Origin of the sequence: Nostoc sp. (assembly GCF_036919615.1) — a bacterium.
In the GTDB taxonomy this organism is placed as follows: domain Bacteria; phylum Cyanobacteriota; class Cyanobacteriia; order Cyanobacteriales; family Nostocaceae; genus Nostoc.
The window spans coordinates 1-115,343 of record NZ_JBALCN010000080.1; the positions used below are offsets into that span (position 1 = coordinate 1).

Annotated in this window: 83 protein-coding genes and 5 pseudogenes (1 of these 88 running past the window's edge); 43 read left to right on the plus strand and 45 right to left on the minus strand. The window is 41.7% G+C overall.

Annotated elements, in window-relative coordinates; all coding sequences use genetic code 11:
* Positions 1 to 404: 404 nt before the first annotated feature.
* Positions 405 to 584 (plus strand): hypothetical protein, encoded by a 180-nt coding sequence (locus V7K48_RS22325; RefSeq protein WP_335075439.1) that lies wholly within the window; start codon positions 405 to 407, stop codon positions 582 to 584.
* A 245-nt stretch (positions 585 to 829) separates the two neighbouring features.
* Here V7K48_RS22325 and V7K48_RS22330 read toward each other — a convergent pair whose 3' ends face one another.
* Positions 830 to 1,270, minus strand: a complete 441-nt coding sequence (locus tag V7K48_RS22330; RefSeq protein ID WP_335075441.1) for a hypothetical protein — start codon at positions 1,268 to 1,270, stop codon at positions 830 to 832.
* A 221-nt stretch (positions 1,271 to 1,491) separates the two neighbouring features.
* On the opposite strand from V7K48_RS22330, the gene V7K48_RS22335 reads away from it, so the two are divergent.
* Entirely contained in the window at positions 1,492 to 1,674 is a 183-nt protein-coding gene (locus tag V7K48_RS22335; RefSeq protein ID WP_335075443.1) for a hypothetical protein, read from the plus strand.
* 359 nt (positions 1,675 to 2,033) lie between these two features.
* Positions 2,034 to 3,197 carry a DNA polymerase III subunit beta gene (dnaN, locus tag V7K48_RS22340; protein ID WP_334969306.1) on the plus strand — a complete coding sequence of 388 codons (1,164 nt, stop codon included), beginning with the start codon at positions 2,034 to 2,036 and terminating at the stop codon, positions 3,195 to 3,197.
* A 30-nt stretch (positions 3,198 to 3,227) separates the two neighbouring features.
* Here dnaN and V7K48_RS22345 read toward each other — a convergent pair whose 3' ends face one another.
* The 10 genes from V7K48_RS22345 to V7K48_RS22390 all read right to left on the minus strand — a co-directional run bounded on the left by V7K48_RS22345 (position 3,228) and on the right by V7K48_RS22390 (position 20,166).
* Complete coding sequence (locus tag V7K48_RS22345; protein WP_335075445.1) at positions 3,228 to 7,085, minus strand: GAF domain-containing protein; 3,858 nt, start codon at positions 7,083 to 7,085, stop codon at positions 3,228 to 3,230.
* A gap of 256 nt (positions 7,086 to 7,341) precedes the next feature.
* Entirely contained in the window at positions 7,342 to 8,529 is a 1,188-nt protein-coding gene (locus tag V7K48_RS22350) for a TRC40/GET3/ArsA family transport-energizing ATPase (protein ID WP_335075447.1), read from the minus strand.
* Between the two features lie 299 nt (positions 8,530 to 8,828).
* Positions 8,829 to 9,560 (minus strand): peptidoglycan-binding domain-containing protein, encoded by a 732-nt coding sequence (locus V7K48_RS22355; protein WP_335075449.1) that lies wholly within the window; start codon positions 9,558 to 9,560, stop codon positions 8,829 to 8,831.
* A gap of 591 nt (positions 9,561 to 10,151) precedes the next feature.
* Positions 10,152 to 12,767 (minus strand): polynucleotide kinase-phosphatase, encoded by a 2,616-nt coding sequence (locus tag V7K48_RS22360; protein WP_335075451.1) that lies wholly within the window; start codon positions 12,765 to 12,767, stop codon positions 10,152 to 10,154.
* Positions 12,767 to 13,564: a hypothetical protein gene (locus V7K48_RS22365; protein ID WP_335075453.1), complete on the minus strand. Its 798-nt coding sequence runs from the start codon at positions 13,562 to 13,564 to the stop codon at positions 12,767 to 12,769. The genes V7K48_RS22360 and V7K48_RS22365 overlap by 1 nt, the downstream gene beginning before the upstream one ends.
* Entirely contained in the window at positions 13,561 to 14,943 is a 1,383-nt protein-coding gene (locus V7K48_RS22370; RefSeq protein WP_335075455.1) for a 3' terminal RNA ribose 2'-O-methyltransferase Hen1, read from the minus strand. The genes V7K48_RS22365 and V7K48_RS22370 overlap by 4 nt, the downstream gene beginning before the upstream one ends.
* Before the next feature lie 555 nt (positions 14,944 to 15,498).
* Complete coding sequence (locus tag V7K48_RS22375) at positions 15,499 to 15,633, minus strand: hypothetical protein (protein WP_335075457.1); 135 nt, start codon at positions 15,631 to 15,633, stop codon at positions 15,499 to 15,501.
* A 371-nt stretch (positions 15,634 to 16,004) separates the two neighbouring features.
* A complete protein-coding gene (locus V7K48_RS22380; RefSeq protein ID WP_335075459.1) occupies positions 16,005 to 17,234 on the minus strand; it encodes an ABC transporter substrate-binding protein in 1,230 nt (409 codons plus the stop codon).
* A gap of 258 nt (positions 17,235 to 17,492) precedes the next feature.
* Positions 17,493 to 19,691: a CHASE2 domain-containing protein gene (locus V7K48_RS22385; RefSeq protein WP_335075461.1), complete on the minus strand. Its 2,199-nt coding sequence runs from the start codon at positions 19,689 to 19,691 to the stop codon at positions 17,493 to 17,495.
* A 181-nt stretch (positions 19,692 to 19,872) separates the two neighbouring features.
* Positions 19,873 to 20,166 (minus strand): hypothetical protein, encoded by a 294-nt coding sequence (locus V7K48_RS22390; protein ID WP_335075463.1) that lies wholly within the window; start codon positions 20,164 to 20,166, stop codon positions 19,873 to 19,875.
* A 367-nt stretch (positions 20,167 to 20,533) separates the two neighbouring features.
* On the opposite strand from V7K48_RS22390, the gene V7K48_RS22395 reads away from it, so the two are divergent.
* Together V7K48_RS22395 and V7K48_RS22400 are read left to right on the plus strand one after the other, a co-directional pair.
* A complete protein-coding gene (locus tag V7K48_RS22395) occupies positions 20,534 to 20,878 on the plus strand; it encodes a PAS domain-containing protein (RefSeq protein WP_335075465.1) in 345 nt (114 codons plus the stop codon).
* A 116-nt stretch (positions 20,879 to 20,994) separates the two neighbouring features.
* Positions 20,995 to 24,960 carry a hybrid sensor histidine kinase/response regulator gene (locus V7K48_RS22400; protein WP_335075467.1) on the plus strand — a complete coding sequence of 1,322 codons (3,966 nt, stop codon included), beginning with the start codon at positions 20,995 to 20,997 and terminating at the stop codon, positions 24,958 to 24,960.
* A gap of 278 nt (positions 24,961 to 25,238) precedes the next feature.
* Here the strand turns inward: V7K48_RS22400 and V7K48_RS22405 are convergent, their stop codons facing one another.
* The 14 genes from V7K48_RS22405 to V7K48_RS22470 all read right to left on the minus strand — a co-directional run bounded on the left by V7K48_RS22405 (position 25,239) and on the right by V7K48_RS22470 (position 41,561).
* Complete coding sequence (locus V7K48_RS22405) at positions 25,239 to 26,276, minus strand: aliphatic sulfonate ABC transporter substrate-binding protein (RefSeq protein WP_335075469.1); 1,038 nt, start codon at positions 26,274 to 26,276, stop codon at positions 25,239 to 25,241.
* A gap of 254 nt (positions 26,277 to 26,530) precedes the next feature.
* Positions 26,531 to 27,619 carry a sulfonate ABC transporter substrate-binding protein gene (locus V7K48_RS22410; RefSeq protein WP_335075471.1) on the minus strand — a complete coding sequence of 363 codons (1,089 nt, stop codon included), beginning with the start codon at positions 27,617 to 27,619 and terminating at the stop codon, positions 26,531 to 26,533.
* A gap of 122 nt (positions 27,620 to 27,741) precedes the next feature.
* The gene (locus V7K48_RS22415; protein WP_335075473.1) at positions 27,742 to 27,870 is read right to left on the minus strand and encodes a hypothetical protein; all 129 of its coding nucleotides are present in this window, start codon (positions 27,868 to 27,870) and stop codon (positions 27,742 to 27,744) included.
* Between the two features lie 15 nt (positions 27,871 to 27,885).
* Positions 27,886 to 28,173: a hypothetical protein gene (locus tag V7K48_RS22420; protein WP_335075475.1), complete on the minus strand. Its 288-nt coding sequence runs from the start codon at positions 28,171 to 28,173 to the stop codon at positions 27,886 to 27,888.
* Between the two features lie 37 nt (positions 28,174 to 28,210).
* Complete coding sequence (locus V7K48_RS22425; RefSeq protein ID WP_335075477.1) at positions 28,211 to 29,317, minus strand: aliphatic sulfonate ABC transporter substrate-binding protein; 1,107 nt, start codon at positions 29,315 to 29,317, stop codon at positions 28,211 to 28,213.
* Positions 29,318 to 29,913: 596 nt separating this feature from the next.
* A complete protein-coding gene (locus V7K48_RS22430) occupies positions 29,914 to 30,735 on the minus strand; it encodes a class I SAM-dependent methyltransferase (protein ID WP_335075479.1) in 822 nt (273 codons plus the stop codon).
* Positions 30,736 to 30,838: 103 nt separating this feature from the next.
* Complete coding sequence (locus V7K48_RS22435) at positions 30,839 to 32,020, minus strand: acyl-CoA dehydrogenase family protein (RefSeq protein WP_335075481.1); 1,182 nt, start codon at positions 32,018 to 32,020, stop codon at positions 30,839 to 30,841.
* A gap of 415 nt (positions 32,021 to 32,435) precedes the next feature.
* Positions 32,436 to 33,245: a hypothetical protein gene (locus tag V7K48_RS22440; protein ID WP_335075483.1), complete on the minus strand. Its 810-nt coding sequence runs from the start codon at positions 33,243 to 33,245 to the stop codon at positions 32,436 to 32,438.
* Positions 33,246 to 33,616: 371 nt separating this feature from the next.
* A complete protein-coding gene (locus V7K48_RS22445) occupies positions 33,617 to 34,837 on the minus strand; it encodes an ABC transporter substrate-binding protein (protein WP_335075485.1) in 1,221 nt (406 codons plus the stop codon).
* A gap of 19 nt (positions 34,838 to 34,856) precedes the next feature.
* Positions 34,857 to 35,186, minus strand: coding sequence for a ferredoxin family protein (locus V7K48_RS22450; protein ID WP_335075487.1), 330 nt, complete (start codon positions 35,184 to 35,186; stop codon positions 34,857 to 34,859).
* Positions 35,183 to 36,808 carry an FAD-binding protein gene (locus V7K48_RS22455; RefSeq protein WP_335075489.1) on the minus strand — a complete coding sequence of 542 codons (1,626 nt, stop codon included), beginning with the start codon at positions 36,806 to 36,808 and terminating at the stop codon, positions 35,183 to 35,185. The genes V7K48_RS22450 and V7K48_RS22455 overlap by 4 nt, the downstream gene beginning before the upstream one ends.
* 1,139 nt (positions 36,809 to 37,947) lie before the next feature.
* Positions 37,948 to 38,961 carry a glycosyltransferase family 2 protein gene (locus V7K48_RS22460; RefSeq protein WP_335075491.1) on the minus strand — a complete coding sequence of 338 codons (1,014 nt, stop codon included), beginning with the start codon at positions 38,959 to 38,961 and terminating at the stop codon, positions 37,948 to 37,950.
* A gap of 111 nt (positions 38,962 to 39,072) precedes the next feature.
* Entirely contained in the window at positions 39,073 to 39,780 is a 708-nt protein-coding gene (locus V7K48_RS22465) for a TVP38/TMEM64 family protein (RefSeq protein WP_335075493.1), read from the minus strand.
* A 215-nt stretch (positions 39,781 to 39,995) separates the two neighbouring features.
* Positions 39,996 to 41,561: a hypothetical protein gene (locus V7K48_RS22470; RefSeq protein WP_335075495.1), complete on the minus strand. Its 1,566-nt coding sequence runs from the start codon at positions 41,559 to 41,561 to the stop codon at positions 39,996 to 39,998.
* Between the two features lie 872 nt (positions 41,562 to 42,433).
* Here V7K48_RS22470 and V7K48_RS22475 point away from each other — a divergent pair.
* The 5 genes and pseudogenes from V7K48_RS22475 to surE all read left to right on the plus strand — a co-directional run bounded on the left by V7K48_RS22475 (position 42,434) and on the right by surE (position 47,200).
* Positions 42,434 to 42,967, plus strand: coding sequence for an LLM class flavin-dependent oxidoreductase (locus V7K48_RS22475; protein WP_335075497.1), 534 nt, complete (start codon positions 42,434 to 42,436; stop codon positions 42,965 to 42,967).
* 178 nt (positions 42,968 to 43,145) lie between these two features.
* On the plus strand, positions 43,146 to 43,973 hold the full coding sequence (gene ssuC / locus V7K48_RS22480) for an aliphatic sulfonate ABC transporter permease SsuC (RefSeq protein ID WP_335075499.1): 828 nt from the start codon (positions 43,146 to 43,148) through the stop codon (positions 43,971 to 43,973).
* 140 nt (positions 43,974 to 44,113) lie between these two features.
* Entirely contained in the window at positions 44,114 to 44,884 is a 771-nt protein-coding gene (locus tag V7K48_RS22485) for an ATP-binding cassette domain-containing protein (RefSeq protein ID WP_335075501.1), read from the plus strand.
* Positions 44,885 to 45,191: 307 nt separating this feature from the next.
* Positions 45,192 to 46,135, plus strand: a pseudogene (locus tag V7K48_RS22490) (D-2-hydroxyacid dehydrogenase).
* A 384-nt stretch (positions 46,136 to 46,519) separates the two neighbouring features.
* A complete protein-coding gene (surE, locus tag V7K48_RS22495; RefSeq protein WP_335075503.1) occupies positions 46,520 to 47,200 on the plus strand; it encodes a 5'/3'-nucleotidase SurE in 681 nt (226 codons plus the stop codon).
* Positions 47,201 to 47,532: 332 nt separating this feature from the next.
* Here surE and V7K48_RS22500 read toward each other — a convergent pair whose 3' ends face one another.
* Entirely contained in the window at positions 47,533 to 47,832 is a 300-nt protein-coding gene (locus tag V7K48_RS22500; RefSeq protein ID WP_334973779.1) for a hypothetical protein, read from the minus strand.
* Positions 47,833 to 48,310: 478 nt separating this feature from the next.
* On the opposite strand from V7K48_RS22500, the gene V7K48_RS22505 reads away from it, so the two are divergent.
* The 3 genes from V7K48_RS22505 to V7K48_RS22515 all read left to right on the plus strand — a co-directional run bounded on the left by V7K48_RS22505 (position 48,311) and on the right by V7K48_RS22515 (position 50,473).
* Positions 48,311 to 48,934 carry a hypothetical protein gene (locus V7K48_RS22505; protein ID WP_335075505.1) on the plus strand — a complete coding sequence of 208 codons (624 nt, stop codon included), beginning with the start codon at positions 48,311 to 48,313 and terminating at the stop codon, positions 48,932 to 48,934.
* A gap of 87 nt (positions 48,935 to 49,021) precedes the next feature.
* A complete protein-coding gene (locus tag V7K48_RS22510) occupies positions 49,022 to 49,675 on the plus strand; it encodes a PAP/fibrillin family protein (protein ID WP_335075507.1) in 654 nt (217 codons plus the stop codon).
* 75 nt (positions 49,676 to 49,750) lie between these two features.
* Positions 49,751 to 50,473 (plus strand): MGMT family protein, encoded by a 723-nt coding sequence (locus tag V7K48_RS22515; protein WP_335075509.1) that lies wholly within the window; start codon positions 49,751 to 49,753, stop codon positions 50,471 to 50,473.
* A 73-nt stretch (positions 50,474 to 50,546) separates the two neighbouring features.
* On the opposite strand, the gene V7K48_RS22520 is transcribed toward V7K48_RS22515, so the two are convergent.
* Entirely contained in the window at positions 50,547 to 51,206 is a 660-nt protein-coding gene (locus V7K48_RS22520) for a hypothetical protein (RefSeq protein ID WP_335075511.1), read from the minus strand.
* A 687-nt stretch (positions 51,207 to 51,893) separates the two neighbouring features.
* Positions 51,894 to 52,289: a hypothetical protein gene (locus tag V7K48_RS22525; RefSeq protein ID WP_335075513.1), complete on the minus strand. Its 396-nt coding sequence runs from the start codon at positions 52,287 to 52,289 to the stop codon at positions 51,894 to 51,896.
* Between the two features lie 627 nt (positions 52,290 to 52,916).
* Between V7K48_RS22525 and V7K48_RS22530 the strand changes: the two genes are divergently transcribed.
* The gene (locus tag V7K48_RS22530; RefSeq protein WP_335075515.1) at positions 52,917 to 53,681 is read left to right on the plus strand and encodes a hypothetical protein; all 765 of its coding nucleotides are present in this window, start codon (positions 52,917 to 52,919) and stop codon (positions 53,679 to 53,681) included.
* 521 nt (positions 53,682 to 54,202) lie between these two features.
* On the opposite strand, the gene V7K48_RS22535 is transcribed toward V7K48_RS22530, so the two are convergent.
* From V7K48_RS22535 to V7K48_RS22545, 3 genes are all read right to left on the minus strand, one after another.
* Entirely contained in the window at positions 54,203 to 55,036 is an 834-nt protein-coding gene (locus V7K48_RS22535) for a metallophosphoesterase (RefSeq protein WP_335075517.1), read from the minus strand.
* A gap of 324 nt (positions 55,037 to 55,360) precedes the next feature.
* Positions 55,361 to 56,191: a metallophosphoesterase gene (locus V7K48_RS22540; protein ID WP_335075519.1), complete on the minus strand. Its 831-nt coding sequence runs from the start codon at positions 56,189 to 56,191 to the stop codon at positions 55,361 to 55,363.
* Positions 56,192 to 56,615: 424 nt separating this feature from the next.
* Positions 56,616 to 56,888, minus strand: coding sequence for a GlsB/YeaQ/YmgE family stress response membrane protein (locus V7K48_RS22545; protein WP_334973756.1), 273 nt, complete (start codon positions 56,886 to 56,888; stop codon positions 56,616 to 56,618).
* A 541-nt stretch (positions 56,889 to 57,429) separates the two neighbouring features.
* Here V7K48_RS22545 and V7K48_RS22550 point away from each other — a divergent pair.
* From V7K48_RS22550 to V7K48_RS22560, 3 genes are all read left to right on the plus strand, one after another.
* Complete coding sequence (locus tag V7K48_RS22550) at positions 57,430 to 58,062, plus strand: bifunctional 4-hydroxy-2-oxoglutarate aldolase/2-dehydro-3-deoxy-phosphogluconate aldolase (protein WP_335075521.1); 633 nt, start codon at positions 57,430 to 57,432, stop codon at positions 58,060 to 58,062.
* A gap of 113 nt (positions 58,063 to 58,175) precedes the next feature.
* The gene (locus tag V7K48_RS22555; protein ID WP_335075523.1) at positions 58,176 to 58,691 is read left to right on the plus strand and encodes a L,D-transpeptidase; all 516 of its coding nucleotides are present in this window, start codon (positions 58,176 to 58,178) and stop codon (positions 58,689 to 58,691) included.
* An 867-nt stretch (positions 58,692 to 59,558) separates the two neighbouring features.
* Positions 59,559 to 60,101 carry a L,D-transpeptidase gene (locus tag V7K48_RS22560; protein ID WP_335075525.1) on the plus strand — a complete coding sequence of 181 codons (543 nt, stop codon included), beginning with the start codon at positions 59,559 to 59,561 and terminating at the stop codon, positions 60,099 to 60,101.
* A 292-nt stretch (positions 60,102 to 60,393) separates the two neighbouring features.
* Here V7K48_RS22560 and V7K48_RS22565 read toward each other — a convergent pair.
* From V7K48_RS22565 to V7K48_RS22575, 3 genes and pseudogenes are all read right to left on the minus strand, one after another.
* Positions 60,394 to 60,573 (minus strand): annotated as a pseudogene (locus V7K48_RS22565) (Hsp70 family protein); the annotation flags it as partial.
* A gap of 241 nt (positions 60,574 to 60,814) precedes the next feature.
* Positions 60,815 to 62,413: an Hsp70 family protein gene (locus V7K48_RS22570; RefSeq protein WP_335075527.1), complete on the minus strand. Its 1,599-nt coding sequence runs from the start codon at positions 62,411 to 62,413 to the stop codon at positions 60,815 to 60,817.
* A gap of 133 nt (positions 62,414 to 62,546) precedes the next feature.
* Positions 62,547 to 62,960: pseudogene (locus V7K48_RS22575) on the minus strand (MvdD family ATP-grasp ribosomal peptide maturase); the annotation flags it as partial.
* Positions 62,961 to 63,036: 76 nt separating this feature from the next.
* On the opposite strand from V7K48_RS22575, the gene V7K48_RS22580 reads away from it, so the two are divergent.
* Positions 63,037 to 64,059: an IS701 family transposase gene (locus V7K48_RS22580; protein ID WP_442949458.1), complete on the plus strand. Its 1,023-nt coding sequence runs from the start codon at positions 63,037 to 63,039 to the stop codon at positions 64,057 to 64,059.
* A gap of 213 nt (positions 64,060 to 64,272) precedes the next feature.
* Here the strand turns inward: V7K48_RS22580 and V7K48_RS22585 are convergent, their stop codons facing one another.
* The 6 genes and pseudogenes from V7K48_RS22585 to V7K48_RS22610 form a co-directional block, all read right to left on the minus strand.
* A complete protein-coding gene (locus tag V7K48_RS22585; RefSeq protein ID WP_335075529.1) occupies positions 64,273 to 66,333 on the minus strand; it encodes a tetratricopeptide repeat protein in 2,061 nt (686 codons plus the stop codon).
* Between the two features lie 685 nt (positions 66,334 to 67,018).
* Positions 67,019 to 68,869: an aspartate kinase gene (locus V7K48_RS22590; RefSeq protein WP_335075531.1), complete on the minus strand. Its 1,851-nt coding sequence runs from the start codon at positions 68,867 to 68,869 to the stop codon at positions 67,019 to 67,021.
* 121 nt (positions 68,870 to 68,990) lie between these two features.
* Positions 68,991 to 69,408 (minus strand): annotated as a pseudogene (locus tag V7K48_RS22595) (Uma2 family endonuclease); the annotation flags it as partial.
* Positions 69,409 to 69,777: 369 nt separating this feature from the next.
* Positions 69,778 to 72,150 (minus strand): tetratricopeptide repeat protein, encoded by a 2,373-nt coding sequence (locus V7K48_RS22600; RefSeq protein WP_335075533.1) that lies wholly within the window; start codon positions 72,148 to 72,150, stop codon positions 69,778 to 69,780.
* A 4-nt stretch (positions 72,151 to 72,154) separates the two neighbouring features.
* Positions 72,155 to 72,631, minus strand: a complete 477-nt coding sequence (locus V7K48_RS22605) for a hypothetical protein (protein ID WP_335075535.1) — start codon at positions 72,629 to 72,631, stop codon at positions 72,155 to 72,157.
* Between the two features lie 224 nt (positions 72,632 to 72,855).
* On the minus strand, positions 72,856 to 73,809 hold the full coding sequence (locus V7K48_RS22610) for a lysylphosphatidylglycerol synthase domain-containing protein (protein WP_335075537.1): 954 nt from the start codon (positions 73,807 to 73,809) through the stop codon (positions 72,856 to 72,858).
* A 177-nt stretch (positions 73,810 to 73,986) separates the two neighbouring features.
* Between V7K48_RS22610 and V7K48_RS22615 the strand changes: the two genes are divergently transcribed.
* The 5 genes from V7K48_RS22615 (at position 73,987) to V7K48_RS22635 (ending at position 80,527) form a co-directional block, all read left to right on the plus strand.
* Positions 73,987 to 74,964, plus strand: coding sequence for an alpha/beta hydrolase (locus V7K48_RS22615; protein WP_335075539.1), 978 nt, complete (start codon positions 73,987 to 73,989; stop codon positions 74,962 to 74,964).
* A 471-nt stretch (positions 74,965 to 75,435) separates the two neighbouring features.
* Positions 75,436 to 76,344: an alpha/beta hydrolase gene (locus V7K48_RS22620; RefSeq protein WP_335075541.1), complete on the plus strand. Its 909-nt coding sequence runs from the start codon at positions 75,436 to 75,438 to the stop codon at positions 76,342 to 76,344.
* Between the two features lie 84 nt (positions 76,345 to 76,428).
* Positions 76,429 to 78,099, plus strand: a complete 1,671-nt coding sequence (locus V7K48_RS22625; protein ID WP_335075543.1) for a phosphatidylglycerol lysyltransferase domain-containing protein — start codon at positions 76,429 to 76,431, stop codon at positions 78,097 to 78,099.
* Between the two features lie 18 nt (positions 78,100 to 78,117).
* The gene (locus V7K48_RS22630) at positions 78,118 to 78,798 is read left to right on the plus strand and encodes a class I SAM-dependent methyltransferase (protein ID WP_335075545.1); all 681 of its coding nucleotides are present in this window, start codon (positions 78,118 to 78,120) and stop codon (positions 78,796 to 78,798) included.
* A 337-nt stretch (positions 78,799 to 79,135) separates the two neighbouring features.
* A complete protein-coding gene (locus V7K48_RS22635) occupies positions 79,136 to 80,527 on the plus strand; it encodes a hypothetical protein (RefSeq protein WP_335075547.1) in 1,392 nt (463 codons plus the stop codon).
* Between the two features lie 66 nt (positions 80,528 to 80,593).
* Here V7K48_RS22635 and V7K48_RS22640 read toward each other — a convergent pair whose 3' ends face one another.
* Positions 80,594 to 80,836 (minus strand): hypothetical protein, encoded by a 243-nt coding sequence (locus V7K48_RS22640; protein ID WP_335075549.1) that lies wholly within the window; start codon positions 80,834 to 80,836, stop codon positions 80,594 to 80,596.
* A gap of 260 nt (positions 80,837 to 81,096) precedes the next feature.
* Between V7K48_RS22640 and V7K48_RS22645 the strand changes: the two genes are divergently transcribed.
* From V7K48_RS22645 to V7K48_RS22705, 13 genes are all read left to right on the plus strand, one after another.
* Positions 81,097 to 82,107, plus strand: coding sequence for an AraC family transcriptional regulator (locus V7K48_RS22645; protein ID WP_335075551.1), 1,011 nt, complete (start codon positions 81,097 to 81,099; stop codon positions 82,105 to 82,107).
* Between the two features lie 193 nt (positions 82,108 to 82,300).
* A complete protein-coding gene (locus tag V7K48_RS22650; RefSeq protein WP_335075553.1) occupies positions 82,301 to 85,009 on the plus strand; it encodes a TonB-dependent siderophore receptor in 2,709 nt (902 codons plus the stop codon).
* 29 nt (positions 85,010 to 85,038) lie between these two features.
* Entirely contained in the window at positions 85,039 to 86,184 is a 1,146-nt protein-coding gene (locus V7K48_RS22655; RefSeq protein WP_335075555.1) for a PepSY-associated TM helix domain-containing protein, read from the plus strand.
* A 134-nt stretch (positions 86,185 to 86,318) separates the two neighbouring features.
* Positions 86,319 to 86,522 (plus strand): helix-turn-helix transcriptional regulator, encoded by a 204-nt coding sequence (locus V7K48_RS22660; RefSeq protein ID WP_335075609.1) that lies wholly within the window; start codon positions 86,319 to 86,321, stop codon positions 86,520 to 86,522.
* A gap of 375 nt (positions 86,523 to 86,897) precedes the next feature.
* Positions 86,898 to 87,902 carry a helix-turn-helix transcriptional regulator gene (locus V7K48_RS22665; protein ID WP_335075557.1) on the plus strand — a complete coding sequence of 335 codons (1,005 nt, stop codon included), beginning with the start codon at positions 86,898 to 86,900 and terminating at the stop codon, positions 87,900 to 87,902.
* A 119-nt stretch (positions 87,903 to 88,021) separates the two neighbouring features.
* Positions 88,022 to 90,574: a TonB-dependent siderophore receptor gene (locus tag V7K48_RS22670; RefSeq protein WP_335075559.1), complete on the plus strand. Its 2,553-nt coding sequence runs from the start codon at positions 88,022 to 88,024 to the stop codon at positions 90,572 to 90,574.
* A gap of 23 nt (positions 90,575 to 90,597) precedes the next feature.
* Positions 90,598 to 91,758: a PepSY-associated TM helix domain-containing protein gene (locus tag V7K48_RS22675; protein WP_335075561.1), complete on the plus strand. Its 1,161-nt coding sequence runs from the start codon at positions 90,598 to 90,600 to the stop codon at positions 91,756 to 91,758.
* A 182-nt stretch (positions 91,759 to 91,940) separates the two neighbouring features.
* Positions 91,941 to 92,969 carry a helix-turn-helix transcriptional regulator gene (locus V7K48_RS22680; RefSeq protein ID WP_335075563.1) on the plus strand — a complete coding sequence of 343 codons (1,029 nt, stop codon included), beginning with the start codon at positions 91,941 to 91,943 and terminating at the stop codon, positions 92,967 to 92,969.
* Positions 92,970 to 93,087: 118 nt separating this feature from the next.
* On the plus strand, positions 93,088 to 95,769 hold the full coding sequence (locus V7K48_RS22685; protein ID WP_335075565.1) for a TonB-dependent siderophore receptor: 2,682 nt from the start codon (positions 93,088 to 93,090) through the stop codon (positions 95,767 to 95,769).
* A 271-nt stretch (positions 95,770 to 96,040) separates the two neighbouring features.
* Positions 96,041 to 96,166 carry a hypothetical protein gene (locus V7K48_RS22690; RefSeq protein WP_335075567.1) on the plus strand — a complete coding sequence of 42 codons (126 nt, stop codon included), beginning with the start codon at positions 96,041 to 96,043 and terminating at the stop codon, positions 96,164 to 96,166.
* A gap of 24 nt (positions 96,167 to 96,190) precedes the next feature.
* Positions 96,191 to 96,370, plus strand: coding sequence for a PepSY-associated TM helix domain-containing protein (locus V7K48_RS22695; RefSeq protein WP_335075611.1), 180 nt, complete (start codon positions 96,191 to 96,193; stop codon positions 96,368 to 96,370).
* A 513-nt stretch (positions 96,371 to 96,883) separates the two neighbouring features.
* Positions 96,884 to 97,159: a DUF485 domain-containing protein gene (locus V7K48_RS22700; protein WP_335075569.1), complete on the plus strand. Its 276-nt coding sequence runs from the start codon at positions 96,884 to 96,886 to the stop codon at positions 97,157 to 97,159.
* A gap of 53 nt (positions 97,160 to 97,212) precedes the next feature.
* On the plus strand, positions 97,213 to 98,781 hold the full coding sequence (locus tag V7K48_RS22705) for a sodium:solute symporter family transporter (protein ID WP_335075571.1): 1,569 nt from the start codon (positions 97,213 to 97,215) through the stop codon (positions 98,779 to 98,781).
* A 218-nt stretch (positions 98,782 to 98,999) separates the two neighbouring features.
* Here the strand turns inward: V7K48_RS22705 and V7K48_RS22710 are convergent, their stop codons facing one another.
* The gene (locus V7K48_RS22710; protein WP_335075573.1) at positions 99,000 to 99,842 is read right to left on the minus strand and encodes a tetratricopeptide repeat protein; all 843 of its coding nucleotides are present in this window, start codon (positions 99,840 to 99,842) and stop codon (positions 99,000 to 99,002) included.
* 1,100 nt (positions 99,843 to 100,942) lie between these two features.
* Here V7K48_RS22710 and V7K48_RS22715 point away from each other — a divergent pair.
* The 6 genes and pseudogenes from V7K48_RS22715 to V7K48_RS22740 form a co-directional block, all read left to right on the plus strand.
* The gene (locus V7K48_RS22715) at positions 100,943 to 102,562 is read left to right on the plus strand and encodes an ArnT family glycosyltransferase (protein ID WP_335075575.1); all 1,620 of its coding nucleotides are present in this window, start codon (positions 100,943 to 100,945) and stop codon (positions 102,560 to 102,562) included.
* Between the two features lie 167 nt (positions 102,563 to 102,729).
* Positions 102,730 to 106,389, plus strand: coding sequence for a chromosome segregation protein SMC (gene smc / locus V7K48_RS22720; RefSeq protein WP_335075577.1), 3,660 nt, complete (start codon positions 102,730 to 102,732; stop codon positions 106,387 to 106,389).
* Between the two features lie 58 nt (positions 106,390 to 106,447).
* On the plus strand, positions 106,448 to 107,443 hold the full coding sequence (locus V7K48_RS22725) for a PRC-barrel domain-containing protein (RefSeq protein WP_335075579.1): 996 nt from the start codon (positions 106,448 to 106,450) through the stop codon (positions 107,441 to 107,443).
* A gap of 1,278 nt (positions 107,444 to 108,721) precedes the next feature.
* Positions 108,722 to 109,288, plus strand: a complete 567-nt coding sequence (locus V7K48_RS22730; RefSeq protein ID WP_335075582.1) for a ferric reductase-like transmembrane domain-containing protein — start codon at positions 108,722 to 108,724, stop codon at positions 109,286 to 109,288.
* Between the two features lie 129 nt (positions 109,289 to 109,417).
* Entirely contained in the window at positions 109,418 to 110,485 is a 1,068-nt protein-coding gene (locus tag V7K48_RS22735; RefSeq protein ID WP_335075584.1) for a WD40 repeat domain-containing protein, read from the plus strand.
* Between the two features lie 134 nt (positions 110,486 to 110,619).
* Positions 110,620 to 110,820, plus strand: a pseudogene (locus V7K48_RS22740) (ABC transporter transmembrane domain-containing protein); the annotation flags it as partial.
* Positions 110,821 to 110,848: 28 nt separating this feature from the next.
* Here V7K48_RS22740 and V7K48_RS22745 read toward each other — a convergent pair.
* The 3 genes from V7K48_RS22745 to V7K48_RS22755 all read right to left on the minus strand — a co-directional run bounded on the left by V7K48_RS22745 (position 110,849) and on the right by V7K48_RS22755 (position 113,747).
* Positions 110,849 to 111,931, minus strand: a complete 1,083-nt coding sequence (locus tag V7K48_RS22745) for a glycosyl transferase (RefSeq protein WP_335075586.1) — start codon at positions 111,929 to 111,931, stop codon at positions 110,849 to 110,851.
* Positions 111,932 to 111,945: 14 nt separating this feature from the next.
* The gene (locus V7K48_RS22750; RefSeq protein ID WP_335075588.1) at positions 111,946 to 112,470 is read right to left on the minus strand and encodes an ATP-binding protein; all 525 of its coding nucleotides are present in this window, start codon (positions 112,468 to 112,470) and stop codon (positions 111,946 to 111,948) included.
* 86 nt (positions 112,471 to 112,556) lie between these two features.
* On the minus strand, positions 112,557 to 113,747 hold the full coding sequence (locus tag V7K48_RS22755; protein ID WP_335075590.1) for an aminotransferase class V-fold PLP-dependent enzyme: 1,191 nt from the start codon (positions 113,745 to 113,747) through the stop codon (positions 112,557 to 112,559).
* Between the two features lie 231 nt (positions 113,748 to 113,978).
* Between V7K48_RS22755 and V7K48_RS22760 the strand changes: the two genes are divergently transcribed.
* Positions 113,979 to 115,343, plus strand: the 5' portion of a protein-coding gene (locus tag V7K48_RS22760; RefSeq protein WP_335075592.1) for a TM0106 family RecB-like putative nuclease. It continues 96 nt past the right edge of the window; 1,365 of the gene's 1,461 nt are visible here — the first part of the coding sequence; the start codon lies at positions 113,979 to 113,981; its stop codon lies beyond the right edge, outside the window.

Genomic DNA, 115,343 nt, shown 5'->3' on the forward strand with positions numbered 1-115,343 from the left:
ATAATTTCCAATTGGTATGAATTGCAAAGGAACTTATTCACTTTAGTGGTGCGCGAGTACATTGTGAACAATCTCACCAATATTTGTGCTGCTTAGTACACATGGGTGAGATTTTTTGTCAATGCGTAAGTCCTAGATAATTACGAATTGACAAAAGTAATTATGTATTAAGTTGTCACTAATGGTCAGAGACTGGAAATGCAAATCAATTGCGGCTCTGCCGCCAGTCTTGAGGCGGAGCCTCCCATTAGGCATTCCCAGTCTCTGACTGGGAACGAGGTACCGCACGACCGTTCATAACCTCAAGGATCTCGCCGCTAACTTTTGGCCCGAAGAAGACTCCATTGAAGACTTCCTCACCTTCCTGCGACAGCAGCGCCAAGAGGTAATCTAATCAAACTCCTATGAGTCTTCTGCTTATCGATACTGACATTGCCTCCTTCATTTTTAAAGGTAGTGACTATGCTGACCCTTACTTACCACTTTTGAGTAGTCAGGAATTGGCAATTATTGCGTCAGTGGGGCGATCGTCGCCTCGCACAGCTAGAGCAATACCTGTCAAATTACCTGATTATTCCGGTTGATCAAACCTTTGTCGGCAATGGGCGCAGGTGCGTGTAGAGTGACAAAGCGCAGGACGATCGATTTCACCTCAAGACGCTTGGATTGCTGCAACGGCTCTACGCCATGACTTACCCTTAGTCACTCACAACATCAAAGATTTTCTAGGAATTTCTAATTTACGGCTTATTACTCCTTGAACGGGAGAATGACAATGTTGGGAATCTCCCGTTGGGTAAGCATTGATTTTCTATTGTATTTTAGCTAGCTAACTTACGATCGCAGCCGATGCCCCATTTATAGATCCATTTACAGAAGAAAGCTTAACAGAATCAATTGCTAAAGGATTAGTGAGTTTGGAATTGCCTGATGCGCGTCGCTTATTCTTGTTATTACCTCGTCGCATACCACCCGCCATCTCGTATTCTTGGCTGGTTTTACCGTAACGGCTGGCAACTCCTAGTAACATTTTTTCTGATATTGCGATTACAGCCTGTTCTGCGTTTTTCACATCATCTGTGAGTTTGTCAATGGTAGATAGCGCAGTGTTGTAGGCAGCAAGCTTAGACCGGAGATCGTTAATTGTCATATTATAAGCTTGTATGGTCAGTCCTTGGCCAAAGTCTAATTCTACGCTGATAGATTGTAAACTTTCAATCCGGCGATCGGCTCGTTCTAAAACGCTAGAATTTCTTTTACGACGTGCCATAATGCATCTCTGCCACTACTTTTATAGTACGATTTTATACAAAATATGTTTGATTGTCATGGGAAAATATAACAAATCAGTTGCTTAGGTATAGCCCATCGTAGACATCGCATCTCCTAAATTTTAGTTAATTTCACTTAGATAATTTTGCTATTCAGGTAGTAGATAATCTTATAAGGTCATTGCAACAATTGCTGCAATGATTTAAGCGTTTCTTATACATGGAAGAGCAATTGTTGCAAAGTATTAAACGTTTGCAGCAACTGCTTATACATTTGCAAGAAAGGCTTAAGCGTTTCTTATACATGGAAGAGCAATTGTTGCAAAGTATTAAACGTTTGCAGCAACTGCTTATATCTTTGCAAGAAATACTTAAGCGTTTCTTATACATCAAGCAACATTAGCTGCAAACGTTTAAATTTTCACAGTTCTGAAGCGTAGGAGTGATTGTACTAACCAAAAAATTGCGATCGCCTTTGCCTACTTTCTGAGATGGAATCGCCCCTCGACGCCTGTTAACGTGATAAATACAGGATCAGAAAAATTCTACATCTCATGATGAGAAAATCCAGCCATCTGAGCAAAGCATTCTAGAGCGCATGGGAGGAATTCCCCAGCATTTGCTCTCTATTAGTAATTTGTCAGACCGAGATTTATTGTAACCAATCGTTTAAACGAGTTTTTTACCCTTAAGCAACTTCGTCAGCGATCGCCTATAAACAATAAGGATGTTACGATATCCTTCACCAGCTGAATCTGACTTATGAAATTAGTTTGCTCCCAAAGCGATCTCAGTACAAACCTCTCACTCGTCAGTCGTGCTGTACCTTCACGGCCGACTCATCCGGTACTTGCCAATGTGCTGCTCCAAGCGGATGCTGAAACTAACCAGGTAAGCTTAACAGCCTTTGATCTCAGCTTGGGAATCCGCACCAGCTTTAACGCAGAGGTATGGCAAGGAGGTGCGATCGCACTTCCTGCTAAATTACTTGTAGATATCACCTCTCGGCTTCCAGAAGGCGAAATTACTTTAGATGATGAATCAGCCCTCACAGGTGCAACACCCGGTGGAGAAGGTTTAATTGTCACACTCACACCCAAGAGTGGACATTACCAAGTCCGAGCAATGGGGCCTGAAGAATTTCCTGAACTACCTATAATTGAAAATACAGAAGTAATCCATCTCACCACCACCGCATTAATTGAGGGCTTACGCGGTTCATTGTTTGCTACCAGTGCTGATGAAACCAAACAAGTACTCACTGGAGTGCATTTAACAGTTAAACAAGATACCCTAGAATTTGCAGCTACCGACGGACATCGCCTAGCAGTGGTAGAAACTAGTAATGAACGTCCTCTAGGCGGAACTAGTCAATTAGAAGTGACAGTACCAGCTAGAGCATTACGCGAACTCCAACGAATGCTAGCTCATAGCGCCTCATCAGATGAACCTGTAGCTTTATATTTTGATCAAGGTCAAGTTGTATTTGCATGGCAAAATCAACGCTTGACTAGTCGCACATTAGAAGGGCAATATCCTGCCTATCGACAATTAATCCCGCGCCAGTTTGAGCGACAAGTAACAATTGAACGGCGACAATTCGTCAGCACTTTAGAGCGGATTGCTGTGCTAGCCGATCAGAAAAATAATATTGTCAAGCTCAGTATTGATAGCGAAGCCCAAGAAATTACCTTATCTTGTGAAGCTCAAGATGTGGGCAGTGGTAGAGAATCAATGCCGGCACAGATTTCTGGGGAGAATATAGAAATTGCTTTTAACATTAAATATTTGATGGAAGGCTTGAAAGAGTTACCATCTTCCGAAATTCAAATGCATTTAAATCAAAGCCTAACTCCAGTAATTTTTACACCATTGGGTGGTTTGAAAATGACTTATTTAGCTATGCCTGTGCAACTTAGAAGTTAAAAAGATATAGCCAACTTCCGGGAGTTGTTTCTACGATTTGGTGATTTGGATCACCGGAATTTCAATCCAAAATTCTGTACCCAACCCAGGCTGAGAATCACATTTAAACACACCACCGTGTTTATCCACGACAATCTGATAACTTATTGATAACCCCAAGCCAGTGCCTTTTCCCACTGGCTTAGTAGTGAAAAATGGATCGCAGATTCTTGCTTTCAGGGCTTCAGGTATTCCTGAGCCATTGTCCGCAATGCGAATGACTACGCTCTTGATATTGCCTTCAAGCTCTCCAAGAGCAGTACAGATGGTAATTTGATTGCTATGAGGATTTAATTGAGATTCACCGTAATCTTCTAGAGCATCGATCGCATTGCTTAAAACATTCATAAATACCTGATTTAGTGGCCCGGCATAGCACTCTACTAAGGGAAGGTCACTGTATTCTTTGACTAATTTAATCGCCGGACTTTCCGGTTTTGCTTTTAAGCGATGCTGCAAAATTAGTAAGGTGCTATCAATGCCTTCATGAATATCAACTGGCTTCATTTCTGCCTGATCAAGACGGGAGAAATTCCGTAAACCCAAGACAATTTGTCGGATGCGATCAATTCCAACTTTCATGGAAGATAGGGTTTTGGGCAAATCCTCCATGATAAATTCTAAGTCTATTTCTTCAGAGCGATCGCGAATCTCAGGGCTGGGGTTGGGGGTATTTTGTAAATAGAGGTCTAGTATACTAAGTAAATCTTGGGTGTAATCGTTGACATGATTGATGTTGCCATAAATGAAATTCACCGGGTTATTAATTTCGTGAGCAACACCAGCTACCAGTTGACCCAATGAGGACATTTTCTCAGTTTGGATCAGTTGGGTTTGAGTTTGCTGTAAATCATACAAAGCTTCAGCCAGCTTTTGGGTCTGCTCTTTGGTTTGATTATGTAATTGGGCTTGTTGAAGTGCAACCCCAAGCTGATTAGCAATTTGAGTAATAAACTTAATTTCCGAGGCTTCCCAATGGCGGGGTGCAGAATTCTGATAAGCTGCTAGCAAGCCCCATAGCTGTTGTCCGATAAATATGGGTGCGATCGCATACGCCTTTACTTGTAATTGCTCCAAAACTGCAATGTGACACTCCGAGTGACCAGACTGATAGATATCATCAACTACATAGCTTTCATTATGGCGATATCGTCCACCTTGGGTTTCCTGTAAATAGCTATCTTCCCAAACTGTCTTGAAATCAGAACCTACCAGTTTTATCCAACCATCACCTACAAACTCGGCGATATATTCACCACTCCAATCTGGATGAAAGCGATAGACAGCCACACGATCCGCTTGCAGTGATTTGCAAATTTCTTGAGTGGTAGTCTGAAAAATCATATCTAAGTCAAGAGATTTTCGGATTTTCGCAACAACTTCAAACAATACCTGTTGTTGTTCTGCTGCTTGTCGCAAATCAACAGCCTGATGCTTGGTTTGTTCAAGTAAATCAGCTTGTTCCAGTGCTACAGAAAGCTGTGCAGCAACTTGGGTAGCAAACTGGATTTCTGAGGATTGCCATTCACGCGGTTGATCGCACTGGTGAATGCACAACAAACCCCACAGTTCATTACTTTTAGCCAATGGCAAAACTAAATTAGCTTTAACTTGGAGTTGATCCAGCATTTGCACATAACAAACATTCAGTTCAGAGTTGTGGATATCAGCGATCGCATGGATGCGTCCCTGACGATAGAGGGTATCATACTTCTTCTTAAAGCAGTTGTCTTGAATTTTTAATGTTAAAGCAGAAGTAAACTCTGGCAAAACACCTTCTGAAACAATTTCACCTTCATCAAGTTCGGAATTCGTGTCAAAGCGGTATACTACCACTCTGTCAGCACTCAAAGAGCAACGGACTTCATAGACAGTTGCGGCAAAAACTGTCTTTAAATCAAGAGATTCCCGAATTTTGGCAACAACTTCAAACAATACCTGTTGTTGTTCTGCCGCTTGTCGCAAACTTAACGTCTGCTGTTTTGTTTGCCTGAGTAATTCTGCTTGCTGAAGTGCTACTCCCATTTGGCCAGCAATCTGACTGAGAAAGTTAACTTCGTATTTTTTCCATTGGCGGGGCCCGGTGTGTTGATAAGTTGCCAGCAAACCCCAAAGTTTTTGCCCAACAAAGATCGGAGCAAGCACAAAAGCGTGAATTTGAAACTGCTCTAGATTGTCGATATGACACTGAGCAAACCCCATCTTGTAGATGTCATCCACGGCAAATGTTTCATTATTACGGTAACGCCCTCCCTGTGTCTTTTGTAAGTAGGTGTCATTCCAAATAGTATTAATCCCTAGTTCCGATTGATTCAACCAATATGGACTAGCAGCCTCAAAATCACCAACAAATTTCCCACCCCAATCAGAATCAAAACGATAAACAGAAACACGATCAGCTTTGATTAATTGACAAACCTCTTTAGTAGTTGTTTGAAAAATAGTATCGGTGTCCAGAGACTCACGAATTTCGGCAATAACTTTAAACACAGCCTGTTGTTGTTCAGCTGTCCGTTGCAGTTCAAGTGTACGTCTTTTGACTTGTTTCTCTAAATTTTCATTGAAGGTTTGAACCTGTTGGTAAAGTTCATACTGCTGAATTGCTGAGGCAAAGTGTTTACCAATGTCTCTAGCCAGTTCAATCTCTTCAAGCTTCCATTTGCGAGCTTGTGCCTTTTTAGATTCGCGCCAAACTTCAAAGGATTGTCGGGGGTAGAGTTGCCTTTGATCGCTGTCATACTGCCCCGCCCATAGAGTTTCTGTATCTATTTCATTGCGGAAAATACTTAAATAGCCTAGCAACTGCTGACGATACTGGAGTGGGATCATCAACATGCTGCGAATTTTAGTTGGTTGAAAAGCAACTTGCAAAGTTCGCAAGCTAGAAGTGTTATATATATCTAAAATCGCCCAAACATCGTAGTTACCAGACTTATAGTGTTCTTGCCAGACACTATACTGCTCGATCAGTGGATATATAGTTTGTTCTGGCATCACAGGTTGCTGTCCACAGATATAAAGCTTGATACAACTATTTCCTGGTATTAAGCATTCTGTTAAGCTGCTTACACTGCCATTGTGGAAATCAAAAGCTTCATTTCTAATGCAAAGCCTGCCACCAACACCATCAAACGCAGCAACAGCGGCTTCTAAGGCTGGCTGTAATACAATCGTGGGTAGTGAATGCAGTAGTATAGAAATGCGATTAATGATCGCTTCTCGTTCGGCTTTTTCACGGGCTTGAGTCAGGAGGGTACTTTGAGCGATCGCCACTGATAATTGATCGACTACCATCTGTACTGCTTCTAGTTCATATTCTGAAATTAAACGCGCTTCAGAATTATGAGACACCAGTAGCCCCCAAAGTTGATCTTGATAGAGAATAGGCGCTACTATAGAGGACTTTACCCCCATTGCCGTCAAATATTCAACATGGCAGGAGTCTACAGGGCGGTAACGCATCTCCTCTGATATGGTTTCTCCATTTTCCAAATCATGCAAGTGACTTTGACCAATCTCTTGAGTATCAACATTAACAACCGAACGCAGTCGTGATTTGATAAATAGTTCACGGGCAGTAAGTGGAATATCGTCAGCAGGAAAATTCAATCCCACTAGCGACGGCAACCGATTTTCGTAAATTGACTCAGCAATCACTTGACCACTGCCATCGGCATGAAATTTATAAATCATCACTCGGTCAGTTTTCAGTAGCGATCGCACCTCTGCCGTTGTCACTGTGATAATTTCTTTGAACTCCAAACTTCGTCGGATACGGTTTGTAATCCGGCGTAGTAAACTTTCTTGATGGCGATATAAGGGTAAATCTTGGTCAGGGTTAGAAGTCATTGCTTATAACAAAATAAATTAATAATTCGTAAACTTGCATAATTAAATCTAAAGCCATTTTGAAATTTATTTAATCAATTTGTCTTCAGTATAACTACGGGCAAATCATTAAGAAAAATCTTTATTTACCTCTTATAAAAATTCACCAAAAAATCATAAAAACAGACGCTAAAAGAATTGCGTCTGTACTAGCTACGAGAAAATATTCTTGCTTTTTGATTTTGACTATTTGTCAAATATTGCCGGAGCAACAAACTTAAACTCTTGTATTGTCAGTAAAGCTGATTTTCAGATAGTCGTCTTCCATCTTTGCCCCTGCTGGTTGTAGTGCTGCTAAGGCTTGCGGCAAAACTAAGTTACGACGATGGTTGCCAATAGTAATGTTTAATTCGTCTCCGGTTTTACTCAGTTGAACTTGGTCTTTAGGAATACCAGGTAAGTAAAGTTCTAAGCTGTATTGGTTTTCCTGTTGCACGACTCTAAGAGTCGTTTCTTTGTAATAAACCTGAGTTGGATCTTCATCTTTATAAAGGGTTTCCTTCAGGCGTTCTAATGAAGCCAATCCACACATTTCCTCAGAAAACAGGGGAACTTCTTTCACAGGTAGAGGGTGAAAATTATCATGAATTTCCTGGCGATATTGTTCCTGACTTTCCTTCCAACGTTGGAAAAATGGATCTTGGACAACGCTTGGAATAATCCGATTAGCCACTACTAAATCTGTTGCAACATTATACAAACTCAGATAAGCATGGGCACGTAGAGACTCTTTAATCACCATCTTTTCAGGATTAGTGACCAGACGCACTGAGGTTTGAGTATTGTCTGTTAATACTTTTTCCAGAGCTTCAATTTGCTCATAAAACTCATAAGGTGCATCCATCACCTCTTTATCAGGTAGCGAAAAACCAGCAATAGGTCTAAAAAAAGGTTCAACCAGAGGTCGAAGTGCCACCGAGATGTTTTGAAATGGTTTGTAGAAACGGCGCATATACCAGCCACCGACTTCAGGTAAACTCAGCAAGCGCAGTGCTGTGCCAGTGGGGGCTGAGTCGATAATTAAGACATCAAACTCACCTTCATCATAATGGCGTTTCATCCTTACCAAGCCAAAAATCTCATCCATGCCTGGTAAAATTGCCAATTCTTCCGCCTGTATTCCGTCTAAACCCCTTGCCTGTAAAACTTGAGTAATGTAACGTTTCACAGCACCCCAATTTCCCTCCAATTCTTGCAGCGCATCCAGTTCTGCACCCCACAGATTTGGGCGAATTTTTTGGGGTGCATGTCCCAGTTCCATGTCAAAACTGTCTGCCAGGGAGTGAGCGGGATCTGTACTTAAAACCAATGTCTGATAGCCTAGTTCCGCACAACGGAGTCCAGTTGCAGCAGCAACAGAAGTTTTGCCCACGCCGCCTTTACCGGTCATCAAAATTACACGCATAGATGCTTCTATCCTGCCTGAGGATTTTATTACATTTATTTACATTATCGACTGTTTAAAGGAAATAAATGCTATTTCACACGTCTAGGCGTTAATAATTTTCTCAATATAACTTCTAATCAAAAACATGATCAGAGCGCTTAACACATGGCCATACAACTATGGTGCGTTATAAGCTGTTCCACAAAAACCAAAGCATAATTAGAGTGCTGATGTTGCCCACCTCACAAAAGGAAACCTCCGCTCCGGTTTTTCGCTTAACTCAGAGTTTTCTGAATTCTGCTGTATATCCCATTTCTTTACTTTTTATTCCACAGACTCAAAAATGCTTTTGAGATGGCTGGAGTGATCTGACTTTGTAAGTGATTTAGTGCATCACGATGGTTTGCATTGTTGTCATCATAATAAGTAAATACATTCGTCAGCTTGACAATCTCAGGATTTTGATCATTTGTCCCTCGCCATTTGTTAGTAACTTTGTGTAAAACGTCCTTGGGTAGATTTTGTTGTAAGTTATTTAGGGCTGCGATGTAAGAAGGATTTTGAGGATTCTTTTGGAATTGCAAGCACAAATCTATCAGCTTGAGTTGTGACTGTGGCTTATTTGTTAGACTAGGTTGCTGGAGAATTTGACGCTGTTCAATAGTGGCAATGCCATTTTCAGTTAAACCCTGAGATTTCTGAAATTTTTTGACTGCGATATAAGTGGCTGGCCCATAAAAAGGCAAGTCTTTTGGAATTTCACTATTGGTTGCAAAACCATGAAACTTCAATCTATTCTGAAGCCCTTCGACTGTATTTTCCATTACACTTCGAGTCTCAGCATCAGCATTACCATTTACTACAAGTTTTTGTGAGTATTGTTTCTGAAACTTTTTAATCGCTTCTTCAGTAGGATCATCCGTCAAGGAGTTGTTATTCCGTTTCCAGGGAGCAAATTTTGTCAGATCCGGCTTAGGGTCAATCTCAGGAGCTAAATATCCCAAGCCGATCAATATATGACGGATGACTTCAGGGCTACTAACGGCCATACTTTTTGGTTCCTTTGCTACTAAACTACCATTTAATGTATCTTGTTTTACAAAGTTTACGTAAGTATAAATAAACAAATTTAACATATCTTGTTTGCAAGGCGTTCCAAAAGTTAAGCGATGTGTGACGACAAGCTGCAACTCTTTGAGACGTTTGGCGTAGGCGACTACACACCGGGAAAAACAAAGGTGGTTTTAAGTCTTGGTGGGCGATCGCGATCGCTTATTCTCAACTATTAATGATGATACTACGCAATGGTTCCTTTACACCAGCTTGAAGCAGTTCTCCGTACTTGTGCGATCGCTCTTTGCTATTTTGCCACGTTTGTAAACTACGACAGATATTAATATTTGCATCTAAACTAACTACTTTCAGTTTTTTTACTTAGTTTATAAAGACTCTATCTATCTTGCATTTTTTCTGCTTGGATAGGATCAATATTTCCCAACAATCGCTCAATATGACTACTGGTTCAACGTTAGCATCCGAGACGAGCCAATTTCTCTCAGCAAAAAACATCAACTCAGGAGTGACAAAGCAAGCGTAGTATTAGAAGAAAGTGAACTGTATTGACTCTAAAGCTTCAAAATTTAAAGTCGTGGATCGACGGGTTCGCTTTCCAATGCCAGAATACCGAAAACACATTCATGTACGCGGCACAGAGGGGTATGGGCGATGAATCGCTCCAATGCCTCAACACCCAAAGCAAACTCGCGCATAGCCAGAGAACGCTTGTGAGATAACCCACGTTGGCGCAGACGTTGCAGATTCTCTGGGGTTGAATATTCAGGCCCATAGATAATCCGCAGATATTCTTGTCCGCGACATTTGACTGCGGGCTGGATAATGCCGCGACGACCTCGAACAATAAAGTCCATAGATTTGACAACTATACCTTCACCCCCGACTTTGGTAAATTTTTCCCACCAATAAATCCCCTCTGCCTGACTGCTGGGGTCAGTCAAATCTATTACTTTGTAGGCAGTAGCTAGGAGCAAGGCAGGGTTTTTTTGGCAGATTTTGGTAATTTGCTCTATGTGCCAGCGATGGTCTTTGTCGATATGGACAGCTCCTTCTGTTGCTAAGATGTGGAAAGGGGCTAATCTTAATCCAGAAATATCAGTGACAGACCAGCAGTATTGGCGGTAGGCAGTGACGTATTGATGTGCCATATCTGCACGCTGTTGGTAATGACTGAGTTGGGTGCTGATATCTACGCCGCGATCGCTTGCTTGTTGTAAACAGCTAACAGCGTCATTGAGGGCAAGGCGTGATGCCACTCCAACAGGTGCATACTGTTCTCGTAGTAGCCCCTGTGCTTTAGCTGACCACGGCATTAATTCACAATCTAGACACACCCAATCGGTTTGAAATTCTGACCAAAAGCCGCTCTGGGAGAGGGCAAGATTTACCTGCGCCAAAAATTCTGTCTCTAATGCTGAATCATCGAAAAACCTCCGTCCCGTGCGCGTATAGCAGATACCGATTCCCTCATTTACTACACCAAATCGTTTCTCGGCAGCTGCCATATCTCGGCAAATAATCACAACCGCCCGCGAACCCATGTGTTTTTCCTCGCAGACTACTTGGGTAATTCCCTGGTTTTGGTAGTAAGTAAAGGCTTGGGCTGGATGTTCCAAAAATCCTGGCAATAGAGATGTTTCTACCGGGGACATAGTGGGGGGCAAATAAATCAGCCATTTCGGGTTGGTGGCAAAACGGCTCATCACTTCTAAAGCCGCGATCGCATTTTCTTCGCGAATGGTAATGTTGGACTGAAGTCGGGTGTTGATGATCCGTTTACCCACAACGTCCTCAATGTACAATACATCATCCAATTCTTGTTGGGATGTGCGTGTTGCTGTGTTCTGTACCAAAGGTTTCACAGGTTCACAATATACACAAGCAGCAGGAACGCTCACCAGTTCCTTTTCTGGATAGCGGAGGGCAGTGAGTTTGCCACCAAAGACGCAGCCTGTATCTATATCAATAGTGTTATTCAGCCATTCTGCTTCTGGCACAGGGGTATGTCCGTAAACCACCATTGCTTCACCGCGATACTCTCCTGCCCAGTTGTAGCGGACGGGTAAACCAAATTCATCAATCTCACCAGTACTTTCGCCATAAAGAGCAAACTCGCGCACACCACCAGACCCCCGTCCTTGCATTTCCTGTTTCATCCCCGCGTGAGCCACCACTAACCGCCCATCATCTAAGAGGTAGTGACTGATCAAGGAATCCAGAAACTTTTGCAGTTCTTTGGTGAAAGGTTCGCGCACCTGATCAGGTAAAGCCTCAATTTCAGCTAGGGTTTGCTCTAACCCATGATTAACCCGGACATTTTTACCGCGTAGTTTACGCAATAGTTTGTTTTCATGATTACCAGGAATGCAGAAAGCTGTACCTGCGTCAACCATGTTTCGCACTAGTTTAACTGTATCTAAGATCCGCGTCCCCCGGTCTACTAAATCTCCTAAAAATACGGCTTTGCGCCCCTCTGGGTGGTAGTAAGTAGGGGCATTCCAGAGTGAAATAGAGGAAATAGACAATTCTTCTTCTCTGCTTTTTTGCTCCTTTGTCTCCCCGCCTTTTTGATAGCCTAGCTGTTGAAGTAATATTTCGAGTTCATCACAACAGCCATGAATATCCCCAATGATGTCAAAGGGGCCATGTTCGTGTTTGAGGTTGTTCCACAAAGGCTGGCGCTCAATTTCGACGGATGCAATTTCTTCTAAAGATTTGAGAGTGTAGACATAGCGAAAGCCTTCCTTTTCTAAACCCCGTAGAGAACGCCGTAACATTTGAGTATGACGACGCACTACATGGAGACCAAACTGGCGGTCGCTACGGAGTTGGTTACGTTCGTGGCATAATTCTTCTGGGAGATCGAGGACGATGGCGATCGCGAAACTGTGATACTGCCGTGCCATTTGCAGTAAGGGTTTGCGGTCTTCCATCTGCACGTTGGTCGCATCAATTACTGTCAGTTTACCTGCTGCTAGCCGTTTGTCAGCAATGAAGCGCAGCACTTCAAAAGCATCTTTGGTAGCAGACTGGCTATTTTCTTCATTTGATACCAACCCACGACAAAAGTCGGAAGACAGCACCTCAAAAGGTTGAAAGTGCTTACAAGCAAAGGTCGATTTCCCGGAACCAGAAGCACCGATGAGGACAATTAGGGATAGTTCAGGAATAGTCAGCTTCATTAAGTTTCCTCCTGGCAATTATTTATAGCGCTTTCTAGCAAGTCATTATCTTTAGTCCACCACTGTTGTAATTGCATCAAAGCTGGATAAAGTCTTGAGTCGGCAAATTCTTCTGCTGCTTCAACGGCAAGTACACCAACATAGTCAGACAATAATTCTTCTATCAATCGAGTTAATATTCGTGAGTCTTTTCTTTTGGCTAAACCAACTAATGCTTCTCCAGAAATTTCATAGTTTTCATCTGTATTCTCATTGACAAAACGCTGATAAAGTGCTTTTCGAATAGCTGTTGTATCAGTTTCAATTTGCGAACCTAATCCAAAAGTTGCCCAATTTCCCACCTCTTCATCCTGGTCTGAAGACAATTCAATCAGAGTGCTGATTGCTAATTCATCTTCATATCCCAGAAGACCAAAGACAACTCCATAACGCACAGATGGGCTGGGGTGGCTTTTGAGTCGAATTAATGGGGCGATCGTTCTAACATCGTGCAGATGTCCGAATGCAATTCCAATTGAGTTGAGGACATCAGTATTTTGCTCACATTCAATCAATCTTAGTAAAATCGTTAAAGACTCATTAAGAAAAGCCCGATGGGGTATCCCAAGCTGACCTAATATATCAGCGCCTAATTGTCTTTCCTGTGGGTTATGACTATTACATAACTTTGACGCAGCCTGAAAAACTTCCTGATTGCCGCGAAAGTGCAAAATCGCAACTAGATTATTGTCATTTTCTGACTTGAGAGCCAGTTCTATCAGTTCTTCGGTAGACCGAGGGTCGCTTTGCCAGCTCATCTTCTAAACACCCCCATCTGTGTGGGTGAACCGACTTCTGGATCTTCTGTCCCTATAGGTTGAAATTCCACAGTGTAGCCAAAGCCTTCTGCTACTTGGTTTGCCCAGTTTTGAAACTGCGATCGCGTCCATTCAAAGCGGTGGTCTTGATGTCGCAGTTTTCCCGCCGGGAGATTCTCAAACTTGATATTGTATTCAATATTCGGCGTTGTCACCAGCACCGTTTGGGGTTGGGCAAACTCGAACAAAACCCGCTCAAATGCTCCCAACCGAGGCAAATCAAGATGCTCAATCACCTCAATCACTGTAGCAGCATCATAGCCACTAAAGCGTTTATCCTGGTAAGTGAGTGCGCCTTGGATCAGTTGTACGCGTTCCCACTGGTTACGCGTCAGGCGCAGACGGTCTAATCGTTCTTGGGCAACTTCTAGCGCCCTGTAGGAAACATCGACACCTGTAATCTGTTCAAAAAAACCGTCTTTAAGGAGTATTTTCAGCAGATTGCCTTGACCGCAACCTAAATCAATCACCCGCTTTGCATTGCTTTGTTTTAAAGCCGCAATCACAGTATCTAAACGCTGCTGATTCAGGCTAATCGGCTTTTCTACCGCCGCCTCTTCTTTAGCATGGCTTTCTTCAGTGCTATCAAGATCGGGATTGTCTGACTCTACTAGTTGAGCTAATGCTAGACGAGTTAAGTGTTGCTGTCGTTTCAGGTAACGCCTGGTAATTTGCTCTCGCGCTGGATGGGTAGTTAACCAGCCTTCACCATGACGGAGTAATTTTTCGATTTCTTCATCGCCTACCCAGTAATGCTTATCGTCATCCAACACCGGAATTAGAACGTAGAGATGACTCAACAAATCACCAAGCGGCAAGGTGTGCTGAAGTTCGACGGTAAAGTATTGGCTCTGCCCCCAATCAGGGAATTCCTCATCTAAAGCATGACCTTCGGCACTGACACTATAGCCCAACGGCTCAAATAATTGCCGCAGAAACTCTTCACCACCACGACAAGGTAAGACTGATAGTTTTGCTACCAAAGGAATAGGGGTTTGCGCCAATTGTGGTAAGTCTTTGCAGCGACCTCCTAAAGCCGTACTAAACACCTGAGCGATCGCTACACTTAAAAATGAAGAAGCAACATAAGGGCGATCGCTTACATATTGTTCTAGCCTTGCACCGCGTCCCCGCACCAACTTCACAGGATCAACATCCAACAACAACGCCGCCGTACATCGCTCTATACTAGCTTCTGGGTAGAAAATGTGTGCCTTTCCAAAACTTAAGGCAAAAGACTGACAACGGTCTGGGTGTTTATGCAACAGGTAACCTAACTCTGTTGCTGGGGAATGTGTCGTTGTGATTGTCAGCAGCATTTATTTACTTGTACAAAGGTTTAGAGTAAGGAAATAATTTATGAAGACTGTTCAAGGATAAGCGATAATATATCGAATTTCCTTCTTCTACTCAAATGATGTTCGCTGATCGCTGACGTTATTTAAATATAGTTATATTGATTGCTTTCCCATTACAAATGAGTTGGCAAACATCATCGAACTTACCTGCACATACTTAATTTATTAAAGTCATAGATACAGACAATTTAAATCATTAACATTCTGCACAAATTAATAGAACAGTTTTTTTGTGATCACAGCTTTTGATTTTGCTTTTTAACAAAGGTTTTGTATTAACATTATTATATAATACATATACTACAAACTGTCAAGGGATAGTAAGATTTTTTGATCAGCTAGAGGACGGAGAATATCATTTTAATCCGAGCTTTGCAGAAACAATGGAAGCGCTCCACACGGCGTGACGAGTACCTTGAATTATGACGCTCTGTAATCCGCAGCAACATTGGTGATGGGATGCCGCAGTTTCTAAATGGGGGTATGATGTGCGTAATCGGCTAGTTGCTGATATGTTTATAACAATCGACAAGAATTCATCCAATTCACCAACGGCAAAGAAATATTGGTAGAGACTGCTTGGTGTTGGGAGTGGGAACGAGTGCTGGAATATGCCAGTAGTTGAAGTGCGATCGCTATAACTAACGTCAATGAAGCTCCCAGCTTCCTCAGTACACCTATATCTACGCCTCAGCTAGTCTTTATACCGTTTCACTTTAATAAGACTTACGCAAAAAACCTCTCAAACTCTTATTCCTCCGTGTCCTCTGCGGACTCTGCGGTTTGATTTTCCGTTGCTTGTGCGTAAGTTCTATTTAATAATGATACAAATACGTTGGTAAGCAAATACTCTCTATCTACTTTCATTTATTTTAAACGTGAATGCTAAAAAGTCTATTTTGATGCATTTTTTTATCTTGCTACTATTCATATTTGGATTCAAATAATTTTATTAGTGGGATAGATTCTTTAAGCTTCCCTGCGTCCCTCTTGCATCTTGGATAGCATGGGCAATAGTGCAACTATTTTATGCTTAAAAAAGAAAACTTACCATCAACACCGTTTGGTTCCATCTTGAGTTTTGCAACGTAAAACTCTTTTTGAATTACATCACCTACTGGTGTAAAAGCAATTTCACCGAGAGGAGTTTGATATTTTCCTTTTAGTAACTCCTGATTCAATTCTGTACGCAACTGTGGCAGTGTCAATTGGTTAATGTTGCTTTTTTTATCTAAAGATTGCAGAGCTTCTACATATACCTGTAACCCAGCAAAAGCTTGAGCACTTACTTGGGGTGGTTCTCTATGATATTGTTCAAGATAGGCTTTGCGAAATGCGGTGTTAATTTTACTGGCATACATAGGGCTATAAGCTTGAGCCACAATCACGCCATCACAAAGCGCTCTGCACACAGAAAATATATGGGATGTGTTAAAACCATTGCCACCAACAATTATTCCTTTATAACCAAGTTCTCGTAATTGTTTAACTAAATTACCTCCATCTACAGCTAACCCGGATATAATCGCTAAATCTGGTTTTAAATTAATAGCATCGCTGGCTTGAGCTTGAAAATCGGTATCTGTAGTTTGAAACTTTTGGACTGTGACTAAATCCAATCCTAAATTTCTAACAGTTTTTTGAAATATTTCTGTTTCCGACTTATTGAAAGCGTCATTTTGAGCGTAGAATACAGCTACTCTTTTAAGATTAGGATTTTGCTTGAGTGCAGCTTTTATCGAATAAGGAGCAACGACAGCAACAGATGAAGAAACACGAGCCACATAATCACCAATTTCGGGAATGCCTTTAGCAGTGTTTGATGCTCCAATAACTGGGACTTGATTGCGTTCTGCTAAGGGGTCAGCGCTAAAAGCTTGTTGTGATAAGGTAGGGCCAACAATGCCAATAACTTTATCTTTACTTATTAAAGTTTGAAAAGCATTAATGGCTCCAACTTCATCGCCACCAGTATCTTGATAGACTAATTTAATTGGTCTACCATTGATACCTCCTTTGTCATTAAAATACTTCTGGGCAATTTTTACTCCATCAGTTCCTTCTTGACCAAGTAATGCTACATTGCTCGTTTGTGCAAAGGCGATACCGATAGGAATAGCATTAGCTGCACCTGTTGTTACTGTTGGATTATTTGCAGAATTTGCTTCATTACTGCCACTTTTACCACAAGCTACTAGTAGCATAGAACATGTAAATAGTAAAGCAGTTTGATGTATAAGTGCTTTTTTCATAGATGTATGACGATGATATTTGTTAGGATAATACTGGATTTTAGTGTATTACATGTAAATCAGAAACGCTATAGTTTAATGATCAGCAACTGAAGCAGAAGAAAAGTCAGATCATGAACACTGCCAAACTCAGCACTGATGGCACTCATCAAGTTGTTATTTTGCCCGAAGACTTTCAACTCACTGGCACAGAAGTCTATCATTGCGTAATTAATTCTGTCTGACTACTTAGCACCAAACGATTTATTATTGCCAAGGCTAGATCCGTTTCAAATCTTGTAAAACTGCGGCGGCTGATTGATAGCGATCGCTAAAATGATAACAAACCATTTTATCTAAAATTACCGCTAATTCTTCGCTGACTTGCACCGTTTGCCGCCACATCACATTACCCGTTTCTGGATCTGGGTGCAGTTCTTGCGGTGGTATCCCAGTTATGGCTTGAATGCCAATCATTCCTAAAGCGTAAATATCACTGCATAAGCGGGGATGACCGGCAAATTGTTCTGGAGGTGCATAACCCCGCGTCCCGATGGCTACTGTCGCTAATTCTGTTTGCTCACTACTCGGTGGTTGCATCAATTTGACAGCGCCAAAATCAATCAACACCAGCCGATTATCTTCAGCGCATCTAATAATATTAGTCGGTTTGAGGTCACGATGAATCACTCGATGCTGGTGAACAAATTCTAGAACTTCTAAAACTTGTTTGAACATCTCCGTCACAAATGATTCATTTTGCACATGCTGTACAGGTGGTAATTCTTCACTTAAAGTATGTCCCTCGATATATTGTTGAATTAAATAGAATTCTTGGTCATCTTCAAAATAAGCAAGTAGTTCGGGAATCTGATCATGTTTCCCCAAAGATTCTAAAATTTCAGCTTCACTATTAAATAACCTACGAGCAACTTGCAAAAATCGTGTATCTTGACGGGCTGGCATTAACTTTTTCACTACACAAGTAGGATTACCTGGTCGTTGAGTATCCTCTGCTAAATAAGTGCGACCAAATCCACCAGTACCGAGAGTTTGAGAGATTTTGTAGCGTCCACTCAAAAGCAAATCACCTGATTTTATTTCTGGTGAATCAACTGGGGGAAAAAAATCAAGATCCGAATCGGGAGCTACTGTTTTATCTTCTAATAGGACATTTAATTGGGCGATCGCTTCTTGTTGTTTTTCAACTTGCAGAATAATCACCTGAGTTTGCTGCTGATTTTGGTAGCTAGTATAAGCTATAACGCTGATACTACTAATCACCAAAGCAAGAGCAGAGGGAACTAATGGCACCCATCCAGCTTGCAAAAACAAAGCAACGCAGATTCCTACTAAGCCAAGTAGAGTTGTCCCTCCCACAACTAGCAACAGCAACGGATTTTGCCACCGCCATACTATAATTCCACCTAAAAGCGACCAGCTCCACACCCAAATAAATTCCGCCCAGTCGGGCCAATACCAAATTAAAGGTCGCCCATCCAACACTGTACTGATGAGTTCACTTGCTATCTGTGCATGAATAAACAAAGCAGGCATTCTGGCTGGTTGATCTGGCAAAGTACTGTAAGGCGTATAAAAGCCACCTGGAGGGAGATTAGCTGCTGTTGTGCCAATAATTACAAGACGGTCATTGACTAAACTGCGCTTGACTTGACCACTAAGGACTTCTGTAAGGGTTACTTGGTCAGCGAAGCTGTTGGGGTCACGGTAATTTAATAATATTTGATAGCCATCTGCATCCAGATGTTGATAGCTACCGGAATTAGCTTGTAAACGCGGGAAGAGGGTTTTACCTAACTGAAATTCCCCTTTCTTAGTGAACTGGTATTCAATGCCTTGTTTTTCCAGATAATTAATTGCTATTAGCGCACCAAATGCAAATGATGTTGTACATTTTTTGTCTGTAGAGTTAGCAAATAACAAACTGCGGCGGAGAATTTGATCGTTTTGATTATCAGTAACTACATCGCTAAACCCAACATTATCTATAGGAAAATTGGGTGGCGGTGGAATTTCATCTCTACCCAAGCTGCTGAACAAGCAGGTGCTGATGATGTTATCTTGATTTTGCTCCTTTGCTGCCAAATTGTTGTCTTCTGGTTGGAAAAGATATAAACCAACAATCCGCGGTTGATAAGACTCTATTTTCTCTAACAGCTGATTGATTGTCCGAGCTGATAGAGTCCATTTCTCTCGTTTGAGATCGTCATCAGTGATTTTTACTAATAAAATCCGCCGATCAGGTGGTTGTACTGGACGCGATCGCAACATCTGGTCATAAACTCTTAACTCCCAAGGCTCTAACCATTTGAGTTCTCGAACTCCCCAGATAAAGGCAGTGACTCCCACACTAGTAAGCAAAATAATTTGCAACCAGCTTTTGCTCTTGGAAGTTTCACGAGAATCTTGAACTTTAGTAAAGGGGACACGGAGTTTTTCTAATAGTCCACTAATCACGGCGTTGCGGCGGTAGCCTGAATTGGGTAGATGTTGCAGGCGCAGAAGTTAATTTTCGGACTTTAGGTTAAAAGCTAATTAACCTGAGCTTTTCTATTAATGTAGCAATTTACTTGCTGGTGAGAGACCTTGGCATATTCCTACTCTTAAAGCAAGCTTACGCGCAGCGTCAACCACAGAATCAGACAATCGAATCATCTGTTTGAGATATTTGAGCATCTTCAACAGGACTGGTAATTGCCAAAGTAATAGGATTAGTAGATGGGGTTAGTGAATCTAACTGGGGTTGTTCGAGTGATGCTTCGATACTCGGATCATCAAAATAGGAGCCAACGATTTTATCATAGTTAGAAGCAACAGCTAAAAAAGCGCCACCCAAAATATAGATAGGTAATGGCAGATTAAATTCTTGCAACCAGTCAAACAGTTCTGCCAAGGCAAACAACACCAAAAAGCAAGCAAGCCAAACCTTCATATTTTCATCTTCTAGATTGAAACAACTATATTACTAGCTTAAATAGCTTGGATAAAAGTTGATGTAGTACATAATCACCAACTTACAACCTCTATGGCCCTAGATAGATGCAGTCAGAGTGATAGCAGATGCTATATTCCAATATCTGGGAGAAAAATAAAAATATATTTAGTTTATGCCTGCTATCGAACAGCCAAAGATTGCACAGTTGGTTTGTGAGATTCGGCAGTGCCGCAAATTTTGGTAAAACAGACGGACACGACCTTCGCCACTGGCTATCAAACAAATTGAAAAACTATTATACCAGATGGCAGAACCCGGTAAGGCGCTTTTAGCTAAATACTTTCAAAAATGAGGAGCAGAGACTGTGACTGCTGAAGTTCCAGCAACTATCATCCAAGACGTTGAACAGGTCTTAGCTAGGATCAGCGATGCTTTTGTCAAATTGGATCGTGAATGGCGCTACACCTACGTTAATCACAAGCTAGCCGAACTAGCTGGGATGAATCAGGAAGACTTCTTAGGCAAGAGTATTTGGGAGTTTCTTGAGGCAGTTAATAGCCGACTCTACACTGAACTACACCCTGCTGTTGCCGAACAAGTTACAGTAAATTTTGAGTATTTCTATCCAAAATGGCATCACTGGTTGAAAAACCGCGTCTATCACTCAGAAACTGGCGGATCAATCTTAATTACAGATATTACTGAGTAGAAACGCAGCCAACAGCTTCTAACTGCACAGTATGCGATCGCCCGCGTCCTCTCTGAGGCAACTACGCTTGTGAATGCGGTTCCAGTTATTCTACAATCCCTGTGCGGATGTTGAGGATGGCATTATTGCAAGAAAGTGAGGAAAAATATCGCCAGAATTTTGAAACTCCAGGTGTCTCGATTGGCGAGGAAGATTTTACCATTGTTAAAGATTTAGTTGATCACCTGAAAGCTGAAGAGGTTACAGATTTGCAGCAATATTTGAGTGAACAGCAAGCTGCGCTGCGTGATAGTGAAGCACGCTACCGCTCACTGGCAGAAGCAAGCGCATCTATCGTCTGGAGGGCAGCACCTTGGGGCAACGTTGTTGACGATATTCCAACTTGGCAGGCGTTCACAGGGCAAAGTCCTGAAGAATACAAAGGATGGGGTTGGGTTAACGCACTGCACCCAGAAGATCGTTCCTCAATGGCGGCAATTTGGAAACAGGCATTTCCTACACGTAGTGTTGCAGTTGCCGAGTATCGTGTTTTGCGGCATGACGACGAATACCGTTACATGAATATACGTGGTGTGCCGATACTCGACGAAACAGGCGAAATCCGCGAATGGGTAGGAATGTGCGTGGATATTACCGAACGCAAGCAGGCTGAGGCAGACCGTGAGCGACTACTGGTGCTACTGAAAACAGAACAGACTCGCTTGATTGAAGCTAACGTTCTGCTTGATACTCTCTTCAATAACGCACCTATAGGTATTGGTCTATGGGATGAGAAATTGAGATACGTTCGGTTGAATGACGCTTTAGCTGAGATGAGTGGTTTTCCCCAAGAGGTGCATATCGGTAAGACGGTCGCCCAACTGCTACCTGGGCTAAATTCTGCGGTCATGGAAGCTTTGCACCATGTGGTCAAGACTGGAGAATCTATTGCCCAAGAGACTAGTGGAGAGACACCCGCCGCGCCTGGAAAGCAGCGGTACTGGTCGGTAAATTATTATCCGATTAAACTACCCGGTGAAATTACTTGGGTGGGCGCAATCTGCCAAGAAATCAGCAATCGTAAGCTTGCCGAAGCAGAGCGCAAACAGCTATTTGAGCGGCAGCAAGCGGCTTGTGTTGAGGCTGAGTCAGCCAAAGAGCAAGTTACCGAAATTTTGGAGAGGATCACTGACGGCTTTCTTGCCTTTGATAGTGAGTGGCGCTTTACCTACCTCAATCATCAGGGAAGCAGAACTCTGGGGCGTTCCTGCGAGGATCTGCTGGGAAAAAATTTGTGGTCAGAGTTCCCAGAACTGGCTGCTACTAGCTTTGGCCAGCTTTATCAAAGGGCAATTGCTTTCGGAATGCCGCTTGAACTTGAAGATTATTACCCACCCTTTGATGCATGGTTTGCGGTTCGCGCTTATCCTTCACCCACAGGGTTATCACTTTATTTCCGTAACATTAATGTCCGCAAACTCTCAGAGGCAAAACTGGGCGAGAGTGAGGCGTGTTTTCGGCTGCTGGCTGAGAATTCAACTGATATTATTTCACGCCATACAGTAGATGGAACTCTTCTGTACATTTCACCAGCTTGCAACACAGTACTGGGGTATCAACCAGAGGAACTAGTAGGTCGTCTCAGCTATCAGTTAGTTCACCCTGACGATCTGGCAGAGATTGCTAAGAATTACCCAGTCAATGCCAATTTACCAGATATTTGTACTATTACTCACCAGGGTCGTCACCAAGACGGACATTATATCTGGTTGGAAACAACTCTTCGAGCTATTCGCGATCGCCAAACTAGAGAAATTTTAGAGATGCAGGCGTCTTCAAGAGATATTACTGAGCGCAAGCAGGTGGAGGAGAAGCAGCGTTTTCTAGCTGAGGCAAGTGGGATTTTGGCTGGCTCATTGGACTATGAGACAACTTTAGCCAGTTTGGCGCGTTTAGCAGTGCCTGAAATAGCTGATTGGTGCTTAGTTGATATTATTTGTGAGAATCAATCAGTTCTCCGGGTTGCAGCAGTTCATGCCAATCCAGGGAAACAAGAATTGGTAGAACAGTTACAAAATTATCCGCCTGATTTGGCACAAACAGAAGGTGTTGCTGAGGTAATACGCACAGGCAAATCACAAATTACTCATTTTCGTGACGAACAGATGCAAGTGCCAACCCACAACGCCGATCACCTAAAAATCTTGCAAGAACTAAATCCGACATCTGGCATGACTGTACCGCTGATAGTTCGAGGACGGGTGCTGGGAACTATGACTTTGATATCTTCTTCAGGCCGTCGCTATGATACCAAAAGCCTGATGTTAGCTGAGGAGTTGGCTTGTCGGGCGGCGATCGCTGTTGATAATGCCCGACTCTACAAAGAAGCACAGCAATCCCAACAGGCGGCTTTACAGGCAGCATCTCGCACTGCCCGTCTGCAAGCTCTTACCGCTGCACTTTCTGAATCTCTAACTCCCACACAGGTCGCTGAAGTAATTGTAGAGCAAGGTATGGCAGCTTTGGCAGCTAGTTCTGCTTTAGTAGCACTACTGACTAAAAGCGGCACTGAACTAGAAATTGTCCGGGCAGTAAATTATCAAGAGGAAACGCTAAATTCATGGCGTCGATTCTCTATTAATGCATCTGCGCCACTGGCAGAAGCAGTCCGAACCAAAAAGCCGATCTGGCAAGAGCCAACAACAACAAGGGTGGCTCGTTACTCACATCTGGCTCAGGATTATACTCAGTACAACTACGGAGCTTGGATTTCGATTCCATTGATCATTGAGGGACGAGCCATAGGTGGAATATCTCTAGCTTTTGCCGAAATTCAGGAGTTTAACCAAGATGACCAAACCTTTATCTTGGCACTAGCACAGCAGTGCGCTCAAGCGATGGAACGTGCCCGTCTATACGAGGCGGAGCAAACCGCACGGGAAGCAGCAGAAAACGCCAACCGGATTAAAGACGAGTTTCTGGCAGTCCTTTCTCATGAGTTGCGATCGCCACTCAACCCAATTTTAGGTTGGTCAAAGCTACTCCAAACCAAAAAACTTGATGAAAAGACAATCCCTCAAGCGCTGAAGACTATTGAGCGAAATGCTAGGTTACAGGCTCAACTGATTGAAGACTTGCTAGATATCTCTCGGATTTTACAAGGTAAACTCAGCTTAAATATCTACCCAGTTGATCTGACATCTGTGATTTCGGCAGCAATGGAGACAGTGCGGCTATCGGCAGAAGCTAAGTCAATTGAGATGCACATCAACTTGGAACCAAATTTGGGGCAAGTTTTAGGTGATTCCAACCGATTGCAGCAAATTGTTTGGAATCTGCTCTCAAATGCAATTAAGTTTACACCTGCGGAAGGACGGGTGGATATTCGACTGGATAGGGTACAAGGAGCAGAAAATAGTCCCATGCTAAATCCTGTATTTTATGCTCAGATCACAGTCAGCGACACAGGCAAAGGCATCGATCCTGATTTCCTGCCTTACGTGTTTGAATATTTTCGCCAAGAGAACAGCAGCACCACCAGAAAATTTGGTGGACTAGGGTTAGGGTTAGCGATCGTCCGTCACTTAGTCGAACTGCATGGCGGGACAGTCCAGGTAAAAAGCCGGGGCGAAGATCAGGGGGCAACTTTTACCGTCAGACTCCCGCTAATTCAAAATCAATCAGAGATTAAACAGGAAAGTAACGACTCTGAGCCATCCTCAAATTTAAATGGGGTCAAAATTTTAGTAGTGGATGATGACGTAGATACGCGAGAATTTATTGCTTTCTTACTAGAGCAGTATGGGGCAAATGTGACAGCAGTAACATCAGCAGCTGAAGCCCTAGCCGCTTTAGCCCAATCCTTGCCAGATATACTTTTAAGCGACATCGGGATGCCAGAAGTGGATGGATGCATGTTTATGCGACAGTTGAGAACGCTGCCACCAGAGCAAGGAGGGCAAATTCGGGCGATCGCACTTACTGCCTATGCTGGAGAAATTAATGCCAAGCAGGTACTAGGAGCAGGATTTGACAAGCATCTTGCCAAGCCGATAGAGCCAGCCGAGTTAGTAGATGCGATCGCCAACTTAATAGCTGAATAAACCTGCCTCTACTTGTTCACCGTTACTTGATACGTTGAGGTGTGATTTTCATCACTGGAACATTTTAATTAAAACTAATTGTCAATCCCAAATCATATATCTGTAAAAAGATTTGCGATCGCTTGTTCCTTCCTCAGTTTTTACTTAAGCAAACAATAGGCTTAACAAGTTAGTTGAGCAACTTGTTAAGCCCTTTGTTAAAGTTAGGCAAACTTCCGCTACAGTCTAATAGCTAGCCAAGTTAATAGCTGAATAAACCTGCCTCTACCTGTTTACCGTTACTTGATATTATCAGGTATGATCTCTTTATACAATAGATCAGAAAGAATCGCTTGTTTGATATCAATCTTACGCGAGATGACTTTTTCCGCAAAATAAAAATCAGCAACGCTCTGCTGTAGGGCAATGATCGCAGGTGTAATTTTTTTCAATTTATAAGTACGACGGCTTGCCACCTTTAGTGCAACAGATGGATCTAATTTCTGTTCAGCAGCTAAAATTTTGGCATAATCGCTTGGGTTTTTTTCAACCGCTTCTCCTACCTTCTCTGCTTCCTCTAAAAACACTCGCACCAATTGCGGATTTTGGGTGACAAATGCACGCCTGCCAATATAAAACCCGTTGAGAATGTTAATTCCTTTTGCATTTCTCAGATTCCGAATCGGGGTAGTTTTTTCTACAGCAGCTAAAAGGGGATCGCCACCCACCCAGGCGTCAGCCTTGTCTTGAATAAAGGCGTCTCGGGCTTCAGGTGGAGTCAAAGCAACGATTTTAATATCGCTAATTTTTAACCCTACCTCTTGCAAAGCTTTTGCTAGTAAATACTGTGCATTCGACCCTTCCTGAAAAGCAATTCTCTTACCTTTAAGATCAGCTACTTTCTTAATGGGAGAATTAGCTTTCACCACAATACCTTGGTTTGTACCATCGGTGGGCGTGCGTCCAGTAAGATAGACAACTTCAGGAATGAGGCCTGGGCGTGCGGCTTGGTCAAATATTGGAGGTGTCTCTCCGACAGTACCGATATCCACTTTACCTTCATTCAGCGCTTTTATTAATTGCGGCCCTGCTGCAAATGGCCCAACCCAATTCACCTTTATACCAAATTTTGCAAAAAGTGGCTCAACAGTTTTTTTGGACTTGACAGGATCACCAGAAGCTTGATACGCCAAGTTAATTACTTTGGCTGTCTGCGCTTGGGTGCTTTGCACAAAGCTACTCACCAAGGAAGATGATAAAGTAAACAGTCCTAGTACTGAATATTGGACAATACGCTTTAAAACTGTACGGCGTTGTGGTTGAAATGGCTTGATCATGAGTTGTGATTTTCCTTGTAAGTTTTAGCTTTTACGTTGTCAGTCTTACTTTCAGCAAGTAAGATAATAGGAAGTTGTTCTCTCAACCTCCTAAAACACCAATTTAGTATTAAAATTTGAGATAACACTACTTCCAAAAATATCTTTTTGGGTTTAGGAAATTGGTATTTTAGTTGGCTTGAAAGGATTCAATATTGGGTATTGGAAAACTCTTTCCTAGTCCCCAGTCCCTAGACTTCATATCTGATTAGTATCTATTTTTCACTTATAAGTGTTGGTGGAGTGATAGCTGCATATTCTTTAGGTGTGAGTAGTGCTTCCTTAACATCAATCTTTTTAGGCAAGATTTTTTCGCTATAAAATAAATCTGCCACATTTTGTTGAACTTTCATTAACTCTGGAGTAATTCCTTTAAGTCGATAATTAGCGCGTCCAGAAATTATTTCTTGAATGGGTAGATCAATTTTAAGTACAGGTGCTATGAGTTTGGCTACCTCTTTACGATTTGCTTCTGCCCATTGACCGTTTTTATCAATCTCTTCTAAAATAATCCGAAGTAATTCCGGATTTTCCTTAGCAAACTCGCGTGTTCCTACATAGTATCCACCTGGAGTACCAATATTTGTCGCATCTCTCAGCACCCGCGCACCGTAGAGTTTTTCTACTAAAGCTAAGTGAGGATCACCAGTTACCCAAACTGGAATAGTTCCTTGAATAAATGCACCACGGGCTTCGACATTGGGCATACTCAAGACTGTAATATCACTGTATTTTAAGCCAACTTCTTCTAAAGCTTTGATGATAAAATAGTGAGAAGCTGAACCTTTTTGGAAAACTACTTTTTGTCCTTTGATATCAGCTAAAGTCTTAATCGGAGAATCTTTAGGAACTGCGATCGCACTCCCTTTACCTGAAGTAACAGTAATTCGTCTACCAGCAAGATAGACGATTCTTGCACCAGCAGCTTGAGCAAAAATGGGAGGAGTTTCTCCAACTGATCCAATATCAATTTTGCCGACATTCATTGCTTCCATGAGTTGCGGCCCTTGGGCAAATTGCGCCCATTCAACTTTAACACCCAAGGGTTCTAAACGTTTTTCGAAAACTCCTGTCACTCTAACTAAATCACCAGAGCTTTGATATCCAATTCGCAGCACTTTTGTTTTAAAAGTAATGGTTTTTGTTGCTGCTGTATCTGCTTTTGAGCCGATTGCAGTATTTGTATTATCACTGGTTGACGTACAACTTGTTAATGTGGTAGATAAAGCCCAAAAACCAGGGATTACAAATAATGCTACTTTTGTGATTATTGTTGACTTAATTTTAACGTTATTACTAAACATTTTTAGACCTTCAGGTTAAACTAATCTCTAATCTAAAGAAAATAAATCAAATTTTAAATAAATTAATTTCCGCTTTCAAATTTACCTGTGATATTTGAAAACTATTAATTTACGTCTAATTTTTATCGATAAGAAGATATTTCCAAAGCATAAAGAAGCAAACCACTAGATGGGGTGGGAGTCCATTTGTGGTCAGAATGGAAAGTTAGTTCTCCAGTATCGGTATAGCCACCATCGACGTTGGAAATCAAAATCACTACCGGAGTTTATCCTGGTTTAGAAGCGAGTACTGGAGTTTCATTAGATGGTACAAAGAGTGCGCCAAAGTATAACGAAAAGTTCAAAAGCTGTTCATCAGAGAGTTGTTGATCTTTGAAGATCAAGATATGGCGATGTCTGGTGATAAGCCGCTTTGCGTCTACGTGCAGAGCTTTTTTAAGTTGTAATATAACTTCAGGTGCAATAGTTTGACTGGCATCAAGATCGGTAACTATGGCTCCCAAAAGGGTATCAATAGACCTAATTTTAACCTCTGTCAAAGTTGAAGTAGGCATAACATTCTCCTATGTTTTAGTTTCTTCTTGAGGATAACTACTTATTCGCTAACACCTCTGAGGGAGTAATTTTGGCGTATTCTTCAGGTGTCAAAAACCCCTCTCTAACATTCACTTTCTTGGGGATAAGTCCTAAGCTGTACCACTTGTCTGCAACTTCCTGTTGCTTGATAATGGTTTTCTCGGTAATTGGTACTAGCCCATAGTCATATTTATCATGCATTATTTCTAAAGTCGGAGGATCTAGCTGAGTTACAGGAGCGAGCAGTTGTGCTACTTCTTTGGGATGATCCTTAGTCCAGATTTCTGCCTTTTCTAGCTCCTCTAGAAACACTTTTATAACGTCAGGATGAGCCTGATAAAATTGGCGTGAGGTTGAGTAAAAGTTGCCAGTATCTCGCAACTTACCACCATCTGCTAAAACACGGCCTATTTTCTTTTGTTCATTTCTGGTAACGAATGGCTCCCAAATATACCAAGCATCCACCTTGTTCTGACTGAATGCCGCATTTGCATCTGCCGGTGCTAAAAAAACTGATTGGACATCGCTCAGTTTCAATCCCACATCTTCTAATGCCTTAACTAATAGATAGTGACCAATGGAGGCTTTTTGGAAAGCAACTTTTTTGCCTTTTAAGTCAGTAACACTTTTAATCGGAGAGTTTACAGGAACTAAAAGTGAGATAGATTTTCCACTAGGATGTGTATTAGCTAGATAAACAAGAGGCGCTCCTGCTGCTTGTGAAAATACAGGAGGCGATTCGGCTGTAGATGCGATATCCAATCCATTTGCATTCAGGGCTTCTAGCTGTTGTGGGCCAGCCGCAAATTCAGGCCACTGTACTTTAAAACCCAGAGGCTCTAATCGCTTTTCCAAGGAACCCTGCTTTTCTAAAACTGCTAGAGCCGTAAGTTGTTTTGAACGGACAATCCGTACTACTTGCTTCTCAGTTGACTTCTCTGTAGTGGTAGATGAAGCCACTGATTCAGGGGAAGCTGCTGACTGCTGAGTGTTATTCTTTGCTTCACTACAACTCGATAAAACCGTCGATAGCATTAAGCAATAGCCCAGAGCAAACAACAAGGAACGACGTGTTGTTATCTGGCTTTTCCTAAATTCAAACTTTGCTTTTAAAGATGGCATGAGTTGTTTTATCTATTCCTTTCTAGGTGGTCAGAACAATTATGATTAATTGCAAGTTAAATAACCAAAAAAAATATTATTTATTAATTTAGGTTAAAGTCAGACTAATTAAATTCCAGATTTTTAGTTCTTGTTTAGTTTGTGTTGCTAACAATTTAGTAACTTTATTGCGTTAGCTTTAGCCCATTGTTCTACCTTCCATTGTTCTTCCAAAATCATGTTCACCAAGTCGGGGTGATTCTCAGCAAAATTGATTTTCTGTAGCTTTTAAGCATGATTCAGTGTAATTTTCACCACGTCCAGAAGAATCGGCTTGGATGATCACTGGACGACCTTGGGGGGTGCAAGTAACTGTTAAAGCTCCTCTTATTTTGTTGGGGAAAACTTTTTAATAAACAAAAATAATTTTTTGTCATCTCTGAAGTTAGGAAATAGAGTGGGTATAACCCACCCTATAAGGAACTTGATGAACTGAAAATTTAATAGTTAGGAGGGAAAAATTTAGGAAGTGGAGTGAGAATGGCCCACTCCAATGTCGTGCTAGTGGAAGATTGAAATTTGTGAGTAAAATTTTGTCTTGTTCGTGTTCAATTTTGCTAGTGCTTCCAAGCGACTAGGATTGTAGCTTTGAGTTCTTCTGTAAAATGTCCAGACGGCTCAACTGCTAGTAGCGCTTCTCTAAGATCCGTTTCAAATGCTGGGGCGTCATCGCCATAGAAAATTTTGAGAGAGAAGGCTGTAGTGTATAAGTAACCAAGATAGCTATCGAGAGTCCAAGATTTTTCAAATGGCACTTCATAGACTTCTTGACGAACAAAAGCCGAATTGGCAATTATGACTTCATGGGGAGGATCGACTGGCTTACGAGTGCCTTGTCCTCGTTGTCCAGTCCGCCGCTCTTTACCTAACCATTTCTTCACTACTCTAACAGCAGCTTGTTTCCAAGGTAGATTGCTTTCCCAAGGGTTGTCACTAGTCTGAAGCAGTGCTAGTCCACCATCATCAGTAAGCAATTCATAAAGGCTCTCAAGGACTAGTTCACGTTCCATCCAGTGGAAGGCTCTACCAATAGTGGCTAACTTAAATGTTCCTAAACTAGAGTCGATTAACTCTGCTCCTTGTTCTAACCAAGTAATATTATTTGCTCCTACTGCTGCTGCTTGCCGTTTAGCTTCGGCAATCATATCGGGATCGGGATCGATCGCAACAACTTCCTCAAATTTGGTTCGCAGAGGAATTGAAATTAATCCTGGCCCAGTACCTAAATCAAGGAGTCGTCCTTGACCATTGAGATTAAATATTTCGGTTAATTTATCGAATACAACAGGTGGGTATTTAGTTCTATATTGAGCGTAGCCCTCAGCGGCTCCTTCAAATAAACTTGGGTCGTAGGTAGGAAGTGTTTTTAGTTGAGTCATATCAATTTTGGATTAGGGAGCATGTAGAGACGCGATTCATCGCGTCTGTATGGATGAGAGAGTAGAAAAGGCTCTTAAGGTGGAAAGAGAAATAACCAATGCCCTAAGAATATTGCGTAATTACGGGTAGTTGCTCGTTGAGTACCCAATCGCCGATCGCTCGCAGTTTGTAGTCCACAGGATCGTGGAGGGTAAAGGTTCGTAAATCCCGCCAGTAACGGTCAAATCCATATTTGGTTGCAGTGGCGCGAGTTCCGGTAACTTCAAAGATGCGGTTGGTTATATTTATACCTACACGGGTAGCTAATGCCTTGGCTGCGGAAACTGCGATCGCAACTTCTCCCCTCTCTTGATGAGTGAGTGCTACATCCTTGTCCCATGCTGCTTGCACCTTTTCAGCTGCTTGGTCGGCTAGAGCGATCGCAGCTTGAATTTCCACCCAAAAATCTCCGTAATCATGCAGAATATATGGGTCTTGAGTCGCACTCTCTACCCCTGATGTAATCCACGCTTTAGTAGTAGTTTTAGTGTACTCACGAGCAGCGGCGAAGGCTCCTTTAGTAATTCCCAGATAAACGTTGGTTTTTGTTAGCTGGGCAATAATACCAAGAAAAGTTGAGAAGGCACTATCAGGAGGATTGGCTGGCCCCAAAATCTCATCTTTCTCTACCAGAACATTGTTAAATGTATAACTATTGCTATCAGTGCGACGTTGCCCAATATTGTCCCAATCTTGATTAGAAACTAACCCTTCCCTGTCTCTGGGAATGATGAATATGAAGGGCAATTCTACACCATCTTCCAAAGCGGAGAATACCCGTAAATCTGCAACGGAAATACCTGTACCAAAGCTTTTAACACCATTAACCCGAAAATTCTCGCCTTCTGGGTTAATTTTCAGCCTTGTATCCCGCGTATTAATAGCGTTTGCCCAAAATAAATTCTTCTTAGCAGTTTCTCTATAATATTTTTCTTTTTGGGCTGGCGTACCGGAAACATGACCTAAAGCCGTCAAATTCAGATGATTACCATACAACTGACCAATTGAACCATCTGCTTTTGACAGTTTTCTGACAATTTTTAGGGCATCAATCCAAGTTGCTCCAATTCCACCATATTGCTTAGGCACAATCAGTGATAGCAGGCCACTCTCACGCAGTCTATTAATTTCTTCTTCTGGAACTCCGGCTTTAGTATCCCGCTCAACCGCGGATTGAGCAAGTTCTTTGGATAGAGAAGTTGCTAGGTTAATGTAGTCTTTTGGTTTTGTAATATCTAGCACCATAATCAAATTATCCTTTTAGAGATTTCCAAGAAATAAATTATCCAAATAAACGTAGACGCGCAGCGGCTTGCCGCAGGCTACCACTCCAGACGCAGAGAACACAGAGGGAGGAGAAATAGAAATAATTTTTGCATCAGTTTTAGGATATTTTTTAAACTCTCATTTCTCTGTGTCGCGCCAGTTGCTTCTCCTAAGGGAGACGCTGCGTGTAGCTTGCTTCCCCGCAGGGGTACAAGTCTTTTAACCCGTCCAACACACTGGCTTCTCTGCGCCTCTGCGGTTGGTTATTTAGAAGAAATGTAGAGTGGGCAAGACTCACCCTACAAGTGAACAGAGGAAATGGAACATGGAACGTTGTAATTGTCCTTTATCATTAGTCCTGTGTCCTTAGCAAATGACCAATGACTAATGACAGTTATTTCTTAGCCGCTAGATATTCGTTTGCGGCTTTCTCAACACCTGTACCTTTAAAGAAGTCTTGATTGAGACTGGTGTATAACTCCAAAGGATGGATTGAAAGGAAATAGCGAAGGTCTTCTTCGGTAATGATTTCGTGTTCTGCCATTGAGTAGGCGTTGGCAGTAACGGCGGTGATATCAGGTACATCCCAGTGACCAGAATCAGAACCCAAGAAGGCTTTAACTCGTTGGCTTTGCCCGCCGCAGGCATCGCTAAAGGGATTCGCAGCGCGATTGAAAGCTTGGGATACACGGGTATCGTCTGATTCCGTACTGAAGTAGAAATGATTCAAGAAGCGATCGCGCACATCTTCTGGCTGATCAATTCCTGCTAGTTCAAATTCATCGAGTTCGCCTGGATCTTCTGGAGACAATAGTTGATGGTGGAATCCTAGACCGTCACCAATTTGATCTAAGCGTCCATCTACAAGTTCGCCATCGTACCGGGTGTACAACTCTACTAATGCTTCCTTATCGATAATCGCAAGATTGTTATTTGACAACAAATGTTGTTTGTTGCGGGTTTCCCAATGCCAAATAATATCAGCGTATAGACTAGTACCCCAAGCTGAACCACCTTCTTGAAAACGTTGTGCGTAGGCGTAGCCCGCCGTAGGCATCGCAGTTCCAGCAACTTGCTCTAAATAGTCCAAAAATGCTGGGGGAAACTCTTGGGTATGTACATCGGTGTCAATGATCGGATAACCCAGTTTTTCCCGAATTTGAGCAGACTTGGTTTTCTTTGGACGGTCTAGTGCAATAGTCATACCATGTTACCTGAATTTTCAAATGAATTCGTCAAACAATTTTGGATTTTAGATTTTGGATTGATTTGACAGATAGATTTATTAGCTCTGTACATCAAAGAATTATTGGTCACCAGGGAAGTAGGAAGCCTTTGAACCTGGAAGTTGAGCCTTTGAGCCTGGAAGTTAAGCCTTTAAGCTTGAGAGTTAAGCCTTTAAGCTTGAGAGTTAAGCCTTTAAGCTTGAGAGTTAAGCCTTTGATGCTAAACAATTGCGTTTTTGAAAGACTTAATTACAAAAATCTGTTTTTCTTGCTTAGAAAAGTCACTGATTTCTGCTTCCTACCTCCCTTCCTGCTTCTCCTACTTTCGCATCTGGGATGACAGATAAAATTAACGCTGTTGTTTGTTCACAACCCAATCTGTTAATTTAAAATTCGACTTTGCTAAACCCTGCGAAACTAAAAAATTCTTAGTGCCTTCTAAAAGTTTCACACCCTCGGCTGGTAATGGTTCTTCTGACACCTGTTGGAGTGGGAACGATACTTTGATAACATCGATGGGATATTTAGTAGTTTGGGCGTGGTACTGATAATATTCTTCAGAATTAGCTATTAAATCCTTGGTTGCTTCTGTGAGAATTGCGTTAAACTTCTGAGGAAAATCAGGCTGTTTAGCCAGAAAGCTTTCAGTCGCTACAACTAATGATGTTCCTGAAAGACCCTGATGATTCGCAGAAGAATCAATCACTGGAAACCCTTGTGATTTCAGAAAAGGCCCCAGATCACTTGAAGTTGCATAAGCTGCTACATCACCACGTTCTAAAGCTGCTTTTGCCTCAGTAGTCATCAAGTGGACAACTTTTACATCTTTGGCAATTTTAGCTTCAGCTAATAGACCCAACAGGTATCGATGCATATAAGAACCTTTTTGGGTAGCTATTTTTTGACCTTTAAGTTCAGCCAGCGATCGCGGGCCATTCTTTTTCGCCACTAACCAGGCGGTTGTATTAAATTGGGTGATCCGCAGCAGTCGGGTTTCAACACCCCTCGCTCTCAGAACTATGGCTGGTGTATCGCCTAAAGAACCGACATCTAGTTGACCTGCGACAAGCGCCTCATTTAGATCCGGCCCGTTAGGAAATCGCGCAAAAGTAATGTTTTTAAATCCTAGTTTTTGTAGCTCACGATCTAATATTCCCTTTTTCTTTGCCCAACCAAGCGGCCCTGTCGGTTCTACACTACCTACATAACCTATTCGTAAGGTAGAAATGTTGTTAGATGCAGCTACAGCACTATTGGTATTAATGCCCTGAATGGATTGAGCAGATTTAGTTTCACCTTGGCTACATGCTGTAGTTAGTAGCAGTAAGACACAACCTACTGAAGTTGATAATCTTGAAGAAAGTTTATAGCGGTTCTCGATTGGGTGAGTTACAGTTTTGACCTCTCTCCAAACCTCTCTCCTAAAAGGAGAGAGGCTTTGAATTTTTCCCCCTTCCCGCGTCGGGAAGGGGGTTAGGGGGTTAGGTCTGTCTGCATACCTGTACCTCACCAAATTGAAAATGGCTATATTTTTACTGATAGAACCTGTTCCGACTGTGAAAGACAGCATGACTCTTTTCTCCGCTGTACTATTTCATCTGCTTGAGAATTTGAAATGTTTGATCGACTTTTGCTGTTGAAGTCCGTTTATGTCCCCAACCAACGTTTTCACGGTAACTACCCAGTAGCCCGACTTCTGCCAATTCTGCCTCGTTGACTGAAGTCTGCATGTCACTTTCTGGTGCAACATAAAGAGCATCGACTGGACAATACAATTCGCACATATAACAGGTTTGGCAGTCACTCTGTCGGGCAATGGTTGGCGGTGCATCAGGTACACGGTCAAACACGTTGGTCGGGCAAATATTTACGCAGATATTACAATTTATGCACCGCGACTCACTGACCAACTCAATCACACTAATGCTCCTATTTTGGATGGTAACTTTTCTGTACTCTCTAAAGGCTGAACCTTCACCCAGACTTGATCTAATCCGCCACTAATCAGGTAATGTTGCTGGTTAGGATCAAGTTCTGGATAGTCTAGATGTTTGTGCATACCACGAGTTTCTTTACGTTCAATGGCGCTGTTGTACATCCATCGCGCTGTGGCTACCATCGCCGCAGCTTCTCGCGCCCGGATTAGTTCTTTATCTGACGTTACCTGGCGACTGCGGAGTTCTTGCCAAAGATGATTTAGCCTACCTAAAGACTCAGTTAAGCCTTGTTCGGTACGGAAATAGTTCTTTTCGTAGGGAAATACTTCAGCTTGGACTGCTTGAATAATCTCATTAGTTGCCAAGGTTTGGGAGCGATCGCTCCCACTCTGTAATACTACCTCTCCAACACCCTTAATTCGGCGTTGAGTTTTCTGTTCTCCCAAACTGCGCGTATATTCAGCAGCCGATTGACCTGACCAATAGCCAGAAGATATTGCCCAAGCAGCGTTGTGACTACCACCACCAGTGAATCCGCCACAAATCAGTTCGCGTGTGGCGGCATCTCCAGCCGCATAGAGTCCCCGTACAGAACTGGCACAACTCTCATCTACAATCCTAATTCCTCCCGTACCGCGCACAGTTCCCTCTAGGCGCAGAGTCACAGGGAAACGTTGGGTAAATGGATCAATGCCTGCACGGTCAAAGGGTAAAAAGAAGTTGGGCTGTGCTAAACGCATAGATGAGCGCATCGATTCAGCCGCTTTGTCTATGATGGCGTAAACTGGCTGTTGCAGTAATGTCTGGGCAATTACTGAACGTCTATGAGAACTTGCTCCCGGAATTACAGTCCCGTCTCCGTAGGTGAAGGTTGCCCAATTATAAAACAGGGTTTTGGTAACTGAAGAAAAGGCGGGGGAGATGCCATAAGCATTGGAAAATTCCATACCCGACATCTCAGCACCTGCTTCAGCCGCCATCAGATAACCATCCCCTGTCAGGACGTTGCATCCTAACGCTTTACTGAGAAACGCACAGCCGCCTGTAGCAATGATCGTGGACTGCGATCGCACTATCCATTTACTACCTGTCTGACGATTCATACCTGATGCACCAGCAACAGCACCATCGTCATCTACCAGTAGTTCTAAGGCGGGGCTGTTATCTAAAATTTTGACTCCTGCCCGTTGGATTTGTCGCCGCATCAGCCGCATATACTCCGGGCCTTGCAGCGATCGCCGATAGGGCTTGCCTTCATCGTCGGTGGGAAAGGGATAACCCCAGTGTGCTAACTGATTAACGTTTACATAGGTCTGATTCAGTACCCGATCCATCCAGTGGCGATCGGATAAAAAACCACCTAACGATTCCCGACTTGTCTTTGCTATTTCTCGTGCTTCTGGGTCGGGTGGCACGTACCACACACCATTACCAGATGCAGCAGCGCATCCAGTTGTACCACAATATCCTTTGTCTACGAGGATCACCCTAGCTCCACTTGATGCAGCACTCCATGCCGCCCAAGTTCCAGCTGGGCCACCTCCAATTACAAGGACATCTGCCTGGAGGTCGAGTTCAAAATCGGTTGTTAACGTCTTCAGCATCTACCATTTCCCCCCATCGATAAAGTCTTAAGCATCAAGTCTTCACCCCATCGATGCTGCAAAATATTCAGAAACCTGTTTGCCTATCTACTTGACGGCTTACTAGTAACCTTAATTTGTGGCTCCTTAAGACAGGTTGCCACCAGATTGGCATCAAATTAAGTACTTTAACTTGATAGATAAACCGTAGTTTTTAATATAACAAAGCTTTTCATAGTTTTAGACAAAAAGCAAGCCTTTGAGCAAAAAAAATTAAACGTAAAGTTATGTAAAATAAACTTTGTTATCTATCCCAAGAGACTTGCTTTTTAAGGTATTTTGTAAATGTATCCAATGTTAGTACAATAGTACTTAATTTTGATAGACTTGCCGTTGTTTGATAAATTTTTCTAAACAAGAGCAAGGAATCCCATTCCGGCTTAAGGCATCTACCAATGTTTTTCAGAGTTCAAGCAAGAGTGAAAGTAGCTTATAGCTGATAATCTGTTTAGCGTCTAAAGTTTATAAATTCCAAAACCCTAGCCATCTTTAGTGAGGTGCATTAGCACAGAGGGAATCGGAAATATCTGGTTTCTGAGAATAACCATTTGGCAAAAGTTTGTAAAAGACTGAAAGTTACAAAATACCTACAACTAACATTTACAGTTAGTTATAGCCGACTGGATTTTTAGTTATTTAATCTGTTTTAACTGACTTCAGCTACTAGTACAATGCGGCGTAAATATACCATTTCAAATGGCACAAAAGCCTAGAATACAATTCTTTTGACTTTAGACAACACAGCCAACACAGCAAGTAATACTAATTGAAAAAATTACCCCAACTGCCATTACTCAAAGTACTTCACCTGAATCATCTTTTGAACCTTCTCTTAGCACATCAAAAGTTCCAGTTTTAGCAGTACCTAGCGATCGCATAGAGCAAGTTACATCTGTTTCCCAACTATCTGATGTTAATCCTACAGATTGGGCCTTTCAAGCGTTGCAGTCTTTGGTTGAGTGATACAAGTTTTTCTCAAGTTTTTCTATAGTGATCGTGAGCAAAAGTTCTAAGAATACACTGAGGACACCAGTAACTCTCTTGACGCTACGTAGTCTTCAAGCTGGATAGCGCACGAATCCCCAACTAAAGCCGAAGGCTTAGTTGGTGGTGCGTTCAATAGTAGCATCTTCTAAATTATCTAGTTTGTCAGAATTGTTCGTTGAGTTGGAGGATTTGTAATGTAAACCACCTACCTCAGCCAAAGTATAGAGGGGCCTAGCTTTAACTTCTTCGTAGATCCGCCCTATATATTCACCTAAGATGCCAACACTGACTAACTGCACAGATCCCAGAAAGAAAATTGCCATCAAAATAATTGTAAACCCAGTTAAAGGCGAATGGGGGACAAAAAGACGCCAATACAAGACTAATAAAGCCATGAAGATGGCTGCCGCTGCTGCTACTAACCCTAAATAGGTTGATAACCGCAGTGGCACTATTGAAAAGGACACTAAACCATTGATGGCAAGCGCCAAGGATTTGCTAAAAGTGTATTTAACTTCCCCAGCAAAGCGGGGGCTGCGCTCGAACCGAATTGCTGTTTGCTGAAAGCCAACCCAAGAACGCAGACCACGAATGTAGCGGGTGCGTTCTGGCATAGAATTAAGAATATCTACGATCTGCCGATCCATTAAACAAAAATCACCAGTATCAGTAGGAATCTCTACATTTGCCAGCTTCTTGAGGACGCGATAAAAGAAGTAGGCAGTAAAACGCTTAAACCATCCTTCTTTAAGGCGTTGAGTCCGTTGAGCGTAGACGACTTGATAGCCTTGTCGCCATTTTTCAACCATGTCGGGGATTAGTTCTGGTGGATCTTGTAGGTCAGCATCAAGGATGACAATAACTTGACCGCGGACAAAATTGAGACCAGCAGTAACTGCAATCTGGTGACCAAAGTTACGAGCAAAGCTCAGATAGCAAATGCGCGGGTCTTTTTGATGGAGGTCTCGCAGGAGTTGTAAAGAGCGATCGCGGCTACCATCATTGATTAAAATTAATTCTACAGGGCCATCCATCCGATTCATTACTGCACTCAGTCTGCGGTAAAGTTCAGGAATAATTTCTTCTTCATTATAAATTGGAACAATCAATGAATACTTTGGTATCATGTAGGAATCCCGTTTAATTTTTGAACAGACAAGCTGACTGACTGCTTGTCATAATAAAGATTTGCTTCTTAGTATACCTAGCAAGACTCAAGTCAAATTATCATAATTTATTTATTCTTCGGATTTATTTGTGTAATCTGAAGATTCTGATTTTTTCAGGTTTTCTACAGCTTTTTTGGGAAAAGTCCGACGATGGCGATACCAAGTAGACCCTCCTACCAGTATTCCAGATAAGCCTAAGGCGAGTAGTAGGGGCAAGAAATCGCCATTGACTGCCTTCAGACCAGAACTGCCTAGTAGTACAAAAGGTAATACACTAGGAACAGTACCAAGTGTTGTACCTAGAACATAATCTTTAAAGCTGATCGAAGTCAGTCCAGCGACAAAGTTGACCAAACCATATGGCATAATCGGTACTAGTCGGATGGCAAACATATAAAAAAGCCCTCCACGACGCACCTCAGCATCCATAGCTTGCCAGCGTCCTGCTAGTCGATTTGCAACTGTTTTACGTCCAATAGTCCGAGTAAAAACAAAGGCAATTATTGCTGCAATAACTGCTCCAACACTAGTCCAGAAAGTACCCAGCCAAGGGCCAAAAATTGCACCTCCAGTCAAATTAAGCACTGTTGAGGGCAAAACTAACATAGTTGCCACAACGTACAAAGCAACATAAATAATAGGTGCCCAGATTCCAGAAGATTTCAGCAATGCTTGAATTTGTGCTGGGTCAATACCGCCAATCAGATATAGTGCTATACCAGTTGCAATAATGCAACTCAATGTGAGTAATAAAATACCAGTTTTTAAGTTCCACACTAGAATACTCCTACTTTTTTCCTAACACAACCTAATTTATCTCAAATTGCCCTTTCATTAATTTTTGAAAATCTTGCTTCTGGAAAGCAGGATAAATTAATGAATTAAAAAATAAGTGAAGTTATTCGCTACTTTAGTCAGCTAAATAATACAGTTTTCAGAATAACCGGCAAAACCACTCTTTTATCTCTTTTGTTAAGTGAAAAATTTATTTATTATAAGTTTAAAATCTCTAACTTATTAGTCAAGCTAGATGGTTCAACATTAATCTTCTTAGCATTTTTATCTAGCATATTTAGTACAAGATAACCTTGGGTATATTTGTCTGTTTCCATGAAAAATCTCTTTATTTCATTTACTTTTGCTTTCCAACCTTGAAAATAACATATAAATTTATTGTTTTTATTCTCTACAATTATTAAATTTATGTATACAGGTTTAGGTTTAAAAACAGATTTTTCTTGAGCTTTAATATCATCGTCTGTAAGAATATTTGTTTTTTCATACTTAACCTTTACATCTTTTGATAGAAGTTGCATTTTAACCACTGCTGGAATCGTATCCCCAATTACAAAAATTGGCTTATTTTTTGGCTCTAATTGTTGTAATTTATTACCTAGTTGTTCCGCTGTGTAAGAGTATTTCTTCGACATTGGTACAGGATAGGAATATTTATAGCTTATCAAAACAGAACATATTAAAATTGCTGTGAGTGCTACTCCTGTCTTTCTATTATTTTTTACAAAGGATTTTACTGTTGGGAAAATATCTGTTAAGAAAATTGCAATACTAATTGCTACAACAGGAGATAAATAGATAAAATGACGGGCTGGAGCAGCATTTGGTAGCCAAAATATATAATTTAATAAGACTGTTGGTAAGATAAAAAATAGATTTGAATAACTCCGTTTATACACCAAATAAATGCAGGATATCAAAAATATCAAACAAATTAAAGGATTTAAGCCCCAAATAAAAACTAGGTTACCACGCAAAAAATTATCAACATATCTAACAGGATTATTCCATGATACAAGTTGATCAAGTATTCCATTCTTTTCTTGACCAATAATCTCTGGAAGTTTCGATTGCATCACTTTAAAAATAATTATTGGAAAAACACTATATAAAATGAAAGTAGAAACAATCTTTTTAAAAGGATACTTTTCGAGAAAAAGACAGGCTGGAATTAGAGGAAACATTAATATTGCATCAAGCCTGAACATTAAACATAAAGCAAAAGCAGCAACAATTAGGATATCCAATAAAATTAATTTATTCCATCCTAATCTCAATGATCTTAGGAACGAACGATAACCAATTAAGGCTAATCCTATGAACATGAATAATATAGCTCCAGTCATGGGATGTCCATATTGGCTGGTTGCCCTCCAAACTGGGATTAATATTAGTAGTAATATATTTGCTAATAGGGCTATAGTTGTTCCCCAATATCTTCTAACTAAAAAGAAGAAAGGGATAACCATCAAAATAGCAATCAAGGCATTTATATAGTTCATAAAAGGAATTATCAGAGCCAAATTTGTTTTAAAAATTGGCCTAAAAAAATCTAATAATCCAAAGTATGCAAAAGAGATATCACGACCATAAAGCATACTGCTTCCTAATGGTTTATTAGATGTGATCGAGTCAATAATACCCATTGCCATCCGGTAAGTATCTCTCTCACCAAAAGTATTTTTATATACAATTGATAAGTAAAATATACTAGCTAACCCTAGTAAAGCTATAATTAATACAGGTGTATTATTTTTTTTCATAACAGTTCAGTAGCAGGATTCATTGTAACTTTACCATAGAGAGTTAAATTCCAAAATATTTTTAAGTAAAAATTGAGTTATATCAAGTAACCAGCCCTTTGAAGCTGTCTAATATACATTTTTTTATCAGCTAAAATTTTAGAAATATGGGGCTTTTTTTGAGTTAGGTGTGCTTTGGCTGTTTTTTCTCTGGATCTCATGGACGATAACAAAAAGCTTTCAACTTAACCCTCTTCTATCAAATTGGCGAGAGAATAATCTATAACCCTTATCGGATAAGACTTTTACCTGAAACTCTGATTTTAGCCATTCTGTTAGAAAATAAACGCTCAAATTCTGGCTCTATCTAAAGTTGAAAAAGTCGCTCTTATTTTTCTTTTTCTAAAGTGATTAAAGAGGGCTAATTTGGCCAGCCAAATGTTTGAGAACTTTCGATAAAGTGAAACACCTATTTCTTTAACTGATGCCTTCTGTGAAGATTGTATCTATCAATACATATCACCAGATTTTTCCTTTAACCATTTGCGTTCGGATATGAGCCGTGTATCCAAACTCTACTGCTAGGTCACAGACTTCTCTGTAACCATAACCTTTATTCAAGCATAGACCTTGTGGAGTAGACTTTGAAGATGAAGGTCATCCGACAATATAAGCTTTTGACAAAACTTGTATTCTCCACGACAGCCATCTTTACTCCAAAAGTGTAATGATTACCAAGATTATCTGCAAAAAAGTAAATTTTGGGGGTAGTTATTTTTTATGAATCGTTAATCTACACTGGTTTTTTAAATAATTTCCTGTAAAATACTGATTAAAAACTACGGTAATTGTGTCGAGTTGCAGTAGTTTAAAGCCCTTATACCCTGACAAACATGCAAATTCTCTGGTTTATTCCGACTGGATCTGATGACGGACGCTATTTAGGCACAAATATTGGCTCTCGTGTTGCCACACCTGATTATTTGCAGCAAATTGCCCAAGCTGTGGATAATTTAGGCTACACGGGCGCATTGTTACCCACAGGGAGTTCTTGTGAAGATGCTTGGATAACTGCTGCCGCTTTTATATCTGTCACCAAGCAGATGAAATTTCTGGTGGCAATTCGCCCAGGAATTACTTCCCCAGGTGCTGCTGCACGGATGGTGCGGAGTGGTGCTGGTACGGCCCTAGTTGGAGATCCCGACACCGTTATCGCTAGGATGCTGGAATATCGCAATTTGGGCATAGAAACCTTTGTGTTCTCTGGATATCCCCATTTAGAAGAAGCGTATCGCACTGCTGAATTATTATTTCCCCGTCTACCTTTGCAGAGCGAACTTACACCGCTAACACCACCAGTCTTGAGTACTGTTAGCGAAATACTTGCCAATAAAAAATTTGCTAAACAACTAACGAATGCCTCATGACTATGCCAATTTTAAATTTTGAATTTGGGAGCCACTGCGTTGCGGGGGTTCCCCGTGTTGTAGCAAGTGGCGTAATTTTGGATTAAGCAAAAACACCAAATTTAAAGTCTAAAATTTGATGCTTCTAGATTTATCCTTGTGGACAATCTAAAATCTAAAATCTAAAATCCAGAATTCCATGACTATTACCTTTAAACACACCAAAAGCAACAATAATATATCCCTGAGCGAGGTGTTAGACAACCCGCAAATCGAGAAAATAGTTCCCTGGATTGTGCCTGTTCTAGTGGTAGTACTTTGGGAACTTGCTTCCAGAACTGGTTTCCTCTCAACTAGAATTTTACCAGCCCCTAGTGGTGTAATCGCTACAGCGATTAAACTAGCCTCCACTGGAGAGCTTTTTCACCATATAGCAATTAGTGCTGGGCGGGCGATATCTGGTTTTATAGTTGGTGGCAGCATTGGGTTCGGTTTGGGATTGCTCAATGGCTTTTCCCGTGTAGCAGAAAAGTTATTAGATAGTTCCCTGCAAATGCTCCGCACTATCCCTAATTTGGCATTAATTCCGCTGGTAATTCTCTGGTTTGGTATTGGCGATCAAGCCAGATTATTTCTAGTGTCTATAGGGGTATTTTTCCCGTTATATCTCAATACATTTCATGGCATCCGTAGTGTTGATCCAGGACTGATTGAGATGGGAAAAGTCTATGGATTGAAAACACCACAACTTCTGTGGCAAATCATTTTTCCAGGAGCATTGTCTTCGATTCTAATTGGTGTCCGTTATTCCTTGGGGATTATGTGGCTGACATTAATTGTGGCAGAAACGATCGCGGCAGATTCTGGTCTTGGTTATATGGCAATGAATGCCCGTGAGTTTATGCAAACCGATGTTGTAGTCTTAAGTATTGTGATCTATGCGTTGCTGGGTAAATTAGCAGATGCGATCGCTAGAGGATTAGAAACAAAATTCTTGGCTTGGAACCCAAATTATCAAAAGTCATAAATGCTAAAGTTACCAAAGTCAAAAGTTAAAAGTTCTGGATTTTAACTTTTGACTTATATTCATTTTGAATGTGATTTGCTTTCTTCAACGTCTCATCAAATAATTAAATCCCGATTGTTCTAAAAAAGGAGATTTTGCAAGTGAGTTCTAATATACAAGGTACACAACTAAGTATTTTGGATTTGACGAAGGCTTTTGATAAGAAAACTGTTTTAAACTCGCTGAATTTAGAAGTTCAAGCAGGTGAGTTTGTCGCTATTGTCGGACGTAGTGGTTGCGGTAAGAGTACCTTATTGCGTCTTGTGTCAGGATTAGATAAAGCGACTTCAGGCGGAATACTACTAGATGGAGAACCCCTGCATAGACTCAGCCGCTTTGTAACAGTGATGTTTCAAGATCCCCGCTTACTGCCGTGGAAGCACGTTGTTCAAAACGTGGGGTTGGGTTTGGAAGGTAATTGGCGGGAAAAAGCTTTGTGGGCACTTGATAAAGTCGGACTCAAAGATCGGGCTGATGAGTGGCCATATGTCTTATCTGGTGGACAACGGCAACGGGTGTCATTGGCAAGAGCATTAGTCAGTCAGCCCCGTTTGTTGTTGTTAGATGAACCTTTGGGAGCATTGGATGCTTTAACTCGCCAAGAGATGCAGAGTTTGATTGAGAACTTGTGGCAAGAGCGGAGATTTACTGCGTTTTTGGTTACTCATGATGTGGAAGAGGCTGTGGCATTGGCAGACCGAGTAATAGTGATTGAAGAAGGACAAATTTCTCTTGATCTGCCTGTGAGACTTTCACGCCCGCGAGATAGAAGTAGCGAAATGTTTGTCAATATCAGAGAAGCAATTCTCAAGCGAGTAATGAGCTATGAAGGTACTCAGCCAAATAACCAATTGTTGCAGTTGAGTAGTTGAGATTTAGCTTTCATTAGTTGATTAATATAATGCTTGAGGTAGCTGCGGTAAAATAGGCTACTTCGAGACTTAAGATTGCTAATATGACAATTTTATATGATTTATGAAAATAATTTTTTTATAACAAACCACAGAGACGCAGAGAACGCAGAGAGAATAAAGAGGGATTTTCAAGAATGATTTAGGATTGTTAGAGTTGAGTATATTCTAGTGTTGAAAGGGATTGTTAAATATTATGGTAGCATTTTTGTTTCTAGGGATTTTATCTATAATACAAAATAATTATCAACATTTGTATTAGTAGGAAATAGATGTTGTAGAGGTGGATAGTGAAGGCAATCTCGATGGTGATGCCAGTGATGCAGAAGTTTATGTCAACGGATTTTACCTGAAAACCTCTACCTTTGACAAAGTACTGACAGCAGCACCCAAGCTGCGTTGGCAACAGTCACCGAGTGCTGGCGTGAATCACATCCTCACACCAATTTTTTTACAAAAGGGCATTATCCTCACTAATGGTGCAGGGGTTCACGCAATTCTGATTTCAGAATTTGTCTTGGGATTCATGCTTTATCACGCCAAGAATCTGCGGAAATTGCAAACTTTGCAGGATGAACACACTTGGGTAAGAGGAGTATTTCTTGAAGAGTTGGCAGACGCGACTTTATTAATTCTCGGCACAGGAAATATCGGTCAAGCGATCGCATCGCATCCCGCGCCAAAGCCTTTGGAGTTCAAGTTTGGGGTAGTCGCCGCCATCCGGAACCTCTACCAAATTTTGACAAGGTTGTGGGTGCTAATGAATGGCGTAGTTTACCGCCGTAGGCATCGCTCCTGCCAGCAGCCGACTATGTAGTAGTTGCTACACCACTGATTCCAGAAACTAAAGGCTTGATCGATGAAACTGCATTGCGCTCTATGCGTCAATCTGCATACCTAATTAATATTGCTCGTGGTGGAATAATAGATGAAACTGCATTACTTACCGCACTACGTGAGGGATGGATTGCGGGGGCTGGATTAGATACGGTTGCAACCGAACCTCTGCCGCCGGAAAGTCCCTTGTGGTCATTGCCGAACGCCTTTATCACACCCCATTATTCAGCCCTTTCACCACGCTTGAGAGAGCGTATAGCACAACTGTTTATCGATAATCTCAAACGCTACCAAAGTGGTCAGCCCTTGCGGAATGTCGTAGATAAGCAATATTTTTTCATATCTGCAAGTAGCTTTTCCTGCTGTACCCATTGATGCGTGATATCTGTATTTTTCTGATATTTTAGCTAAATCAGGGCTTACCCATTCAAAACCTGAAACCTCAATTCCTGCAAACCCAATACACTTGGGTTAAGGAAATTTATCTGTTAAAGCAGGCAGGGGAGGCAGAGGGAGAGAATAAAAGCTTAACTCAAGCGTATTGCCTCCTAACCTACGTCACTTGCTCCACTTGCAGAGAAGTCGAAGAGGCTGTGCTATCGTCCTGTCCTTGGTGTCTTCCCTTTTCTCCGAGACGCTTTAACGCATGGGAGAAGACCGCACCCCTTAAAAGGGAGGATCTGAAAAGTCCCCTTTTTAACGGGGTTGGGGGATATTTTATGCATAAGTCCTATAAATCTATATCAATATAATATATATATGACCATAATTTTAACTAACGACGACGGCATTGACGCCCCCGGTATCCAAGCTCTGCTCAAAGCTGTAAACGGCAAAAATGCTATTATCGCTGCTCCTGTTGATCATCAGTCTGGCTGTGGACATCAAGTTACTACCACTCGTGCTATCAATCTCCAGCGACGTTCTGAGACTGAGTATGCGATCGCAGGCACTCCCGCTGATTGTGTGAGAATTGCCATAACACAAATTCATGCAGATGTCAAATTTGTCCTTTCAGGTATCAACGCTGGGGGTAACTTGGGAGTCGATGCCTACATTTCTGGCACAGTGGCCGCCGTGCGGGAAGCAGCAATGCATGGTATTCCCGGAGTTGCCATTTCCCAGTATCGCAAAGCCAAGCAGAATTTTGATTGGGATCTGGCCACCAAATTCACAGCCAAAGTTTTAGCGGACTTACTCAAGCGTCCCCTAGAACCGGGAAGCTTCTGGAATGTGAACTTACCGCATCTGCAACCAGGAGAACCAGATCCTAAGGTGGTGTTTTGCCAAGCCTGTATCAAACCTTTGCCTGTCAACTACCGTATTGACGGCGATGATTTTTATTATGTAGGGGAATATAGCAAACGCGATCGCACTCCTGGTAGCGATGTGGATGTATGTTTTTCCGGCAATATCGCCGTAACTCAGTTAAGGGTTTAACATTCAGTTAACAGTTACTAGTTAATTGTTACCAGTTTTTAGGCTATTAAGAATTACATTAGAGTTAGCGAGTCTTCTTCCAAAGGGAGACGCCAAAGGCGATAGCGTAGCGTAAAGCCTTCTCTACGAGAGGCTGCGCCAACGGCATGGCTTCTCTACAAGACGCTGCGCGAACGCTTAGAGCGAGTCATCCATCGTCCCTTGCGCGTCTCGCAGAGAGCGTCACGAGCGTCACTACGAATTACGTTAGCGCAGCAGTAGCGAGTCCGTGTACTCCTGGGGAGAAGGAAGCTAGCAAAAGCGTCTCGTAGAGAGCATCATTACAAATTATTTTAGTCATCTAATGCTTGAATTAAAGACATAAACCGATCTACAGTTTGTGTCAGTTGGTTGAGTTTTTGCAGTGAATCATGCTGAGATTCAGCAAGAGTCTGTACAGCATCACACAACGCGACAATTTGATAGCCTTGCTGTTGCACCTGCTGTCCCTGTGCTTCGACTTGGATACTGAGAGTCTCCAATCTTTCTGCAAGACGCTCAATTGTCTCAGTTGTAGAGAGTACTGCTTCTCCAATTTGCTCAACAATAGATTCCAAGCGATTGATTTTTACTTCGACTCCTGCTGAAATCATTTCTTTACACCCTAATTTTGAGAGAGCATCTTAGTCATATTCCTAATACAAATTGAAATAATTAATCTCAGTACAAAAAGTTTTGTTTACCAAAAACTTAATTAAGATTCAGTAAATGTATGGTTAAAATGGATACTTTTAATCAAGTTAAGTTTCTAGTCTAATTAAGTCTCAGTAATTATACCCTTGTTGCTTAACATTTGGTGCGACAATTCACCAAACACTAGTAACAAACATTTACCTAAGTGTAATTTATCTAAATTAGGAGTTAAAGTTTACTATTTATGCTTCAGTACAGTCAAAATTGAAGCGTTATTTGGACATTGGGGAGAGCTTGTAGGACTATTAATCTTATGGCTATTGTTTGTGCGATCGCGATCGCTATCAAAATTCCTGATCCAGTCACAATTTTCAAGGTTTTGAAATCTGCTAAAGTTTCAGTGGCACTGAACACTAATTTCAAAAAAAGGAGAAAAATATGCAGTTTCTCAAAATTGTTCTTGTCGCTCTCGCGTTGATAGTGAACCTGGTAATTGCTCAACCCTCTTGGGCAGGCAAGGATTTTACTAAGGGGGCTGATTATGCTGAGGTAACTCAGGCGCTCAATCAACTTTTAACTGTAAAGGATACACCTGAGCAAGCTGGCTATACACCTGAACAATTCCAGCAGCGACTAGCACAATTGCAGTTTCAGAAAAATGTCATAGAAACAGCTAGGAAACGGGCGCAGTGCCGTAATGAAACTGGAAAGACGTTGGCTGTCTATGCTAATAAACCAAAAAAATCTCCAACCCAACTCTACTTCCTGGGCGCAGGAACAATCACAGATGATGATTGGGATTGCGATGGCATTTACTTACCCGCAGGTTCTCAAGTGGTTCTAGGCCCGAACGCTCAATCACAAGAACTGACTCAACCAATCGCCGTCAAGTTTGTCGATGGTACACAGTCTATTGCTAGAATCAATCCAGCCACTGGTGCAATTGAATTGAATATTGAACCTGCCAAAGTATTCAAGGCAGGTGAGAGCAGCTGGTTGCTCCCTACTTTATCCCAAGCAGATATTGATATGCATATTCCCACCCCACAACTCATTGACTAATCTTATCTAGATAATTCAACTTTTATGCCAAAAGTGCATAAAAGTTGAACTAAAGCAATAGAATATGTAAAGGAAAATCTTCAACCATTGAATAATCAACTTTTAATTAAGGAAAAATTACAAGACAAGCTTGAGAAGATTCAAACTAAGAGCGATGGATCTCCGGTTACCGATTTGAAGTTAGACAAAACCTTAGCTGAAGAAATTGAACAATTGACGACGGAACTGGAGAGTGTCAATCCCAATATCTATCCTCTTCTCTATGCTACTTCTTTGCTTGAGGGAGCTTGGCAACTGCAATACTCCACTGCGAGAGAAATCCGTTCTTTAATTTCTCTTCCATTGGGATTAAAGCTGGGTAAAGTTTATCAAGTGATCGATGTTGCAAATAAATCGTTTTTCAATTTAGCTAAAGTTAAACATTCTCTGGGGCTAATATCAGGATATGTCAAAGTGACAGCTAGCTTTGAGCTAGCCAAAGAAGATTTAGAGCCTCAACCGAATAAACGTCTCAACGTTTATTTTGACAAACGCTACCTATCGATTGAAAATATTGTTGGCATAAATACCCCTCAACTCAACGCATTTAAGGTTGTTCCAGCTAATAATCCTACTAGCAGAACTGCTACACTGGACATTACCTATTTAGATGAAACCTTAAGAATTGGACGTGGAGGAGATGGAAGTTTATTCATTCTTAGTAAATCCAATGATTTATCTGATTTCACCTCCTCAAGTTGAAATTGATCGTGCTGCTGAGTGAATATGCCTCTCTCAATAATGCATCTTTTTACCAAGATAAAATCAGGCTCTGCGATGGTAGAGCTTAAAACATTAAATTTAAAAATAGGTTATGGGATAGAAGGAGATATTAATGCCGATCCTATAAGTCCCAGGCAAGTTTTAATTGTTAGGTATGAAGATATTTTAGACTTATCAATTAATCCAGGAGAATTGCGAGAAAATATTGTGATTATGGGTATAGAATTTGATAATTTTATCCCTGGATCTCTGCTAACCTTTGAAAGTGGTGCAGCAATTCGTCTAACTTTTCACTGCGAACCATGTAAGCGAATAGCCCACTTGGTAGAATCATTAAAAAGCATCCAAGGTAAAAGAGGAATTTTAGGCGTAGTGATTAAATCAGGTGAAATCCAGGTTGGTAGTAATTTTCGGGTTCAAGCTAATAAATTTCCAGCATTATCTGAAAATCCCTATGAACGATTCCTAAATTTTATCATCAAAATTCCAAGTGGGAAAATAGTTACATATAAACAGATAATCAAAGGCATGGGAGTAGATAATAGCTATCTAAGAGCTATTCCTACATATCTGAAAAAAACCTCGATCGCGGATTATCCCGTACATAGAATATTAGACTCTAAAGGTTATTTGATAAGTTATGTAAGCCAACAAAAAAGCAAGTTGGAAACTGAAGGTATTAAGGTTTTATTTGAGGTAGATTTGAGCAACTTAAACAAAAGTTTTGTAGATATTAAAGATTATTTATGGGAGAATGCTCCTATATATCTAGAATAGATATTACTAATGTAATTTTCATGGATATTTACAATATTATCCTGTATTTGGGAAGGCAAAATGCTTCGTTTAATCAAGATAATTCTTGATTTTTGATTTGTTTGGATGTAGCTTCCATAAAATCGATAAAAACTTTTATGAGCTTATGAATTCCCTCGCTACCTCCTGCAATTAAACCTCCTGTCAGCAATGCATCTAAACAACGGAAAATCACTACTTGAATTGGATTATCTAAATCAATAACTACAAGTGGCTCGATTGATCGAATACCTGTTGCGCTCATTAAAAGACCGAATAAAAGGGATGTCCATAGAGCAATTGTTCGTGTATCAGATTTATAAGCTGTTCTTTGGCGCTCTTTTTCATTTAAATCATCCATTTGTGGTTTGAACATTTGTAATGATTCTTGTTGGTTTTGTGTAAAGTTTTGGATAATTTGCTGTTCTAAACTCATTCCTTCAGGCGGTAATCCACTGATTTGATTTGATTCCAAAGAAGGAAACTGTTTCTGTTGGACTTCCATATTTTTTATCTTTTCAGATATTAGAGCCTTTTCTTGCTGAATACTAATATCTAATTGTTCGACAAATGGCCCCCGCCAAGTAGTTATAAAAACTTCTAAAGAACGCTCTAACAACAAAGAAATAAATAACTCTAAGGTGAGTAACTGGACAATATCATTAAGTCCAAATGATTTTAAAATGAATGGTTTAGATGATAACCAAGTTGACAAAGTTACTACTAGAAAGCTAATAATGATTAACAGAATAAATAGAGGAGATTCTGGAGAAAGCTTTAGCAACGTATCTATACTCCTGTTTGATGTCACAATATCTAACACAGCCTGGAGGTGAAAACTACACCTACTGAGTTACTTAACAACGTTAATTTGATAGAACAGTAAATAATTTATTACCTGACCCTTTTTTCAAGAGTGTGATCGGCTACGCCACTGTGAAAGCGATGTCTTCTCTGCCAGACGCCACGCGTAGGTTGCTTAAGAGTGGGGATACGACGAGCTATTCGGTGTCGCACCTTGATGGTAGCAGGGTAATTTGATAGTTCGTGACACCAGAGCTACGCTAGCTAAAAGTATTGCTATACAAGCATTCCAGAAGTAATACCAGGCTTCAAATGCACTACTGTGCATAGGGCGATCGCGCTTGCTTCCCTCGCTTTTCTCTCAGAGAAATATGAAAAGGTGCATTGGGGAAAGGGGGGCAACGCTAGAGCAAGCAGCAATGTAGCACCAACTAAAAACCCCTCTAAGGTTGAAGGGGTTAAAATAATTTTTGGTAATGCGATGGTGATTAGGGGGAGATAGCAGCTTTTCCTGACCGATGACGCATTTTCTTGTTAAAGCAATCAGATGATAGTACAGCATTTTATAAATCCGTTATCAACCTCTGCAAAGTTGTATTTAGTAAGACAAATTATTAGTGTCGCCGAATGATATCAGCTGCGACTCGACAGCGTTTAGGTAATTTGTATCATACAAAGCTTGTGCTGGTAATTTTTTAGCGTTGACAGCAGCCTTAACCACATCTAGTGCAGTCAGGCTTCCTGTTTGGTATTGAGATACCAAAGCACTACCACTAGGAATACCCTGTGCTTTTAGGTTACCTTGATAAGCTAGAAATGCAGCTTCAAAGGGTTTGAGGTAGCTGACGTTTCTAGAATGAGTAAGTAAATTGTTAGAGTTAATAGCTATAGGTTCGCCACTATTGTTAGTAGCTGTTTGAGCACCACCGATTCCAGGTAATAAAGCAATAGAAGCAACAATGAGTACAGAATCTATCAAGGTAGAGAATTTCATAAGGTTATCCTTAGTTAGAGTAAAGTGCAATTAGTGTTATTGAGTAATAGAGTCTTATTTTTTTTCAGTTTCAACTTCCTGCACTCAGGTCACCTGAATGGTTGATTTGTTGCTCACCCATTCAGGTGATCTAATTAGTGCAAAAACTGACTAAGTAAGCCGGGAAAAAAAGACAGTTATGTAACAAATAGTTAAGCAAAAAGAATGTTAAATCTGATACATAGCATACTGTAGTTCCCCTTTTCTCCTCTGGTTTGAACTCTGGTCAGAAATACCCTTAAACAGCTGCCCATATCCCTGTTACCTTGGTAGACACATTATACGTATTTACTTATTTTTATAAAGTTATTTTTTTACCTTATCTACTTACGAGGTTTTTTATCAACTCATCAGATCACAGCGTAAGAACATCCATCTTTGGGATAGTCTTTCTTTTGATTGAGTATTAACTCCCTAGAGATAGAGCCACTTGCCGATCACAGAGGTTATGCTGATAATTACCAACAGTTGGGTAGCAAATAAAACTCAATATTTATCAGCAACAGACGTTTTTCAACTCATTAAAACCTCTTGTTCTTACAAAGCTTTAGTTTGTCAATATCATATCGAGGAGTGAAATCAACAGCTATGTCTATTCCCAATGAACCCGAAAGCAAAAAAAGTGAACTCAAGCAAGAATCTTACACTGATGCTAATGGCAATACTCACACTGACTTGACGCGAACCACTGAAACAGTCAAGAACAGCGCAGCTAATCCCAACTCTTACACTAACGGTTACGTACAAGGTCGAAATACTGAGCGTAGCAATCAGCAAGCTGATTTAGCCGAGCGTGACAATAACAATGCTAGTGGTGGTTTGCTGTTGGGTATTATCATTACTTCCCTGCTTGGTTTGGTGATAGGTGGGGTCTGGTACTTCAACCAGCAGAATAACGCAGCTGTTAACAATCCTGCGCCAGTCGTGGTTCCTGTACCGAGTAAGAGTAGTCCAACCCCTAGTGCATCTCCTCAACCACAAACGAGGATAATCGAAAGAACTAGGGAAGTACCTGTTGTTGTTCCTGTTCCACAACAGCAGGTTATACCTCCATCTGCACCTCGCCAACCGGATATTAACATTACTATTCCACCCCAGCAGCCTGCCGCACAAAAAGCACCTTCTGCAACCCAGCCAACCCCCAAAGCCACACAAAGTCCAGTGACGAGTCCAACTAGCATTACTCCGACTTCGCAGAACAAGGGCGATACTTCTACTAAGACTGTCGCTCCAGGTACGAAAAGTGACACCACTCAAACCACTCCACCTCAAGGAGTAGACAAGTCAAACAGTACATCTAATAGCGGTTCTTCTACCGCAGGTGATACTACTACAGGCGGTTCTAGTCAATAATAGCTTCTGAACTTTCAACCCACTTGATAATGCTGGCATTAACGCCAACATCTAACAAGTGGGACAATTTTTTAATCAATATTTCGGAATTGTTGCGATAAATGAATGGTATTTAACTTTAGTAAAGATGTAGTGTAGCTGAATAAACATAGGCTAGATTAAGAGTAAGGTACAAATCGGTTAAAAGTTAAACAAAAACTTTCAAGTTAGAGCCTGTGCCTCCTGCTCTAATGTTCTTGCGATCGCTCTGATAGTTGTGGCATCCATTGAATGTGTTTTTGCCTTAAGTTCAATGAGTTGTTTTGGAGGTTTTAGAACGCACAGCCAGAAAATGCCTGCCTAGTTGGAATATAAGGATGTGCAATTGATTCATAGAGCAATCGCCAATACTGTCCACCAAAGTTTAAATTGGTTACTTCTGAAATTCTCTAATCTTCAAGAAACCGCCCCAAGCTACTGATATTTATCCATCGTAGCTTCAGGCGGTTTCTGCTTTGAGTTAGCTAAAAAGTTCAGAATTGCTAACGACTAGTTAAGGTAATTACAGTCACTTCTGGCGGACAAAATAGGCGTCCTGGTCTATAAGTTCCTAAACCACGATTGACATATAGTTGATTTTCTTTCACCTTGTGAAACCCTTGCGCCCACTCCCAATATCGCACTACTTTAGAACAGTCTCCCAGGAAAAATGTTACCCAACGGCGTAATTTTTTTGGTATTTGTTTGAGTAGTTTTTTATAATAAAGTACTACAGGGCCAATGCCCGGAATTACGATGTGACCGCCGTGGGTATGACCAGATAGTTGCAAATCTACGCGCCATTGTTGCAATATCTTGGCTGTATCTGGGTTATGGGATAAAACGATGCGGGGTGTAACGGAGTCTAGTTGATTCATGACTGGTGCGGGGTGGAATTCCCGTGACCAATAATCAGCTAGTCCTACCAATGGTAATTCTTTTCCTAGTGGATAGGCGATTTCATTCCAAAGCACATGCACCCCAATGCTAGTTAACGCCTGTGTAACTTCTGTTTTAGAGTGGCTGTAATAGATATCGTGATTACCAAGTACGGCGTAGATACCACAGCGACTTTGCAGATGTTTGAGTCGAAGCACCAATTGGTGAATTGGCGTCGGATCGTCTGTTACGTAGTCACCAGTTAATAGAATTAAATCCGGTTCAGCTTCGTTAGTAAGTGCGATCGCTTTTTCTAACATATCTTCCGACAGCCGCAAACCATCATAGTGAAAATCTGACAACTGCACTAGCGTTGTACCTTGTAAAGATGCTGGAAGTTCCGCAATCTTAACCGTTATTTTATCTACTCTTAAATGTCCTGTAAACAACCAATGCATAAGGCAACCGATACTCCTCATACCAGCGCTTACAGCTTACCAAAAATCAAAATGTAACTTGAGAAACTGCAAGAATTTATGTCACATACTCCAGATACAATTAACTAATTAATTTATTTGAAATCCCTGAATTTGGTTATAGGGTTTTTCTCCTGCACTTCTCTACGAGACGCTGCGCGAACAGCATGGTTTGACTACTTCTCTGCGAGAGGCTGCGCCTTAAGCGTTGGCGCAGCCTCTCGCAGAGAAGCTATGCCGCAGGCTTTACGGCTGCGCTCAGTACAAGTGCGCTCACCGGCCGCTCAGTGACCACCCCCTGCCTTCTCATTCAGCTTGTAGGGTGATTATAGTAACTTCTGGGCGGCAAAATATGCGTCCTGGGAGGTAAGTTCCCAAACCACGATTGACATATAGCTGATTTTTTCCTACCCGATGCAAACCCTGTACCCATTCCCAATGGCTGACTACAGAAACATTTACTTCCAAAAATGGAACTCGACGCCGCACTTTTTTGGGTATTTTTTCTACAAGCTTTTCGTAAAACAACGCCGCAGGGCCAATTCCGGGAATCACAATTTGACCACCGTGAGTATGACCAGATAATTGTAAATCAATTCGCCATGCTTGCAGTATCTCCGCAGTATCTGGGTTGTGAGATAAAACGATGCAGGGTGTATCGGGGTTTAGTTGATTCATGACTAGTGGAGGGTGGAATTCCCGTGACCAACTATCAGCCAGTCCTACAAGTGGCAATTCTTTTCCTAGTGGATAGGCAATTTCGTTCCAAAGGACGTGAATTTCAATGCTAGTTAACGCCTGTGTAATTTCTGCTTTTGCGTGTCTGTAACATATATCGTGATTGCCAAGAACAGCATAGATACCACTGCGACTTTGCAGATGTTTGAGTCGAAGTACCAGCTGGTGAATCGGCGTCGGATCGTCAGTTACGTAGTCACCAGTTAATAGAATTAAATCTGGTTCAGCTTCGTTAGTAACTGCGATCGCTTTTTCTAACATGTCTTCCGACAGCCGCAAACCATCGTAGTGAAAATCTGACAACTGCACCAGCTTCTTACCTTGTAACGATGCAGGCAAACCTGCAATGTTAACCGTCAATTTCTCTATACTCAACGGCCCAGATAACAACCAATGCATAAGGCGTTCAATAAAGCTCAATCATAGCGTTTACAGCTTAACTAAACATTGTCGGTTTGTGTATAGCGACCAGTGCAACTTCTTGAAAATTTCATCAAACCTGTAGATTTTCACGTATTTATACTTATTTAAATCAGAGGTAACTTTACTGTTAATTAATTTATGTTCAGAGTGTGGTGCATTTCTCTCTGAGGCAGAGGGATAGTGATTTTTATTACGTATATAATTCAACTATACGGACAGGGTTTATTTTGCAGCGATCGCACGGCATTAGATTCCTAGCAATTATTATTTTATTTATCAATAATTAAAAAATAGCGCTAGCCTGTCATTAGGCTGGCGCTATTTTTTGATTTAATTCACAGATAAAAATAGTTAAATGAATTCCCTAAATTTTTCTAGCTGATTGTTCGCAATTTTGTTTTTATACAGCACTGCGATTGGTTATTAAATTCCACAAGAAAACTGCGACAATTGCACCAAGAACTGCTACTGCAATACCAGGAATGCTAAGACCAGGGGCTGCTAAAGTTAACGTTCCTGTAGTGAAAAATATACCTAAACTACCACCAACAAAAGCACCGATGATTCCTAGTAATATTGTTCCCAGAATTCCGCCACCTTGATGACCTGGGTAAATAGCTTTAGCGATCGCACCAGCAATTAGACCTAAAACAATCCAAGCAAGAATATTCATTGTTTTTAATTAGCTAAATGTTTTTTGCTCACAAGCAAATATTAGCAATCTTAATCTTTTGATTCCATCTATCATCAGAATTAATTATGAATATTCATAAGGAATAGTTTAATTGCTACTAGGTTTTTTGATATATGCGCCCATTGAGGTAGATAATCAATTAAAAAAAGCTCCTAGTAGGTCTTTAACCAGGAGCTTATCAAACTATTGCTTGGTAATTGCAGTATATGCATTTTTAATTAGCTCTCTCCTCTACTAGAAGAATTAAGCTGAGTTTTCAAAGACTGTCTCTAAAGTAATGTAAAGGAAGCAAAATCAGGCGATGGAGACGATGGCCTGTGACGCTCAAACGTGAACAGCGTGTCGCAGACAGACTCGTTGGCGCAGCCTCTCCAAGAGTTGGGAGCCGTTGGCGCAGCCTAAGAAGAGAAGTATTGGGTATTACGTACTGGGTATTAGTATTGAAAATTGGGTATTTACTAGAGTAAAAACTATTCTCTAGTTCCCAGCTTATAGTCCCCAGTCCCCAATCTCAGTCAAAATGCCTAATCAAATTTGGTTATCACAATTGCAAAAACACCGAGCGATCGCAGTTATCCGCGCTTCTCAAATCGAAGTGGGACAGCAAATGGCAATGGCTGTAGCATCAGGGGGAATGCAGTTAATTGAGATTACCTGGAATAGCGATCGCGCTGGGGAATTAATCAGTCAACTACGCTCAGAATTACCAGCCTGTACCATTGGTACTGGTACGTTATTCAATGTGCAGCAGCTAGAAGAAGCGATCGCATCTGGGGCGCAATTCCTCTTTACACCCCACGTTGATCCGGCAATGATTCAAGCAGCGATAGAAAAAAATGTGCCCATTATACCAGGAGCGCTGACTCCTACAGAAATTGTTACCGCCTGGAGTCAGGGCGCTAGTTGTGTAAAAGTGTTTCCTGTGCAAGTAGTGGGAGGGGCTGATTATATCAAAAGTTTGCAAGGGCCACTGGGTCAGATTCCCTTAATTCCTACTGGCGGCGTCACTCTGGAAAATGCCAAAGAATTTTTACAAGCGGGAGCGATAGCTGTAGGTTTGAGCGGTGAATTATTTCCCAAAAAGCTTGTCACAGAGGGAAATTGGGAAGCGATCGCATCTGGGGCAAGAAAACTGATGCGACAGTTAGCTTAACTTAGAATCAAATCATCAAAAATTCACGTCTATTAAAGTAATAGATAGGGAAATAAAAGTAAAAACTGATAACTTTCCCAAGACCCCATAATTTGAGTGTGAGTGTATCTAAAATGAAAAGACTGATTTCTCCTGGCTGGGTGCGTTGCTTACAAATACTCCTCACTGGTACGGCACTGTCTTTAAGTGTTTTTACTACTACTGGAACGAGTGAAGTTTGGGCGAATTCCAAAGATCAAGTGATTGCACAAACAATCCAGACATTACAACAATCGGATCAGCGCTGGATTCAAATTAATCTTTCAAAGCAACGATTAATAGCTTGGCAAGGTGACAGAGTGGTTTATGGAAGTGCTATCTCCTCTGGCAAAAAAGCTACTCCTACTCTTGTTGGTACTTTTAAAATTCAATCCAAGTTCAAAACTACACAAATGCAGGGAGAAAACTACAATGTTCCTAACGTTCCTTATGCGATGTTTTACCAAGGTAGTTACGCTATTCACGGAGCTTATTGGCATAAAAGTTTTGGTACTCCAGTGAGCCATGGCTGTGTGAATCTTGCACCTAAACATGCTAAATGGCTATTTGAGTGGGCATCAGTGGGTACACCAGTAGTTATCCATAAATAGTAAGTGAAGCAGCTAGTACCGCAAGACGGAAGTCAAAAGTCAAAAGTCAAAAGTATTATGCAATAAGCTCTTTAGGGCTTTTCAATGGCTGCTTATTTACACCATGTAAAATAATCATAAATAACAACAAATTAAGACAATTAAGTAATTCCCAGCATAAAATCTTGCTGGGAATCTTCGGAGTCGGAATTACTGAACTTGAAATAAGATATAAAAAAGGGCATTCAACAATTTGCCCAAAAAAATAAGCGTAAATCCTGACAATTCCTGTGTGAAATTACAAATGCAAATATGAATTTGGGGAAAGTTTGTATTTAGACATTTAAATGACAGATTTTTTGTAAAGTTTGTCCTTTGTAATTAGTCATTAGGAATATGGATTAAACAAAATGCAAAACTTCTGTTTCGTAGGGTGCGTTATGCTCTTGGCTTTTCACGGCATCTGGAAAACCTCACTTCTATTTCTCTCTCCTAAAAGGAGAGAGATTTTGAATTTTCCCCCTTAGAGCGTCGGGAAGGGGGTTAGGGGGTTAGGGGGTTAGGTTTTTTGTGGACTTTTCCACATAATCTGAATTGTCAGGTTATGCTCTTGGCTAATGCACCATCCCAATATTTTCGGTGCGTTACCAAAGCCGTAACACTACGAAAGTTGCTCTTTATTTAATCTGTGTTCCTTAGTGAATAACAAAGCACAAATGACAAATGTGCAAATTGGATGCAGATTAGCTTAGGACTTGTCTTGAGAAGCATTAGTGGATGAATTGCGTAAATCCTCTACAGGAAGCTAGAAGTCACTCTGGAAATTTGTAGTTCTCCAGAAAACTACTTCACTTCATGATTTTTGCGTAGTTTAGAAGATGAAGCATAATGCAAACCTGGATTCGCAGTGGTGGGATTCGTTCTTCAGGAACTTTTTGTACAGGCGTGGCGCTGATGATGGTGACTTTATTCTCTTGGTCATCACCTTTAGTAGGTACACCCAACTCGACTACAGCAACAGCCACGTCAGTTGATGAAAACAGCATCAATGTATTTAATAATATCAGGCAAACATCCCAACTTCGCTGGATTGAAATTGACCTGTCAGAGCAACGCTTACGTGCATGGAAAGGTAATAAACTTGTTTATTCATACCGCATTTCTGGAGGTAAGCGATCGACCCCCACACCCATAGGTAGATTTCGGATTAATTCTAAGTATCGCACTCACCGAATGCGAGGCAGTGGTTACAACATTCCTGACGTTCCTTACACAATGTATTTCTACAGAGGCTATGCCATTCATGGTGCTTACTGGCATAACCGTTTTGGGATTCCAGTCAGCCATGGTTGCGTAAATTTACCTGTTAAGCAAGCTCGCAATCTTTACAACTGGGCTTCAATGGGAACTTTGGTAGTCGTGCGGAAATAATTGCAATTCTTACCTTGATGTATGGACAGGTGCGTTACACTCCGTGAAAGCGCCTGTCCGTATATACTGCGACATTGCTCTCTGGCGGAAACCAAATTATAGACATAAATTGTGTCTATAATAGACATGATTATGAATAAAAGAGGTAGGAGAATGAACTGGAGAATTGCAGAAGTTAAACAGAGGTTCTCCGAACTAATTTGACCTTAGTAACGCGCAACATCCGCGATTTTGATGGCTGTGGCATCCCACTTTTAAATCCTTTTATTTAAATAGTTAAACGCGCATTAGTCTAACTCAACTGTGCCACGAATTTATTCTCCAAAAGCGGATCATTCGTTAACAAGTCTTCAACGGTGATTCGCAAAAAGCGTTGCTCATCAACTTGAAAAAGAATTTTGATGCGATCGCTTCCCGGATGTCCGGTTGGTGTTAGTTGGGCAATTGTCCTCGCACCTTCTTTTCCTTGCAGTTCTGCCGCTAGGATATGCATTTCCAGCCAGAGACTGGAAACAAGATTTTACGAGGGTTGTAGCTTACAGCTATTTTCAGGTAAATAGACCACGCTCTACGGGCACAGCATTGCTGCGCCTGTACGACAGATCTGGTTCAAATACTTGAATTCTACTGTAAGTTGACACGCATGAACAATGCTGTGCCCTTATTGTGTATTGCTTCCATTCGAGAACCGCTATAGTTAAAAGCCCATTAATTTAACTCAACTGTGCCACGAGTTGATTCTCCAAAAGCATATCATTCGTTAACAAATCTTCAACAGTGATTCGTAAAAAGCCTTGCTCATCAACTTGAAAGAAAATTTTGATGCGATCGCTCCCAGGATATCCAGCTGGTGTCAGTTGGGCAATTGTCCTGGCACCTTCTTGATCGTTGAGGGGTTTGACGCTGGTTTCGCTACTGTCTAGACGGCGAGTAATCAAGCGATCGCCATCAAAATAAACTTCGGTATTGCCTGTATCTGCTCCCAATTCTCCGATAATTAATTCAATACTAGGCTGATTTTCTAAAGAAGCGCCTAAGACTAATTCCACTGGCTGACTCATTGGATATGCAAGTCCCGCTTTAATTAAAGAATGCCATTTGTGACGCTGATTGCGGCGATCCCAGTAGCGAATACCATAACTATGATATAGAAAGTCTTTAATTTGTATCCCTTGAGCTAGCTGTAATGCACCTTGAGCGATCGCTTCAAACGGACGTTCGCAACGGATTTTTTCTAGTTCAAAATACTGTTTTATCCATGTCTGCACTGCCGGTAATTGCACTGTCCCACCAACTAACAAAACTGCATTAATATCTGGAAGTTCTATCCCTTGGCGTTTTGCTTGCTGCAATAGTGTCGTCATCGACTCATCCAATAACTCAAAAAATGCGTGTTCTTTGAGGACATTTTCAAAAGTGTCGCGGTTTAGTTCCAGTTCATAGCTTTCAAATGTCTCATCATCAAAGTAAACTTCACTTGCTTGGTTTTGGGTTGATAGCTGAATTTTCACCCGTTCTGCCAATCGTGTTGTCAAGGGACTTATCTTCAGTTCTTGAGTTTTGGCAAAGTAATCTACTAACCAATTATCAATATCAGTCCCGCCCAAATTTTGCCCAGCTTTCGCTAGGACACGGGCAGTTTTGACTTTTTGTTTTGAATCTTCAGCCAAGGACTTATTACCCCACTTGAGGATAAATCCCAGCGGTTTTGTAGTTGCTTGTACACCTTGATCCAATCGTACAAGGGATAAATCTAAAGTACCGCCACCAAAGTCAATCACTAAGAGAATTTCTTGATCTGCCAAACCATAACCCAAGGCGGCGGCTGTGGGTTCATCCAGCATTCGCACCTGTTCGACGGGAAGGGCTAGACAAACTTTTCCCAGCCAGTGACGATAGGCTTCAAAACTGTCTACGGGTACAGTTAACACCAGAGAATCTAACCCACCTTGCAGAGGCGCTAGTTGTTCAATCACCTGGGTGAGGAACCATTGCCCTACTTGTTCAAAGGTGACAATTTGCCCATCTAGTTCGGGTAAGAAACCTTGGATATCTGCGCCGATCCCCCGCTTGAAGCTGCGGAAAAATCTAGTTTCGCCCTTAAGGTCAAGACCGCGATCACGTACTTGCTGCCCTACTAAGACTTTATTTTGTGTTGCGTCTTCAACATAAACCAAACTGGGAATCAGTGGCGGATTGAGACTTTGTTTAATTGATAAACCTGGTAGATTCAGGGTTTCTGGCTGCTGGGTTACAGGGTTCCAACGAGCAATGACTGTGTTGCTAGTACCAAAATCGATTGCGATCGCCATATTTTATATTTATTATCTCGCACGAAGAGGCTAAAGCTGCTTTATTTGTGATTATTTCAGGGTAATTGAAAGTTTATCAGATTTGAAAACCCCTCATTTGTATGAAGGGTAAGGTAACTAACAGTTTTTGGCTTTAATTGTGTAGAACCTGTGCGATCGCCTGAGAAATCGGTAAGCCAGGACAGCGTTCTAACCAGAAAAACTCACCAACTGGGTTAACCTCAAGAAATACATGCCGACCATCAGGAGTCAAAATAATATCAATAGCTCCGTAGTTCAAACGAAATTCTGCCATGAGTTTGAGCAGTTTCTCTTCGACATCTTGAGGCAGAGTGTATGACTCCCAAGTGTCGAGTAAGGCAATTCCCCGTTTGCGCCAATCGTAACGCGCCTGCTCCAAAGCTTGAGAATCAACCGCAGCCGTCAGCACACGTCTGCCGACAATAATTGTCCGCAATTCCAATGCTTTGGGGATTTTTTCCTGAAACGTCATTGGGCAGAAACATAATCCATCAAGGTTGTCCAGATCCTCAGATGAAATTGGATTCTAGGACTTACGCATTGACAGAGTGGTAAAATAATGCAGTTAAAAATGAGTGTCGTCAAAAAACAGGTATCGGGCAATTAGAGAAATCAGCAAACCCTCAACAGCACAATGCAATCTGGAACACTACACCCTGTTTCTGTTATCAGAACCGAAGCATGGGGGATGCAGTAGGTTGGCAGAAATATTAAGGGATGTTTCACATGATACTGTGAACCGTTTTTTGTTAAGGGAGAGATACGAACCAAAAGATTTATTTGAGATGGTAAAGACTATTATCAACCTGACAGGAGGGATTTTAAGTGTTGATGACACAGTAATAGAAAAACTGTATAGCAATCCTAAATATGCAGAATTAATAGGTTATTTTTGGTCGGGTAAATATCATAAAAGTATCAAAGGTTTAAATTTGATAACACTGTATTACAGCGACATACATGGCAATTCAGCGCCAATAAATTACAGAATATACGACAAAGAAGAGAGAAAAACAAAGAACGATTATTTTCGAGAGATGCTAATTGAGGTGATTAGTTGGGATGTAAAGCCAATACTAGTGACAGGAGATAGTTGGTACTCTGGAGTAGAAAACCTAAAATTTTTAAGAAACCAAAAATTGGGTTTTCTATTTGGAGTTGAGAAAAACAGAACTGTTTCTAATGAACTGGGATATTGTCAGGTAAGGAGTTTAGAGATTCATGAACAAGGGTTAATCACACATCTGAGAGAATTTGGATTTATCAAGTTGTTTAGGAAAGACTTCAAAAAAGAAGACTCTAGACACTATATATTGTATCTCCCTTTGGAGGAGATGCTCAAGCAACTAACCAGAGGTGAATTTGTGACAATTCATGATACTCATTGGAGAATTGAAAGTTTTCACAGAGCCCTCAAACAAGTATGTGGTATCTGTCGATTCATGGTTAGAGATAGCCATGCAATTAAAACACACATATTTTGTTCACTTCAAGCATTTGTTCGTTTAGAAAAAATGCGTTCTGAAAACATAATTTCCAATTGGTATGAATTGCAAAGGAACTTATTCACTTTAGTGGTGCGCGAGTACATTGTGAACAATCTCACCAATATTTGTGCTGCTTAATACACATGGGTGAGATTTTTTGTCAATGCGTAAGTCCTATTTTTAAGGTATGTAGTATTTTTACATTTTGTTACATACTTGTAAATCTTCCTGCCCACTTACTTGTGTCATCAGAGGCAATATCTTGTCTGTACTGATGCAGCAGTTTTAAAAGCTGTCTTAACTGGGGGAAGCTTCCGGGGCAAGATATCACTAATACCAAGCGTATTGGGATCAATTTTTTTCTCTTTTCCCAGATTTAGGGCGAGTAGTTGGCGCTGGTGCTGACTTATTTTGCAGAATTGCAATTTCTCTCTGTGCATCTTGATAACTATCTTGTTCCCCTTGCTGCTGGAATAGTTTTGCAGCTTTTTTGAAATCTGCGATCGCTCCCTGTTTATTTTTCTGCTTGGTGCGAATCACACCCCGATTATAGTAAGCTAAGGCATTGTTAGGATTAATTGCGATCGCTCGTGAATAATCCTGATTTGCAGCTTTTTTATTTCCCAGTTCGAGATAGGCATTACCACGGTTATTGTAAGCTGCTATATTATTAGGATCTAGTTTCAGCGCTTCAGTGTAATCTTCAATACCACCTTTATAATCTCCGAAAGAAAAGCGGTGAATACCTCTGTGAATATAAGCTGCAATAAATTTAGGATCAATCTGTAAAATAGTATTGTAATCTTCAGTAGCTTCGAGTTTATCTCCCAAATCACTGTAAACATCACCACGATTAAGATAGGCTTCTATGTATTTGGGATTGATGTTAATTGCATCCGTGTAATCTTTAAGTGCTGCATATTTTTGTTTATTGAGAGATTGAGTTAAACCCCTTTGATAATAAGCTTTGGCATCACTAGGATTAATTTTAATTACTGTATCAAAATCTTGGATTGCTTCAAGTCTTTGTCTGAGGTGACGGCGGAGAATCCCTCGTTGCAAGTAAGCTTCGGTATGCTGAGGCTTGAAAGCGATCGCTTTGCTAAAATCTCCAATTGCTCCTTTATTATCTTTCAGTTGAGCACGGGCTAACCCCCGGCCATAGTAAGCGTATGCATTCTTAGAATTTAACTTAATCGCTTGGGTATAGTCAGCGATCGCTTCTTTGTACTTGCCTAATTCAGAAAAAGCAAATCCTCGGTCAAAATAGGCATTAGCATCTTGAGGATTAAGCAAAAGGGCTTGGCTAGAGTCTGCTTGTGCTTGCTCGTAGTCTCCTAATCGATAATAAGCATCGCCTCGCCTGTTATAAGCTAAAGCGTTTTGTGGATCTAATTGAATAACCTGATTGAAATCTTCAATTGCTCCTTCATAGTTTCCTGTGTCATATTTATTTACTCCCTCTTGATATAATTTTTGTTGAGCATCACTTACAGGCTTTGGCGACCTCAATTGCCATGCCCCTACACCAAGTATGATACAACCAGCTATTCCCGTCAGAACTAGTAATAATTTTTTCTGATGCTGTTTTTGCTGATCTGGCTCAAGATTTGTTAATTTTTTCAGATCGTCTAAAACTTCGGTTGCAGAATGGTAGCGCTTACGATAGTCAAAACGCACCATTTTATTAAGAATTTTTGCTAATTTTTTGTTAACTTTTAGATTTTTGTGACGCCAAACTATTTCACCTGTCAACCGATTTTTATGACCTCGGAAATTAGATATTTCGTTTGCAGGTAAACCTATAAGTACTGCGATCGCAATAATACCTAAAGCATATATATCACTGTTGTATTTGAGGTTGCCGTTAACTTGTTCAATCGGCATATATTCGAGACTGTCAACGGTATTAGTGATAGCTTCATTAAAAGTACCAAAATTAACCAAAACTAACTTTTTATCTGATTCCCGGCGAATAATATTTGCTGGTTTAATATCCCGATGAATTACGCCATAGCTATGTACAATCGCTAAAATTTCTAATATTTCTGATAAAACAGTAATAACTTGGTCTTCCCTCAGAGGTTGTCCCTGGATAATTTCGTCAGTTAAAGGATTGCCGGGGATGAATTCTTGGACTATATATAATTCTTGATTTTCTTCAAAAAAAGCAATTAGCTTTTGAATTTTATCGTTTTCCTGTCCTAGTTTTTCTAAAGTTGCTGCCTTACTAGCAAATAAACGGCGTAGGATTGTTAAAGTTTGAGGATTGTTACTAGGAGGACATAACTGCTTTACTATAAATTTGCTGCCAGGAAGAATAACATCTTCAACTAGATAGGTTTTCCCCTTTTCCCCATCGTTGAGAAGTTTTAGTATTCGATAACGTCCATCTAGTAAATCACTATTCATCAATATAAATATAGTCTTATAAATTGTTCGATTATAGCTTACGTGTTATTAATGTTAAAAATTAAAAATGAGATAAATGCGTAGACTGCTACGGCGTGTCTCTACAATCTGCTTACCAGAACAACGTTAGTTCGACGAACCTCTCCCATCTAGTACCGCAAGGGGTAAGTCAAAAGTCAAAAGTCAAAAAAAATACAGCGTAAACATTTCGTTGATTTGAAATGGGTTGTTTATTTCCGCCTTGCGGTACTAGCCTCCCCTCTTACAAATAGCTATCCATTAGTCACATCTTTCTTAATAATCTTGAAACTATTGTTTTATAAGGCTCACAATGCTTAGATTTTCTTGCTAGCTTGACAAATTAGTCCTTATTGTTCTCGATAAAAACTCACTTTTATTGAGAATAGACAACGTAGCTTTAAGGCTTCGGCATTTGGTGAGCAATTGCTCTGACAAATGTTAAGAAAGATCCGGGTAATGGATAGCTACAAAGAGAGGGAGGAACAACGAAAAAATAAGCTTTTTAAGCCCCTCCCCCTTCGGGGAAGTCAAAAGTCACTCATTCAAAAGTCAAAAGTCAGACCAAATCTATCAAACTCACGTTAACAATACAGGTCGATGTTATGCCATTGCAAGCAGAAAATAGTTTCCGTATCCACAGCAAAGAGGGAGTTAGAGTCAGGTTTTACGCTGGCACTACAAATTTATCGCTACCAGCCAGTTCAAAGGCTGCATGAATGGCTTGCAAAGCCTTAACACCTTGCTCTTGTGCCACGACACAGCTAATTTTTATTTCTGAGGTGGCAATCATTTGAATATTGATTTGTTCTTGGGCTAGCGCTTCAAACATTTTAGCGGCAACACCTGGTTGTCCTACCATACCTGCACCAACAATACTTACCTTAGCGATCGCACTATCTAAAACAACTTCACCCCATCCTAATTCTGCTGCTACTTGGGTAAGCATTTCTTTTGCACTTTCCCCATCCATCCGTGAGACTGTAAAGGCAATATCCCGCCTGGGAACACCATCAATCACCCGACAACGTTGAGATTGGATAATCATATCAACGCTGATATTATGCTGCGCTAATAGTCCAAACAGCTTCGCCGCCATCCCTGGCTGATCTGGCAATTGGCGAATAGCAAGACGCGCTTGGTTCAAATCGAGGGCGACGCCGCGAACGGGAGGAGTGGGGGAGGAGTGAGGAGTAGAGACGCGATTAATCGCGTCTCTACAAGAGTTAGGAGTTAGGAGTTCTCCCTTGCTCTTTGCTTCGATCTCAAAGGCGCTGCGGAGTGCGCTGACGGCGCGATCGCATTCGGCTGCATTTACTACGCAACTTACTTTCACTTCGCTGGTGGAAATCATCTGGATGTTCACGCCTGCTTCTGCTAGGGTGGCAAACATTTTTGCAGCTACACCAGGACGTCCAATCATTCCTGCGCCTGCAATGCTGACTTTGGCAATGTTATTTTTTACCATTACCTCGGCTTCGTCAAATTTGGGGTTAGATTGACTCCTGAGTGCTGGGGCGATCGCTGCTGTTACTGCTTCTGCCCGTTTTAATATTGGTGTGGTAACCGTAAAGGCAATGTCATTACTGTTACCTTCATGAATTGACTGAATAATCAAATCTACGTCTACTTTTTGCCGAGAAATTTCGCCAAATAACCTTGCTGCCACGCCTGGTTTGTCGGGTACGCGTAACAAAGCCACCTTTGCTTGGTCAATGTCAAATTCTACATGATCAACTGGACAGGCAATTTCTAGATTGATCAGCGATCGCCCTTGGGGTATGGCTGATGTTACCCAAGTACCGGGGTGATCCGTCCAGCTAGACCTAACCACAAGGGGTACACCGTAGTTACGGGCAATTTCCACAGCACGGGGATGCAACACTTTTGCACCCAAGCTAGCTAATTCTAACATTTCATTGCAGGTAATCGAATCCATCAACTGGGCTTCGGCAACTAAGCGGGGATCTGTAGTTAAAATCCCTGGAACGTCTGTATAAATTTCGCAAAAATTTGCTCGTAATGCGGCTGCGATCGCCACTGCCGAAGTGTCGGAACCACCACGACCCAAAGTCGTAATTTCCATCTCTTTGGCGCTAGATGTGCCTTGGAAGCCAGCTACTACAACTACTTTTCCTTCATTTATGTGGCGAGTTAGGCGAGTAGTTTCAATATGCAAAATCCGAGCGCGGCTGTGTTCTGCTTCAGTAACAATTCCTACCTGAGCGCCAGTCATCGAAATTGCTGGTTGTCCGAGTTCCTGCAATGCCATACTGAGTAAGGCGATCGTTACTTGTTCGCCAGTGGAAAGCAGCATATCCATTTCCCGGCGGTTAGGATTGGAAGAAATTTCATTAGCTAGTTTGACGAGTCCATCGGTGGTTTTGCCCATTGCCGAAACCACTACTACCAGAGAGTTTCCAGCTTTAACAGTTTTATAAACACGCTGTGCAACAGCTTGAATCCGTTCGACTGAACCGACAGATGTACCACCGTATTTCTGAACTATGAGCGCCATAACTTTTAGTCAATCAATTGTGTCTGTTTTGCTCAATGCCCCGCCGGGTTAGGAAGCCTTGAAGCCATTACATAGATATTTAGTTTACTAAACATTGTGCAGAATACCGCATTATAATTGATTATTCAAAAACTACATCTTCGTAGAGTGCTGCCATTGTTTCCTCAAAATCCACGCTGTTGAGTCGAAATGATTGATGTTCTGATGTGTAGGATTGTAAAACCCACAGCCCTTGCTCATTGCGTCGAAAACACTCGAATCGCTAACGTTTTGTATTAATTAAAACATACTCTTGCAGACTTTCGAGTGTTTGATAATCGGCAGATTTGTCGCCCTGGTCAAAGGCTTCAGTAGAATTAGATAAAACTTCGACAATTAAACAGGGAAATCTTTTTATAACCTGGCGTTTCTTGATCTCGTTGATCGCAAGTAACCATAACATCGGATAATATAAAGCGATTCAGAGATTCAATTCGGGCTTTCATGTCAACGATGTAAACACGCCTTCCAGAGCCACGCACATGATTACGGAGGAGAGCGATCGCTTTTCTTTCGGCTCAATGATATACCAAAATGAATGCGTGAATTACTCAAATGAGAATACCTGAAGGCGGATTGAGTAAGTAAAAGCTGATTTTGCTTGCGGAAAACACTAAAATGAGAAAGCAAAAGCTCCTTTTTAGTAAGTAAAAGCTGATTTTGCGGAAAACACCAAAATGAGAAAGTAAAAGCTCCTTTTTAGTAAGTAAAAGCTTCTTTTGAGAAAGCAAAAGCTCCTTTTGAGTAAGTCGAATGGCATTTTTACTTAGTTCAATATGAATTTTAGTCTAGGCGATCGCGCTTTTAAGTTTTATCATGGTACGCTTTGCTGAGAAGTCAAATTTTACTGCTCTCAGGAAAGGCGATTCTCAGGAAAGGCGATCACGCAAATGTGCTAAGTTTTCACGACAAGTAATAGTTTTCGGATGATTCACTCCTAAGCGTTGCTCCAAAATTTTCAAAGCTTGCAAGTAAAGGGGTTCAGCTTCGCTGTATCTTCCTTGGGATTTGTAGAGTCCTGCCAAGTTATTGAGGCTGGTAGCAACATCAGGATGTTCCTCTTCCAATAGGCGTTGCCTTAGTGCTAAAGCTTGCTGGTAGAGGGGTTCGGCTTCTGAGTAGCGTTCTTGGGAGTCGTAGAGTGATGCCAGATTGTTAAGGCTTGTTGCAACGAGAGGATGTTCTTTACCCAGGAGGCGTTGTATCAGTTCCAATGCTTGCAGAAACCGTAGTTCGGCTTCTGAGTAACGTTCTTGGGATGTGTAGAGTAACGCCAAGTTGTTGAGGCTACTAGCAACATCAGGATGTTCCTCTCCCAGCAAGCGTTGCCTCAATTTCAACGCTTGCAGATGCAACGGTTCGGCTTCTGAGAAACGTTTTTGGGAGTAGTAAAAATGCGCCAAGTTGTTAAGGCTTTGTGCAACAAGAGGATCTTCTTCTCCCAGCAGGTGTCGTCTCAGTTCCAATGCTTGCAGCAAAAGTGCTTCGGCTTCTGAATATCGTACTTCGAAGTAGTAGAGTATCCCCAAGTTGTTGAGGCTTAGTATAAAATCAGGATGTTCCTCTCCCAGCAGGTGTCGCCTCAGTTCCAATGCTTGCAGCAAAAGTGGTTCGGCTTCTGAGTACCGCCCTTGGGATTTGTAGACTTCTGCTAGGTTGTTGAGGCCTCGTGCAAAATCAGGATGTTCCTCACCCAGCAAGCGTTGCCTTAATTCCAATGATTGCAGGTACATTGCTTCAGCTTCGCTGTATCGTCCTTGGGAGTAGTAGATTCCCGCTAAGTTGTGGAGGCTTTGTGCAACAAGAGGATGTTCTTCTCCCAAGCGGTTTTTAGCTACTTTTAAACACTGCTCAAGCCAAGGTGTTGCCTGGTTATATAATCCCTGACCATCGTAGAATTGAGCGTTACCGAGGAAAGCCCAAATTAAATCTTGATTAATGACGTATTGAATGAGATTTTTAGCTACTTCAGCTATGTGAGGTATTGTAGGGGAGACATCGGTGATTTGCTGAAGGGTGGGGGTTTGAGGAATATCTTTAGCAACTGCTACCATTACCCGACAAACGGAGCGCTTAAGTTCCTCTGCCTTTTCTAAACCTGTACACTTATATTGAAAAAACTGTCGTAGCAGTGGATGCAATTGATAGATTCCCTCACCTTTGCGCTGGAGTAAATGCAGATTCAGCAAGCTATCGTCTCTAATTTCTTCTAAATCTTCGGCTTCTTCTTTTGGTAAACACTGTTCTACCAACTTCCAGGGTATGGGTGCGGCGGCAAATAAACCCAATAAACAACCCAATTGTTTATCGCCGTCCTTTAATTCTTGCCAACTCAACTCAAAGGCTGCTAACACCCCTCGTTGTGCTGTCATGTCGGCTTCCGACTTAGATTTAGAGAGGGAACGCTCATCTAATCGCTTGTTCTCCAACCGCCGCAACATTTCTGCTAGAGATAAATCCTGTTTCCGCGCCAGATAGCGCCCCACTAACTCCACACCCAAAGGTAAATATCCCAGCCACTCACATAACTGATTTGCTACAGCTAATTCTCGCTCAATTCGCTCTGGTGTTTCTTTGAGTAAAGATTTTAACAACTCCAGCGCCGCCTCTGGTTGCAGCACATCCAGAGATAACTCCTTTATGGATATTCCTAAGCGTTGGCGCGTGGTAATTAGCACTTTAAATCGGGAAGATGGCGGTAAGTAAGGCTGAACTTTCTGGTATTCGATGACATCATCTAGCACCAACAGCACATCACCTTCACGCCAATGCTGCCAGCAGTATTGTACTTGTGCGGGTAAATCTAAATCCTCTAGTGGGTTTAAATCTAAATGAATTCTGGCAAACTGCACCACTTGCAAGCCTACATCCTCAGTTCTAGCTCTTAACCAGCAGATGCCACCCTTATAAGTGCTAAGTAATAAGTGAATTAGTGCATACTGGGTTGCTAACTCTGTTTTGCCAACTCCACCCATACCATTAATGGCAGTGATTACCAACTGATTGTTGGCTTGCAGCTGTTGGGACAAACTTACCAGTTCTTCGGCACGTCCCACAAACTTAACAGCACCACTGCGAGGAACATTGTGAGGAATTTCCTTAGGCTTAAAAGATTTGGGCTGTGGAATAACAACTAGCAAATTCAGGATTTGGGTAATATCCCCTGTAGTCAGATTGCCGCCTACTTGAACATCGCGGAGAATGTTCTGTAAAATTTCTTCTGAGTTAGGGCGATCGCTCATGGTTCTAGCCTTTCAGGTTAATATTGCCAAGGTCAAGATCATCACCAAATTCAGCATCAACTAGAACCTCTTGATTTACTGAACCGTTTCTTGCGGCTTCGATTTCTATATCGCCTACTTTAACCTTGCCCTTTATCTGAACTCCTTTTAAAAGTATTTGATTAATCGTTTCGTTCAATTTAGGTTGTGTAATCTGTGTTTGTGCTTCACTGGCTACAACTTCAACAGCTTGAGCAATTTCATGGTCTTTCTTTGCCGCTTCTTCTACCTGCTCAACCAGAGAAGCTTGACCATAATCTAGCGGTTGTGTTTGAGCCAGTTCAATAGCACTCGCCGTGTTTGGTTGTTTGCGCTTCAGCAGTGATAATAATTTACCGCCTTGCTCTAAAGTCTTTTCGCCCAGGATTTCACCAGTTTTTTCAAAGGCTTTGGTGATGACTAAAGTGGCGATCGCAGCTGCTGTCAGTGATACTGGCTCCATAAGTTTGCCAAAATACACGAGATTTTACTTATGGTTCTCAGTCTAACAGCGATCGCTGCAGCAAAAATTATGATTTTCCGCCGCCATTTGTGAAGATATCGCCGAAGGATTCCGTATTTAAAATTAACAGCAGTTAACAATTTTACTTAATTAAAAGTCTCAGATCCCCGACTTATTGAAGAAGTCGGGGATCTTGTTGTTCGTGTTAATACTGAAACTGGACTTTACAATTTACTGATATTTTTGAAATTAGCGGATCTCAATCTAATTTCATAAAGTCCTAGTAAACCCGCTGCTACTAACAAAGGTAAGAAATAGTAAACTCCCCGATAAGCCAGCAATGAACTCAAAATTGTTGCACCAGAAACTTTTGAGGAAAGAATCAGCAAAATTATAGTTTCAAATACTCCCAAACCACCGGGGACATTACTAACAACACCTGCAAACATCGCTAGTAAGTAGATTCCTAAAAAGTCCAGATAGGACAAAGATATATTAGTCGGAAGCACAGCATAAAGAACTGCCGCTGCCAAAATCCAGTCAAAGCTTGAAATTGCTATCTGTACAAGGGATATTTTAAAAGAAGGAAATCGAAATTCTTGACCACGAATTATTAATGGTTGTTTAATAAGAATACTTCCTAGCAAATAAATAGCTACCAATACCAGAAAAATCACGCCGATGGGACGCACAGTGGCAAAAGGTAAATGTAGTTGAGTGGGAATTTTAAGGGGGTTGAGAAGGAACAAGCAACCTGCAACGGCAAACATCCCCAACCAAAAAGTAAAATTGGCGAAAGCAATTACTTGAGCGATCGCTAATTTCGACACTCCCCAACTAGAGTAAAATCGATAACGAATAGCACTGCCAGTCAGCAAGGCAAAACCTATGGTATTACTAAATGCAGAGCTAATAAAGTTGGTTAAAGCAATCTTGTTCCAACTTAGGGAACGATTAATGTAGCTAAAACCTAAGATATCGTACCCAATCATCACTAGATAGCCCAATGCTGTCAGCCAAATTGCCCAGCTTAAGCGACTTTTGGGAATAGCCGCTAGAGAGTTGAGAATATCACGATAATTATACTCATGCAATTCGTTAGCGATCGCCCACAGGGAAACCACCAGCAGGGACAAGCTGAACAGCGTGCTGAATTTGAGTCGCAACTTTTTAAGCATTTTAAAAGTCCTGAGTACTAAGTGAAGAAACGTATCTTAACTTTTGACTTTTAATTTATTAGCAGTCGCAAAGTTTCCATCAGGTTGACACAGCATTGACATATCATTTGCATAAACTTTTGAAGACAAACACCAGTTACCAGAGTTGTTTTTATAGTGACAACTGATAAATTATAAATGAACTACAAACAATCTAAAATTCTCTTGCTAATTTCAGTATTAACTCTATTTGGTTGTAATTGCTGTCAAAGTGTAACAGCAAAATTACCTCAACAGCAGGATTTACAAACAACACCTTCCCTTCTTCCAACCCAGCCCAAGACTAACGATTTAACTACTCCTCTAACTTACAAGATTGAAACCTACAATAGTCAAATAATGGACGCAAGTCGTACCTACGGCGTTTCTCTACCCCCTGGCTATGAGCAAAATCCAAAACAAAGCTATCCCGTAATCTTTCTCCTCCACGGTGGACATGGTAACCCGACTGCTTGGTTTATTCAGAATAAGGGGCAAGCTCTCAAGACTGTGGAAAAACTTTATACTACAGGTAAGTTGCCACCTAGCATCATCATCACACCAGATGGCAACGATAAACGTGGCTCTAGTCCCTACTGGGACCCTCAATATATTGATGGCCCTAATGGTAAAGTCTCCACAGCCGTGGGGGATGAGTTAGTAAAAGTTGTGCAAAGCCGTTATCGGACACTAACTAATCCAGATTTTTGGGCGATAGGTGGTTCATCTTCTGGCGGTTGGGGTGCAGTTAATGTGGGATTACACAATTTGGATCATTTTTCGATTTTATTTAGTCATAGTGGTTATTTTCAGGATGAAAGCGGCCCGATAAATAGTCCAATATCTTATATCAAAAGCATTCCTCCACAAGCTCAAAAAAGGTTGCGAATATACCTAGATTCTGGTATATCAGATATTGAAGAAATCAACGAAGCCGAACGATTTACTAAAGTCCTAAACAATCTCAAAATTTATAATTCGTTTCGTCAGTTTCCTGGCAAGCACACTTGGCGATACTGGCGGGAACATTTAGCCGATTCATTGACATTCGTAGGTGAGCAATTTCGACTTGCTAAAATAGCACATAGGACTGAATTTTTAGGTGTGAATCAGAATAAAAATATTCAAAATAATTAGCAATCCCCAGTATAGCAATTCTATTTGATTTGTAAAAATCGAGAGGCTCAGATCCCCGACTTCTCAAAGAAGTCAGGGATCTTGTTGTTCACGAATAATTTAGGACTGCTATAGAAATAATACTATTTTGCAAAACCGTTGATATTTAAACGTCAATGTGGAAAACCCTGCTGCAATTTTTCAGCAGATTCACATCTCGTTCCCATGCACAGCATGGGAATGCCCATAAGCAAGGCTCTGCCTATAGTCCAAGGAGGCAGCAGCCCAGGAGAGGTTGATAGTTTTTGAGCCATCAAAAACGAATACATCAGAGACTTGCAAAACCAAATTTTACTTCATGACAAAGGTTTCAGCATACTTGCGACCACCAAAACACGCACTAGGGTTGGGGGTTAGGTCTCTATTGGATTCAACTGAGAAACGCTATATAGTAAGTTCTAATGGAGGTGATTTTTTCAACGCTAAAAGAATATGAAGATTTCTAAATTCTTAATTAGCTTGGTAGGAGCGATCGCACTCCTTACTACGGTTGGTTATTATTATGTATTCATCTTAGGGGCGCCACAACTAGACCCACCCCAAAAAAAGGCAAATACTGGGCTAAAGTTTCAATTGGCAACCTTCAACTCCCAAGCGATGGGTACAGTCCGTAACTACGGTGTGATTTTGCCCCCTAGTTATAACAAAAATCAGCAAAAGCGTTACCCCGTTATATTTTTGCTACATGGTGGTCATGATGATGCCCGTGCTTATGCTGACAAGTATGCAGTCCTAGACATACTGCATGAACTTTATCAAAGTGGAAAATTACCGCCATCGATTGTGATTACACCAGATGGCAATGATAATCGAGGTTCCAATCCTTTATATGATCCTGATTATTTTGATGGGCCTAATGGCAAAGTGGGGACTTTGATTGGTTCAGAATTAGTACAAGTTGTCAAGTCGCGCTACCGTACTTTAGAAGAACCTCAGTTTTGGGCGCTGGGAGGTCTCTCTTCTGGGGGATGGGGGGCTTTTAATATCGGGTTACGCTATCTGAACAACTTCCATATTCTATTTAGCCATAGTGGTTACTTTACCGATAATAGCGGTTCACAAAATAGTCCCCAACAAATTGTACAAGAGCTACCAGTTCCAGATAGGAAGCGATTGCGTGTTTACCTAGATGCAGGTCTGAACGATAGTAATTTGCTGGCTTCTACCAAAACCTTTAACGAAACCTTAAATAAATTAGGCATTGCTCACGTATTTTATGCATTCCCTGGAGGTCATGGTTTGTCTGGTGCAGATGTAGGCTGGAACTACTTTCACAAACATCTCAAAGATTCACTCTCATATGTAGGTGAACAGTTTAAAAAAGTTAAGAGTGATGAGTGATGAGTTATGAATTAAAACTTGAAAATTCCTAACTTCTAACTCCTAACTTTTAACTTCTAACTCCTAATTAATACATTTAGACTAATGACCAAGAATTTCAAAACTCAGATTGGACTTTGGAGTGCAGCTTTCCTTACAGGTTTAGTCGGAGTAGTAAATTTGTTGTCAGCAGTGACACCTAACCTATATGGGCGAAATCACTGGTTGAAAGAATTTTTACCATTTGATATCCGGGCTGGTGGTCATATATTTGCAGCCCTAACTGGATTTGTTTTACTAGCACTTGCTACTAATTTATTACGTCGAAAAAAAATAGCCTGGTTACTTACCATTGGTTTACTAGTGATTTCCATTTTCAGCCACTTGCTGAAGGGATTGGACTATGAAGAAAGTCTACTCTCTGGAGTTTTGCTGATGCAATTAATCTTGATGCGCCATCTTTTCACGGCGCAATCAGACCGCCCTTCCATTGCACGGGGAGTTCGAGCGCTGATAGGTGCTTTATTATTTACCCTGGCATACGGAACTATTGGATTTTATTTGTTAGACGGCAAGTTTTCAGAGAACTTTAATTGGCGTGAGGCAATAATTCAGACTTTGGCGATGTTCTTCACTGAGGATAATTGGGGACTGCAACCAAAGAGCGGATTTGGAGATTTTTTTGCTAATTCTATCTATATTATTGCCGCAGGTACTATTACATATGCAATAGTAATGCTATTGCAACCTGTGTTTTGGCGCAATTTAGCAACGCCAAATGAGCGAAAAAGAGCTAAAGAAATTGTCGAGCAATACGGACGTTCTTCTTTAGCAGCGTTCACACTCTTAAATGATAAAAGTTATTATTTTAGTCCTTCTGGTAACAGTGTAATTGCTTATGTTCCCAAGGGACGGGGTGCGATCGCCTTAGGAGATCCCATAGGCCCGATTGAAGACCGCAAAGAGACAATTATTGCTTTCTGGCAGTTTTGCCAGCGTAACGATTGGTATCCTGGCTTTTACCAAACTTTGCCCGATGATGTTCAGCTTTACAAGTCATTGGGGTTTAAAGTACTCAAGATTGGCGAAGAAGCGATCGTTGACCTAAAAAGTTTTACCTTACAAGGTAAAGCTGGTAAAAACTTTAGACCATCAATCAGTCGTTTAACTAAGCTAGGATACCAAATCGAGTTTTACCAACCACCTATCGCCAATGATTTATTGCACTTGCTCAAATCTGTAAGTGATGAATGGCTGAAAATGGTACAAGGTTCGGAAAAACACTTTTCTTTGGGTTGGTTTGACGAAGCTTACCTCCGAGAGTGTGAGATTGCTGTGGTGCATAATCCTGAAGGTCAGATCAGCGCCTTTGCCAACATTCTCCAGGAGTACCAACTCAACGAAGCCACTATTGACATGATGCGACATCGCGCGTCCCTCGAAAATGGCACAATGGACTTTCTATTTATTTCCCTGCTTCAACATTTTAAAGAGGGTGGCTACGACAGCTTTAATTTCGGTCTTTCTGCCCTTGCAGGAGTTGGAGACAACCCAGAATCACGCCGCTTGGAGAAAGTATTGCACTATCTTTACGGGCATTTGAATCGCTTTTACAATTTCAAGGGACTGCACGCCTACAGAGAGAAATTCCGCCCCGGTTGGGAACCACGTTATTTGGTTTATCCCAGTTTAGCCGCCTTACCCGATGTAGTTGTGGCATTGATTCGTGCAGATTCAGGCGATCGCCTCTTTGATTATTTCAAACCTGGAGCCTAAATGTGAGAAAAAAATAACGTGCTGATTCCAAAAATTCGGAATGATTTTGACCAAATTGCTTTGCATGAGCAAGAAGGTTGGAATCACAATAGTCACTATCACAATTTTTTACTCAAACAGTTACCATCTGACTGCAAAAATGTTCTTGACATTGGCTGTGGAACTGGTTTATTCTCGCGTCTTCTAGCTAAACGTGTTGATAAAGTTATTGCAATAGATTTATCACCCAAGATGATAGAAATTGCTAAACAAAAATCTCGGCAGTATCCGAAAATAGATTATCAGGTTGCTAACATTTTACAGTGGGAGTTTCCAGTAAACCAATTTGATGCAATTGTGTCGAGCGCAACTGTTCATCATTTGCCATTGGAGAACTTAATGCCCAATATACAAGCTGCTTTAAAGCCAGGTGGCAAGCTTGTAATTTTAGACTTGCTAGAGCATGAAAGTATACAAGATAGATTGAGCAATTTCTTTGCTGTTCCGCTGAATTGGATATTTCAGACGCTTAGGAATAGACATATCAAGCAATCGCCAGAAGCAGCCGCCGCAATGAAAGAACATCTTCGCACAGACAAATATCTAACTCTCTCGCAAGCACAACGAATTTATACAAAGTCACTCAGGGGCGCAAGGGTTAGAAAACACCTATTCTGGCGTTATTCAGCAGTATGGCAGAAGTCGTCAGCAACATCATAATACCTCATTGCAGGGCGATATCTACGATGGGCTACGCCTACACAACTTGGCATTGACATTATAGTACAAATATACTATAGTAGGAGTATCCGGTGAGTATACAACACGAAGTTTACCAGGCGATACCCAAAGTTTGTAGTAACTGAACATCCTTAATAACTAGTTCGTGAATGCAATCATGATCACACGATATTTGTGTTGTATATGCCAATTTTAGCATTTATTAGGCATTAAATTATTGTGTATTTTTACTTCAAATTTGCACAGTTATAACAGCTGTAGATTTTGTGAATCGTGGCTTTAAAAGATTCTTGACCTCTATATCGAAGGTGACAATATGGCAAGTAATAAAATTTCTCTGCTAGAACTCATCCAAATTTTTGCAGAATATCACAGCAATATTATCGTCAATATTAAACACCTACAAGAAGATTATCAAAGAACAGGTATCAAACGTGTTAAAGGTACTAGAAACGAAAACGGGGAACTGCTCCAACCTTGGTTGCGAACAGAATATATAGATAATGCTGAGTATGTTGGTATGGGCGAGTTTCAGTTTAACCGCAATACTGCTACTATTAATATGCTTATCAAACGGAAAGTTAAACTTACCAAATTTGAAGACCAAATCCCCACTCTTGAGGTAGCAGGTTTGCTAGTAAATGACCTCAATACCTTTAAGAATTACACGATTGTGAGTGATGGCAAAATAAATGTGAAGTCCTTAAAAGTCAAAATTAGTAGTAAAAAAGCCTTTGAGTTGCTTAAAGAAAAAGGTGTGCTGGATGCAGAAGATTTTGACTTTAATGCTGAATATACTATTCAGTTAGATAACTTACCGCTTGTAGTTGCTAATAGTCATTACAGTAGTATTGATGGACTATTCAATGAACTAGCGGAAATTAAAGTACTAACTAGTATTATTTGTGCTCACTTGAAAAAAGAGTCAGATGTATTTATAGAAGCGCAGTTAGATGAGTTTAAAAAGCACTATCTGTCTAAGAATATTTACATCAATTTTCCTACAAGTAACGAATATACCGACATCCAGGAAGCTTTAGTTAATGGTACTCTTGACTCAAGATTAAGCTATAAAATTGACATCGGTAGTCAAAATATTCTGAACCTGAGTAAGTTACCTTCCGCTAACAAGTTTGTAAATAGAATGTATCGTTTCTATGATAAAAAAACTGGAGAAATTATCATTAAGCCTAGTTTTGAGATGGCATTTAACAAGAATCTTGCTGTCAGGTACAGGCTACTGTCATCACGCACCAAGATTACGAAAATTGATGAGTTAATGAAACCGATTTTTGATGATTTTCTTGGGCTTGAGCAAAGTGGTATAGTTATAGGTATTCTTATAAAAGCTGGTGCTGATAGCTTGGCGCAGTTATTGGAGGATAAACAAACTGGTAAGCAGATCAGCAAAGAAGAAATGGTTGCAGCTTTGACGGCAGCGAATACCAAACTAGAACAATATGTAGAAAAAATCTACCGAGATAAGATATCTCCTTTGGTATTTTACATTGGTTGTACTGGACTATTGCCAGAACAAATGGAAGCAAAAGCCATGACTGCTGAGGAAGCTGTTGCTAAATACCCCGATTTGCAATTTTCTAAAAGTGAGCAAGAAGGTACTTTTTTTGCAGTTGGTGATAGTATTATCAGCATTTATGCAAAAGCTGAATATTACAGCAAACTTATTTTTGTTGGTATAGACAATTAGATTGCATAGCAATTCTAATTGTTGCTAAATTTTGTAAGATGTGTTAAGATAGGACGCCATCTTGAACTATTGCAGTGCGTTACTGTCAAAAACACCAAAGGTGAAATATTCAGGACAAAGTTGTTTTAATCCGGCGATCGCCTCATAACAACGTTTCCCTGTGAGGTCTCCAAATACCTCGTAAAAGCGTTGGTTATAAAATCCTACTCTGTAATCTTTGGGTTGTAAATAGAGTACGGCTGGTAACTGATTGAGTAGGTTATAAAGCAATACACTAGGGTTAAGGATAATTGTAGTCGTGAAACCCAACAAATGCCCGAAAATGTTGGGTTTGGTTCCTCAAACGCCACTTGCTACCCTGCGGGAACGCTAAGAGCGAACAAGTCAGGAAACCGCAAGGGCGCAGTGGCTCCCCAACCTACGCAATATATTTTTTGGGCTTAACCTAAGCGTATTGGGAGCTAACCTGTTACAAGAATGGCGATACGTTTACGTATCGCTCTGAATAGTCATAAAAAATATGAGATTATTTTTCAATAAACTTGAGAAAAATATAATTAATTGCAACAATGACAATTACCTTTTCATCCTCAAACTATGATGAACTATGGGAGCAGAGCTGGCAGAATACCCATCGTCTATACCAATCAGACGACTTCGACGATATCTTTGATTACCCTAAGCAGTTAGGAACAGGATACAGGCGATTAATTTGGCTTCAGGATGGGTTCTGGCTTCGCGTTCGGGAATTTGAATGCCGAGAATTTATTCGTTGTGATGATTATGAAGAAGGATGGACGGCATCAGTCTTGACATTTTTTCTTTGCGGCGATGCTGGAGTAGTGATTCACAAGACAAACGACTACTTCCACGAAATTAGCGGACAGAATTGTTTCGGATTTGGCTCTGCTATGGAGACAGAAGAGTGGCCTGCGAACCAGCGAATTTTCCGAGTCCAGATTTGCATGGAGCCTTCTTTCCTCAAATCCTATGGCTGTAATCAGCTTGACTCTCTACCATTGCAGTTAAAAAATCTGATTGAGGGAAACAAACAGGAAGATTTCAATCTGCTGGGAACAACGACTCCAGCGATGCAGCTAGCAATTGGACAGATTCTAACTTGCCCTTATCAGGGATGGATGAAACAGCGATATCTGGAAAGCAAAGCCCTAGAATTATTAGTTTTGCACCTAGAGCAAACCGTCAAGCGCGAACAGGGTTTAAATTTGGTCACAACCCTCAAGTCTACTGACATTGACCGCATTCATGATGCTAAAGAAATTTTACTGCGGCATTTTGATAATCCGCCATCTTTACTAGACTTGGCAAAGCAAGCTGGAATTAATCACAACAAGCTTAAGCGAGGCTTTCGTGAGATTTTTGGCACAACTGTATTTGGCTACCTGCACGATTATCGTATGGAGAAAGCGCGGCAGTTGCTTTGTGAAGGCAAGTTGAGCATAGCGACAGTGGCAAATATAGTGGGCTACGCCAATACTGGGCATTTTGCTGTGGCTTTCAAACGCAAGTTTAGCATTAGTCCCAGTGCCTGTCGCTTAGGAGAAAAGCCTACTATTTGAAATTATATCAAAGATTTGGTCTTATTGGAGTTGTAAGCGGTCTTCTTTGAGCGGAAATAGTCACTGAAATCCTGTATGCTCCCTATAACTTAATTAATTGCCAATTAATTTCAACAACTTTGTGAGTCAAAGAGGAAGTTTTCCTGGATGACTTGCCAAGGAGGGTGTTGGCTTTTTTGATGTGTGAGGAGCTATGAAGGTTCAGCGATCGCCTAGTTTATTATCTTTTGTTGTCAGTTTATCTGGATGGATCACGAGTGTCTTGATGCCACTTGTTGCTCAACCTGTTTGGGCGCAAAGTACAAGAACTGCTCCTATTACAGCATCCACTAAGGCTAGTGCAGACTCTACTCAACTTATTACCAAAAAACAGGTTGTTGAACCGATTAAAAAGATTCAGCAACTTAGGCAGATAAAGCATCTGATCAGCAGCGCCCAACAGTTAGTGCAGTCGCCAACACCAGAAACAGTTCCAACTCCTGAATTAGTGCAAGTGACGGAAGTTAAGGCAAATCCTACGTCTAAGGGTGTGGAGGTGATTTTACAGACTAGCAAAGGGGAACAGTTGCAAATCACAAATCGCAGTGCTGGCAATAATTTTATCGCTGATATTCCCAATGCTCAACTGCGTTTACTTATTGATGAAGCATACATATTCCGGTCAAAAAAACCAATTCAAGGGGTTACAGAAATCACAGTAACAAACTTTGATGCCAGTACTATCCGGGTGACAGTGACAGGTGAAGCGAGTTTGCCTGCTGTTGAGTTGTATGATAGTCCAGATGAGGGTCTGATATTTTCTGTGGTGAGTGCTGCATCTTCCGCACAACAACCTCAAACGCCACCAACTCCTGAACCAAGTCAACCATCAGCACAAAATGATCAACCGATTGAATTGGTGGTAACGGGTGAGCAAGATGGATATGGCGCAACTGATGCTTCATCTGCAACTAGAACTGACACACCCATCCGCGATATTCCTCAATCCATTCAGGTGGTTCCTCGGCAGGTGATTGAAGATCGGGTGATCACTGACCCGGATGATACTGTCAGAACGGTAAGCGGTGTGATTCCCTCCAATCCCTCCTATGAAGGAGGGTTAAGTTCTTTTTCTATTCGGGGCTTTGACAGTGGCTCGAATATTCTCAGAAATGGTGTCAGAGACATCGATTTTGGCTCAATATCTAGAAACGATCTCACGAATATAGAGCGCGTTGAAATATTGAAAGGCCCGGCTTCTGTGCTATATGGTCAGGGATCTTTAGGTGGTGCAGTGAACATTGTCACCAAACAGCCATTACGCGACCCTTTCTATAACCTTGAGTTTCTCACTGGGAGTTACGACCTCTACCGAGGTGCAGTGGATTTTTCCGGACCACTCAACGATAGCCGAACTGTGCTATATCGCTTAAATGCTTTTTACCAAGACTCAAATACCTTCATTGACTTTAGTCGTAATAATCGTTGGTTGGTTAATCCGGTTGTTAGCTGGCAGATTAGCCCTAATACCAAGTTGACTATTGAAGGAGATGTGTCGAAAACAGTAAGTCAAACTTCTGCCGGCTTACCTGCTGTGGGTACGGTGCTGCCTAATCCCAGTGGTAAGATTCCCATCAATCGCTTTATAGGTGAACCAGGTGACTTCGAGACTTTCTCCTATGCCAGAATTGGGTACGACTTGCAGCATCAGTTCAGCAAAGATTGGTCAGTACGAAATGTCTTTCGGTACGCAGTTTTAAAAAGAGGAGGGAGTGGATTTACTGCTGGTAGCAGCCTTGACCCTGATGGTCGAACTCTTAGCCGCTTTTACTTCGACGATCCCAACCCAAAAACAGATGATACTGTAAACGGCTTTATTTTAGCGACTGACTTGACTGGTAAATTCCAAACTGGGTCAATTAAGCACACACTTCTGTTTGGAACTGAAGTATATAACACCAAACGAACAAATTTTGAGTATATTAGTGGCGAAGTTGCACCGCTTGACCTGTTTAACCCTGTGTATGGCTCTCCCAGAGGTGCTGTTGAAGATAGAGGTAATAGTACTCAATCAGGGGGATTTGTTGGGATTTATCTTCAAGATCAGATTGCTTTAGCAGATAACTTGAAGTTAGTGCTAGGCGGACGGTATGACTGGGCTAATCAGGAGTCGAAGGATTTAATCGCAGACACTAATACAAGCCAATCCGATGAAGCATTTAGCCCCCGGGTTGGGATTGTTTATCAACCCATTCAGCCGATTTCTCTCTACGCTAGCTACAGTCGATCATTCAGTCCCAGCAGTGGTACAGATGCCAATGGCAATTTATTTAAGCCAGAAAGTGGAACTCAGTATGAAGTGGGCATTAAGGGAGATTTGAGTAACAAACTGTCTGCAACTTTGGCATTATTTGACTTGACTCGCTCTAACGTGCTGACGACCGATGCCAATAATTCTAACTTTTCTATCCAAACTGGAAAACAACGCAGTCGCGGCATCGAGTTGGACTTTAGTGGTGAAATTCTGCCAGGATGGAGCATTGCAGCTGGTTATGCCTACATTGATGCTCGTATCACCGATGACGAGGATTATGCCGTAGGCAACCGCTTGGTTAATGCGCCAGAAAATTCCTTTGGTTTGTTCACATCCTACAAATTTCAATCCGGCAGTTTAGATGGATGGGGGTTAGGCTTGGGTTTGTTCTATGTTGGCGAACGAGAAGGGGATCTGAATAATAATTTTACCCTACCGAGCTATTTTCGCACCGATGCTTCTATTTTCTACAAACGCGATCGCTTGCGAGCTGCTGTCAGCATCAAAAATCTCTTCAATGTTGATTACTACGAATCATCTTCTGACATTCTAAGAGTCTTTCCAGGGGAGCCTGTGACAGTGCAGGGAACAATTTCGTGGCAGTTTTGACCCCAATAGAATACAAAGGAGTATTGTTTATGCACTCAAAAAAACTCCGAGACTTTGTATTTAGAATACACCGTTATATCGGGTTAGCTGTAGGTCTGATTGCGATCGCTATCGGTCTAACGGGTAGTTTGTTAGTCTTTCATGATGAAATTAGTGACTTTTTATTGCATCGTCAGATTGGAACGATTACTCCTGGTGGCGAACGCTTACCTGTGGAAGTTATCCTCAATCAGGTGAAAACAGCCTATGCAAATCAACCAGGCGTAACAATCGATCGGATTTATATGTCTGCAAAGCCAAATGCTCCGGCGATCGTTGTTCCCAGAAAACAGGAAAGCGATTTGGCTCAACTCTATGTCAACCCTTACACTGGAGTGGTTCTAGGTAACAGTCAGGAAATTTTTTCCGAGCGCTTTTTCTACGTTGTCTACGAACTCCACTACAGTTTATTGGCAGGCAAAATTGGATATGCGATCGCTGGGATTGCTGCCTTATTAATGTGTATCCTCAGTATTACAGGCATTGTCCTCTGGCCTAGTTGGATAAAACTGCTCAACAGCTTCAAAATCAAGCTTGATGCTCATCCAAAACGGGTTAACTTTGATATTCACAAAGTTGCAGGCATTGTTACAGCTATATTTATTGCCCTCACAGGCTTCACTGGTTTCTGCTGGAATTTCTCTGATTTCACTAAACCAATCATCTATGCAGTTACATTTACCCGCAAGCCAGCATCGGAACCTGTCTCTGTACCTGTTCCTGGTAAAACTCCACTGCAACTAACAGACCAATTAAAAACTGCTCGTGCTACGTTCCCAAATGCAATGCTGGGGACAATTTACTTTCCCCGTAAACCAGAAGATGCTTTGAGCATTCGCTTTAAATTGCCCCAGGATGATGATGAAAACGGGCAAAGTTATATTTATCTCGACCAGTACAGTGGTAATGTTTTGCGAGTGGATGACATATTGGAGATGCCTTTGGGCGATCGCGTCTTCAATTCTTTTGAACCACTCCACTACGGCACTTTTGGCGGAATATCTACGCGCATTCTCTATGTCTTCGTTGGGCTTGCACCGTTAATTCTATTTATCACTGGCTTTGTGATGTGGCAGTATCGTCACCGCACAAAACCACATATTTATACAACATCAAATTCAAATTTGACGAATTAACATTTTTATGAATCAGTGATTTCGGACTCACGCAACAGCAACCAAAGGCAATAAACCTACGGTTCGTGGTGTGATGCCTGCGGCGGGTGGAGCCATCACATAGAGGTAATATATCTAATCAACAGCGATAGGCGATCGCACAGTACAACACACAAGGTTACTTACACGACTATCGCATGGAACAAGCTAGGCAATTACTGCTGTCAAGGCAAATGAAAATTGAACAAGTCGCTCAAAAAGTTGGTTATGCAAACCGCAGTCGCTTTGCTAGTGCGTTTAGAAAAAAATACGGTGTAAATCCAAAAGCGTATCAAAAGCAAATAGATGGCATGATTTAGCCAACCTGCACTAGAGGTTTGCTAAAGTCAAAAGTATCCGGCAACTTCAAGGATTGGCAAATGGTTAGAGAGTACTCACCCGAAACACAATCCAATTCGTCCCAGAGACATCTGCCTCCGCTTGAAAGTGGCGATCGCCTCACTCGCCCAAATAAGTAAAAAGCTTACACAAAGAAAAGAATAGGGAGAAGTTCTTTACTTTTGTCTTGTTGTACTAGCGTACGGCAGGCGGATACACGATCGCTTCAATAGAAGAGACATATTCTCTGTTTGCTTTTTCTTGGCCATACGTAAGTATATTCTCACATCATCAACCAGCTAGAAAAATATGAGATAATTTCTCAATATTCTTGAGAATAAGCTTAATTAACTAAAATGGCGGAAGTTTATATAAGTGCCCAATGGTCTGAAATCTACGAAGAAGGCTTAAAAAGTGGGAAGATTACCTATCATTTTGATCAGATTGAAAGCGTTGAGATTTGGCAGCATCCACTTATAAAAGGTCAAATTAGCAACACTCCACTTTCTCTAAGACTGCGAGCAGAAATTATTAACTTGGAGTTACCAGAGACTGTTGGTTGGGATTTTGTGGATGGTGATACCTACGTGACTCTGGTTTTTCGTAGCGCAGGGGTACTCAAAGAGGAAATTGAAGATATTTGCGAACAACCTGGAGAAAGCTATTTATTCTACAGCTTAGGAGAAGTCAGAGAGATTGAAAAATTGATGGCAGGACAAAATGTCTATGTTAGAGTCCGTTTGGAACCGCATCTGCTGAGATTATTGAGTATGGGTCAGGAAGCATATTTACCCAGCAAACTCAAACCATTCTTGGAAACTGACACACCGCCTTTTTTTCATCAATCACTCGGCAAAATGACCCCGGCAATGCAATTAGCGTTACATCAACTGCTTCACTGTCCGTTTCAGGGAATCATGCGACGTACTTATTTAGAAGCTAAGACACTGGAACTGATTACCTTACAATTTGCTCAACTGTTTAATGATGGTACACCCTCCCAGCAGTTGATTAGTTTGAAGAGAAACGATGTTGAGCGCATCTATCAAGCGAGAGATATTTTGCTTCAAGATATTATTAACCCACCCTCATTAATTGAATTAGCAAAACAAGTGGAGTTAAACGATCGCAAACTCAAGCAAGGATTTCGTCAACTCTTTGGTACAACAGTTTTTGGATATCTGCATGATTATCGTCTAGAAAAAGCTTGTCAATTCCTTATGGAAGGACAGATGAATGTAGCTCAGGTATCCTACGCTGTGGGATTTGCTAACAGAGGTTACTTTGCTGCGGCATTCCGCAAGAAGTTTGGTATAAATCCCAGCGATTATCAAGCACAGTGGCGAAAACAGTCCGGCTAGCGATCGCAAATGACCCCGTAGAGATCACCTGAAATCAGAAAATGCCCTATTGTACCTAAAAGTTATTGAAATTTAGTTGCAACTGTTCTGGGAGTGCTGCGATCGTGGTGTGTGGAGCAATGAATCAAAAAAAATCTTATGTTCTTTTCCTAGTGGGTGTAATCTCAATTCTGACGATGCGACCTGCTCAAGCAGATTCAGGTATTTCTCGCCTTCAGGATGTTATTCATCCCCAGAGAAGTGCTGCACTACTGGCTCAAGACTCTAGTGTAACGGTAGTACAGGTGACGGGAGTGAAAGCCAATCCCACCAACAAGGGTGTGGAGGTGATTTTACAGACAACTCTAGGTCAACAGTTACAAGTTATAAATCGCAGTGCTGGTAATAGCTTTATCGCTGATGTTCCCAATGCTCAACTGCGTTTACCGTCGGGTGAAGCCTTTATATTCCGCTCCACTAAACCAATTGCAGGTATTACTGAAATAACAGTCACGAACTTTGATGCCAATACTATTCGGGTAACAGCTATTGGTGAAGGAAGTGTACCAACAGTTGAGTTATCAGACAGTCCAGATGAGGGTCTAATCTTCTCTGTTGCTAGTGCTGCATCTAGAGCGCAAAACCCCACCCCGCCTGCGCCAGGGTCACAACAAACCCAGCCAGAGCAACCAACAGCCCAGGATAATCAGCCGATTGAATTGGTAGTCACGGGTGAGCAGGACACAGGATATAATGCACCAGATGCCTCAACTGCTACCAAAACAGATACGCCCCTCCGGGACATTCCTGGTTCAATTCAAGTAATTCCGCAAGAGGTGATCCGCGATCAGGGTGCGATCAGCGTCAGAGAAGCAGTGCGTAATGTCAGCGGTGTCACCTATGGCGCTTCGTATGGCAATCGTGCAGAGGGTTTTACTGTTCGGGGCTTTAATGCTGAGACCTTCTTGAATGGATTTCGCAGTGAAGATTTCTCGCGAACTCAAGAGGAGAGTGCAAACATCGATCACATCGAAATCTTGAAAGGACCTGCATCCATTCTCTATGGGCGGGTAGATCCATCGGGAATCATCAATCGGGTTACCAAGAAACCGCTATTTGATCCTTTCTACGAATTGAATTTTACAGCCGGAAGCTATAATTTCTACCGTCCAACCTTAGACTTTGCAGGTCCACTCAACGACGAGAAAACATTAGCGTATCGTTTGAACGTTGCCTACGAGAATGCAGGGAGTTTTCGCGCTCGCGTGCAGACTGAGCGATTCTTCTTTGCACCATCCTTTACCTATCAGTTAAGCAAAAATACGAGCTTAAACCTAGATGTGTCGTATCTGCGGGACGCACGACCGATTGATCGGGGACTAGTGGTACTGAGTGATAATAAAGTTCCCAATATTCCAATCGGTCGCTATCTAGGCGACCCGACCAAGCAGGAACAATTCACCCAAACCCTGGCAGCCCTCTACCTCGATCATCGCTTTAATTCCAATCTATCGCTCAAGTCTGTGTTTCGCTATACTGCAAGTACTGAAAGTGGTCCCGGTGCTACTCTACAAATCTTCGGTGATACACAAGACGATCGCACCTTTGGACTGGGCGATTCTATTGGCAATCAATACTATGAAACCTACTCCTGGCAAAATGACCTGACTGCCAAAGTCAAAACGGGATCAATTCAGCATACAGTATTGTTGGGCTTAGAACTCGCACGAGAGAAGAGCTTCTTCTCTGCCAGAGATCGCTCGGCTGGATTCATTGATATTTTTAACCCCAGCTACAACTTTACTTTTGGTGAGTTTGATCCCTTGAGAACTGGTAATGATGTCACTGAGACATTTGGTATCTACCTGCAAGATCAAATTACCTTGCTGGATAACCTCAAACTGCTGGTAGGTGGAAGATTTGATACCTATCACTATGAATCCACTACCAACGATGTTGCAAATCCGCCCGACAACGCAGATGCATTTACCCCGCGTGTAGGCATTGTTTATCAACCGATTCAAGAAGTATCACTTTACACCAGCTACAGCCAGTCTTTTACCCCTAACAGTGGTAGAAGTATAAGCAATCAACCCTTTGACCCTCAACGTGGTACAGGCTATGAAGTTGGAGTCAAAACAGAGTTGCTCAATGGTCGGTTATCTTCAACGCTAGCGTACTACAATACGACGCTGAAAAATGTGCTCACCGACGATCTAGATAATCCTGGCTATTCGCTTCAAGTCGGTGAACAGCGCAGCCGAGGTGTTGAGTTTGATGTTGCAGGTGAAATTCTTCCTGGTTGGAAGCTGATCGCATCCTACGCTAACACTGATGCAGAAATTACCAAAGACAACACATTTGCGATCGGCAATCGGCTCAATAATGTGCCGCGCAATGGTGGTAGTTTATGGACAACCTACACCCTGCAAACAGGCAGTTTGAAAGGATTAGGATTCGGGTTTGGGGCATTTTTTGTCGGTGAGCGGGCAGGAGATTTAGCTAATTCCTTTGTGGTTCCCGGCTATACTCGCTTGGATGCAGCGCTGTATTACCAAAAAGATAATTTGCGAATTGGACTCAATTTCAAGAACCTCTCTGACATTAGGTATTTTGAAGGGTCAAATGGTCGAACTGAGGTTATTCCAGGCGCACCCTTTATCGTGCAAGGTACGATTTCATATTCATTTTGATTGGTATAGCAAGAGTATCCACCATGACATCTAAAACAGTACGTAGAGCGATTTTTGGTTTACACCGCTACATTGGGTTAGCAGTGGGACTGATTGCGATTATTATTGGTTTAACTGGTAGCTTGCTGGTCTTCCAATCCGAAATTAGTGATTTTCAACGGCATAACCAGATTGGAACGATTACGCCTAAAGGGGAAATGCTGCCGATTGAGATGGTTATGAATACAGCCAAAAAGAGCTATACCAACCAACCTGATGCCAAGCTCAACCGAATTTATGTGCCGACAAAACCAGATGAACCATTTGATGTCATCTATGTAGTTAAGGAAAATGATTGGATTGACAATTACGTTCATCCTTATACAGGAGCAATTCTCGGTAATAGTCTCAATCCCAACTCTATAGACCGCTTTTACAAGGTTATTTATGCACTCCATTACAGTCTGCTAGCAGGTGACATTGGATACAAAATTGTTGGCATTGTTGGTTTACTAGTGTGCATTTTAACGATTACAGGAATATTTCTCTGGCCTGGTTGGAGAAATTTACTGACGGGCTTTAAAATCAAACTTGATGCTCATCCTAAGCGAGTGAACTTTGATATTCACAAAGTTGCTGGTGTAATTGCAGCTGTGTTTCTTTTTTTCACATTTTTCACAGGTTTTTGCTGGAATTTTAGTGAGTTTAGTGAGCCTGTGATTCGGGCAATCACCTTTAGTGTGAAGCTAGAACCTGTTTCTCAATATATCCCAGGTCAGTCTCTTTTAAAGCTTACCAAGCAACTTCAGACCGCTCAAGCTCAATTAGCCAATGCAGAACTCAGAAGCGTTTATTTTCCGCAAAAACCAGACAGCCCTTTGATGATTCGCTATAAGTTTCCTCAAGAAAAAGACGACGGTGGAAAGAGCTATGTCTACCTCGACCAGTATAGCGGCAAAGTCTTGCGAGTGGACAATGCCCTCAAACCGTTATTGGGCGATCGCATTCTCAATTCTTTTGATCCCCTACACTACGGCACATTTGGTGGCTTGCCTACTCGCATTCTCTATGTGTTTGTAGGACTTGCGCCGTTAATCTTGTTTATTACTGGCTTAGTGATGTGGCGATATCGCAAAAGACCTACGACTAACTTCCCCACAGAAACGATGCTTAGGGCAAGCCTAAGCAGGAACGCCCAAAAGTAGAAACGCTCCCATTAAACATCTCCGAAAACTATCAAAGTTTCTTTTTGCAAGAATACAGACAATTTGTGTAACGCCGCAATAGTAGTTACAATCTTCCTTCAAATGCATTGGGCGATCGCATTAATACCACTCAAGCAACCAATAATATAATAATTAAGAAAAAATTTCAATAAACCACAAAAATGACCCTTTTTCTCTCAGCAAGAGAAGCTTATCGGCAACAGCAAAATACTACTCTAACCTCTGAAACTACACAAACCAACTCATATAATACTGGTTATAAAGCAGTGTTGAACGATCCAAAATACCAAAGTCAGGGTTATTACCATGTAATGGCTTTCCCCACGGGGATCAACTTGCTAGTAAAACAGTATGAGTTAGCAGAGAATTTAATTGTTGAGACACAGGCATATAACCTTCCCTTAATGGAGTTTAGTTTTGCACTTCTTGGAGACAATGAGTCAGAAATGATACCTGCGGGACAAAATTTCACTGCAACTTATTTTGACTTTGATTGGGAAATTCCTGGTAGTGGATCTTATTGGCGGGCAGGTCAACGCATTCTAGAGGTAGAGGTTGGGATAAATCCACAGGAATTCTTTTGCAGAGATGAAGTTAGTGGTTTAGACTTTCTACCCAAATCACTTCAATTGTATCTAGAGACTGACAATATATCCTTTCTCAACTACTTCCGCATGGGGCAAACTACACCCGAAATGCAAATTATTTTGCATCAAATAGTTAATTGTCCTTTCCAAGGTTTAATTAAAGAAATTTACTTGCAAACCAAATGTCTAGAATTAATCGCTCTGAAGTTGGAACCCGATACATCTGGGGAACGGGAATTGATGCGATCGCGTATTTTGCGAGGAGATGATATTAACCGAATTTACCACGCCAGAGCAATTTTAATTTCCGATTTTGACAACCCACCTTCATTGCTAGAATTGGCGCGACAAGTAGGTTTAAACGATTACAAGCTCAAAATCGGGTTTCGTCAGGTTTTTAACACAACAGTATTTAGCTATTTATGGGCATACCGGATGGAAAAAGCCAGAACACTGATCATGAGTCAGCAAATGACCATAAAACAGGTAGCGAAGATAGTGGGTTACGACTGTCCTAGTCGTTTCGCTGTGGCTTTTAAAAAACGCTTTGGCATTCAACCAAGTCAATACTTAGATAGATTTATTGTTGCCAAAAACACCTAAAAAAATCCGTTTCGGCATATACCTGGCTCAGATTTTTCACTATAAATTCCCGTATGCTGTTGATAATCAATCCCAGGTAAAGATTGTTGTCTGGGATACTGCGGTGTGCGTGAGAAAAATGAGCAAGCAAACATTGAAAATGTTCGGTTCTAAACTAAAGTGGTTGTTTATATTTGCAATAGTTTTGGTGTTTCAACCAGCCAAAGCGCAAGATATTCCCAAATTTGATTTATTGATTAATCAGCTTCGCCCAGCGAAAACAGTACCATTCGCGAAGCCACCTCAAGCAACTAGGAAGATTCGACAACTAAGTGAAATAGAACCTGTTATTACCAGCGCTCGAATGTTACTGGTACAGTCGCCAACACCAAACAACCCCCCCGATCAGGGGGGTGAAGTTGTGCAGGTGACAGGAGTGAAAGCAAATCCCACAAATCAAGGCGTGGAGATAATTTTACAAACAACTAAGGGGCAACAGTTGCAAGTTATAAATCGCAGTGCTGGTAATAGCTTTATCGCAGATATTCCCAATACTCAACTGCGTTTACCTAACAGTGAAGCCTTTACATTCCGCTCGACTAAGCCAATTGCAGGTATTACTCAAATAACAGTCACTAACTTTGATGCCAATACTATTCGAGTCACAGTTATCGGTGAGGGGACTGTACCAACAGTTGAGTTATCAGACAGTCCAGATGAGGGTCTAATCTTCTCTGTTGCTAGTGCAGCATCTGTGCAACAACCTCAAACGCAATCAACTCAGCCACCAAGTCAGCCTGAGAATCAGACACAGCCAAAACCATCAACACAAGGTGATGAGCCAATTGAGTTAGTGGTGACGGGTGAGCAAGATGGATACAATGTACCCGATTCATCAACTGCCACCCGAACCGATACGCCGTTACGCGACATTCCTCAGTCGATTCAAGTGATTCCGCAACAGGTGATTAAAGACCAGCAAATTACGCGGATTAGCGATGCTACCCGCAATGTGTCTGGAGTATCACCCTTATCGGGCTACGGTGGTTTCTCTGATGACTATACAATTCGAGGATTCACCAACTCCAACCTTCTGAGAAATGGCTTCACAACCAGCAACTTTTTCACCTATGGTGCCAACGTAGAAAGAGTTGAAGTTCTCAAAGGTCCTTCCTCTGTACTATACGGACAGATCGAGCCTGGTGGTGTTGTCAATTTTATCACCAAGCAGCCCTTGAGTAGTCCCTACTATGCAGCAGAATTGACCGTAGGTAGCTTCAGTTTTTATCGTGGTGCCATAGACCTTTCCGGTCCACTTACTGACGACAAAAAATTACTCTATCGCTTAAATGTTGCCTATGAGGATTCTGGCAGTTTCCGAGATTTCTATCACTCCAACATTTTCTCTGTGACACCTGTGATCACTTACAAGCCCAGCGAAAACACAACCCTGAATTTTGAATACGAATATGGTAAACGACGGGGGTCCTTTGATCGCGGTTTGCCACCGGGCTCTGTGTTCCTGACTCTTCCCATCAGTCGTTTCTTGGGAGAGCCTAGCGATTTTTTAAATATAGATTTCCAACGGGGAACCGCAACAGTAGATCATCGCTTCAGTGAGAATTTACAATTGCGAAGCTCTTTTTCTGTACAATCGACGTTTGACAACAATATCTATACCCAAGCTGGTACTGACTTTGAACCAGATGGTCGTAGTGCACTGCGCGGCAACATCATCGTAAATCGCAATCGCAGAAATGAAGACTACTCCTGGCAAACTGATTTGATTGGTAAGTTCAACACAGGTTCAATTGCCCATCAACTCCTACTGGGTTTGGAGTTGCGTCGCAACACAGACATTAATCCTAACTTCTTTGGTGGTGATATCGCCCCAATCGATATTTTCAATCCCGTCTATGGTGCTCGTCCGACAGGGCCAGTGGTTCTACGTATATTCGGTACGAGGATCTCCACAACCGGTGTTTATTTGCAAGACCAGGTGACTCTACTATCTAATCTGAAGTTATTAGTCGGTGGCAGATACGATTTTGTTTTTAGCGATAACAGTGCAAAAATCGGAGATGGAAACACCACTAACTCTAATTTTTACGACAGTGCTTTTTCGCCACGTGTGGGATTAGTCTATCAACCCATAGAGCCAATTTCGCTTTATGCCAGTTACAGCCGTTCTTTTGTTCCCAACAATGCGACAACGTTTAGTGGAGTAGAACTGGAACCTTCTCGCGGTACACAGTACGAAGTTGGTATCAAATCTGAGTTTTTTGATCGACGGCTTTCTGCAACCCTAGCTGCCTATGACATTACTAAAACAAACATACCCACCAGAGATCCAAACAATACCGACTTCTCCATCTCAGTCGGGGAAGTTAAAAGTCGAGGAATTGAACTGGATGTTGCAGGGGAAATTTTACCCGGTTGGAAGATTATTGCTTCTGGGTATTTGAATGATGCATTTGTCAGCGAAGATAACAGCATTCCAGTAGGACGCAGACTGGAAAATACTGCATACCACGGTGCAACTCTGTGGACAACCTATGAGATTCAACAGGGGAATTTGAAAGGGTTACAGTTTGGAGGAGGCATCTTTTTTGTCGGTGATCGCATTGCCAACCAGAGCGATCCATTTACTGTTCCTTCTTCTCTAAGAACTGATGCTGCCATTTCCTACAAACATGATAATTGGCGAGCTGCGCTCAATTTTAAGAATATCTTCGATCTCAAATATTACGACACTCAGGGCTACTTCCTCGTGCCTCAAGCACCGTTGACTGTGTTGGGAAGCATTTCAGTGGAGTTTTAACCTTTATTTAGCGCGAATAAGTAGTCGGACAGAATTAATTACACAATGTCATTGCGAGTGTAACGTTCGCGTAGCGTCTCGTAGAGAAGCAATCACAAGGATTTGGGATTGCTTTACTTCGTACCCTACGGGTTCTTCAAAGGAGTACGCAATGACTGTAAATATTTTTGTCCAGCTACTTATCTACCATGACTTACAAAACCCTGCGTAACTTTTATCCAGTGCAGAACTCAGAAGCGTTTATTTTCTGGAAAAACCAGACAGCGCTATAATGATTCGCTACAAATTTCCTCAAGAAAAAGAAGACAGTGGAAACAGCTATGTCTACCTCAACCAGTATAGCGGCAAGGTCTTACGAGTAGACAATGCTTTGAAACTGTCTTTAGGCGATGTCTAGCGACAAGCCGCAAAGCGGCTACGCATTCTCAACTTTTTCACTCCCCTACACTACGGCACATTTGGTGGCTTGCCTACTCGCATTCTCTATGTATTTGTCGGGCTTACACCGTTAATTTTATTTATCACTGGCTTCGTAATGTGGCAGTATCGCAAAAGACCTACCCCGGATTTCTCACAAGTCAGAAAAAATTCCTGGAATTAGCAAAATTTTTAATTGATACATCATCAGATTAGATTATTTAGCAGGATAACTCAGCGCAAAAACTGAAGATACAAAGATAAATCAAATAGGATGGCCGCCAAGGCAAATGCATCTAAATATTGAATCCAGAAGCAAATAAGATATATATTGTGTAAATTAGTCAACATAATCGCCTGAAATGCTCTATGAGTAAGGTTTTTGAGTGCTTATCTGAGCAAGCAGTAAACTGTTCTTTTTCATGAGTAATTGCGATCGCTTGATACCCTGTAGCGCCATAGTTTGAGCAAGGCGGAATTTGTCAACCCCATAACAATAGAGGATTTTCAGGCAAACAAGTGTCTGAATAAATAATAATGATAATAATTATTACAAACAATCAGTTATATATTTTTTAGCAAAGTTAATTTTATTACCTGAAATAGTAATAGATTTACTAATAATCTTTAAGAAAATTACGCAGAAATCAACTTCAATGAGACAATCTGACCTAATCTTCTCAACCCCAAGGAAGACATGAACGATCGCACAAAGGCTCTCCAGGCTCTCGCGGCTGAACGTTGGCGAGTATCTCTGATTCTCAGTGGAGTCATGATGTTTATTTACTTTGGCTTTATCTTGCTAATCGCGTTCAATAAGTCCCTGCTGGGGTCATTAGTAGTTCCTGGCCTTAGCCTGGGAATTTTACTGGGGGCGCTGGTAATTGTCTCAGCATGGGTATTAATTTTTATCTACGTGCGTTGGGCAAATAGCAGTTATGACGACCAAATCGCAAGGCTGACACGCAAGTGAATTAGCTATTTGCAATTTCTAGTCCAAAATCCAAAATACTAAACCAAAAAAGCATGAATAGTGTGTGGTTCGATCTGCCACTAGCGGCGGATATTACCAGTCTTGGTAAGTTTAACCCGTTGGCGATCGCTTTCTTCTTTCTGTTTGTTGCAAGTTCTTTAGGGATTACTTATTGGGCAGCAAAGCTAACTAAAAATACGGCACAGTTCTATACAGCTGGCGGTAAGATCAGCGGTTTCCAAAATGGGCTGGCCTTAGCCGGAGACTTCATGAGTGCAGCTAGCTTTTTAGGTATCGCTGGGCTGGTAGCACTCAACGGCTTTGACGGCTTAATTTATTCTATCGGCTTCCTGGTGGGCTGGCCGATTGTCATGTTCCTAATTGCAGAACCACTCCGTAACTTAGGTAAATACACATTTGCTGATGTAGTAGCTTATCGCTTGCAGCAAAAACCTGTACGGATTGCATCTGCGATCGGAACACTGGTAGTGATTAGTTTTTACTTAATTGCCCAGATGGTAGGTGCTGGTGAGCTAATCAAACTATTGTTTGGCTTTGATTATGAATTAGCTGTGGTCATCGTTGGTTGCGTGATGATGGCTTATGTGATTTTTGGCGGGATGATTGCCACCACTTGGGTACAAATTATCAAAGCAATTCTGTTGCTCGGCGGAACTATCTTATTAGCTATCTTGGTACTGGCACGATTTGGCTTTAACCCGATCGCTCTTTTCGCCGCTGCATCACAGAAATATACAGGTGTATTAGCTCCGGGCAAACTGGTTTCTGATCCCTTTGATGCTATCTCCTTAGGGATGTCGTTGATGTTCGGCACTGCTGGACTACCCCACATCCTGATGCGTTTCTACACAGTACCAGACGCCAAAGCAGCCCGGCTCTCTGTTACTTATGCGACAGCAATTATTGGGGTTTTTTATCTTCTTACCTTCATCCTGGGCTTTGGAGCGATGGTACTAGTAGGTCAAGATGCGATCAAGCAAATTGGGACTGGTGGTAATATGGCTGCGCCGATGTTGGCAGAATTTCTCGGTGGTGATGCTTTCTTAGGCTTTATTTCCGCTGTTTCCTTTGCAACTATTTTGGCAGTTGTGGCTGGGTTGACACTCTCAGGTGCGGCTGCACTATCTCATGATTTGTGGGTGAACGTGGTGCGATCAGGTCATGCTGACGAGTCAGAACAGCTGAAAGTAGCTCGTGGTGCGACAATGGTTTTGGGGTTAGTGGCGATAATTCTGGGTATTTTGTTTAAAGGGCAAAACGTTGCTTATATGGTAGGTTTAGCATTTGCGATCGCAGCTAGTGCAAACTTCCCAGCGTTGCTCTTATCAATGCTTTGGCGACGTTTCACCACCAACGGTGCAGTTGCGAGTATGTTAGTAGGTACTATCTCCTCTTTAGTGCTGATTTATTTGTCACCTACTATTCAAGTAACGATTCTTAAGCACGCTTCTGCACCCTTTCCACTGAAAAATCCGGGATTAATCAGTATCCCACTGGCATTTATTGTGGCGATTGTTGTTTCACTGTTAAGTACTGAACAGCAGGCACAGGAAAAGTTTGCAGAAGTTGAGGATCGCATTCACGTTGGTTCTGGGATGTGATGAATGTCAACGCACTAACAAGTGTAAACTTAAGCCTCAGCGAATGGAATTCGTGTGCCAGTTACTCATGGGGAGCCACTTGCTTGGCTACACAAACATAGATGCAAAGCGGCTTCCCGCAGGGTAGCCCAGTAACCTGGGCTAAGAGAAAATTAAAATTTTTAACCCACGGAGGTGGGTTTTGCCTGTCTAGACGCGATTTCTAACCGCCCTTTTGCCTACTGTCCAAGTTCTTTGATGTTTTTCGTCACTTGTTGATATAAGTCGTTGTTACCTTGACTTTGAAAAATGCTTGCTGCTTGTTCCAAGTCCTTAAGCGCTCCCTGTTTGTCTCCATTGGTGGCGCGAGTATTTCCCCGGTTATTGTAGGCAGGGGCAAAGTTAGGATTAAGGCGAATGGCTTGATTGTAATCTGCGATCGCCCCCTGGGGATCTCCATTGGCAGCACGGGCATTTCCTCGGTTATTGTAGGCGATCGCATATTTGGGGTTGAGAAGAATCGCTTGATCAAGATCATCTAGTGCCCCTTTTTTGTCTCCATTGGTGGCGTGGGCATTCCCTCGGTTATTATAGGCTTCGGCATAGTTGGGATTAAGGCGAATCGCTTCAGTATAATCTTTAACTGCTTCTGTGTTAGCTCCTAGTGAGGCGCGGGCATTCCCCAGGTTATTGTAGGCTTCAGCGTCGTTAGGGTTGATGCTAAGTGCTTGATTGTAATCTGCGATCGCTTTTTCCTTGTCTCCCAAATCAAAGTAAGCTAATCCCCGGCTGTTGTAGGCAGCGCCATATTCAGAATTTTGATTAATTGCCTTACTATAGGAAGCGATCGCAGCTTGCAAGTCGCCGTTTAAATGCTGATTCTTTCCCTGAATATAGAATTCCCCACCAATAGAAGTTGTAGCTGAACGACGGCTAGGTTGACTGACTCCTATTTCTGTCACCAATACATTGTCATTCTTACTACAAGAAACACTGCTAATTGCAGTCAATGTAGTAAAAATAGCTACGGTAAATACTTGATTTACCCTTGTTCGCTTTTGCCTAAATAAACACCGTCTCATAAGTTAATATAAACTGCCATAACGCCTGAACTAAATTAATACCAAAATCTAGATTTTAATTCTTTAACTCAAAAATTATTCTAACTTTTGATAGACCTTTAAAGTTAATTAACAAATTTCCCTGATATTTTATAAATTTCTTGAATACTTATTTGTCAGAGCAATTATAAATTTTGAAATATAAAACTTCTCATTTTTGCTCTTTCCTGTTGTCATTTTTCTGCTTTTTATACCAATTCTCTATGAAGTTGCACTTAATAAAGCAGAGGTAATGTCATCCCATCCACAAATCGATGCGTAGTTTACTGCTGTAGGCATTGCTTCAGCAGAAATAGAATCAAGAACCTATTTGAGTTTGGGTCTTAATTAATCTAAATGGGTGCAATGTTCCCAAGACAATTAATACTTAATGTATTTAGTACTTACGCATCAAGTATGAAATGTAGGGGCAATTCATAAATTGCCCCTACAGAAAATCAAGGCTTTCACTACCTTTTTGCGTAAGTCCTGGTATTGCCATAAACGCTTAGTGGGATTAAGCTCTGGACTATTAGCGGGCTGAAAAATTGGAATAAGATTTTAGTAATTTCCGGAAACTGCCTTTCTCCTTATCTTGTTGATTCAAGGTATTAATCAAAGGATTGTTATAAATTGTCTGTATAAAAATTTTGGACTTAGTAATATCTGATTCTTCACTTTTGCTACACCTGCTAAAAGTAATTCAAGTGAATTTTTTAAATATTATTTAATTGTTCAATACACCAGTGAACCGCTGTAGCAATTATTTTTTATTTATCGGATTTTATCTAGATAAAATTTAAACTAAGGGTTAGATTAAAAATGAAATCTGACTTGATTTACGGACTCCTAAACAGGTAATAAATAATTGATTACTTGTATGATTTTTATCATTTTTTAAATAAAATGTTCTTTACTAACTAAGATAAATTTTTCAAAAAATAGCGCTAATTAGAAAAAGTTGAGTTAATCTTGGAAACTAGCAATTGTTAAGAATATACGTTGCTACTGGGTGGCAACATTGGAGATTCGCTTTGGTCTCTATGTAATCAAACCAGCAAGTAAAATGATTACCAGAGAATATGCAAGAAGGAAGCTTTATTTGGAGTCATCTGGAAAAACAGCATCGCACGGTTGGCAAATGGATTGATTGGTTATGGCTAATAATATTGCTGCTGGCGGCAGTGTTACTGTTTAGCATCAATCTGGGAGGATTGCCACTGCGAGATTGGGATGAAGGGACTGTGGCACAGGTTGCTCGTGAAATTTGGCACGCACCAGCAGGTTCAATGCGTTGGCTCTACCCAACACTAGGAGGCGAACCATACTATAACAAGCCGCCTTTGATGCATTTGCTAATTGCTTGGGCTTATTCTTTAGGAGGTGAAAATGAGTGGACAACGCGTCTACCTGGAGCAATTTTAACAGCGACATCTGTACCTTTACTGTATTGCATTGCTCGAGAGATATTTCGCCAGCGTTGGGCTGCTATTTATAGCGCCTTGATTTACCTAACAATGCTACCTGTGGTACGTCATGGGCGGTTAGCAATGTTGGATGGGGCGATGGTAAGTTTTTTGATGGTAATGATGTTGTGCGTGTTGCGATCGCGCCGAGATTTACGTTATTGCCTTGGTGTTGGTATTAGTTTTGGGTTGATTTGCTTGACTCAAGGACTGCTAGGCGTATTACTAGGTGCGATCGCGATCGTATTTCTGTTTTGGGATACGCCACGACTGCTCACGTGTTACTATCTGTGGATCGCAATCTTAATTGGTATTCTGCCTGTAGCTGGTTGGTATGGTGCCCAACTAATTCACTATGGTTACACTTTCGCTCAGATTGGCATTGTAAACCCATCACTAGGCCGAATTGGCTCATTTGTAGAGGGAAATTCTGAACCACCTTGGTACTATGTGATTGAACTTCTCAAGTACACATGGCCGTGGTTATTATTCTTACCGCAAACTGTCCGCTTAACCTGGGAAAATCGCAATCTTAGCTGGGCAAAATTAGTCATGGCGTGGAGTGGTGTTTTTCTGCTGGTAATTTCCTTCATGATTACCAAAGTTCCCTGGTATTTATTCCCGATTTACCCAAGTCTAGCCTTAGCTTTTGGTATCCAGTTATCAGAGACGGAAAATTCGCCTTTACTCTCATCCTATCCCCGGGCTTGGGTTGCTGGTTTGGCGATACTTGCTGTAGTTGCTTCTGCTGGTAGCATTTATTTCAGTTGGGGTACAACACCGAAAACAGACTTACAACTGATTTTTGCAGCAGTAGCTTTAACTATGACCTTGGCAGCTATTTTAGCAGAACGAGGCGACGGACAATTTCTCAAGATTTTGTTTTGGGGAAGTTATATTTCGCTACTGCTGTTAATGAAATCTAACTACTGGGTTTGGGAATTATCTGAAGCCTATCCAGTTAAACCAGTCGCCGCCATGATCGTGCGGGCAAATCCAGCTACGAGGAAAATTTACACATCTTTTCCTTACTCGCGTCCCTCGTTGGATTATTATAGCGATCGCACCATTATTCCCGCTTCTGTTGGTGAACTGCAATATTATTGGCACTACAACGGCCAACCCTACTTTCTACTTCATGCATCTGCTTTTAGCAATCTCCAACTAGAGTCGATGAAGCTAATTGACCAAGCTGAAGGCTGGAAGTTAGTTACAAAAGATACTAATCGATTGTAAATGTGGGGTATTGGCATTGCTTTCTCCCACTTCCTCATCTTCCTTACCCCTTTTGCGTCTCTCTGTCCTCGTGCAGTTCTATAATCCCTAATTATTCTCCCTACCCTCTTGCGAATTTTTAATTAGTTGATACACTTGTTCTTCATTAGCCCAGTGAACCAGCGCCTATGGTGCACATCAAGCGCGTGGAACTTACGAACTTCAAATCCTTCGGTGGCACTACCTCAGTCCCTTTGCTACCGGGGTGTACTGTCATATCTGGGCCAAATGGTTCGGGTAAATCTAATATTCTAGATGCCCTGTTATTTTGCCTGGGACTCTCCAGTTCTAAGGGAATGCGAGCCGAGCGCCTGCCGGATTTGGTAAATAACACCCAAACTGCTAAAGGACGCGCCTCTATTGAAGCTAGCGTCACTGTGACGTTTGATTTGTCAGGGGAGGATATCTCACCCAAAGGTAAAAAGGCGCAGAGTGAGGAAGCAGGGGAAGCAGAGGAAGCAGAGGAAGAAAATCCAAAATCCAAAATCGTTCGACTGAGCGAAGCCGAAGTCCAAAATCCAAAATTGGGAGAGTGGAGTGTTACTAGAAGGCTGCGAGTCACTCACCAAGGAACTTACACGTCGAATTACTATATCAATGGTGAAGCTTGCACGCTGACGGAGTTGCATGGGGAACTAAATAACCTGCGGGTTTATCCTGAAGGCTACAACGTTGTGCTGCAAGGGGATGTCACCAGCATTATCTCGATGAATGCGCGGGAACGGCGGGAAATTATTGATGAATTGGCTGGAGTGGCGGCGTTCGATCGCAAAATTATCCAAGCTAAATCAACTTTAGATGAGGTGAAGGAAAAAGAAGATAGCTGTCGGATTATTGAGACGGAATTAACTGCACAGCGCGATCGCCTTTCTCAAGATCGGGCTAAAGCTGAGAAATATCAAAAACTCCGCACGGAATTTCTGGCTAAACAATCCTGGGAAGCAGTTTTATCATGGCGATCGCTACAAGCACAACAAGAAAAGTTAGTTCACAAAATTCAAACAGGCGATCGCAATTCTAGTGAACTCACTACCCAACTCACAAACCTGAATTCCGAAATCGTCCAAAAAACTGCTGAACTTGAACAACTCAATGCCCATGTCAAAGCATTGGGAGAAGATGAACTTTTGGCAGTACAATCTACACTCGCCACCCAAGAAGCAGAACGGAAACAACTCCAGCGTCAGCTAACGGAATTAGAAACAACAACCCAGGAAACTGCCAAACGTCTAGCTCAAACTCAGCAAGAGATTCAAAAATACCGTCTTTCCTTAGAAGAAATTGCCGAAACACAGATTGTAGAGACGCGATTCATCGCGTCTTCCCAACACCAAAGAAATGAAGCGCAACAAGCTTTAGAAACCTCCCGCGAAGCAGCAGCAGAAATTGCCTCAGCCTCGGAAGCGTGGGTGCAGCAACAAACAGCATTCAACCGCCAAATTGAAACTTTGCTGCAAACTCTAGAACCACAACGCACAGAACAAGCACAACTCAGGGAACGCAATAATCAGTTACAGCAACTAATTTCCGAACAAACCCTGTTAATTGAACGCGACGAACCCCAATTAGCCCAAAAACAAGCTGAGTGCAGTCGAGTTGAAACGGAATTTAACACCTCTAGTGAACCCATCCAAAATTTAGCCCAAAATCTCTCAGCCACAGAACAAGAATTGCAAATCCAACAGGAAACCCAAAAGCGCTTACTTTTTGAACAACGGGAAAAACAACGCCAGTTGGATAAAATAGAGGCGCAAACGCAAGCACAGCAGGAAGTCCAAGGAACCCAAGCTAGTAAAGTCATTTTACAATCGGGAATGCCTGGACTTTGCGGTTTAGTTGTGCAGTTAGCAAAGGTGGAACCCCGCCATCAGCTAGCTTTGGAAATGGCTGCTGGTGGACGCTTGGGACATATTGTGGTGGAAGATGACGGGATCGCCGCAGCGGGGATTGAATTGCTCAAACAGAAACGTGCAGGGAGGGCGACTTTTTTACCGCTGAATAAAATTCACGCTCCCAAATTTACTCAAGATGCAACGCTGCGTTTTGCCAGCGGCTTCGTTAACTATGCTGTTAACTTAGTCGATTGCGATCGCCGTTATAAAGATGTATTTAGCTATGTTTTCGGTAACACGGTGGTATTTGCCAACCTGGAAGCGGCGCGGAAAAACTTAGGGCTATATCGCATCGTCACCTTAGACGGGGAATTGTTAGAAACCAGCGGTGCAATGACTGGTGGTAGTAACACCCAGCGTTCAGCCTTGCGCTTTGGCAATGCGGAAGCGGCGGAATCTGATGAAGCGATCGCTTTAAAAAGTCGCTTGGTGGATATTGAGCGGGTTTTAGAGCGTTGTACTGAAGCGATCACAACTTTGTCAACCAAAACAAAAAAATTCACCCAGGAACTCACAGAAGCACGTCAAGCGCGGCGCGAACAGCAGTTGCAATTGGAACAGTTGCAGAAAGATATTAAGAGTTTAACAGCGCAATTACAGGGGACGCGATCGCAACTCTCACAAAACAATGAAAAATTAGCCACTGCTCAATCTCGATTGGAAATTTTAGAGCGGGAATTACCGGGACAAGAAACTCAGTTGCAACAATTGCGACACGCTTTAGCAGAGCTGGAAGCATCCCAAACTCCCAGTGAATGGCAACAAATCCAGGCGACAATTAAAATCCAAGAGCAACAATTGCAACAACGAGAGACGGCGTTACGCGAAGCTGAACAAAGATTAAAAAATTTGGAAAATCAGCAACAGCGATTGCAAGAAAAAATCCAAGAAGCAGAGACACGCATCGCAGAATATGAAACCCAACAAATCTCATGTAGAGACGCGATTCATCGCGTCTCCACACAAATCACAGCGATAGACAACCAAATCACCCAAACCCGCGCCAACCTAAGCCTTATGGAACAGAATTTGGGAGAAGAGAAACAAAAACGTGACGCAACAGAACAGGAAGTGCGATCGGATCTTTTGCGTCAACAACAATTGCAATGGGAAATCCAAAAACTCCAAGAAACCCAAGAGAAGCGACGAGAGGAACTAGTTGCTTTGCAAAGCCAGTTGCGGGATGTGGGAGCAGAATTACCAAATCCCTTGCCGGAAGTTCCAGATCAGGTAGACTTGGAAGAATTGCAGAAAGAATTGCGAACGCTTACCAAACGCTTACAGGCAATGGAACCTGTAAATATGCTGGCGTTGGAAGAATACGAACGCACTCAAAACCGTCTCCAGGAACTCACGCAAAAATTAGAGACACTAGAAGGGGAACGCACCGAATTACTTTTGCGGATTGAAAATTTTACCACATTGCGGCAACTTGCCTTTAAAGAAGCTTTCGATGCTGTAAATGAAAACTTTCAATCGATTTTCGCCATCCTGTCAGACGGCGACGGCTACCTGCAACTCGAAAATCCCGAAGATCCCTTTAGCAGTGGACTGAATTTAGTCGCGCACCCCAAAGGCAAACCCGTACAGCGCCTAGCTTCCATGTCTGGAGGAGAAAAATCACTCACAGCCTTGAGCTTTATCTTTGCCCTGCAACGCTATCGCCCATCCCCGTTTTACGCCTTTGACGAAGTAGATATGTTCCTAGATGGGGCAAACGTAGAACGATTAGCTAGAATGATTAAGCAACAATCACAACAAGCGCAATTTATAGTTGTGAGTTTGCGCCGTCCGATGATAGAATCAGCCGAACGCACAATTGGCGTTACTCAAGCACGAGGAGCTTACACTCAAGTTTTGGGGATTAAGTTACAATCATCCAATACATCTGCTTGAGTTTTTGTTATTAATAGTGTATAGATAAACCGGATTCGAGATCAGGACTCGGTATAGAATGACCTCCGAACAGATAATTAGGCGTTCCGACATATTAAATACCCAGGTGATTACCCGCGACAACGGCAAGCGGCTAGGCATCATCAGTCAAGTCTGGGTTGATATTGATCAACGAGAGGTTGTGGCACTTGGTTTGCGAGACAGCCTGATCTCTATTTCGGGCATACCGCGCTATATGTACCTCAACAATATCAACCAGATTGGTGATGTCATCCTGGTAGATAACGAAGATGTAATTGAAGATATCGAAGTTGAATCTCTCAGTAATCTGATTAGCTGGGAAGTAATTACCGAAACAGGTGAAGTATTAGGCAAAGTTCGGGGCTTCAAGTTCAACGCCGAAACCGGGAAGCTTAACTCCATAGTCATTGCTTCTTTAGGATTGCCCCAAATTCCCGATCAATTTCTGAGTACTTACGAGTTTTCAGTGGATGAAATTGTCAGCACAGGCCCCAATCGGTTGATTGTGTTTGAGGGAGCCGAAGAACGGGTAAACCAGTTGACAGTTGGTTTACTAGAGCGTTTGGGTATCGGCAAAGCACCGTGGGAGCGCGATGCAGAAGAAGAATACGGCTATACTCCACCACGCCAAGTTGCACCAGGCAATCAACTGCCCAGTGGAGTGCCATTGCAGCCACCCAGGCAAAAAGTTCGCGCCCCTGAACCCGTAGCGCGGGAAGAAGAATGGACAGAAGACTATGTGGAAGAAGAAAGGCCACAGCGTCAAGTAATGAAGGCGCGGCAGTATGAATCTATTCAATACGAAGAAGACGAGGAAGAAGATAACTGGAGCGAGGCAACGGGCAGCGACAGGTATCAACAACCCCAACCGTTAAAGTATGAAGCCCAGCCCTATAGCAAGCCATACGTTGAGGAATACGATGATTATGACGACGTAGAGGGCGATGCTTGGGAAGATGCGCCGAAGCCCGTGAATATTCCTAAGAAAGTCAAGGAAAGACAGCCAGAATACGAAGAAGAAGGCGGATATTAGGCTAGCCCCACCCCCAACCCCCTCCTCGCTTGCAAGGAGGGGGCTTTTTTATGAACAAAAGCAAAACAAAACGCACCGTCTAAACTAGTACTCCACCACAGGGATTATGACACAATACAGTTCAGTTAAGCATTTCTCTGTGTCCTCTGCGTCTTGGCGGTGGCTTGCAGCAAGCCCTCCGGGTTAGACGCTCGTTCCAACGCTGGTTCCAACGCTCAGTCCTCGCTAACGCTGCGCTAACAGCAGTCGCTCATTGAGGAAACCCCCTTCCCTACGAGACGCTGCGCGTTGGCGTAGCGTCTCGTAGAGAAGGACACAAAGAAACAAAGAAATAAGAAGCCAAGAAAATTTGGCGCAGCCTCACAAAGAAATGGTATAACTCCTTTAAAATTTCGTTTCCAGCCAGAGGCTATTGGTGACAACTTAAGAAAAAGGTAAGCTTGTCAACAGGTGGATAAAGGGAAAAAAGGATGGTGAATCCAAGAGTTGGAAACCCAGACCACAAGCGGGATCGAAACATCTCAGCGCCAGAAAACGAAGTGATAGCCGCGCGGATGGAGGAGCTATCCCCACTCTTAAGCAAGCTACGCACAGCGTCTCCTAGAAAAGTGACAGAACTATTTTGTTAATGCTGCATTCGCAGTTGGAAAGAGTACCCTCTAGGGTACTGTTAACCTCCAAGTAGTCATACTACGATCTAGACAAGTAATCAAGTGGTTAATTTATAGATTTAAGTAAGTAGAAAAGTACAAAAAAAGATAGCTATGTAAAGAAAACTAACAGGCTAAAATCCTCTTTGCTTCTGCCCTTCTCCTAATGGAGACGTTCTTGCTAGCAGGATCCCCCGTAGGGATACGGGTAACTGCTCATTCCGACACTCGATTACTCGCTACCGCTGCGCTAACAACAGTTGCTCATGAAAGAAACCCTTAAGACTGCACTGCTTTACCTTTTGATAAATATCTAGTACAAGTCGGCAAAAATCCAGCTACCATCTCAATTAACCAAGTAAGGGGCAAAATCCCTTGTTAAAGGTATGCAAAGTTCCGCCGACTTGTACTAGTAGTCTGCCAATCAAATTTTGCTTAATATAGCAGACTTTAATTACTTCCTAAATAAGCATTTTGGCTTCAATTACCTAGCAAAGTTGTCTTGGTATATCGGTCTAAAATACCTAGCTTATCCGCTATTTTGACTAGGATAAGTGAAGGTTATTTTTCATTGCATATACCTGTAGTTTTTGTTATAGCCAACAATATTATTTTTTAGAGATTAATCATGGTTTCAATAGATGAATCACCCCTACCTAATATTTTGGGATTTTTATCATTAGCTAGTTATATAGTCACATTAATTCCCACAATTATAAGAATTGTTTTTCCGCAAACTAAAGAGACTGGAATTCCCCAATGGCTGCTCAAACGCCGCCGGATCATCGGTATTATTGCTTTCTTTTTAGCTTTGTGTCATGGTTTCCTAATGGTTCAAAAGAGAAACTTTGATTTTTTGGACATCAAGACATTTTGGATATATATCCAGGGTATAAGCACTTTCATGATTTTTACACTTCTGTCTATAACTTCTAATAATTGGAGTGTAAAAAAACTGAAAAAGAACTGGAAGCAATTACATAAACTCACTTATGTAGCTATGGTTCTTTTGATTTGGCATATCTGGGACAAGATGTCAGGTCATTGGACGTATTTAACACCGATTAGCCTTGTTGCTACTACTCTAATTGCGGTTTTATTTATTATCCGACTTTGGATTGAACACCAGGGTAAGCAAGAAAAAATTGCAAATAAAGTAACGAAGGCAGATTTAGGAGAAAAAAACACTAGGTAGTTTCATTAGTACAACATGGCGGAAGTAACTAATTAGTTGAAAAAGTTAAAACAAGCTTTCTTTTCTTTTGGCTTCTGTTTTCTTGGACTATTTGTCACCAAAATTATATAAATGGAGAGTCCCTCTGTAGTGTCAAACCCAATTGTTAAGAAAATTACAGTAGTACTGGCAATTACATCTACAGCAACCTTGGTTGGGTTTAGCTCTTATCGTTTACTATTAGCGTTCGAGATGGTTACACCTGGCGTTATCTCCTTGCCAATCATTCAACCTTATCAAACCCTCAAAGGACATTCAGCGTGGATTTATGCGATCGCTATCAGTCCAGATGGTAATACTTTAGTTAGTGGTAGCTATGATGGCACGATCAAGATTTGGAATCTGCACACTGGCAAATTACTCCACACTTTTAAAGGTCATGCTGATGCAGTTGTATCCTTGGTGATTAGCCCTGATCACCGTATACTCGCTAGTGGCAGTTGGGATAATCGAATTAAACTGTGGAATCTGGAAACAGGAACTCTCATCCGTACCCTTGATGGGCATAGAGACGATGTGGAAGCAATTGCTATGAGTGCCAATAGAAAATTGCTGGCTAGTAGCAGTGCTGACAATACCATTAAGCTCTGGAATCTGAACACAGGCAAAGAACTCTTTACGCTCCAGGATGTAGGCTGGGTAAAATCTGTTGCTTTTAGCCCTGATAGCCAGAAGTTAGCTAGTGGCAGTAGAGATAACTCCATCAGAATTTGGCAGCTAAGTACTCCCACTCCGACACTCATACAGACTTTCACAGGGCATTCCCAAGAAGTATGTTCTGTTGCCTTCAGTCCTGATGGGCAAACCCTTGCCAGTGGCAGTAAGGATAAAACCATCAAACTGTGGCGCTTGAGCGATGGCAAATTGTTGCACACTCTCACGGGGCATTCCCAAGCCGTATGGTCTGTTGCCTTTAGCCCAAATGGACAGACCTTAGCTAGTGGTAGTTATGACACAACAATCAAGCTCTGGCATCTAGCTACTGGCAAATTCCTTGCTAACTTTGCAGGACATACCAAGTCTGTATGGTCTGTTGCCTTCAGTCCTAATGGGCAAACTTTAGTAAGTGGCAGTGGTGACGAAACCATCAAACTTTGGTCTATACCCCGCAATACCACTGCTCATACTCAAACACTCGAAAAGATAAAACACAATTAAAGATATTTAACCCCAGATTTGACATTAAGTCTGGGTAAATGACATTCGTGGCTACACGCAGTCCACCTCTAGAGGCTAACGGAGAATCATCGATATATTCTGATTCAGCAACGCCACTTTTTGTAACTATATAAGATATGTACATGGCGAAAGCTGTTTTGAGAGTTGCTTTTCATCTGCGCCAGCAAGTCTACGCCCATCTTCAAAAGTTAAATCTCAGTTATTTTGAAACGGCAAAAGCAGGTGATTTATCTTACCGCCTCACGGAAGATGTTGATCGGGTTGGCGAAGTAGTAAATAAAGTATTTCACGACTTTATCCCCTGCATTTTGCAGTTTTCATAATTAAGCCTTTTTAAGATTGTTAAGTTTTTTGTAAATAATTAAGAATAGCATGAGTGATCGCTTCATTACCATCCTTAGCAATTGGTTGAGATTGCTTTGGTGGTTGAGGTAACTCACCCAGAAAATCCCAAATCCCTTGAAAAAACTCAGATGGGGTAATAATTTGATGCTGATTATAATTAGTTATGCCTTTTACTAAAAGAGTTGCTTCAGCAAAGTCCTCACGCGGCATCGTAACAATTGGTACTCCTAGTAGTGTGGCTTCAGCAAAAGTGCTGTAACCAGGTTTAGAAACGACTCTTCCACAAATAGGCATAAAATCCACAGGGCGGTATTTACGGTCATTAATTTTTACTAAATTAGGTAAATCAGGGGCAAATTGATCAAAGACGAGAAATTGCCAATCTGGAAATTGTCGCAGGTTCTCATAGGGGATTTGCTGTAAACCCAAGCCGCCAAAAGTCAACAAAATAGTTTTTTCAACTGGTGTATTTATTCCCCAAAAGGAGCGTAAATCATCAGCAGAGTAACGGGGGGAACCGCCTGTTAAGCCGACATCTGTGATATTGTTAAAAGCCTGCATCGGTTCATGGAAGGGTAGACGAAACAGGCGATCGCACTTTGAGTAGCAATCACTAATCCAATCGGCAACTGCGGTAAATTCACCCCCCCAATCTCGGTAGATCAAGTCCCAACCAAAGTTACTCATCATCCAGCAGGGAATATTTGCAGCTTTGGCAAACCCAGGAGCCAGGAAGGGAATATCTGCCAAGATGAGATTAACGCGATTTTGGCGGATAAAATTGCCTTCTGAGGCGATCAGCGAATTTTGATGCTTCTTAATATGGAGCAACTTTTCTAAAGTGGCTACTTTATCCATTGTCAAACTATCGGTTTGCACTACACCCAAATCAAATGCACGAGGACGATAGATAAAATCACCTTCTATATAGCACTCTAGCAACCAGCGTGGGGCAGTACTCACTAGAATTAACAGAACTTCTGGACATAATTTTTGAATTGTCGCAGCTACAGAAGCCGTGCGGGTAGCATGACCAAAACCGTGGTTAGTTATGGCTATGTATAAAATTGGGCGTTCCATTTTATAGTTAGGAGTTATAAATTATTAAATGTAGAATGTAATTGAGTCTCTAGCCAATCTTTGATAGTGTATTCATTCTTGAATAGCAAAATATTTTCATCTACTTCCGGAGGCTGAAAATTTTGTATTAGTTCTGCAAAAATCTCCTCTTTGATTCCTTGGCGTTTTTTAGTATGTTCATTCATTTGCCTTCTTATGTAAATTTCCTTTAGCGGAACATCGAGGTAAATTACTTTGCTTTTATAATCATGTCGTTTGGCGACCTCTCTAAATCTGTCACGCAACCAACGAAAACAGCTTGTATCATCGAGAATGATATCTTGTTCTAGCTGCATTAAATTGTTTAAAATACCAATTGCGATCTGGTGAGTATTTTCCCACTCTTCAACGGGAATACCATCTCCACCAAAACCAAGTCCTCGCTCTTTATTGATATCATCCAGACTTACATATGCACAGTTTAGGTAATCGACTATTGCTTTAGCCAAGGTACTTTTACCGGAAAATGCCAAGCCATAAAGTAAATAAAGGGTTTTCATTTAGTTCAGCAGAGTTAAGTACAGCTTCTGAGCTTGAGATAGCATAACGCACTAGTGAAAGTGCGTTACAGCACACCCTACTTATCCTACATTTGGCAAAAACTTTGAATCGCCTCAATCAATTGGTCGATTTCCGATTCTAAAGTAAAGTAATGCACGCTGGCGCGTATACAGCTAGGATCGGCAATTGTCCGAGTTAATATCCTTTGTGAGTCTAAAAATTGCACTAACTTGAGACTAGCTTGGGACTGATGATTTATTAGTTGAAAAGAGACTATACCGCTTTCAGGTGGGGAAGTTCGTAGACATTTGACATCGGGTAACGTCACTAAGCGCCGCCAGAGGTATTCACTGTTTTGGCAAATTTGCTCGTAACGTTCCTGTGAGGTTCCCCATTGCTGATGGATTGCGATCGCCTCCCGTAACCCAACATACAACGGATAAGCTAATGTAGACACTTCGTATCGTCGCCCATCTGGAAGCCAATCTACAGGCTGAGATTGACTATCTACAACAATGCCATTCAAGCCAATAAATGTAGGTTTCAGGCTTTCTCGTGCTTCTGGTCGAACATACAAACCACCAGCACCCGCAGGGCCACATAACCATTTGTGACCAGTGAAAGCATAAAAATCTACTCCCAATTCAGTCAAGTTTAAAGGCAACAAACCAACAGATTGGGCAGCATCTATCAGTAGTGCAGAATGATTATTTCTGCATACTTCGGCAATTTTATCAAGAGGTAAAACTTGACCAGTATTCCAGAAAACATGACTTAATATCACAAGACGGGTATTAGGGCGCAAGTGCTGGATGATAACTTTTACGGGGTCGCCCTCATTTAAAGTCGCTTTCAGAGGACAGGTAGTAACTTCCACAGCGAATCTCCGCGCGATTTCCTGGGCTGTGGCAATCACACCTGGGTGTTCGCAGTCCGAGAGCAGCATATGGTCGCCAGCTTGCCACTCAATGCCCCACATGGCGATATTACAGCCAACAGTGACATTCTGGCTGAGGGTAATTGTTTCGCTTGGTGCATGTAACTCCGAAGCGATCGCTTCTCTTGCAGCTTGAGTCTGGGGCGCTATCCAGCGATACGCCTCATTGCCAAAGGGGCCTATGTGCTGAACATGAGCTTGAGTTTGGGTCATAGCATCCATTGCCTTTTGGGGCATCGGCCCTTGTCCCCCATAATTGAAATAAGTCTTATTCGCTAAAGCGGGAAATTGCTCTCGATGGCTATGCAACCTGGTTTGTGCAACAGAAGTACTGATCATACCAATTTTAGATTTTAGATTTTGGGCTTCGGCTTACCTCGACTTCGCTACTTTGGCTTCGCTCAGCACGAGTCGGTACAAGTCGCTCAGTCGAACGATTTTGAATTAGTCAAAAGTCATTAATCATTGATCATTAGTTTTTCATCTCCCTGATCTCTCTCGTCTCCCCCACTCCATTATTAATTGTCTGAGTTACTCCCAGAGTGTGCTAATTCTTGTTAACTTAAAAGGATGCTAATTAATGCTGAACTCCTACTGCAATACCAACGCTGTAAACGCCGACCTTTTCTAGATATCCACGGTGACAAAAGTCAGCGCGATGCTCCCAATGAGTTGCTACGAAAACTGCAACAGGACAAAATCGCTCATCAGCTGAGTGCTTTGGCAAAGGTGACTTATCATCAACCAGATTATTCATACGGAAACTGGGAAAACGCCCAGAAGGCAACTTTAGAATTAATGCAGCGTGGGGTTGAGTACATCTATAAGGGAGTACTGTTAGCAACTTATTCTGAAGGATACACCTTACTGAGTCGTCCAGATTTACTTGTGAAACAACCAGGACAATCCCATTTTGGAGATTGGATCTACGTCCCGGCTAGTATTGAACTGGGTAAGCGCCCTAAACAAGAATATCAAGTTGTCGCTGCATTTCATGTCCAAGTGTTGGCAACAGTGCAGGGAGTTGCACCTAAAACAGCTTTGCTCATATTGCGAACTAAAGATACAAGTTATGCGGTGGATCTGTTCAAATGGACACCACGGATGCAGCAGATTCTGGAGGAGTTTATTCAAGTTTTAGAGTTACCGAATCCGCCAGAGGTATTTATTGCTCGGCAAAAGTGCAATCTTTGCCATTGGTATAGTCAATGTTATGCTGTTGCTCAATCTGAAAAACATCTCTCACTCTTACCAGGCATAACACCGATTCGCTACACTCAACTCCAAGCTCTAGCCATCACCACACTAGAATCTCTGGCCAACACTAGTCCCACTAACCTAGAAAATCTGCTTGGTTTCGACAGTGAAGTAGCGCCCAAGCTAGTAGTACAAGCTCAATCTGCACTGGAAAGACGACCCCTAATCTTACCCTACCCGCTACCAATAGAAGATATTACATTCACAGCACCCATAGAGCTTTACTTTGATATTGAGGCACAGCCAGACTTAGATTTAAATTATCTTTTGGGGGTTTTGGTTGTTGATAGACTTGCCAACACAGAACAGTTTTATTCGTTTTTAGCAGATAAACCAGAAGACGAAGAATTAGTTTGGCAGCAATTTTTGGATTTGGTTTGGCAATATCCCGAAGCGCCAATTTATCATTTTTGTGTCTACGAGTTTGATACAGTCAAACGGTTGGCAAAGCTTTACAAAACTCCCTACGCCTCAGTGCGTCCTGTACTGAATCGATTTGTGGATATATATGAACAATTAACCCAAAGCGTAGCATTGCCCGTAGAAAGCTATGCCCTGAAAGTGATCGCTCGTTGGTTAGGATTTGAGTGGCGGGAAAAAGAAGCTAGTGGTGCTAAATGTATTTACTGGTATGATCAGTGGCTAGAAACAGGCGATCGCACCTTACTAGAAATTATC

Bases quoted from the DNA above. Each gene is read 5' to 3' on its own strand.
- V7K48_RS22325 (WP_335075439.1), top strand. From the start codon at position 405: ATGAGTCTTCTGCTTATCGATACTGACATTGCCTCCTTCATTTTTAAA.
- V7K48_RS22330 (WP_335075441.1), bottom strand. From the start codon at position 1,270: ATGGCACGTCGTAAAAGAAATTCTAGCGTTTTAGAACGAGCCGATCGC.
- V7K48_RS22335 (WP_335075443.1), top strand. From the start codon at position 1,492: ATGGAAGAGCAATTGTTGCAAAGTATTAAACGTTTGCAGCAACTGCTT.
- dnaN (WP_334969306.1), top strand. From the start codon at position 2,034: ATGAAATTAGTTTGCTCCCAAAGCGATCTCAGTACAAACCTCTCACTC.
- V7K48_RS22345 (WP_335075445.1), bottom strand. From the start codon at position 7,085: ATGACTTCTAACCCTGACCAAGATTTACCCTTATATCGCCATCAAGAA.
- V7K48_RS22350 (WP_335075447.1), bottom strand. From the start codon at position 8,529: ATGCGTGTAATTTTGATGACCGGTAAAGGCGGCGTGGGCAAAACTTCT.
- V7K48_RS22355 (WP_335075449.1), bottom strand. From the start codon at position 9,560: ATGGCCGTTAGTAGCCCTGAAGTCATCCGTCATATATTGATCGGCTTG.
- V7K48_RS22360 (WP_335075451.1), bottom strand. From the start codon at position 12,767: ATGAAGCTGACTATTCCTGAACTATCCCTAATTGTCCTCATCGGTGCT.
- V7K48_RS22365 (WP_335075453.1), bottom strand. From the start codon at position 13,564: ATGAGCTGGCAAAGCGACCCTCGGTCTACCGAAGAACTGATAGAACTG.
- V7K48_RS22370 (WP_335075455.1), bottom strand. From the start codon at position 14,943: ATGCTGCTGACAATCACAACGACACATTCCCCAGCAACAGAGTTAGGT.
- V7K48_RS22380 (WP_335075459.1), bottom strand. From the start codon at position 17,234: ATGAAAAAAGCACTTATACATCAAACTGCTTTACTATTTACATGTTCT.
- V7K48_RS22390 (WP_335075463.1), bottom strand. From the start codon at position 20,166: ATGAAGGTTTGGCTTGCTTGCTTTTTGGTGTTGTTTGCCTTGGCAGAA.
- V7K48_RS22400 (WP_335075467.1), top strand. From the start codon at position 20,995: ATGGCATTATTGCAAGAAAGTGAGGAAAAATATCGCCAGAATTTTGAA.
- V7K48_RS22405 (WP_335075469.1), bottom strand. From the start codon at position 26,276: ATGATCAAGCCATTTCAACCACAACGCCGTACAGTTTTAAAGCGTATT.
- V7K48_RS22410 (WP_335075471.1), bottom strand. From the start codon at position 27,619: ATGTTTAGTAATAACGTTAAAATTAAGTCAACAATAATCACAAAAGTA.
- V7K48_RS22420 (WP_335075475.1), bottom strand. From the start codon at position 28,173: ATGCCTACTTCAACTTTGACAGAGGTTAAAATTAGGTCTATTGATACC.
- V7K48_RS22425 (WP_335075477.1), bottom strand. From the start codon at position 29,317: ATGCCATCTTTAAAAGCAAAGTTTGAATTTAGGAAAAGCCAGATAACA.
- V7K48_RS22430 (WP_335075479.1), bottom strand. From the start codon at position 30,735: ATGACTCAACTAAAAACACTTCCTACCTACGACCCAAGTTTATTTGAA.
- V7K48_RS22435 (WP_335075481.1), bottom strand. From the start codon at position 32,020: ATGGTGCTAGATATTACAAAACCAAAAGACTACATTAACCTAGCAACT.
- V7K48_RS22440 (WP_335075483.1), bottom strand. From the start codon at position 33,245: ATGACTATTGCACTAGACCGTCCAAAGAAAACCAAGTCTGCTCAAATT.
- V7K48_RS22445 (WP_335075485.1), bottom strand. From the start codon at position 34,837: ATGCTGTCTTTCACAGTCGGAACAGGTTCTATCAGTAAAAATATAGCC.
- V7K48_RS22455 (WP_335075489.1), bottom strand. From the start codon at position 36,808: ATGCTGAAGACGTTAACAACCGATTTTGAACTCGACCTCCAGGCAGAT.
- V7K48_RS22460 (WP_335075491.1), bottom strand. From the start codon at position 38,961: ATGATACCAAAGTATTCATTGATTGTTCCAATTTATAATGAAGAAGAA.
- V7K48_RS22470 (WP_335075495.1), bottom strand. From the start codon at position 41,561: ATGAAAAAAAATAATACACCTGTATTAATTATAGCTTTACTAGGGTTA.
- V7K48_RS22475 (WP_335075497.1), top strand. From the start codon at position 42,434: ATGCAAATTCTCTGGTTTATTCCGACTGGATCTGATGACGGACGCTAT.
- ssuC (WP_335075499.1), top strand. From the start codon at position 43,146: ATGACTATTACCTTTAAACACACCAAAAGCAACAATAATATATCCCTG.
- surE (WP_335075503.1), top strand. From the start codon at position 46,520: ATGACCATAATTTTAACTAACGACGACGGCATTGACGCCCCCGGTATC.
- V7K48_RS22500 (WP_334973779.1), bottom strand. From the start codon at position 47,832: ATGATTTCAGCAGGAGTCGAAGTAAAAATCAATCGCTTGGAATCTATT.
- V7K48_RS22505 (WP_335075505.1), top strand. From the start codon at position 48,311: ATGCAGTTTCTCAAAATTGTTCTTGTCGCTCTCGCGTTGATAGTGAAC.
- V7K48_RS22515 (WP_335075509.1), top strand. From the start codon at position 49,751: ATGGTAGAGCTTAAAACATTAAATTTAAAAATAGGTTATGGGATAGAA.
- V7K48_RS22525 (WP_335075513.1), bottom strand. From the start codon at position 52,289: ATGAAATTCTCTACCTTGATAGATTCTGTACTCATTGTTGCTTCTATT.
- V7K48_RS22530 (WP_335075515.1), top strand. From the start codon at position 52,917: ATGTCTATTCCCAATGAACCCGAAAGCAAAAAAAGTGAACTCAAGCAA.
- V7K48_RS22535 (WP_335075517.1), bottom strand. From the start codon at position 55,036: ATGCATTGGTTGTTTACAGGACATTTAAGAGTAGATAAAATAACGGTT.
- V7K48_RS22540 (WP_335075519.1), bottom strand. From the start codon at position 56,191: ATGCATTGGTTGTTATCTGGGCCGTTGAGTATAGAGAAATTGACGGTT.
- V7K48_RS22545 (WP_334973756.1), bottom strand. From the start codon at position 56,888: ATGAATATTCTTGCTTGGATTGTTTTAGGTCTAATTGCTGGTGCGATC.
- V7K48_RS22550 (WP_335075521.1), top strand. From the start codon at position 57,430: ATGCCTAATCAAATTTGGTTATCACAATTGCAAAAACACCGAGCGATC.
- V7K48_RS22555 (WP_335075523.1), top strand. From the start codon at position 58,176: ATGAAAAGACTGATTTCTCCTGGCTGGGTGCGTTGCTTACAAATACTC.
- V7K48_RS22560 (WP_335075525.1), top strand. From the start codon at position 59,559: ATGCAAACCTGGATTCGCAGTGGTGGGATTCGTTCTTCAGGAACTTTT.
- V7K48_RS22570 (WP_335075527.1), bottom strand. From the start codon at position 62,413: ATGGCGATCGCAATCGATTTTGGTACTAGCAACACAGTCATTGCTCGT.
- V7K48_RS22585 (WP_335075529.1), bottom strand. From the start codon at position 66,333: ATGAATAGTGATTTACTAGATGGACGTTATCGAATACTAAAACTTCTC.
- V7K48_RS22590 (WP_335075531.1), bottom strand. From the start codon at position 68,869: ATGGCGCTCATAGTTCAGAAATACGGTGGTACATCTGTCGGTTCAGTC.
- V7K48_RS22600 (WP_335075533.1), bottom strand. From the start codon at position 72,150: ATGAGCGATCGCCCTAACTCAGAAGAAATTTTACAGAACATTCTCCGC.
- V7K48_RS22605 (WP_335075535.1), bottom strand. From the start codon at position 72,631: ATGGAGCCAGTATCACTGACAGCAGCTGCGATCGCCACTTTAGTCATC.
- V7K48_RS22610 (WP_335075537.1), bottom strand. From the start codon at position 73,809: ATGCTTAAAAAGTTGCGACTCAAATTCAGCACGCTGTTCAGCTTGTCC.
- V7K48_RS22615 (WP_335075539.1), top strand. From the start codon at position 73,987: ATGAACTACAAACAATCTAAAATTCTCTTGCTAATTTCAGTATTAACT.
- V7K48_RS22620 (WP_335075541.1), top strand. From the start codon at position 75,436: ATGAAGATTTCTAAATTCTTAATTAGCTTGGTAGGAGCGATCGCACTC.
- V7K48_RS22625 (WP_335075543.1), top strand. From the start codon at position 76,429: ATGACCAAGAATTTCAAAACTCAGATTGGACTTTGGAGTGCAGCTTTC.
- V7K48_RS22635 (WP_335075547.1), top strand. From the start codon at position 79,136: ATGGCAAGTAATAAAATTTCTCTGCTAGAACTCATCCAAATTTTTGCA.
- V7K48_RS22645 (WP_335075551.1), top strand. From the start codon at position 81,097: ATGACAATTACCTTTTCATCCTCAAACTATGATGAACTATGGGAGCAG.
- V7K48_RS22650 (WP_335075553.1), top strand. From the start codon at position 82,301: ATGAAGGTTCAGCGATCGCCTAGTTTATTATCTTTTGTTGTCAGTTTA.
- V7K48_RS22655 (WP_335075555.1), top strand. From the start codon at position 85,039: ATGCACTCAAAAAAACTCCGAGACTTTGTATTTAGAATACACCGTTAT.
- V7K48_RS22665 (WP_335075557.1), top strand. From the start codon at position 86,898: ATGGCGGAAGTTTATATAAGTGCCCAATGGTCTGAAATCTACGAAGAA.
- V7K48_RS22670 (WP_335075559.1), top strand. From the start codon at position 88,022: ATGAATCAAAAAAAATCTTATGTTCTTTTCCTAGTGGGTGTAATCTCA.
- V7K48_RS22675 (WP_335075561.1), top strand. From the start codon at position 90,598: ATGACATCTAAAACAGTACGTAGAGCGATTTTTGGTTTACACCGCTAC.
- V7K48_RS22680 (WP_335075563.1), top strand. From the start codon at position 91,941: ATGACCCTTTTTCTCTCAGCAAGAGAAGCTTATCGGCAACAGCAAAAT.
- V7K48_RS22685 (WP_335075565.1), top strand. From the start codon at position 93,088: ATGAGCAAGCAAACATTGAAAATGTTCGGTTCTAAACTAAAGTGGTTG.
- V7K48_RS22690 (WP_335075567.1), top strand. From the start codon at position 96,041: ATGATTCGCTACAAATTTCCTCAAGAAAAAGAAGACAGTGGAAACAGC.
- V7K48_RS22700 (WP_335075569.1), top strand. From the start codon at position 96,884: ATGAACGATCGCACAAAGGCTCTCCAGGCTCTCGCGGCTGAACGTTGG.
- V7K48_RS22705 (WP_335075571.1), top strand. From the start codon at position 97,213: ATGAATAGTGTGTGGTTCGATCTGCCACTAGCGGCGGATATTACCAGT.
- V7K48_RS22710 (WP_335075573.1), bottom strand. From the start codon at position 99,842: ATGAGACGGTGTTTATTTAGGCAAAAGCGAACAAGGGTAAATCAAGTA.
- V7K48_RS22715 (WP_335075575.1), top strand. From the start codon at position 100,943: ATGCAAGAAGGAAGCTTTATTTGGAGTCATCTGGAAAAACAGCATCGC.
- smc (WP_335075577.1), top strand. From the start codon at position 102,730: ATGGTGCACATCAAGCGCGTGGAACTTACGAACTTCAAATCCTTCGGT.
- V7K48_RS22725 (WP_335075579.1), top strand. From the start codon at position 106,448: ATGACCTCCGAACAGATAATTAGGCGTTCCGACATATTAAATACCCAG.
- V7K48_RS22730 (WP_335075582.1), top strand. From the start codon at position 108,722: ATGGTTTCAATAGATGAATCACCCCTACCTAATATTTTGGGATTTTTA.
- V7K48_RS22745 (WP_335075586.1), bottom strand. From the start codon at position 111,931: ATGGAACGCCCAATTTTATACATAGCCATAACTAACCACGGTTTTGGT.
- V7K48_RS22750 (WP_335075588.1), bottom strand. From the start codon at position 112,470: ATGAAAACCCTTTATTTACTTTATGGCTTGGCATTTTCCGGTAAAAGT.
- V7K48_RS22755 (WP_335075590.1), bottom strand. From the start codon at position 113,747: ATGATCAGTACTTCTGTTGCACAAACCAGGTTGCATAGCCATCGAGAG.